This window comes from Humibacter ginsengiterrae (assembly GCF_054780115.1).
The window spans coordinates 1-114,912 of the sequence record NZ_BAAGWY010000003.1; the positions used below are offsets into that span (position 1 = coordinate 1).

Here is a 114,912-nt window from a genome sequence, read left to right on the forward strand (position 1 = left end):
GTCCACCACGGCCACGCTCGACCTCAGACACGCTTGGCTGCTCTCACCGAAACAGGGTCATGCGGTAACCAACCCGCGCATATCAGACTGACCACGCGTCACCAGACACGCCGCACCCCGACCCCGCCAGCGAACGAGGAAGCGCCGCCAGGCAACCAATCCGGCGGCGCTTCACCACGCCCCCTTGACAAAACTCAACACATATCAGTCGTCGGTAGGCTGGCCGGGTGACCATGGAAATCGAAATCGGCCGCGCCAAGCGCGCCCGCCGCGTCTACGCGTTCGACGACGTGGCAGTGGTGCCGAGCCGCCGCACCCGTGACCCGGAAGACGTCTCGACCTCCTGGTCGATCGACGCCTACACGTTCGACGTGCCCATTCTCGCGGCGCCGATGGACTCCGTCGTCTCGCCGTCGACCGCGATCATGATGGGACGGCTCGGCGGCCTCGGCGTGCTCGACCTCGAGGGCGTGTGGACCCGCTATGACGACCCGGAGCCGGTGCTGGCGGAGATCCGGTCGCTGCCCAGCGAGCAGGCCACCGAGCGGATGCAGCAGATCTACGCCGAGCCGATCAAGGCGGAACTGATCCGCGACCGCCTCGCGGAGATCCGTGCTGAGGGGGTCACGGTCGCGGGGTCCCTGTCGCCGCAGCGCACCCAGGAGTTCTACCAGACGGTCGTCGACGCCGGCGTCGACCTCTTCGTCATCCGCGGCACCACCGTGTCGGCCGAGCACGTCTCCAAGAACGTCGAGCCGCTCAACCTCAAGAAGTTCATCTACGAGCTCGACGTGCCGGTCATCGTGGGCGGGGCCGCCACCTATACCGCTGCCCTGCACCTCATGCGCACCGGTGCGGCCGGCGTGCTCGTCGGGTTCGGTGGGGGCGCGGCATCCACGACCAGGGCGACCCTCGGCATCCATGCCCCCATGGCCACTGCCGTAGCCGACGTGGCAGGTGCTCGTCGCGACTACCTCGACGAGTCGGGCGGACGCTACGTGCACGTGATCGCCGACGGCGGCCTCGGCTCGTCGGGCGATGTGGTGAAGGCCATCGCCTGCGGAGCGGATGCCGTCATGCTCGGCACCACGCTCGCTCGCGCCACCGACGCCCCTGGCGGTGGCTGGCACTGGGGCGCCGAGTCGCACCATCCGCAGCTGCCGCGCGGGCACCGCGTGCAGGTCGCGCAGACCGGCACCCTGGAGGAGATCCTGTACGGACCGGCTCGGGTTGCCGACGGCACCGCCAACCTGGTCGGGGCGCTGCGCCGCTCGATGGCCACCACCGGGTACTCCGACCTCAAGGAGTTTCAGCGCGTCGAGGTCGTCGTCGCCCCCTACCTGTCCCACTGAAGGCGCCATGAGCTCGCGAGCACACATCGAACACTCGGCACAGCTGGGCCCTAAGCAACGCGCCGACGCCATCGAGTCGATGCGCTCTGACGAGCTCGACGTGCTCGTCATCGGCGGAGGCATCGTCGGCACAGGGGCGGCGCTCGACGCAGTCACCCGTGGGCTCACCGTCGGCCTCGTCGAGCAGCGGGACTGGGCATCCGGCACCTCCAGCCGCTCGTCGAAGCTGGTGCACGGCGGCATCCGCTACCTGGAGCAGCTCGACTTCCGGCTCGTGCGCGAAGCGCTCATCGAGCGGGGTCTGCTGCTGCAGCAGCTCGCCCCCCACCTCGTGAAGCCCGTGCGATTCCTCTACCCGCTGCGGCGACCGCTCATCGAGCGCTTCTACATCGGCGCCGGCATGCTGCTCTACGACCTGTTCAGCTACACGGGCCTGCGCCCGCCTGGTGTGCCGCACCACAGGCACCTGACCCGCACACAGGTGCGAAAGCTGTCGCCTTCGCTGGCGACGGATGCCTACGTCGGCGGCATCACGTACTACGACGCGCAGGTCGACGACGCGCGTTACACGGCATCCGTGGCTCGCACCGCCGCGCACTACGGTGCGCACGTCGCGAACCGGGTGCGAGTCGAAGGATTCCTCAAGGTCGGGGAACGCGTGGTCGGCGTGCGCGCGAGGGACCGCGAGACGGGCGAGGTCTTCGAGATCCGCGCCAAGCAGGTGGTCAACGCCACCGGCGTCTGGACCGACGACACCCAGTCGATGGTGGGGGAGCGCGGCAAGTTCAAGGTGCGCGCATCCAAGGGCATCCACCTCGTCGTGCCGCGCGACCGCTTCCAATCCGCGGCCGGCCTGCTGCTGCGCACCGAGAAGAGCGTGCTGTTCGTCATCCCGTGGGGCAGGCACTGGCTCGTGGGCACCACCGACACCGACTGGCAGCTCGACAAGGCGCACCCGGCCGCCACCGCGGCCGACATCGACTACCTGCTGGAGCACGTGAATCAGGTGCTGACCATTCCGCTCACCCGCGAAGACGTCGAGGGTGTCTACGCGGGACTGCGGCCCCTGCTGGCGGGCGAGTCGGACGAGACGTCCCAGCTCTCGCGCGAGCACATCGTCGCGCACGCCGTGCCGGGGCTCGTCGTGATCGCCGGCGGCAAATGGACCACATACCGTGTCATGGCGAAGGATGCCATCGACGCGGCAGCGAGCGCCCTCGACGGCAAAGTGCCGACATCCGCCACGTCGGAGATCCCGCTGGTCGGCGCGGTCGGATACCGGGCCGCGTGGAACCGCAGGGCGCGGATCGCGCGCAAGTCGGGCGTCCACGTCACCCGGGTCGAGCACCTACTGAACCGCTACGGCACGCTCGCGCAGGAGGTGCTCGACCTCATCGCCGCGCGTCCCGAGCTTGCCGAACCGCTGCCAGGAGCCGATGACTATCTTGGCGCCGAGGTCGTCTATGCGGCGTCGCACGAGGGAGCACTGCACGTGGACGACGTGCTCGCCCGGCGCACCCGCATCTCGATCGAGGCGTGGGACCGCGGCGTCTCCGCCGCGCCGGTCACCGCGCGCCTGATGGGCGCGGAACTCGGCTGGGACGAGGAGCGCATCGAGCGCGAGATCGCGTACTACCTGCGCCGCGTGGCAGCCGAGCGCGCGTCGCAGGAGCAACCGGACGACGCCTCCGCCGACCGCGTGCGCCTGGAGGCCCCCGACCTCGGCTGAAGGCGCCGGGCGCGTTCTCCCACAGCGCAGGGCGGCCCGCGACCCACTAACTAGACTTGCAATCACGCAAATGCACGGGAGTCCTTGACGATGGTTGATGTTCGACGAGTGAAGCTTCCCGGGGTCGGTGTGCTGCACACCTTCGTGACGGATGACGGCGGCAAAGTCGGAGTCATCGCGCACCGCTCCGGACACTCGGACCTGATCACCTTCTCCGACGATCAAGATGCGACGAACGTCACCAAGGTGTCGCTGCGCCTGAACGAAGACGAGGCGCACACCCTCGCCGAACTGCTCGGCGGCACCCAGATCACCGAGTCGCTGACGGCGCTGGACCAGATCCCCGGTCTCTCCATCGACTGGTTCACGGTCGACTACGAGGACTACATCGCCGGCCAGCGGCTGGGCAGCCCCGCCGAGGTCGGCATGGTAGGCCTCACCGTGGTCGCCGTCGTGCGCGGGGACTCCACGAACCCGGCGCCCGCCGCCGACTTCAAGGTGTTCCCCGGAGATACCCTCGTGGTCGCGGGATCCCCGGAGAAGGTCGCCAAGGCGTTCACGTTCTTCCGCACCGGAGAGGTGGCCAAGCCGGCTCTCGCTGACGCTCCGCCCGGAGTGTGATCGTGGCCGTCGCCGCCGTGCCCGCGTTCCTCTCCTCCCTCGGTGACGACATCGTCACTCGCGTCGCCGCGCACGGGCATGCGGATGCCCACCCCGCCTCCGTGCTCACGGCTCGCGCGCCGCACGCGACCGACTCCGTGGCGACCGACCTCATGGTGCTCGGCGCCCTGTTCGTGATCGCGTACGGGCTCGGGCGCCTCGGCAAGCTGATCAGGCTTCCGGCCATCCCGATCTACATGATCGTGGGCCTCTTGGCCAGCCCGCACACCGGCTTCTTCCCGCTCAACTTCGACACGGCCGACATCGGGCTGATCGCCGTCTTCGGCCTGATCCTGCTGCTGTTCAACCTCGGTCTCGAGTTCGACCAGGACGAGTTCTTCGGCAACGCCGGCCGGCTGCTCATCTCCGGCGGCACCTACATCGTTCTCAACATGGGCGTCGGCTTCCTGTTCGGCGAACTGGTCGGCTGGGGAACCCGCGAGGCGCTGATCATCGCCGGCATGGTGGGTACCTCCTCGAGCGCGATCATCACGAAGATGCTGATCGAACTCGGGCGCCTGGCGAACAACGAGACCCCGGCCATCCTGGGGGCGACGGTCATCGGTGACGTGTTCATCGCCGTCTACCTGGCGATCGTCTCCGTCGTGCTCAGCGGCCAGACGCAGTTCTGGCCGGTTGTGCTGCAACTGGCGATAGCCGCCGCGTTCCTCGTCGCCATGTTCACCGTCGCGCGATGGGGCGGGCGCATCGTCTCGCGGTTCTTCCGAACGCGAGACGACGAGTTGTTCACGATCCTGTTCTTCGGGCTGGCCCTTCTCTTCGCCGGCATCGGCGAGCTGATCGGGGTGACGGATGCGATCGGCGCGTTCCTGATCGGTCTCGTGCTCGGCGCGACGCGCTTCTCCGGCAAGGTCGAGCGCATCTCCATACCGCTGCGCGACGTGTTCGCCGCGTTCTTCTTTCTCAACTTCGGCCTCGCGCTGAACATCGCCGAGTTCGGCAGCGTCGCCTGGATCGTGCTCATCGCCATCGTGATGACGGTGGCGCTGAACGTTCTCTCCGGCGAGCTCATCGCTTACTTCAACCGGCTGGATGCCCGTGCCGGGCTGAACATCGCCGCCGTGCTCATGAACAGGGGCGAGTTCACCCTGATCCTCGCGACGCTCTCCCTGGCGGCAGGGCTGAACCAGAAACTGGAGCCGTTCGCCGGTCTCTACGTGCTCATCATGGCCATCCTCGGTCCGGTGCTCACAGCCAACTCTGAGAGGATCGGTGTTGCACTGATCCGGCCGCGTCGAAGAACGGCCGTGAAACAGCGCGATCCCGTTCTCGACGAGGAGATCGACCTCGTCGATGCCGTCAGCCGCGGACAGGAGCCCGCCGCGGACGACACCGACGCGGAGCCGAGCCGCGCGGATCTCGATCGCGTGATCGAGCAGGCCATGCGGCAGACGAACAACGACGACACACGAAAGCAGAACTGACATCTCCGGTGACACCCGACCGGCGACCGGCCTATCCATGAACAAGCCGGTTCCGCCGAGAACCGAGTCGCTCGGCCGCACGATGGTGCGCCCGAAGTGGATCGCGGCGCTCGTGCTGGCTCTCGCGATCGCGGCCGCCTTCGCGTGGCTCGGGCAGTGGCAGCTGGAACGCGCGGTGCAGTCGGGGCACGTCGTCGAGCATCCGACCGAGACGGTGATGCCGCTGAACAAGGTCGCGACCGTGAACTCGCCGCCGACGGATGCCGGCATCGGCCAGCTCGTGCGCACGCGCGGCACGTTCGCACAGCAGGACTACGGGATGCTCGCCGGACGGTTGAACAACGGAACCGCCGGCTACTGGGTCATCGCCCGGTTCACCCCCTCGGCGGATGACGCCAAGGGCCGTACCGCGCAGCTCGCGGTCGCGCGCGGTTGGGCGCCCACCGAGCAGGCGGCGAAAGCGGCGATCGCACGCCTGAAGGCGCAGGACCCCACGACGGTCACGCTCGTCGGACGCCTGCTGCCCTCGGAGGCGCCGGAAGCGCCGAAAGAGAACACCGACCCGTTCATCATGAAAGACATGTCGGTCGCCGCGCTCGTCAACCTGTGGCACGGCATCGGCGACTCCGACATCTACAGCTCCTACGTCGTCGAGCACGGCACACCGCCGGCCGGCCTCACCGCGATCTACTCGCCGCCACCGATCGAGCAGGAGACGGTCAACTGGCTGAACATCTTCTACGCGGCCGAGTGGGCGATCTTCGCCGGATTCGCGATCTTCCTCTGGTACCGCCTCGTGAAGGATGCCTGGGAGAAGCAGCGCGAAGACGCCGAGGCGGAGTACGAGGAAGCGCTCGCCGCGTGGTCGGGCGCCGCCGGTGAGCCCGCTCCCAGCCAGCCGTCACCCGACCAGAACTTAGACTGAACCCATGCCGAACTCCCCCCAGAACGAGGACGGCGGAAGCCTCCTCAAGCGCACGATCGAGCAGTTGCGATCGGCGAACTCGGCCCGGCCCCGCGCGGTGGACATCCCGAAGATCCCCGGCGCGCTGACGTTCTACCGTGTCACCGCATACATCACCGGAATCATGCTGCTGCTTCTGGTGGCGGAGATGATCCTCAAATACGGCATCGGGTACTCGGTGTACGCGTTCGCCCCGGGGCATCCGGTGCTCGCGCTGGTGCCGTATAACCCCGCAGGCGGCGAACTGCCCGGACTCGACGTCTCCACGGCGATCCTCATCGCGCATGGATGGCTGTACGTGCTCTACCTCATCGCCGACTTCCGGCTGTGGTCGCTGATGCGCATGTCGTTCACGAAGTTCGTGCAGATCGCTCTCGGCGGCGTCGTGCCGTTCATGTCGTTCATCGTCGAGCACTTCATCACTCGGCAGGTGCATCGATTCCTCGCCGAGAACCCCGTCAAGTCCAAGGCAGCATCGAACGCCGTTGAGGCATCCCAGTAGCGCGCTGGAGCCCAAAGCGGAGGCCGCTTCTAGCCACCGCCGCGACGCCAGCGCCGACCGCCGTCTCGACGGTCCGGTATCACGAAAGAGGCATGAATGACCGTTGATGATGACGATGCGGCCGTTGGTGAGCATCCCGTGCTTGTCGTCGACTTCGGGGCGCAGTATGCGCAGCTGATCGCGCGGCGCGTGCGGGAGGCATCCGTCTACTCCGAGATCGTGCCGCACACGATCACGGCCGAGGAGGTCGCGGCGAGGCATCCGGCAGGCATCGTGCTCTCCGGCGGTCCGTCGAGCGTGTACGAAGACGGGGCGCCGAGCTTCGACCCGGCCATCTTCGAGCTCGGGGTGCCGACGCTCGGCATCTGCTACGGCTTCCAGGTGATGGCCTCGGCGCTCGGCGGCGAGGTGTCGAAGACGGGCGCGCGCGAGTACGGCTCGACCGACGTGCGGGTGACGGATGCCGGCACGCTGCTGGCCGATCAGCCGGCGCAGCAGACGGCGTGGATGAGCCACGGCGATTCCGTGACGAAGGCGCCGGCGGGATTCGAGGTGCTCGCCTCGACCGACTCCACGCCCGTCGCGGCGTTCGCCAGCGACGAGCGGCGGCTCTACGGCGTGCAGTGGCACCCGGAGGTGAAGCACTCCGCACACGGGCAGGCGGTGCTGGAGAACTTTCTGCACCGCGCAGCGGGCATCCCGGCCGAGTGGAACAGCGAGAACGTCATCGAGGCGCAGGTGAGGGCGATCCGCGAGCAGGTCGGCAACGGCCGCGTGCTCTCGGCGCTCTCCGGCGGTGTGGACTCCGCGGTGTCGACCGCGCTCGTGCACAAGGCGGTCGGCGACCAGCTCACCGCGGTGTTCGTGGACCACGGCCTGCTCCGTGAGGGGGAGCGCGAGCAGGTCGAGAAGGACTACGTCGCCTCGACCGGCGTTCGCCTCATCACGGTCGACGCCGCCGACACGTTCCTGAACGCGCTGGCGGGTGTGAGCGACCCGGAGGAGAAGCGCAAGATCATCGGGCGCGAGTTCATCCGCGCGTTCGAGAAGGTGCAGCGCAAACTGGTCGAAACGGCGAAGGCGGCGGGAGACCCCATCCGCTTCCTCGTGCAGGGCACGCTCTACCCCGACGTGGTGGAGTCCGGCGGTGGCACAGGCACCGCGAACATCAAGAGCCACCACAACGTCGGCGGCCTCCCCGAAGACCTGCAGTTCGAGCTCGTCGAGCCGCTGCGCACCCTGTTCAAAGACGAGGTGCGCGCCGTAGGCCGTGAGCTGGGCTTGCCGGAGGAGATCGTCTCGCGGCAGCCGTTCCCCGGCCCCGGGCTGGGCATCCGCATCGTGGGCGAGGTGACACGCGACAGGCTCGACCTGCTGCGCAAAGCGGATGCCATCGTGCGGCACGAACTCACGGCCGCCGGTCTCGACGGCGAGATCTGGCAGTGCCCCGTCGTGCTGCTGGCCGACGTGCGCTCGGTGGGCGTGCAGGGCGACGGGCGCACGTACGGGCATCCGATCGTGCTACGTCCGGTCAGCTCGGAGGATGCCATGACCGCCGACTGGACGCGCCTGCCGTACGACGTGCTGGCGCGCATCTCGAACCGCATCACGAACGAGGTCGAGGGCGTGAACCGGGTGACGCTCGACGTCACCTCGAAGCCCCCGGCCACGATCGAGTGGGAGTGACCCCGCCGGGAGCGGAATCTCGCGAGCAACCATTGAGCTGACCAGCCATCCCGAATTGACGCGGATTCCGGGTGAGGGCGGGGTCCGGATGGCGCCCCTTCGACTCAGAATTGCCACCGGTCGCATGAGGAATTCTCATGCCAGTGAGCTGCCTGTGAGAATTCGATGATCTCGGTCAAGTGCAGCGAGCGTAGCGTGGGAACGATGACCGGCGACGATGCCGGCCACTGAGGAGATTGGACATGTCCACACCGCAAGCGCATCGCGCATTCGTTCCTCCGGAACCCGCGACCGAGTCAGCGCCCCGACCGTTGCACGTTCCATTCGGTGATCCCGCGGGCCTCGGCCTCGCCGGCTTCGGGATGACCACCTTCGTACTCAGCGTCGTGAACGCGGGCTGGGTACCCGCGGATACCGGAGGAGTGGTCCTCGGCCTCGCCCTGTTCTATGGCGGCGCCATCCAGGCGATCGCCGGAATCTGGGAGTTCGCGAACCACAACACGTTCGGTGCCGTGGCGTTCTGCTCGTACGGAGCGTTCTGGATGTCGTTCTGGTATCTGAACACGGCCACGAAGCTGGGTTCCGATGCCTCCAAGGGCATCGGCCTGTACCTGCTCGCCTGGGCGATCTTCACCTGCTACATGACGATCGCGTCGTTCCGAACGAACCTCTTCGTGTTCCTCGTGTTCGTCGTGCTGACGCTCACCTACATCGCCCTCGTGCTGGGCGCCTGGGTCGGGGCGAGCCCGTGGAACTACATCGGCGGGTACCTCGGAGTACTCACGGCGCTGCTCGCCTGGTACACGTCGTTCGCGACCGTCACCAACTTCACGTACAAGCGCACGGTGCTCCCACTCGTGCCGATGTCGAAGGGATGACGCGATGACGGACACGCAAGAACCCACCATCGCCAACCTGCTGCGCGAAAACCGCCGGTTCGAACCCTCGCCGGAGTTCGCCGAGCAGGCGAACGTGAAACAGGATGCCTACACCGAAGCGGATGCCGACCGGCTCGCCTTCTGGGACCGAGCAGCGGACCGCTTGGACTGGGAGACCCACTGGGATCAGACGCTCGACTGGTCGAACCCGCCGTTCGCGAAGTGGTTCGTGGGCGGCAGGCTGAACGTGGCCGTCAACTGTCTCGACCGTCATGTCGCCGCCGGACTCGGCGACCGCGTTGCGTACTACTTCGAAGGGGACCGTGGCGACACCCGGACGATCACCTACCGGGAGCTCACCGAAATGGTCTGCCAGGCGGCGAACGCCCTGACCGAGCTCGGCGTGAAGACCGGTGACCGCGTCGCCATCTACATGCCGATGATCCCGGAGACCGTCGTGGCGATGCTCGCCTGCGCTCGTCTCGGCGCTCCGCACACCGTCGTGTTCGGCGGTTTCTCGGCCGAATCGCTGCGCAGCCGCATCGAGGACTGCCAGGCCCGCGTCGTGATCACGGCCGACGGTGCGTATCGCAAGGGCAATGCGGTAGCCCTCAAACCCGCGGTGGATCAGGCGATCGCCGACGGTGCGGATGTCGACACGGTGCTCGTCGTGAAGCGCACCGGCTCCGACGTCGACTGGGTAGACGGCCGAGACGTGTGGTGGCACGACACGGTGGAGCAGGCGTCCACCGAGCACGAGCCGGAGTACTTCGACTCGGAGCATCCGCTCTACGTGATGTACACGTCGGGCACGACAGGCAAGCCGAAGGGCATCCTGCACACCTCGGGCGGTTACCTCGTCGGATGCTCGTACACGCAGTGGGCCGTGTTCGACCTCAAGGCCGACCGGGACGTGTACTGGACCGCGGCCGACATCGGCTGGGTCACCGGCCACAGCTACATCGTCTACGGACCGCTCGCGAACGGCACGACGTCCGTGATGTACGAGGGCACGCCGGACTCCCCGCACCAGGGTCGCTGGTGGGAGATCATCGACAAGTACAAGGTGACGCAGCTGTATTGCGCGCCCACGGCGATCCGCACGCTCATGAAGTGGGGTGCACAGATCCCGGCGAAGTACGACCTGTCGAGCCTGAAGGTGATCGGGTCGGTCGGTGAGCCGATCAACCCGGAGGCGTACGTCTGGTACCGGCACAACATCGGACACGACCGCACGCCGGTCGTGGACACCTGGTGGCAGACCGAGACCGGTTCGATCATGGTCAGCGCGCTGCCCGGCGTGACGGCGGGCAAGCCGGGCGCGGCAATGCGTGCGCTGCCCGGCATCTCGGTGGATGTCTACAGCGAGGCGGGCGAACCGGTCGCCAACGGAGAGGGTGGCTACATCGTCGTCACCGAGCCGTGGCCGAGCATGCTGCGCACGATCTGGGGCGACGACGAGCGGTATGTGAGCACGTACTGGTCGCGGTTCCCTGGCGTGTACTTCGCCGGCGACGGCGCGAAGAAGGACGAGGACGGCGACCTGTGGCTGCTCGGCCGCGTGGACGACGTCATGAACGTCTCCGGCCACCGCCTCTCCACGACGGAGATCGAGTCGGCTCTGGTCTCGCATCAGAAGGTGGCAGAGGCGGCCGTCGTGGGAGCGACCGATGAGGTGACCGGGCAGGGGATCGTGGCGTTCGTCATCCTCCGGGCCGAGGCCGGCGACGGCGGCGAGGATGTCGTCGCCGAGCTGCGCGAGCACGTCGTCGTGCAGATCGGCAAGCTCGCCAGGCCCCGTCAGATCATGGTCGTCGCGGAGCTGCCGAAGACGCGCAGCGGGAAGATCATGCGGCGGCTGCTGCGCGATGTGGCCGAGAACCGTCCCATCGGCGACGTCACCACGCTGGCGGACTCGACGGTGATGGATGCGATCGCCGCGGGCATGGCGGCCGGCGCCCACGACGACTGAGCGCCTACCCGCTTCCTCGGCCCGTCGAAAGCACCCGGCAACGAAGGAGCCCCGCCCGGTCGGACCGGGCGGGGCTCCTTCGTGAGGCTTCGGCTAGTTGCGCCCGCCGCCGCCCGCGATGATCGCGAACAGACGCAGGAACTCGACATACAGCCAGATCAGGGTGACGGCGAGGCCGAACGCGCCGTACCAGCCCATCACCCGCGGTGCCCGGTTCTTCACGCCGTTCTGGATGAAGTCGAAGTCGAGCACGAGCGAGTAGGCGGCGAGGATCACGGCGAAGACACCGATCAGAACGCCGAGCGGAATGTTGAACAACCACGGCACGTGCATGGAGTAGATGCCGAACGGGCCACCCGTGGTGGTCTGGCTGAATCCGCCGAACATCATCACCACGAGGTTCACCGCACCGAACACGGCGTAGCCGATCAGGGCGACGAGGAACACCTTCGTCGCACGGGCGGATGCGCGAACCTTGCCGCTGGCGAACAGCACGAGCGTCACCGCGAACACGGCCAGCGTCGCGAGGATCGCCTGAATGACGACACCATTCCAGAGCTGCTCGAAGATGGCCGAGATGCCGCCGATGAAAAGGCCCTGAGCGGCGCCGTACGACAGGATGAGCGCAGGCGATGGCTTGCGCTTGAAGGAGTTGACGAGCCCCAGCACGAGACCGACGATGGCGCCGGGGAAGGTCAGCACGGGGAAGAACCAGCCCACCACGGCGGTGGCGAGGATCACCGCGAAGAGCAGCACCGTCTTGACGATGGTGTCTTCGTAGGTCATACGGCCGGTGTCGGCCGACGTCGCCGCGGGGGCGTCGTACAGCGACTGGATGCCCTCGGTCGTGGCGAGCGCGTTCGTGTCGGTCGCCGTAGGGGCACCTGCCGCGGGATTGTTCGGCTTGAAGGCCGGATTGCGCGAGAACGCGGGGTTCGAGAGAGCCATGATGAAACGTTACCGAAGATCGGTCATGTTCGGGCTGAGGTTCTGCTGTGCAGATCGCTGCTCAACCCACTCGTTATCGTGAGGCCATGACCTCTGCGCCCCTCATCATCGGCCATCGAGGCGCTTCTGCATACCGCCCGGAGCATACGAGCGCAGCATACGAGCTGGCGTTCGCACTCGGTGCCGACGCCGTGGAGCCCGACGTGGTGGCGACGAAGGACGGTGTTCTGGTGCTGCGGCACGAGAACGAGATCTCCACCACCACTGATGTCGCATCCCGTCCCGAGTTCGAGCACCTCCGTACGACCAAGGTCGTCGACGACGTGACGCGCACTGGATGGTTCACGGAAGACTTCACGTGGGAGCAATTGTCGACACTGCACTGCGTCGAGCGGCTGCCGGAAGTGCGTCAGGCGAGCTCAACCTTCGACGGGCGTTATCCGCTGATGCGGCTCTCCGATCTGTTCGAACTCGTCGACCGGTGCTCAGAGCGGGCGGACCGTGAGCTCGGTCTCGTGGTCGAACTCAAGCACGCCACCTACTTCGAGCAGCTCGGCCTGCCGTTGGACGACCTGTTCTCGGCGGCGGTTCGCGAGGCGGCGTGGAACTACTCGCACGGGCGACTCGTGGTCGAGTCGTTCGAGCGAACGGTGCTCGCGCAGGTGCGCAGGCGAGGCATCCGCGGCAGATCGGTGTATCTCGTCGAGGCCGGCGGTGCCCCGTACGATGCGGTCGCCCGAGACGGCGCGGCAGCCCGAGAGTATGCGCAGGAGATCGACGAGGCGGGGCTGTACGAGCTCGCCGGCGCCAGTGGCGACGGCGCGATCGACGGCATCAGCGTGGACAAGACGCTGTTGCTGGATGCTGCGGGTGACGGCATCACGGACCTCGTGGATCGCGCACATGGCGCGGGCCTGCAGATCTACGTGTGGACGATGCGGGCAGAGAACCGCTTCCTCGCCGAACCGTTCCGCCGCGGCGAAGCCTCCGAGCACTACGGCGACTGGACCGGCGAGTTCGAGCTGATCATGTCGACAGGCGTGGACGGGGTGTTCGCCGATCAGCCGGACCTCGCAGCGGTCGCCCGCGACGCCTTGGGCCGATCGGCTTGATCGGGCCGCGTCGGCGTTCGCGCGGGCATCCACTGTCGGTCGCCGCGCTTATCCTTGACGCAGCATGACGACGCCTCCCGACACCCCTGTTCTCGATGACGCCACGCGCGACCCCGAAGCGTTCCGGGCATCAGCTCCGATCATTCTCGACGGGGTGGACATCGGCATGGACGAGCGCTCGTTCCGGCCGCGCGTGGGTGGGAATTCGCTGCTTGACGGCCTCAATCCGCAGCAGCGTGAGGCGGTCGAGTACCGCGGTCAGGCGCTTCTGATCGTCGCGGGCGCAGGCTCCGGGAAGACGCGGGTGCTGACGCACCGCATCGCGAACCTGCTGGCGAACCGGGAGGCGTGGCCGAGCCAGATTCTCGCGATCACATTCACGAACAAGGCCGCAGCCGAGATGCGGGAGCGCGTCGAAGCGCTTGTGGGCGAGAGCGCGCAGGGCATGTGGATCTCCACGTTCCACTCCGCGTGCGTTCGCATTCTGCGGCGCGAGGCCGAGCACTTCGGGTACAACCGCAACTTCACGATCTACGACGCAGGCGACTCGAAGGCCCTGCTGAAGCGCATCATCAAAGAGCTCGAGGCCGACACGTTCGGGTTCACGCCGGGCAGTGCTGCAGCCCGCATCTCGAAGCTGAAGAACGAGCTGTCGGACGTCGAGTCGTTCGCCCGCACCGCGAACCGGTCGGATCCTAAGGAGGCGATGTTCCTCGAGATCTTCCGGCAGTACAGCCGCGATCTGGAACGGGCGAACGCCTTCGACTTCGACGACCTGATCGGCCAGACCGTGTATCTGTTCCGTGCCTTTCCGCACGTGGCGGCGCTGTATCAGCGGCGATTCCGGCACATCCTCGTCGACGAGTACCAGGACACGAACCACGCCCAGTACGAGCTGATCCACACCCTCACGCAGCCGATCGAACCGGAGGAGGTGGCGTCGCTCGAGGCGAAGGACTTCACCATGCGCGGACTGGTGGATGCCACCGGCCGGGTTCCGGGAGCGTCGCTGACCGTGGTGGGCGACTCGGATCAGTCGATCTATGCGTTCCGGGGTGCGGACATCCGCAACATCTCGGAGTTCGAGCGCGACTTCCCGGGCGCCAAAGTGGTGCTGCTGGAGCAGAACTACCGGTCGACCCAGAACATCCTGTCCGCAGCCAACTCGGTGATCGCCAACAACTTCGACCGCAAAGACAAGAAGCTGTGGTCTGCGGGCGGTGACGGCGAGAGGATCGTCGGCTACACCGGCTACTCCGGGCACGACGAGGCACAGTTCGTGGCCGACGAGATCGAGAAGCTGCACTCGGCGGGCGTTCCCTACAACGAGATCGCGGTCTTCTATCGCACGAACTCGCAGACGCGTGCGCTGGAGGAGATCTTCATCCGCTCGGCGCTTCCGTACCGCATCATGGGCGGCACGAAGTTCTACGAGCGAGCCGAGATCAAGGATGCGATGGCCTACCTCATCGCCGTCGCGAACCCGTCCGACGAGATGGCGCTCCGGCGCATCCTGAACACGCCCAAGCGCGGAATCGGGCCGGCCACCGAGACACAGCTGGCCGGATACGCGGAGGCGAACGGTTTCAGCTTCCGGCAGGCGATGCGCGATGCCGGGTCTCTCGGGCTCGGCCCCAAGGTGACGAAGGCGATCGTCGACCTGGCGACGTTGCTCGACGAGGGCGCCGTGATGATCGACCCGGATGCCGCTGGCGGCCCCGCGAAGGTGAGCGACGTGCTCGTGCATCTCATCAAGGGCTCCGGGTTGGTGGATGCCTTGAGGGCGAGCCGCGATCCGCAGAACGAGGCGCGTGCTGAGAACGTCGAGGAGCTTGTCGCGGTCACGAAGGAGTTCGAGCGCAACAACCCCGAGGGCGGCCTCGTCGAGTTCCTCACCGAAGTGTCGCTGGTCGCGGCAGCGGATGAGATCGACGACGCCAGTGGAACGGTGTCGCTCATGACGTTGCACACCGCAAAGGGCCTGGAGTATGACGCCGTGTTCATCACGGGTGTCGAGGAGGAGCTGCTGCCGCACCGCATGTCGGCGAACGAGCCCGGCGGCCCTGCAGAGGAGCGCCGTCTGTTCTACGTGGGCATCACGCGAGCACGCAAGCGCCTCTATCTCTCCCTTGCGATGACCCGCGCTCAGTTCGGGGATGTCGCTGTGGCTCTGCCGAGCCGGTACCTGCAGGAGATCCCTGCCGAGCTGATCGACTGGAAGCAGTCCCCAGGGTTCGCGAACTCGCGTGGCGGCACGCAGTCGCGTGCTTTGAATGCGCGGCGACCGGAGCGGGGACAGGACCGCGGCCTGACCGGCGCTGGTGGCTCGTTCGGCGCCAAGCCGGAGATCCCGGCGAGCGCGTGGCCGAACCGGGTCACGGCTCAGGTGCGCGACAACGGCGACCTCACCCTCGAGCCGGGCGATCGCATCCGTCACGTTGACTTCGGCGACGGGCGCGTCACCGCTGTCACCGGCGAGGGCACGAAACGGGTGGCCCACGTGCAGTTCGAGAAGGCGGGGGCGAAGAAGCTGCTGATCAAGATCGCCCCGATCGAGAAGCTCTGACCGCGTAGTCCCGATCGCGAGCACTTCGCGAGGTGCGGCGCGCCCAGCGTGCGCAGAGGGCGGAGACGCCGAACAACAGCCCGGAGATCGCCGCGAGTGCCGCAACGGTGCGAGCTGGGCCGTCCATCGCTCCCGTCTCGGCGAGCCGGTCGACGTCGGCCGAGGGCTGGGCGGGTGGGGCGCTGACCATGACCGTCTCCGTCGCCTCACCGAACCGGGAGGTCCACGCGCGAACGCGCGATCGCCCGTGCTCCGACGCCGTGTCGTCCGGTGAGATCGTCTCGACCCAGACGAAGTACCCGGCACTCGGAAGCGTGCACGACGGCGTCGAGTACTCGCCCGGCCCGTGGTCCACCACCGTCGTAACCTCGCACACGGGAGCAGCATCCGCCGGCGTCTGGTCCGATGCCGCCGGAGGAGTGGAGAACGGACCCAGCAGTCGACTCCGCACGGTCACCGGGATCGGAGTGTACGGTCCGCCGTCTTCGCCGTAGACGCCCCACTCGGACGTGGATCCCGGTTCGCTGCGTGCGGTGACCTGGAGCACGTCGTGCACGGTCGCGCCGGCCACGGCGACGGCGTCGCTGGCCTTCGTCGCGACCACGGGCTGGAACGGCAGCGACGACGGTCGCTGGGCCGAGACCTCCGCTCGCGCCGACGCTCGTCCGGGCGAGGACGTGAGCACGCTCTGCACACCCGGCTCGGCGCGAGCCACAGTGACGGCTGCGCCGAACGGCAGATCGGCGAACATGACGGATGCCGAGAGATCGGCCACCGCGCTTCCGGCATCCGGTGTCAGCGGGTAGGCCACACCGTTGCGCACCCTGTGCTCGTGCGAGCCGTCGGCGAACACCGCGCCCTGAACCGTTGCGACGCCGTCGAGGGTGTCCGGCGTCGCGGTCGCAGACCGGGCCAGATAGTCGACATCCACCGATGCGACGAGCGAGCTCGCTCCGGCGTCGTCGCGATCGATGGTGACCCTCGCGGTAACCGATCGCGACGCGCCAGAGGGTGCGGCCAGCTCAGCCAGCATGGCGTTCGAGCGGTCCAGCACCTCGTCCGCTCGAGCCCCGGCCCTCGCGGCGAGCGACTCGACGCTGTGCCCGTTCAGACCGGTGATCGTCCACGTCGCCAGCTGTGCCGCCGCGGCGGTCACCGGATCGTCGGTTCCCGCCCACGTCCGGGAGATGTAGGCCAAGCGGGCACGGTCATCGTCGGAGAACCGGCCGAGTGATACGGCATCCGTCGGCTCGAGGTCGTGCCCGGTCGGTGCCCGGCCACCGAGATCGATGCAGAAGCCGCGCGTGCCGTCGGCCAGCGTCCACGATCCGATCCACCAGCCATCGGTCGACCAGAACCCGATGCCCGTTCCGGTAGCAGGCATGGCACGCGCCGGCGACGGGAGCAGGAGAGCGCCTGCGAGGGCGACGATCGCCACCAGCAGCGCCAGGAGCGCGGAATGCCGGCGGCGATGAGGGTGTGCGTGGTCGTGATGGATGCTGGTCATGCCGGGAACGCTCGCAGGTTCCCGACCGCGGCAGCGCGCTCGAACCGTCGCACGTGCACAACTCAGGGGCGGCCGCACCTGTGGAGGACGGGACGGAGCCCGAAGTCTCGTACGGTGTAGGCATGACAGACACCTCCAGCGTGCGGGATTCGGATGAACGCGGCGAGTTGCGCGAACGGCTGAACTCGTTCGCCACGGAGGCCGTCAACGAGGCGACGCGCGAGCTCGACCGGCTGCCGCTCGACGAGCAGATCGCGGTCATGTGCGAGCAGAACGCGACGGTCGCCGATGCCGTCGCCGCCTGCGCGCCGCAGCTCGCGGCCGCGGTCACGCTCGTTGTGGACGGGATGCGGGCCGGAGGCCGGCTGATCTACGTCGGCGCAGGCACGCCCGGACGCCTGGGCGTGCTCGACGCGAGCGAGATCCCGCCGACGTACGGGATGGATCCCTCCCGCGTCGTCGGCGTCATCGCAGGCGGGGACACCGCCATCCGCACGGCCGTGGAGAACGCGGAAGACGACGAGACCGCAGGCGCCGCGGCCGTCGATGAACTGCGTGCCGGACGGCACGACACCGTCGTAGGCATCTCCGCGTCAGGTCGAACCCCGTACGTGCTGGGTGCGCTCCGGCGCGCACGGGAACTCGGCGCCGCCACTGTGGGGTTCGCATGCAATGCGGGGTCCGCGATCGGCGAGGCGTCCGATGTCGCCATCGAGACCGTGGTCGGACCCGAGGTCGTGACCGGATCGACCAGGCTGAAGGCCGGCACCGCACAGAAGATGGTGCTCAACACCATCTCGACCCTCGCGATGGTGCGCCTCGGCAAGGTCTACGGCAACCTCATGGTCGACGTGCGCGCCACGAACGAGAAGCTGCGTGCGCGGTCGGAGCGCATCGTGATGCTGGCGGCCGGAACGGATGCCACCACCGCCGCTCGCGCTCTTGCCGCCGTCAACGGGTGGGTGAAAGCGGCCATCCTCGTGGTCGTCACCGGCCTGGACGGCGACGACGCCGTGCGGCTCTTGAACCGCCACGACGGAATGCTGCGCGAGGCGATCGCCGCGGCGACGCCGACTGGTACATCCACTGCGTGAGCGCGAACAGTGCGATGCTCGATCGGCCCCGCCCCGAATGCGAGCATTCCCCGGCTAGTCTCAATCGCATGTGATCGCGGCTTCGCCGCTCAACAAACTCAATCGGCCTCGCCCCGAATGCGAGCATTCGCGGCGAGGCCTCAATCGCATGTCGGTGGCTCGTCGCACCATGGAGACATGACCAGGGACGAGCAGTTCATCATCGAGAACGCGGCGGCAGACGACGACCTCGACCTGCTGCTGGCCACCCACCGCTGCGCCGACTGCGCGGAGTACGCCTTCCTCGAAGTGCGTGGCGACGACGGCTTCACGCTCTGGCTGTGCGCCGGCTGCGCCGACGAGCGCGACGCGGAGGCGTCGACCTACGCCGAGCACCACGCTCGCGCCGCCTGACGCCGCGTCCCGGATCAGTCCTCGGCGGTGTTGGTGTTCCGCCGCCGCGCTTGCCTGAGCCGCAGCACAGCGGAGGAGAGGCGCAGGTCGAGAGTGCGCTCACATCTCGGCGCGCAGGCGATGTAGCAGCCGGTCGCGCACGATGTGACGAACGCGAAGGGGCAGGCGCGGGTAGAGGGCGGCGGTGAGCGACATCATCCGCTCGTACCTGCGCCGGTTGCGCTCGCTGAGCACCAGGCCGTACTGGCTTCGCAGCGAGTCGGGGAGCAGCGCGACGGTGGCGAGCCGTGCCCACGGCATGATGAGGCGCATCCACAGCGGGGCGTGCTCGGCGCGCAGCAGCTCGCGGCTCACGACGCGCGCCGCGGGCAGCACCATGAGGCGTCGCAGCGAGTCATCCCAGTACCGGTCGAAGTCGTCGCGGGTGGCGGGCCACGCATCGTGCGGCAGCTGCAGCGACGTTCCTACCGCTGCGAACTCGCGGTAGAAGCGGTCGGCGGATGCCTCATCCAGCGCGCCGAAGACCCGCTCGTGCACACGTACTGCCGTCCAGTACAGCGTCGCGGTCACCCAGAGCTGCAGGTCGGGATCGAACGCGGAGTACGCCGGTGTGTCGGAATCGGCAGGTCCATGCACCGGCGCGTGCGCGCGCCCGACGGCGCGGTGCACCGTGCGGACGTCTTCCTCCGTGCCGCAGGCGACCGCGGTCACGTACGTGAGCGTGCCGATCAGCCGGTCATAGGGACGCGAGGCGAAGTCGCTGTGCTCGGCGACTCCGCGCCCGACGGACGGATGCGCGAGTTGCAGCAGGATGGCGCACCCGCCGCCGGCGAGCATGATCCACTCGGCACCGACATCCGCGAGGCCCTTCGGCGATGGCGGCCCAGGAGATCGCCGCGCTGGCGGCCCGGGGTATCGCCGCGCTGGCGGTCGCGGCTCTGATGGTCGCTGCGGCATGCCGCAAGGGTATCCGGATGCCCGGACAGTGCCCTGGGTGCACGTCGGGAACCCGTATGGCGCTCAGGTAGGCTGTCGGTGGCAATTTATCTCGGCGTCGAGCTATCTGACTGAAGTGCCCATCAGCCGTCGTCTTACGACACTGCGTCACCGACAGAGCGTCACCGACCAGCGCCGGCGAGACGGTCCGGCCCGCACCGATCGCCATTTCACTCGCACACGGATTGGGAAGCAGTGGATCTTTACGAGTACCAGGCACGTGACCTGTTCGAGAAATACGGGGTCCCGGTACTGCCGGGTATCGTCGCCGACACGCCGGAAGAGGTGCGCGCGGCAGCCGAGAAGCTCGGCGGCGTGACCGTGGTCAAGGCGCAGGTCAAGACCGGTGGACGCGGCAAGGCTGGCGGCGTCAAGGTGGCGAAGACCCCGGACGACGCCGAGGCGGCCGCGAAGGCGATCCTCGGCCTCGACATCAAGGGGCACATCGTTCGCCGCGTCATGGTGGCCGGCGGCGCGAACATCGCCCGCGAGTTCTACTTCTCGGTACTGCTCGACCGGGCCAACCGCTCCTACCTGTCGCTGGCCAGCGTCGAGGGCGGCATGGAGATCGAGCAACTGGCGGTCGAGAAGCCCGAAGCGCTCGCGCGCATCGAGGTCGACCCGGCGACCGGCATCGACGAGGCGAAGGCGAAGCACATCGCCAAGGCCGCCGGTTTCCCCGACGACCTGATCGAGAAGGTCGCACCGGTTCTCGTGAAGCTGTACGACGTCTACAAGGGCGAGGACGCGACGCTCGTCGAGGTGAACCCGCTCGTGCTCACGGGCGAGGGCGACATCATCGCGCTCGACGGCAAGGTGTCGCTTGACGCGAACGCCGACTTCCGGCATCCCGAGCACGAGGCGCTGGAAGACAAGGCCGCGGCCGACCCCCTGGAGGCCAAGGCCAAGGAGCACGACCTCAACTACGTCAAGCTCGACGGCGAGGTCGGCATCATCGGCAACGGCGCGGGACTCGTGATGAGCACCCTGGATGTCGTGGCCTACGCCGGCGAGAACCACGGCGGCGTGAAGCCGGCGAACTTCCTCGACATCGGAGGCGGCGCATCCGCATCGGTCATGGCGGCCGGTCTGGATGTCATCCTGAACGACCCGCAGGTGAAGAGCGTGTTCGTGAACGTGTTCGGCGGCATCACCGCCTGCGACGCGGTCGCCAACGGCATCGTCGGTGCCCTGGACATCCTGGGATCCGAGGCGTCGAAGCCGCTCGTCGTGCGACTGGACGGCAACAACGTCGTCGAAGGGCGCCGCATCCTCACCGACTACAACCATCCGCTCGTCACGCTCGCCGAGACCATGGACCAGGGCGCCGACAAGGCTGCCGAACTGGCTTCGAAGTAAGGACGTCAAGCAATGTCGATCTTCCTCAACAAGGACTCCAAGGTCATCGTCCAGGGCATCACCGGCGGCGAGGGCACCAAGCACACAGCGCTCATGCTCAAGGCGGGCACGCAGGTCGTGGGCGGCGTGAATGCCCGCAAGGCCGGTACGACCGTCTCGCACACCGCGGCCGACGGCTCTGCAGTGGAACTGCCCGTCTTCGGCACCGTCGTCGAGGCCATCGAGAAGACCGGGGCGGACGTCTCGATCATCTTCGTTCCGCCGGCATTCGCGAAGGACGCGATGGTCGAGGCCATCGACGCCGAGATCCCGCTGCTCGTCGTGATCACCGAGGGCATCCCGGTGCAGGACACCGCAGAGGCGTGGGCGCACGCCAAGGAGAAGGGCAACAAGACCCGCATCATCGGGCCGAACTGCCCGGGGATCATCACGCCGGGCGAGTCCCTCGTCGGCATCACCCCGGCGACGATCACCGGCAAGGGCAGCATCGGCCTGGTCTCGAAGTCGGGCACGCTGACCTACCAGATGATGTACGAGCTGCGTGACCTGGGCTTCTCCACCGCCATCGGCATCGGCGGCGACCCCATCATCGGCACAACGCACATCGACGCGCTCGCCGCGTTCGAGGCAGACCCCGAGACGAAGGCGATCGTGATGATCGGCGAGATCGGCGGCGACGCCGAGGAGCGCGCGGCCGACTTCATCAAGGCGAATGTGACCAAGCCGGTCGTCGGCTACGTCGCGGGATTCACCGCTCCCGAGGGCAAGACGATGGGGCACGCCGGCGCCATCGTGTCTGGTTCCGCCGGTACCGCACAGGCCAAGAAGGAGGCCCTCGAGGCCGCCGGTGTGCGCGTGGGCAAGACGCCGAGCGAAACCGCGCAGCTTCTGCGCGAGGTGGTCGCGAGCGTCAACGCGTAAGCACGAACGACGACGGATGCCGCGGGCCGAGGTGCTCGCGGCATCCGTCGTTTCGGTATCCGCCTAGGACGATTGCTTGCCGCGCAGGCCAGCGCGCAGCTTCGCGAGCAGCCCGTGGAGTTGCGTGGTCTCCGCGTCCGTGAGCACGCCAGAGACGATGTCGGTGACGGATGCCTCGAAGGTCGGCGCGCCGGCCGCGAGCAGCTCTCGCCCGGCATCCGTCAGCACCAGCCAGGACGAGCGCCGATCGCCGGGGTTGGGCACGCGCTCGAGCCAGCCCGCCTCGACGTACCGGTCGACGATCTTGCTCGCCGTTCCGACGCGCAGCTCGAGCGCCCGCACGAGATCGTCGACCCGCGCGTCCTCGGTGCGCTCTATCAGGCTCAGCACGTTCACGGTGCCCACCGTCACGCCGTGCGCGGCTTTGATGCGCTCGTCGACCTGGTTGTAGACCGCGATCTCGGCCCGTACCAGGTCGTCGAAGAAGTCGATGCCCCTGCCCATGGTCCTCCCGAATATTCCTAGGAATACAAATGCTGCTAACGTGGTTGCCTAATACATTCCGAGGAATGAATCTCGGAACGATCATGACACAGACAGGGAGAAACCCATGAGCACATCCCAGCGTGAGGCGATCATCGCACGGCTGCGAGCGTTCCCCTTCGATCCGAACCAGACCGTCGACGAGCACCGCCGGGGCTTCGACGAGTTCGCCATCGAGCCGGTGCCCGCAGGCGTGGCGGTCGAGGACGTCAGGCTCGGTGGCCGGCCCGCCCTCCGCCTGACCCCGGAGGGAGCCGGCACCGGCACACTGCTGTATCTGCATGGCGGCGGTTACGTCGTCGGATCGCACCGCACAGGAGCCAAATTCGCTCGACTCGTGGCCGAGCGCGCCGGCCTGCAGGCGTACAGCCTCGACTACCGGCTGGCGCCCGAGCATCCGTTCCCGGCGGCCGTGGATGACTCACTGGCGGCCTATCGCGAGCTGATCGAGCGCGGGATCGACCCGGCCGCCCTCGTCGTCGCCGGCGACTCCGCAGGCGGCGGTCTGACGATCTCGACCCTCGTTGCAGCTCGCGATGCGGGGTTGCCGATGCCGGCCGCTGCGGTCGTGTTCTCGCCGCTCACGGACCAGACCCACTCCGGGCGGAGCATCCGCGATCTCGTCGGGATCGATCCGTTGTTCACGCCGGAAGCCCTCGACTGGTACGGCCCGAAGTACGTCGGGTCCGCAGATCCCGCCACGCCGCTTGCGAGCCCGCTGTTCGCCGACCTCACCGGGCTGCCGCCACTCCTGATCCAGGTCGGTGGGCACGAGCTCTTGCTCGACGATTCGATCGGGCTGGCTCGGGCCGCGGCGCTCGTCGACGTCGAGGTGTCCCTCGAGATCGGTGCCGGCCTGCCGCACGTCTTCCAGAACCGGGCCGGCGAACTCGACGAGGCCGACGCGGCGCTCGATCGGGTCGGGGCGTTCATCCGAACGCAGCTCGGCGCGTAGCGGGGCGAGCGGCGGCTTCGTGCAGGATGCCTGTGCTCTGGCGCGCCCGCCCGTCGGCTCCGCCGCGCGCCGGTAGGGTCGTCAGCGCATGAACCGCATCACCGTCATCCTGCTGGCCGCGCTCGACGCGGTGATCGCGCTCGGCGTGGGCGTGGCGATCCCGCTCGTTCCGCTGACCGTCGCCTGGGGACTGCAGTTCGACCTCTCGAACGACTGGCTGCCGTTCTGGCATGCCGGTGCCGACATCTGGCTGCTCGGCCACGGCGTCGATGTCACGGTCACGCTCGACCCTGTCGCCTCTGCAGCGTTCGACCTGACCGGCACGAACGTCTTCACCGTGAGCATCGCGGCGCTCGGGTTCGCGCTCCTCACTGTCTTCCTCGGCGCGCGAACGGGGCGGCGCGCCTGGGCGACGCCGCACCCGTGGACGGCGGCCATCGCCGGCGTCGTCACATTCGCGGTGCTCTCCGGCCTCGTCACCCTGAGCGTGCACAACCTGCCCGCCGTTCCGTCGCTGTTGCAAGGCTCGCTGCTGCCGGCAGCAGTCTTCGCGATCGGCATCGGGATAGGCATGATCGCGGGCAACATGCGAGAGCCGTCGGGTGCGGACGAGCGGGGGGCGACGGATGCCTCGCGCGGCGACGGCGCGGCATCCGTTCGTGCGGTGGGCCGGGGACGATTGCCGTGGCCGGTCGAGGGATGGAGCCCCGCGACCCGCGCCGTGCTCGCTGCGTCCCTCCGCGGCGGAGTGGCGGCATCCGCCCTCGTCGTGGCGGCATCCGCCGTGCTTCTCGCGGTGCTCATGGCCGTGAACTACGGGCGCATCGTCGGTCTCTACGAGACGCTGCAACCCGGTGTTCTCGGTGCCATCGCCCTCACACTCGCTCAGCTCGCGCTGCTGCCGAACGCCGTGATCTGGGCGGCCTCGTGGATCGCCGGCCCGGGTTTCGCGGTCGGATCCGGCTCCTCGGTCGACGTCGCCCAGACGACGCTCGGTCCGCTGCCGAGCATTCCACTGTTCGGCGTGCTGCCGCAGAGCGACCCCGGCTTCGGGCTCATCGCGGTGATGGTTCCCGTGCTGTGCGGAGTCGCCGCAGGGTTCCTCATCCGGAAGCGTCTGGAGCGGATGCCTGCACCGCGCGGCAGCGGTCCTTACGGCTCCCGGGACTGGAGCGCGGCGCGCCTGTCGCTCGTCGTACTCGGAACGGCCGTCGTGTCCGGGGCCGTTCTCGGCCTGCTGGCCTGGTGGGCGTCGGGTGCGATCGGACCGGGCAGGTTGCAGCATGCCGGGCCGAACCCGCTCTTCGTGGCCGGCGCAGTCGCGGTCGAGGTTCTGGTCGGAGCGGCGATCGGCGTCGCCGTGCGCCGGGAGCACGCGGTGAGCACGGCGCGGCTGAGCCTGCGGGAGCGCCGGAGCAGCGCCGAGCCGTCGCCGGTTTCCAAGCCGGCGTCTCCACGACCCGCTCCGGCATGGGGTCGGGGCGCCGGCACGGCGTCGCCGACAGCGGTCACGGGTCCGATCGACGTGTCCACGGTGTTCGCGTCGTTCGATGACGCGGTGGATACGCCCGAGCACGCCGACGATGCGGACTGGATCAGCGCGATCCTCGAGCAAGAGAATCCTGCCGAGCCGGCCGGGCGCGAGCCCGAGCGATCGGCCGGCCCGAAGGAGGCGACTCCGCGCGCCCCGGCCCGATCCGCCTCCGGGCTCGTGCGTCCGTCGGCGCCGCGCGTGCCGACACCGCGTGGCCGTCTGCCGCGCGTGTACCGGGAATCCGGGTTCGCCTCTCCGGACTTCTCCCGCCACGAGACCTCGGATACGGAAGAGGGCTAGGACCTCGACAACGGAGCCGGCGCCGTCGCACGATCCGCCGGATAACGCACGATACGCCGCACCGAAGCCTGGCTTCTATCCGGCCGATCGTGCGAATTCCGGCGGAGGTCGCGAGTGAGGTGATGGCGCCCGGCGGGGATGCCCCGCGGCGTGGGAAGACTCCAGCCGCCGGTAGGCTGAGTGGGTGCTGTCGCTCGTCGTGCTGGTCTCCGGCCAGGGATCCAACCTGCGTTCGCTGCTCGAGGCATCCGGTGACGCCGAGTTTCCCGCCAGAGTCGTCGCCGTGGGCAGCGACCGCGACGACGCGGGGGGTCTGCAGGTGGCGGAGGAGTACGGCATCCCGACGTTCACGGTAGCGTTCTCGTCGTTCGACGACCGCGCCGAGTGGGGCGACGCGATGCTCGAGCAGATCATCCAGTGGTCGCCCGATCTGGTCATCCTGTCGGGATTCATGCGGCTGTTCCCACCGCGCGTCGTCGACGCGCTGAGCCCGCACATGATCAACACGCATCCCGCGTTCCTGCCCGAGTTCCCCGGGGCGCACGGAGTGCGTGACGCCCTGAAGGCGGGCGTGAGTCAGACCGGTGCGAGCGTGATCGTCGTCGACAACGGAGTCGACACCGGTCCGATCATCGCTCGCGAACGCGTGCCCGTACTGCCCGGCGACACCGAGGCCGGACTGCACGAGCGCATCAAGATCGTGGAGCGACGCCTGCTCATCCAGGCCGTGCTCGACATCGCCAACGGACACATCGACCTGAAGGAACTGGCCACAGCATGAGCGCCGCACACGCCGCCGACCCGAGCCTCTACCGCGAACGCGACGTCGTACCGGTTCGTCGCGCACTGCTCTCCGTCACCGACAAGACGGGCATCGCCGAGTTGGCCACCGCGCTGAACGACGCGGGCGTCGAGCTCGTGTCGACCGGGAACACGGCGCGCACCATCCGTGACGCGGGCATCGCGGTGACGGATGTCTCGGAGCTGACCGGATTCCCGGAGTCGCTCGGTGGCCGCGTCAAGACCCTGCACCCGGCCGTGCACGCCGGGCTGCTCGCGGACCTCCGCCTCGAGGACCACGAGACGCAGCTCGCCGAGCTGGGTATCCGCCCGTTCGAGCTCGTGGTCGTGAACCTGTACCCCTTCGCCGAGACGGTCGCCAGCGGTGCGGATGCTCGCGAGATCGTCGAGCAGATCGACATCGGGGGGCCCGCCATGGTGCGCGCATCGGCGAAGAACTTCGCGAACGTCGCGGTCGTGGTCTCACCCGACCGATACGCCGAGGTGGCGGATGCGATCGCTTCGGGCGGCACGAACCTCGAGTTCCGCACGCAGTTGGCGCGGGACGCTTTCCGGCACACGGCGGGATACGACGTTGCTGTCGCCTCGTGGTTGGGCAACGTGCTGGCCCCCGACGACGCAGACTCTCACCTGCCAGCATGGGTGGGTGCGACGTGGCAGCGCGAGGCGTCGCTGCGGTACGGCGAGAACAGCCACCAGGCTGCGGCGCTGTTCACCTCGCCCGGCGGCAATGGCATCGCGCAGGCGGAGCAACTCGGCGGCAAGGAGATGTCATACAACAACTACGTGGACGCGGATGCCGCCCTGCGCGCCGCGCACGACTTCGAGCGTCCCGCGGTGGCGATCATCAAGCACGCGAACCCGTGCGGCATCGCCGTCTCCGACGACATCGCGGATGCTCATCGCAAGGCGCACGAGTGCGACCCTACGTCCGCGTTCGGCGGGGTCATCGCGGCGAACCGCACTGTGTCGCTCGCCATGGCGCAGTCGGTGAAACCGATCTTCACCGAGGTGATCATCGCGCCGGACTACGAGCCGGAGGCGCTCGAGCTGCTGCAGACGAAGAAGGACCTGCGCATCCTCAAGCTGCGCGAGGGTTTCTCGCTTCCGACGACGGAGATCAAGCAACTCTCCGGCGGGATGCTGATGCAGGATGCCGACCGGCACTTCGCACCCGTCGCCGAGTGGACGCTCGTCGCCGGTGAAGCGGCCGACGAGGTCACGCTGAAGGACCTCGAATTCGCGTGGACCGCGTGCCGCGCCGTGAAGTCGAACGCGATCCTGCTCGCATCGGGTGAGGCATCCGTCGGCGTCGGAATGGGACAGGTGAACCGGGTCGACTCGTGCGACCTCGCGGTCAAGCGTGCGGGCGATCGCGCTGCCGGTTCGGTAGCGGCATCGGATGCCTACTTCCCGTTCCCGGACGGCCCCGAGATCCTCATCCAGGCCGGTGTGAAAGCGATCGTGCAGCCCGGCGGGTCGATCCGCGACCAGCTCACGATCGACGCGGCGAAGGCCGCGGGGATCACGATGTACTTCACGGGCGAGCGCCACTTCTTTCATTGACGACTTGGCGGGACTCGTGTCCGCGGTACCCGTCAGGATGACCGAGGTGGACCAGGTCGAGGTGGTCGTCGCGCACAGCCAGCGCGCGACGTTGCGCGTCGGGGACGTGTTCCTGAAGGTGGATGGCGACCCCTCGCACGCCGATGTCGAGGTGCAGGCGATGGCCATGGCACCGGCACCCACGCCGCCGGTCCTCTGGCATCGGCCGCCCGTGCTCGCGATCGCCGCCGTGCCCGGCAACGCGCTCGGCGTCCTCGGAGAACCGTCTCCTGCGTCCCCGGTCGCGTGGGCCGCTGTGGGTGCCGCGATACGCAGGCTGCATGACGCGCCGTTACCACCATGGCCGGGGCGCGAGCTCGACGACATCGCGCGGGAGCTCGAGAGCGAATGCGAGTGGTTGCTTGCCAACGGCGTTCTGCCACGCGAGGTGATCCTTCGCAACCGCGAGATCGCCCAGGTCGCCCTTCGCCCGTGGAAGCCGGTGTTCATCCATGGTGACCTGCAGATCACCCACGTTTTCGTGGACGGTGATACGGTCACCGGCGTCATCGACTGGTCGGAGGCTGCTCCGGGTGATGCCATGTTCGACCTCGCGACGCTGACGCTCGGGCACGAAGAGCGACTGAATGACCTGCTCGCCGGTTATGGCCACGACGCCGACCGGGACGTGATCCGCGCCTGGTGGTCGCTGCGCAGTCTGGTGGCGTCGCGCTGGCTGATCGAGCACGGCTTCGATCCGGATGCTCCCGGTTGCGAATTCGATGTGCTCAGAGCGCGGATGCAGGAGTCGTAGGCGACGGAACCTTCGGTCGCTCGGCCCGTCTAGGACTATGGGACGTCTCCTGGATCGTGGCGGGGTCAGGGGAGAGGCCGGTGTCCGGGGGCGAGCGTCTCCAGGAATCGAACTATGTCGCTCTGGGCAACGGAAGGGTGGAGGACTCCGCCATTACTGGCCGTCGCGCATCCGCTGGTCAAGAACCGCACTCTGATGCGATGGCTCGAGTTCCAGAAGTAGACATCCGAACTCGACCCGTCGTCTGCAGGGCAGGCGACTGGGTCGAGGGGTGGCGGGTGCGCCGCAGCATTCGCCGATGTGGCCAGCTGAGCCGCCTTGCCGCCGTTCAGCCGAGCCTCGCCGGCAAGCGACCATGCGGGCGATCCGCCGGCACCGTTCATACCGGTGTATCGACAGAGCAGTGCGTGCTCCGGTGTGAACGGAACCAGCTTCAATTCCGAGCCCACCAGTCCGCTATATCCAGGATCCGTCGGAGGATCGGGCGGGCATGTGGCAGGGATCCGCGCTGAATTCGCTGCAGCTGCACTATTCGCAATCAAGCCACCGCCAACGAGCACGGCGGCGGCACACACCGCAACCCACCAGGTCCGCCGGCCCATAACCGCAGGCTAGTGACGCACCTGATGAGTGGCGGTCACAATCCTGCAACGAGCACCGGCGCACCACCCCGGTCGTGGATGCCCGAACATTCGATGGGGCGTGAGGAGATGGTCGTTCGGACTCCCCGCCACGACTTCAGATACTGCGGTCCCGGCGCTCGCCACCTGGGGACGGAAAGACACCACAAGGCGGCTCGACGGCTTCAGACCGCCCATGCGGACCACCCGCGACGGATACCGGCAGGCGCTACACAAACCAGCATTCGCCGGAAACAACAGCAAGAACATGTAGCGGATGCCGATACGTGTAGCGCGAGCACTCCGCGAGGTAGCTGGAGCGGTCACGCCACCCACTCACGCTCGCCCGAAGTCGTCCTCGAGCCGCACGATGTCGTCTTCGTCGAGGTAGTCGCCCAGCTGTACCTCGACGATGACCAGGGGCTCGTCCTGCTCGTTCACGATGCGGTGCGGCTGACCGACGGCGATATTGATGGTCTGTCCGAGTCGAGCCACAACGGTCTTGCCGTCGATGACGGCTGAAGCGACGCCCGAGGCCACCACCCAAACCTCAGCGCGATGTTCGTGCGTCTGATACGAGAGTCGCGAACGAGGCTTCACCTCGATCCGTTTCACCTTGAACCCCGTGCCCTCGTCGAGGATGGTCCACGTTCCCCACGGGCGCTCGTCCGATTCTCCGATCACAGGATCTCCTTCCCAAGGGGTGAGTCGCCGATCCCGCCCCGACCCGAGACTGCCATAGGAACTCGTTATGCAATTGCGCCTCGTTCCAGGCGCGCTGACGCTTGGCACATCCCGAGCTCGCGGTTGACCCGTGGATTGATCTGAGCCAGCACCGTCCAGCCTCGCCGCGACCGCCGCGATAGCGTAGAACGCTGTGGCACACGCGTGGAACGAGACGGCGACCGGGCGAGTCCCGAGCGCGCGGATCGTGCCATGAGCAACCTCGGTTTCCGCGCCTACGGCAGGCTTCTCTCCGCACCTTCCCGCACGCTCATGGTGGTCGCGGGTCTGCTCGCGCGCACCCCGATCGCCGTGCTCGGCTTCGGCTTCCTCTTCTTCGCGCACGCGAGCACCGGGTCGTACACACTCGGCGGCCTCACGTCCGGGCTGGCGATCGCATCGATGGGTCTCGTCGGCCCCCTCGCCGGACGCGTCGCCGACCGCCGCGGACAGCGGCAGTTGCTGCTGGCATCCGCGATCACGCATCCGCTCGCCATCGCCGGCGCCGTCGCCTGCGGCTACCTCGGTTCGATGGTGGGTCTGGTGATCATGTCGGTGTTCTGCGGCATCACCGTCGCACCCGTCGGCGCGTTCATGCGTGCCCGCTGGTCCACGATCGTCGAGGACGCGTTCCTGCTTCGTACCGCCTACGCGGTCGAGGCCGTCGCGGACGAGATCGTGTGGGTGTTCGGACCAGCGGTCGCCGCGTTCCTCGCGGCAGGCGTCGCGCCGGCAGGAGGCCTGATCCTCTCCGGCATCATCGGGCCGCTGGGCGCGCTCTTCCTGCGGATGATGCCCGACGCGAAACCCGCGCCCGCGACAGAACACGCTCATCGCCCCGGTCAGCTTCTGCGCTCAGCGCCGTTCGTCATCCTTCTGGTCGCCAGCTTCGCCACGGGCATCGGCTTCGGCATCAACGACCTGTCGATCGTGTCGCTGGCGACCGCGAACGGTGTGCCAGAGCTGGCCGGAACCGTGCTCACCGCCTACTCGATCGGCAGCGCATCCGGCGGGTTCCTCTTCGGTGCGCTGTCCACCAGGCTCAGCTCGCGGCAGATGCTCGTCGGCACAGCACTGGCCCTCTTCGTCACGTGGGCATCGCTGGCGCTCCTCCCCGGTATCTGGTGGTTCTACCCGCTCGGGGTCCTGGCCGGCGCGACGATCGCCCCGTTCTTCATCGCCGTCAACCACATCGCGCACGAGATCGTCTCGCCGGCGATCATCACCGAAGCCTTGGCATGGCTGAACACGCTCGTCGTCTGCGGGATGTCGCTGGGCTCGTTCGCGGGCGGCCTCATCAACGACGCGGCGGGGCCGCGTGCCGCGTTCGTGGTCGTCGCATGCTCGGCGGCCGTACCGGTCCTGCTCGTGCTGCTGAGCCTGCGTGCCTTCAAGACAGCGGAGCGCCGTCCAGTCGAAGAACCCGAATCACCCGTTCCGTCGGGGGAGTAGGGCAGCGCCGGCAGCCGCGACCGCCGCAAGACCGGCGATGACGGTCGCGACCTCGTGGAGGGCATCCACCGGCCCGCTGGCGGCACTCTGTGTTGCGAAGAATCCGGCGAGGAGTCCGATGCCGAGTGAACCCGCGATCCGCTGAACGACGTTGAAAACCGTGTTGGCGTCGGCCTGCTCCTCCGGTTTCAGGCTGCGGTTCACGACGGTGAGGAGTGGGGTGACGACCAGGCCGATCGCGGCCGAGCGGGCGGCGAGGATGCCCGAGGTGATCCAGAGCGACGTCGTCGCGTCGACCGCGAAGAGACCGAGGCTGGATGCGATGAGCACGGCGAACCCGATGAGCACGGTGAAGCGCACGCCGATCCGCTCTGCCACCTTCTGCCCGAGCACCGTGCCGAGGCCGGTGAGGATGCCCTGCGGCAGCATCGCGAGCCCCGCAACGAACGCGGTATATCCCTGCACCTGCTGCAGGAAGATCGGCAGCAGGAACAGGATCGACCACGCCGCGACCGAGGCCGCCGCGCAGAGCACGAACGACACCGCGGCGCCGCGATCGCGCAACACCCGCAGATCGAGCGCCGGGCGCGGCGATCGCAGGGAACGAAGAACGTAGCCGGCCAGCAGGAGCGTGCCGAGTCCCAAGGGCAGCCAGGAGAGAGACCATCCGTCGCTCGCACCGCGGTCGAGGCCGAACAGCACCCCGAAGAGTCCGGCCGCCAAGAGCACCAGCCCGAGCACGTCGAGGGGCGCATCCTTCTTGCGGGGCGGGGCGATGTCGCGAGGAATGGCGCGTCCCGCGAATGCGGCGAGGATGCCCACGGGCAGGTTGATGAAGAAGATCGAGCGCCAGCCGAACGCGCCGATGAGCAGCCCTCCGAGGCTCGGGCCGAGTGCGGGCCCGAGGAACAGGACCATCCCGGCCAACGGTGAGATGTTGCGTGATGCGCCCGCCGAGCCTAGGAGCATGCTCATGGCGAGCGGAACGAGAGTCGCACCGGTGAAGCCCTGCAGAATGCGCGCGCCGATGAGCAACTGGATGTCCGGTGCCAGCCCGCACAGCACCGATGCAGCGGTGAAGGCGACGACACCGACGACGTAGATGCGCAGCGTCCCGAAGCGACGCGCGAGGAACGACGTCAGCGCCAGCCCCGTCCCGAGCGCCAGCAGGTAGCCGCTGGTCACCCACTTAACGCTGCCGAGCCCCGCGTTCAGGTCCTTCGCGATCGGCGCAATCGCGACGTTCACGATGCTCGAGTCGAGCATCGACAGCAGCGGGCCTGCGAGGAGTCCGTACTGGGCGGCGACTCCGAGCCGGGGAGCGACCCCGGTCGTCATGAGCGACTCACTTCGGCTCGAAGCCGCTTCAGCCAGCGCAGCTCAGACTCGATCTGCTCGCGCAGATGGGCGACGACCGCGGAGCTCCAGAACTCGTCTGAGGTGCGCCCCTCGAGTGCGGCGAGCCGCTCTCGAAGGGTCTCGAGTGCCGCAGAGCGCACGTCGATGATCGCTGCGCGCTCCGCAGCATCCAGAAACGCGAACTGTCCGAGCCGGGTGAGGAACTCCAGATCGTCCCCGGCCTGCGCGGCGGGCAGTTCCGAGAGGAGGTCGTGCAGAAGCTCCCTGCCGACATCGGTCAGGGTGTACACGTGGCGCGGCGGTTTCGACTCGTGCTGCTCGACCGTCACCTCCACGGCGCCGGCTTCGACGAATCGCTTCAGCGCCGGGTAGAGCGAGTTGTTATTGATGACGATGCCCGTCGTCTCCTCGATCCGCTTCCGCAGCTCGTAGCCGTGCGCGGGACGACGGGAGAGGTGGCGCAGGATCAGGATCTCGGGATAGGCCATAATAGGTTAAGATAACCTAGTCCGTCACAGACGGGAAGCATCAGCAAGCCCATAGCATGCGCTCGGCTAGGGTCGTACGCATGACTGTCGCCTGGGGTCGCCGCATCGCGGCATCCGTTCTCACCGCCTTCCTCGTCGCACTCCTCGTGCACGTCGGAACGGTGGTGCTGACGAACGAGGCGTACCTCGCGGCTCAGAGCGCGAGCTGGGCGGCCATCGTCTCGATCAGCGGATACTTCACACTCGCGTCGGTCTTCGCGTTCGTGCTGCTGGCGGTGGCCGCGATCTTCGATGTCTTCGCCACCTGGTGGGGTGCGCTCATCGCCGGCCTCGTGATCGGAGTCATCTCCACCGCCCTCGACACGATGATCTACCTGGCGGTGAACGCCCAGAAGCCCGACATCTCCGTGCTCTGGAGCGTGACGGGCGAGCGCAACCTGCTCTTCATCGCCCTGGTCACCGCACTGACGCCGACCTTCGGCCGCTGGCTCTACCGCGTGATCGCGCAGTACGACACGGCAACCGTGCGCGGTCGCAGGGTCGCGCTGGTGCGCATCCCCGCCACCAACCTGGCCGAGGGCATCGTCACGAACATCGACCGGGTCGAGGTGGACTCGCCCAAGGCCGACGAGCAGTGGGATGCCTACGTCGCCGCCCTGGCCGAGAACGGCTGGGAGACGGTCGAGGTGGCCTCCGCAGAGGTGCTTCCCGACTCGGTCTTCGTCGAGGACACCGCGGTCATCCTCGGCGACCGCGCCGTCATCGCGCGGTCCGGCGCTGAGCAGCGACGCGGCGAGACCCCGGGAACCGAGGCGGTGCTCACCGACCTCGGCCTGCGGATCGACCGCATCCAGGAGCCGGGAACGCTCGACGGCGGCGACGTGCTGCGCGTGGGAACCACGCTCTACGTGGGCCGCAGCGAGCGCACCAATGGGGAGGGCATCCGTCAGCTGCGCGGCATCGCCGCCGAGGAGGGCTACAACGTTGTCGCGGTCCCGGTGAAGGGCGCACTGCACCTGAAGTCCGCCGTGACGGCGCTGCCCGACGGCGCCGTCATCGGCAGCACCGAGCACGTCGACCCGGCCGTCTTCGACCGCTTCCTCCCGGTGCCCGAGCGCAGCGGTGTCGCGGTGCTGGTACTCGGTCCGGATGCCGTGCTACTGGCGGCATCGGCCCCGAAGACCGCGGAGCTCCTCACCGACCTCGGCTACCGTGTCGTCACGGTCGACATCTCCGAGTTCGAGAAGCTCGAGGGCTGCGTCACCTGCCTGAGCATCCTGATCGGCTGAGCGGCGCCCTCGGCCAAGGCTGCGCCGTGCTCCGGCGCCCGCGCGAGGTGGCAAGATAGTTGTGCACGTTCCGCCCACAAAGCGGAGCGGATGCCTGTGACACACCACCCCGTTGCCGCGGCCCGCTAAGGAGACACCGATGTCCGCCATGCCCGAACTCACCGAAGCGTTCGGAACTGACCTTCCGCACGAGAAGCTTCTGATCGTGAAGGGGCCGCGGTGCGGGCTGACGATCAGCATCGCGGTGCACTCCACCAAGCTGGGCCAGGCTCTCGGCGGCTGCAGGCTGTGGTCGTACGACAACTGGGTCGAGGCGGTGCACGACTCGCTGCGCCTCGCAGAGGGCATGACGTACAAGAACGCCGCGGCCGGCCTCCGTCGCGGCGGCGGCAAGACCGTCATCTACCTCCCGCGCGGCACGCAGCTGGATGCCGAGCGCCGTCGCGCCGTCATGCTCGACCTCGGCGACGCGATCGCGTCCCTCGACGGCGCGTACATGACTGCCGAGGATGTCGGCACCAGCGCAGAAGACATGGCCGTCGTCGCGGAGCGTACGTCCGACGTGTGCGGACTGCCCTCGGACAAGGGTGGTGTCGGCGAGCCGAGCGACGCGACCGCGCAGGGAGTGTATGCGGGCATCCTCGCCACCCTCGAGGCGGTCTTCGGAGACCGCACGGTCGCCGGGCGCCGCTTCACCGTGCTCGGGCTCGGCCATGTCGGGTCGCTGCTGGCCACGCGTCTGGCAGGCGACGGCGGCATCCTCACCGTCACCGACGTGAATCCGGTCAAGCGCGAGCTGGCCGTCCGGCTCGGTGCCCAGTGGACGGAGCCCGACGAGGCGACCCGCGTGCCCGGTGACGTGTTCGTGCCTGCCGGAGTCGGTGGCATCCTCACTCCAGAGGTCGTCGACGCGCTGCAGGTGCGCGCCGTGTGCGGCCCTGCGAACAACCAACTCGCCGAGCGCGGCGTCGTCGACCTGATGCGCGACCGCGGCATCGCCTGGGCACCGGACTTCGTGGTGAACGCCGGCGGCGTCATCTTCCTCGACACCCTGACTCGGCCAGGTGCCTCGGCCGATGCCACCAGGCAGCGGGTCGAGCAGATCGGCGACACGGTCGCGCGGATCTTCGAGGATGCCCGCGACCGTGGCGTCACGACTCTCGCCGCCGCCGAGGCGCTTGCGATGGAGCGGCTGGACGCCGTCCCCGTTCTGGCGTGACCGATACTGTGAGCCTGCTGCGTCCCGCGTAGCATGCTGCTATGCCAGCCAGCGCCGATGGCACAGCACCCGGCGACGGCGCGGCACGCGGCACCCGGGCGACGAAGCCGCCGACCGCGCCGCCTTCCTCCCGCACGCCGCCACCGGTCAGGTGCTGCAGTACCTCGCCGTCGTTCTTCTGATCTGCGGACTGATCGCCTGGGCGGGCTGGAAGTCGTGGGTCATACCACTCGTGCTGGCCGTGCTCCTCTTCGTGGTTCAGGGCTTGCTGGTGGGTCTGGGGTTCGATGTGAACCCGTGGTTCGGCGCGCTGCACGCCTTCGACGGCATGGTGATCACCGCAGGGTTCGTCTGGCTGACTGTCGACCGCGCGCGGCATCCTCTTCTGCAGCGCTGACCGGCAGCCCTGTCGTAGGCGAAGCAGCAGTCTCCGTGCTCGTGTCGCGGAGACTGCTGCTTCGCTGTGTTCGCAATCTTCTCCCTCCGCCACTTGAACCCTCACGCCGTGTCGGTATAACCTGATCTGCTGTCGCTCTTCGCACCTTTGGGTTTACCGAGAGCGGCATCCGGATGACTGGTCGAGACCCGGGTCGCTCCACGTGCGAGCCTCCCGGCACCGCAAGGAGGACGCCATGATGACGAAGACCGAGATCACGCCGCGGCTGCGCGCGGGCGTCGCGGTCCTCCTCGTGCCGACCGCCTTCAGCGGTCCGGCCGGGTATAGGTATGCAGCGACTCCCGCCGGTCATCGCGCCGGAAGTCCCGTTGCGATCGGTTAGCTGACAAGGCACCACACCAGCTCACCCTTCAGCCCTTCCGGCCAAGCGCGCGGAGTACTCCGCCGCCCAAGCGAACGTCCGACCCGCTCGGGGCATCCGACGATTGTCGGCTCTTGCGACCCCCGCCCACCGCTCGGACCACTTCGCTCGCGACCGATCTCGTGCCCGCCACGGATCGAGTGTCGCTCCCCAGCGGCAGAATCGATTCGACTCGCGATTCCCGCCTCGCGGAAGCCTCCCCAGGCATCCGCGAAACACCACACCACACACCTTCCACACGAAACGGTGAACCATGTCTGCCTCTGAGGCACAGAACCAGACACCCCTTCTCCACCCTCCGGAACCAGAGCCGGCGCGCGAGCATGAGCGCGAGACGCGCGCTGCGGAGCACGAGGCGACGGGCGGCAAGCGGCTGAGCACCTTCCAGTCGCTCGCGCGCATCTACCCGTTCGCGAAGCCGGCCATGTCGCGCATCTACCTGGGCATGGTGGCGGCGATCGGCGCATCCATCGTCGCGCTGCTGATCCCCATCGTGCTGCAGGCGCTCGTCGACGGCCCGATGAAAGACGGCGACCCGTCCGAAGTCGTACCGTCCGCGCTGCTCGTGCTGGTGCTGGGCGCCGCGGAGGCGGTGCTCATCTCGCTGCGCCGCTGGTTCGTGCTCACGCCGGGCACCAAGGTGGAGGCCGACCTGCGCAACGCGTTCTACGCCAAGCTGCAGGACCTGCCGGTGAGCTTCCACGACGGCTGGCCATCTGGCCAGCTGCTCAGCCGCGCCGTCAGCGACCTCAACCTGATCCGCCGCTGGCTGAGCTTCGGCTTCGTGCTGCTGTTCGTGAACATCCTCACCATCGTGATCGGCTTCGTCGTGCTGCTCACGTGGAACTGGCTGCTCGCAGTCATCTTCATGGTCTGCTCGATTCCGCTGTGGATCTACGGCTACGTGTTCGAGAGCCGGTACTCGGTCATCGCCCGACGCAGCCAGGACCAGGCGGGCGACCTGGCGACGGCCGTCGAGGAGTCGGTGCACGGCATCCGCGTGCTCAAGGCGTTCGGCCGCGGACGCCACGCGCTGCGCAACTTCGAGAAGCAGGCGGAAGACCTGCGCGGCACTGAGATCGCGAAGGCGAAGGCCATCGCGGGTATCTGGCTGTGGCTACTGCTGGTTCCGGATGTCGCGTTCGCGGTGTGCCTCGTCGTCGGCGTCTGGCTGGTGTCGGCGAACTCGCTCACCGCCGGTCAGCTGCTCGCGTTCTTCGCCACGGCGACCGTGCTGCGGTTCCCGATCGAGTCGATCGGGTTCCTGCTGTCGATGACGTTCGACACCCGAACGGCAGCCGACCGGTTCTTCGACGTGATGAACACGCCGAACGCGATCGATGACCCGGAGCATCCGCAGGTCGTGACGAACCCGCAGGGCCGCCTCGCGTTCCACGGAGCGCACTTCCGGTACCCGGACACACCGGCGGGCTACCCCGATCTGCTCGACGGCATCGACCTCGAGCTGGAGCCGGGGGAGACCATGGCGCTCGTCGGCCTGACCGGCTGCGGCAAGTCGACCCTCACGGCACTCACCACCCGTCTGTACGACGTGACGGGCGGATCGATCACGCTCGACGGCGTCGACATCCGGGCCCTGAGCAGGAACGAGCTGCGCACCCACATCGCCATGGCGTTCGAAGATGCCACGCTGTTCTCCGCCTCCGTGCGCGACAACGTGCTGCTCGGCCGTGCCGATCTGGTGAGCGACGATCCCGAGACGCAGAAGCGAGCGGATGCCGTGCTCACCGAAGCGCTCGAGGTCGCCCAGGCGGGCTTCGCGTACGACCTTCCCGACGGTGTCGACACGAAGGTCGGTGAGGAGGGGCTGAGCCTCTCCGGTGGCCAGCGGCAGCGCCTGGCGCTTGCCCGCGCGGTCGCCGCGAACCCGGAGGTGCTCGTGCTCGACGATCCGCTGTCGGCTCTGGATGTCGACACCGAGGCGCTCGTGGAAGCGGCGCTGAGGCGAGTGCTCGCGTCCACGACGGCGCTCATCGTTGCGCACCGGCCGTCCACCGTCATGCTGGCCGACCGCGTCGCACTGCTCGAAGACGGACGCATCACGGCCGTGGGCACGCACCACGATCTGCTGGCGACCAACGAGCACTACCGATTCGTCATCTCGAGTCTCGAAGACGACGAAGAGCAAGAGGCACTGGAGGAGGTGAGCCTGTGAGCACCGCAACTGTTCTCGGAGTCGAGGGCGAGGAGCGCAACGACTTCTCCAAGGAGGAGTCGCGGCAGATCCGCCGCAGGTCGCTACGGCTGCTCGGGTCGCTGCTGCGGCCGTTGCGCGGACGAGTGGCGTTCGCCTTCGTCGTGATCGTGGTCTCCACGCTGGCGCAGGTGATCGGCCCGACACTGATCGGCATCGGCGTCGACCAGGGCATCTCGGCCCTGAAGTCGCAGGACTGGTGGCCCATCGCCCTCACCGGCGCTGCGTACCTGGTCACCGGCGTGATCGGCGCGGCGACGGTGTCCTGGTACACCGTCATGTCGGCACGCATCAGCCAGGCGATTCTGCTCGATCTGCGCAAGCGGGTGTTCCTGCACACGCAGCGGCTGAGCCTGGAATTCCACGAGTCGTACACGTCGGGCCGCATCATCTCGCGGCAGACCAGCGACCTGGACTCCATCCGGGAACTGCTGGACTCTGGCATCAACCAACTGGTGCAGGGCGTGCTGTACTCAGGCTTCATCGCGGTCTTCATGTTCGTGAACGACTGGGTGTCTGGCGTCATCCTGTTCTGCGCGCTGGTTCCGCTGTATTTCCTGACGCGGTGGTTCCAGAAGCGGTCGCAGGTGCTGTTCCGGCGTTCGCGCGTGGCATCCGCGAAGCTCATCGTGCACTTCGTGGAAACCATGACAGGCATCCGTGCCGTCAAGGCTTTCCGCAAGGAGAAGCGCAACGAGAAGGAGTTCGGCGACCTCGTCGAGGACTACCGCGACGTCAACGCCAAGACGATCCAGCTCTTCGGAATCTTCGACCCGGGGCTCGTGATGATCGGCAACATCACCGTCGCGGTGGTGCTGCTGGTCGGCGGATTCCGCGTGGCGATGGGGGCCCTCCCCATCGGCATCCTGCTGGCCGTGCTGCTCTACACCCGTCGGTTCTTCGACCCGATGGAGGAGATGGCGATGTTCTACAACTCCTACCAGTCGGCCGCGGCAGCGCTCGAGAAGATCTCGGGTGTGCTGGAGGAGGAGCCGAGCGTGCCCGATCCGGTGCATCCGGTCGACCTCTGGGAGGCGAAGGGGAACGTCAAGTTCGACGACGTGACGTTCGCCTACAAGAAGGATCGCGTCATCCTGCCGGAGTTCACGCTCGACGTTCCCGCCGGTCAGACGATCGCGCTCGTGGGATCAACGGGAGCGGGCAAGTCGACGCTGGCGAAGCTGATCGCGCGGTTCTATGACCCCACCGAGGGGTCGGTCACGCTCGACGGTGTCGATCTACGCGATCTGCACCCGAAAGATCTGCGCCGCGCGATCGTCATGGTCACCCAGGAGGCGTACCTGTTCTCCGGAACAGTCGCCGACAACATCGCCCTGGGCAAGCCGGATGCCACGCCCGACGAGATCCGCGCTGCGGCCGAAGCCGTGGGCGCGGCGGAGTTCATCCAGGGTCTGCCCGACGGGTACGACACCGATGTGAACAAGCGCGGCGGGCGGGTCTCGGCGGGCCAGCGGCAGCTGATCTCGTTCGCGCGGGCGTTCCTCGCGAACCCGGCGGTGCTCATCCTTGACGAGGCGACGAGCTCGCTCGACATCCCGAGCGAGCGTCTGGTTCAGGATGCCCTGCAGACGCTGCTGAAGGACCGCACGGCTCTGATCATCGCGCACCGGCTCTCCACGGTCGCGATCGCCGATCGCGTGCTCGTGATGGAGCACGGCCGTGTCGTCGAGGACGGCTCACCGGCCGACCTCATCGCCGGCACCGGCCGCTTCGCGCAGCTGCACGCCGCCTGGCGCGACTCGCTGGTGTAGCTGGTTGTCTGTGGCCGTTACGGTCCACCGGCAGTAGCACGAGAACAGGCGGGAAAGCGCCTACCCCGTGGGAACAGGCAGGAGTTGCCTGTTCCCGCGGGATTTGCCTGTTTTCGGCGGGAGCGCGAGAGATCGAAGGCGCAGCGGATGCCGGCAGCCACAGCGCGCATGCCGGTGACGGTCTGCATCGGGAGAAGGCCACCGGGGGGACGTCCGGCCGCGCGGCCCCATCGGGAACGGCTCGCGGCGGCCCGGCGGCATACGCTGAGAAGGTGCTGGAAGCACAGCGTCGAGGGTTGAGCGAAGCGGTACGCACGCTGTCGCCGACGTACTTCGCCGTGGTGATGGCGACCGGCACGGTGTCTGTCGGCGTGGCCCAGGTCGGGTTCTCCGGGCTCTCGTGGGTCCTCTTGTGGCTCGCGGTCGTCGCCTACGTCGTTCTTGTGGTGCTCACCGGGTGGCGGCTGGTCGCCTACCGTCACGAGATCGTCGCGGACTTCACGAGGGTGCGAACGGGGTTTGCATTCTTCACGTTCGTGGCCGCGACCGATGTGATCGCGGCCAGGCTCATCCCTGCGATGGGCTTCGCTCTGCCGTGCGTGCTGCTGATCGTCGCGTTCGCGACCTGGCTCGTGCTCGAGTACGCCATTCCGGGCGGGGTGGTGCTGGCGCATCCCTGGCACATCGATGCGCTGCGAGACGTCAACGGAACCTGGTTCATCTGGCCGGTCGCGAGCCAATCGGTTGCGCTCGTGGCCGCCTCGCTCGAGCCGCTGGCGAGGGCGTCGGCCGAACTGCTCGCGATCGTGGCGGTGCTGTCGTGGTCCGTCGGCCTCGTGCTCTATGCCGTGATCGGCGTGGTCATCGTCGTGCGCATGCTGACTCAAGGCATCTCGGCAGCCGAACTGGGACCGGACTATTGGGTGGCGATGGGCGCCGCCGCCATCACCGTTCTCGCCGCGTCGAAGCTCGTCGAGATGTCCGACATGCCGATGATCGACGCCTCGCGCGGCCTCATAGCCGGTGCGGGCGTCGTGCTGTGGTCGTTCGCCACCTGGCTTGTTCCCGCGCTGGTGAGCATCGGATGGTGGCGGCACGTGGTGCATCGGGTTCCGTTGCGATACGACGTCGCGCTGTGGGGCATGGTCTTCCCGATGGGCATGTATGCCGTGGCAAGCATGTATCTGGGCAAGGCTGACCGGCTGCCCACGCTCGGAGGCATCGGGGCGGTGAGCATCTGGGTCGCATTCGTGGTCTGGGCCATCGTCGCCGTTTCGATGGTCGTGCATGTCGCAGGGCGCCTGTGGCGATTGCGCTGAAGATGGCGATCGCTGAGATGCCGATTCGACCGAAGGACTTGCTCTCTGCAATACTTGCTTAGTGCAAACGAATGTCCCTCCCTCCGACGAGGAGGTCACCGCGTTCCAGGTCGCGACCAGAGACCTCATCGACGTGGCCGTGCGCAGCGTCGAGGTCGTGGCTCCCGGCGTCTCCCTGCCGCAGTTCCGGCTGATGCTCGTGCTCGACGACCTTGGGGTAACGCCCTCCACCAAGCTGGCCCGCGAGCTGGCCGTCTCGCCCTCGTCCGTGACGCGCATGGCCGACCGACTCGTGGCATCCGGTCATGTGACGAGGGATCGCAACGGCGAGAAGCGCTCGATCGTCGCACTCGCGCTCAGCCCGCTCGGTGTCAAGACCGTGCACGAGGTCTTGTCATGGCGTCACGTCGAACTGGCCCGCATCCTGCACTCCGTGGATGCGGCCGATCGGGCTGCGGCCGTTCGCGCCCTGACGACGTTCCACAGTGCGGCCGCCAGCCGGCCGGAGCACTCCCACCTCGGGTGGTTGCCGCTGTGAGGAACACGAATCCGAGGCGCGCAACCGGCGGCGCCTCGAGGACCGGTCATGCCCGCCTCGTGCTGGGCGACTTCGCGGTCGACCGCCGCATGCTCGTCATCACCGCACTCGCCCTGCCCGTCGGCGCCTTGGCCGGCGTGGCCGCTTTCGTTCTGCTCAGGCTGATCGGCCTGGTCACCAACCTCGTGTTCTTCGGTCGCGTCGACACCGCGCTGGTCGCCCCGAGCGCCGCGCACGCGCCGTGGTGGATCATCCTGTTCGCCCCGGTGCTCGGCGGACTCATCGTCGGCGTGATGGCACGGTTCGGCTCGGAGAAGATCCGCGGCCACGGCATGCCGGAGGCGATCGAGGCGATCCTCACCGGCGGAAGCCGGGTCTCGCCCAAGGTGACCGTGCTGAAGCCGATCTCCGCAGCCGTCAGCATCGGCACGGGTGGTCCGTTCGGCGCGGAGGGCCCGATCATCATGACCGGGGGCGCCCTCGGGTCGTTGCTCGCCCAACTCCTGAAGCTCACGGCGGATGAGCGCAAGACACTGCTCGTCGCGGGCGCCGCGGCAGGTATGGCCGCCACGTTCAACTCGCCGCTGGCGTCGGTGCTCCTGGCCGTCGAGCTGCTGCTGTTCGAATGGCGGCCGCGCAGCTTCGTGCCTGTGGTCGCCGCCGTCTCGGTCGCCACGATGGTGCGCGGGGTCCTGCTCGGCACCGGCCCGGTCTTTCCGGTCGATGCATCGCACCTGCACCTGTCGCCCCTCGTGTGCGGCATCGCCGCGGCGGTGGGACTGACCGGCGGCCTCCTCGCGGTCGGTGCGACCTGGCTGGTCTACAAGGCGGAAGACGGGTTCACGAAACTCCCGATCCATTGGATGTGGTGGCCGGCGATCGGCGGCCTCATCATCGGCGCGGGTGGCCTCATCGAGCCGCAGGCGTTGGGTGTCGGCTATGACGTCATCGATCAGCTGCTGACCGGCAGGGCGACGATGTCGCTGATTCTGGGCATCCTTGTGGTCAAGACGCTGATCTGGTCGCTGTCGCTCGGCTCGGGCACGTCCGGCGGCGTGCTGGCGCCGATGTTCATGGTGGGCGGCGCGCTGGGCGCTCTCGAGGGCACCGTTCTTCCCGACGTCATGCCGGGGTTCTGGGCCATGTGCGGGCTCGCCGCAGTGCTCGGCGGGGTGATGCGCTCGCCCCTCACCGGCACCGTGTTCACACTCGAGCTGACACACGCGTGGAACGCCCTACCGGCGCTCCTCCTGTCGGCCACCGCGGCGTACGCCCTGTCGGTGCTGGTGCTGAAGCGGTCGGTCCTGACCGAGAAGATCGCTCGCCGCGGTCTGCATCTCACCCGGGAGTACTCCACCGATCCGCTGGAGACCTTCTTCGTTCGCGATGTCATGCATCCGATCCCCGATGGCGACGTGCCCGCGGCTGATCGTTTCGCGGTGCGCGGACAGTTGACGGTGCGCGCCCTCGCCTATCTGTTCGCAGAGAACGGATGCACCGAGGCGGATGTTCTGGATGCCGACGGCACCGTGATCGGCCGGGTCGGCATTGCGGACCTGCTCCAGCCGCGACTCCACGACCTCACGGAGGAGCACCACCGATCCCGCACGCTCGGCTTCCGCACCGCATCGACGGAAGGCGACCCGGCGCCGATCTAGATTCGGTCTCTCACATCGCTGACCTACGGGCGTGAGCCGGTTGTCACATGCCGTGATGCGGCTGGCACCTCGGCCGTAACGGTGCGTTCCTACTGTTGCGTCATAGCGGGCGTCGCCCGACGACGGGCGCTCAGCAGACGCCATCCGACTCGAGATGAGGACAGCAGATGAACGCAGTGCAGATCGAACTCGTACGGACCAGTTTCGCGAAGGTGGCACCGATCGCCGATCAGGCCGCGACCATCTTCTATGAGGAGCTTTTCGAGCGCGATCCCTCGCTGAGGGGGTTGTTTCCGGAGGACATGGCCGAACAGCGCCGCAAGCTCATGACCATGCTCGGCATGGCAGTGAACGGCCTGAACGACTGGGACGGCCTGCGGCGCATCGTCGCCGATCTCGGCGCCCGGCACGCTGGCTATGGCGTCAAACCGGAGTACTATCCCACGGTCGGCGCCGCGCTGCTCGCGACCCTTTCGCTGGGGCTCGGCGAAGACTTCACCACCGAAGTGAAGCAGGCATGGTCGTCCGTCTATGCTGCCCTTTCCGGAGCCATGATCGAAGCAGCGGAGGCGGCGACCACATCCGACCGGCTGGCCATCGCGGAGTGAAGCGCTACCCGATGTGAGTGGCGCTGGTCGGTTCAGTAAGGCGACCAGCGCGCGGCGGCGAGATCGACGCGGTACCGCTCCACGGCATCCTCGCGTGATGCCTGTTCGCGGGTCATCCCCTTCAGCGGCGTGCTCTCCTCGAGATAGTGCTCCAGCGCCTTGCCCTCGTGGCAGGCCGGCGGCTGGCCGGATGCCCGGATCACCCGCCACCACGGCACATCCGCTCCGTACCTGGCCATCACGTTGCCCACGACTCGGGCACCCCGCGACCCGAGGAGCGCCGCGATCTGGCCGTACGTCATGACTCGGCCCGGCGGGATGTCCGACACCACCTCGAGGACGGCCTCGACGAAGCCCTCGGCGGGTTCGGGCATCCGCCGCGGTGCGGTCGACGGTGTCATCGAGAACGGGCAGACGAGGCTCAGAGGTCCATTGCGCCGATGGTCTCCCCGTACTGCGTCTCGCCGATCGGCGAGAACCCGGTGCGGAGGAAGAACGCCTCTGGCCCGAGCTCCCCGGTCTCCCAGATGACATGGAGCCGGTCCTGCCCGCGCTTGCGAGCCTCGTCGGCAAGCGCGTCGACGGCGAACTGCCCGATGCCGCGACCTTGCACTTCGGCGTCCACGTTGATGCGCCAGAGGATGGAGCGGAACTCGTCGTCGGCATCCGGGTCGAAGCTGCCCATGATGAAGCCGACGACCTCGTGGTCGCCGTCGACCACGACGCGCTGCCAGGTCATGTTCGGGTCGTTCACGGCGGCAGCGGCGGAGTACGACACCGGAGTGATGAACTGTTCCTGGCCGGGCTTGAGTGTCAGCGCGTTCGCTGCGGAGATGTTCGAAGCGGACAGTTCCTCAAGACGCAGCTCAGCCATGGCACAAGGGTAACGTGCCGTCTACGGCGTCGATAGTCGGCCTCGGGAAACGCGAAGAGGGCACGTACATCGAGTGGATGTTCGTGCCCTCCATCACGTGTCGATGTCGCGTCAGAAGGCGGCCAGCGCGTCGTTGAACGTGGCGGACGGCCGCATCACAGCGCTCGCCTTCTCCGGGTCGGGCAGGTAGTAGCCGCCGATGTCTGCCGGCTTTCCCTGCACCGCGACGAGCTCGTCTACGATGGCCGGCTCCTTCTCGGTGAGTGCCTCGGCGAGCGGAGCGAACACGGATGCCAGTTGCGGGTCATCCGTCTGCTTCGCCAGCTCCTGCGCCCAGTACAGCGCCAGGTAGAAGTGCGAGCCGCGGTTGTCGATGGTGCCGAGCTTGCGGCCGGGGCTGCGGTCCTCGTCGAGGAACGTCGCGGTGGCGCGGTCGAGCGTCTCGGCCAGCACCTTGGCGGCGGGACGTCCGGCCTGCTCGGCGTACTTCTCGAACGAGGGCACAAGAGCGAAGAACTCGCCGAGCGAGTCCCACCGCAGGTAGTCCTCCTGCACGAGCTGCTGCACGTGCTTCGGTGCGGATCCGCCGGCACCCGTCTCGAAGAGCCCTCCACCGGCGATGAGCGGCACGACCGAGAGCATCTTGGCGGAGGTGCCGAGTTCGAGAATGGGGAACAGGTCGGTGTTGTAGTCGCGCAGCACGTTGCCGGTGACCGAGATGGTGTCCTCGCCCTTGCGCATCCGCTCCAGCGAGTACGCGGTGGCGAGCTCGGGCGCGAGGATCTCGATGGTGAGGCCGCTCGTGTCGCCCACGAGGTCCGAGTCCGCCAGATACTCGCGCACCTTCGCGATGAGCTGCGCGTCGTGCGCGCGGGTCTCGTCGAGCCAGAACACGGCGGGCGTCTGGCTGGCGCGTGCGCGGCCCACGGCGAGCTTCACCCAGTCGCGGATCGGGACATCCTTGGTCTGGCAAGCGCGCCAGATGTCGCCTGCGCCCACCTCGTGCTCCAGGAGCACGTCGCCGGCCTTGTTCAGCACCTTCACGGTGCCCGCGACGGGGATCTCGAATGTCTTGTTGTGCGAGCCGTACTCCTCGGCGGCCTGAGCCATGAGGCCGACGTTGGAAACCGATCCGATGACAGCGGGGTCGAGCGGGCCGTTCTTCTTCACATCCTCGATGACCGTGGCGTACACGCCGGCGTACGAGGAGTCGGGGATGACGGCAAGAGTGTCGTCTTCGCGTCCCTCGCCGTCCCAGAGCTTGCCGCCGTTGCGGATCAGAGCGGGCATCGACGCGTCGATGATCACGTCACTGGGCACGTGCAGGTTCGTGATGCCCTTGTCCGAGTTGACGTAGGAGAGTCGCGGACCGGCCGCGAGGGCGAGGTCGATCGCCTCCCGGATCTCGGCCCCGTTCGGCAGCGCCTGGATGCCGCTGAGGATGGCGCCCAGTCCGTCGTTCGCAGAGACTCCGGCAGCGGCGAGGTCGGCACCGTACGTGTCGAAGACATCCTTGAAGTACGCCCGCACCACGTGGCCGAAGATGATCGGGTCGGAGACCTTCATCATGGTGGCCTTCAGATGCACGGAGAACAGCACGTTCTCGGCCTGGGCACGCTTCATCGCGTTCGCGAGGAACGCGTCGAGGTGCTCGGCGGAGAGGTGCGTCGCGTCGACCACCTCACCGGCCTTGACCGGCAGCTGCTCGAGCAGCACGTTCTGTTCGCGGTCCTGGGTCTCCAGCACGATCGTCAGGGTGTCGTCTGCGGGGATCGTGACCGACTTCTCGTTGCTCTTGAAGTCGTGCTCGCCCATGGTGGCCACGGTCGTCTTCGAGCCTTCGGCGAACGGCTTGTTGGTGTGCGGATGCTTCTTCGCGTACGCCTTCACGGACTGGGGTGCGCGCCGGTCGGAGTTGCCCTGGCGCAGCACCGGGTTCACGACCGACCCGATGACCTTGAAGTACTTCGCACGGATCTCGGCCTCTTCGTCGGTGACGGGCGAGTCCGGGTAGTCGGGAACGTCGTAGCCCTTCTCCTGCAGCTCCTTGATCGCCGTCTTCAGCTGCGGGATGGATGCCGAGATGTTGGGCAGCTTGACGATGTTCGCGTCGGGGGAACCGGTCAGCTCGCCGAGTTCCGCCAGAGCGTCGTCGGCGAGGCCGAACTGCGCGAGGATGCGCCCGGCCACGGAGATGTCGCGGGTCTCGAACTCGACACCGGCCTTCTCCGCGAACGCGGACACGATCGGCAGGAACGAGTACGTCGCCAGCAGCGGAGCCTCGTCGGTGTGGGTGTAGATGATCTTCGTCATCGCGTCAGCACGCTCCTTGTCGGCGGTTTTGCGGGAAAAAGAATCTTGACGTCAAGATAAATCGTCTGGTTAGACGATACCGGACGACGGCGCTACTCGCAGACCGCCTTGGCTGCGGATGCGGCGTCGAGCACGGCTGCCTTGTCGGTTTCCAGCTTCGTCTCGGCTTGCGCCGGAGGGATGCCCGGAGCCGCCTTCAGTTCCGCGGCGAGGGCGTGCAAGGCCGAGGTCACGGCATCCGCCTTGGCCTTCACCTGCGCGTCGCGTACGTCCTTCATAGCGGAAGAGAAGGCATCCGTCGCCTGGGTCACGGTGCTGAGAGCGGCCGCGGGATCGCTCTGAGCGCTCAGCCCGGTGAGCGAGTCCTTCAGGTCGGATCCCGCCGATGCGAGCCGGGAGCAGGATGCGACGCGGCTGAGCCCGTTCACGGCGGAGCATCCGGACAGCAGAAGGGCGGTAATCGCGATCCCGCCGAGCATGCCGATGAACCGGCCGGTTCGCCGGCGAGTGGCAGTCGTCATGCCCTTCACGATAGGGCAGACGGATGACGGCGCCTCCCGAGTGCGAGTCTCGAAGGGCGCCGTCGTGCTTCCGTTGCTTACTTGCCGCCGCACACCTTGCCCACCGCTGTCGCCGCGTCGGAGATCGCGGAGGCGTCGGACGTGATGGATGCCGGGTCGCCGTTCGCCGGGTCGTCCGCGTACGCCTTGAAGTCGGTGGTGAACTTCTTGTACGCGGTCGACATGGCCTGCGCCTTCTCCTTGACGCCGGCATCCGTGATCTTCTGCACGGTTGTGTCGAACTTGTCGGCGGCGGAGTCCAGCTTGGCGGCTGCACTCTTCGGGTCGCTCGTGGCCTCGGTCATCGCGTCGCTCGCGGCAGAGCTCAGCGTGTTGCCCGCCTTGGCGAGCTCGGCACATCCGGCCGCCTTGCTGAGGCCGCTCACTGCGCTGCAGCCGCTGAGCGCACCGCCCGCGAGTACGACGGCGACGGCGATCGTCGCGACGCGCTTTCTGATGTGCAAGGTGTTCTCCACTGTGTCCTTTCCCCCCACCGGACCGCCGATGGATGCATCGAGCCCCGGACGGAGCCCATGACACCCTATCTGTCCACGGTGCCGGTGCTGTGGCGGGGCGAGCAGAGGACAAAGGAGTATGCCCTCCATCGCGATCCGGGACAACACGTCCGGTTCACGACGGTGCGCGTTGACGTAGCGTCGTGGGTAAGTTATGGGGCATGGTCGATACCGGGGAACGATGCGACCTCAAGAACTGAGATAGTGTCATGCGAACGCGTCGCGCGGCCGACGTGGGTGAGGCGGGCTCGTTTATGCGCGCAGGAAGCAACCTTCCTGCCGTCGGGGGTTACAACTACGCGGTAATTCTCGACGCCGTTCGCCATGCCGTCGACGGCGTGAGCCGTATCGAGGTGGCGAAGAACACCGGGCTTTCGGCCCAGACCGTCACGAATATCGTGCGCCGGCTCATGGACGAGGGCCTCGTGGTCGAGGACGGCACACGGGTGAACGGCGTCGGAAAGCCACGTACGATACTGCGGCTCGCCCCGCGGGCGCGCTTCGCGATCGGTATCCATCTCGATCCATCGGTGGTCACGCTGGTGCTGCTGGATCTTGCCGGAGAGGTCGTCGCTCGACGCGAGCTTCTGACCGCGTCGACGGCGCGAGCCGAAGAGACAGTCGAGCGCATTGCCGCCGCCATTCCCGCGATGCTGAAGAAGCAGCGGATCGAGCCGGGACGAGTGCTAGGAGCGGGCGTGGCCGCACCAGGGCCCATCGACGTCACTCACGGGATCGTACTGGACCCCCCACTCTTGCCGGGGTGGCGCAACGTTCCGGTGCGCTCAGTGCTTTCCGATCGGCTCGGGATGCCCGTGCTGCTGGAAAAGGATGTGACTGCCGCCGTGATCGCCGAGCTCTGGCTCGATTCCACCGGAGCCAGCGACGACATCGTGTTCTTCTATGCAGGCACTGGCGTGGGTGCCGGACTCGCGATCGGCGGCGAAGCGATTCGTGGGAGCTCCGGCAATGCGGGTGGGATCGGCTGGCTGGACACTATGCGATTCGACGGCGTCAGCCATCCGACCACGTGGCCGGTGGGTGACGCGCTCAGAGCCCCGTTCCTGATAGGGCAGGCGATCATCCACGGCCTGTTGCCGGGGGATCCCTCGGGGCTCGTCAACGGGGACGCGTCGGGAATGGCCATCACGGAACTGCGCAGCGCGCTCGCCGATCTGATGATGTTGCGCGACGATCCTCGAGCGAAGGGACTCTTCACCCTGATGTTCGACGGAATCGCCGACGCCATCGTGCGGCTGGTGAACTTGCTCGATGTGGACCGAGTCGTCTTCGGCGGCCCGTTCATTGCACCGATCGGGCAGGTGCTTCTGGAGGTCCTGCCGGGACGTGTACGGGCGTCGGTGCGTGCATCCGTCCCTCACGACATCGAGTTCGTCATATCCTCAGCCGGAGAAGCCGTTGCGGCGCGTGGTGCGGCATGTCTCGTGCTCGATGACACTCTGTCTCCCAAACCACAGGACATGCTCATTCGCCGGCCCGTCACCGCGGCGCGATGACGGGCCGGCGAACTGGCTTCACAACGTGCTTGGAACCCGGGCGAGCACATCCAGCACCGGCGCGACCGTCTTCTCCCTCGCGCTCTCGTACGCGGCGAGGAGCATGCCGAGAACCTGGATGCCCTCGTCTTCCGTATGCGGAGGACGCGTGCCCGCGGTGAGGCAATCGGCGAAATGGCCGATCTCCGCCGGGATGGTCTCAACGGGTTCGAAGGTGAAAGACTCCTCCTCGCCGGTGCGCAGACGATAACTGACGGTCGTGCCGTCGCTGGTGAGTGCGCCGAACTCTCCGACCGCGGAGAACCGCTCGGTGGACGTGGCAGGCTGATACGCCCAGCTGGTGACCATCTGTCCGACCACACCATTGTCGAAGCGAATCAGAACCTGTGCGGAGTCCTCGCCCTCCATGAACTTCAGCCGATGCGTCGACAGCATCGCGGTAGCCTCGACTGGTTTTCCGCCCGCCAAGTGGAGTAGCAGGTAGCTGGGATGGTAGCCCGTGTCGATCAGCTCACCGCCGCCCGAGGTGCTCGCGTGCGCTCGCCATCCCATGTTGGCCGGATCGAAGTCGTTGTAGAACGAGTCCGTGGTACGCACCTCGTACACGGTGCCGATGGTCCCGTCCTCCAAGAGCTGCTTGGCCTTGGCCACAGCGGGCATGAAGAGCTGGTTATGTGCGCACATCAGTGTCACGCCATTGGATTTCACCACGTCGTTGACGCGGCGTGCTTCGTCAGCGGTGAGACAGAGCGGCTTCTCGCACAGCACATTGAGCCCTGCATTCGCGGCCGCGATGATGGCCTCGGCGTGGAGGTGGTGCGGTAGGCAGATATCCACTGCATCCAGGGCCAGCGTCGGATCGGCGATCATCTGCCGGTAGTCGGTGAACCACGGGACACCGAGTTCGTCACCTCGTCGCCTCGCAGTCTCCTCGACCGCGTCGGTGACCGCGGCGACAGCGATCTTGTCGCTGTGCACCTGGTAGCCGTGAATATGGGCAGAAGCGATTCCGCCGCCGCCGATGAGCCCGACCTTGATCATGAGTAGTCCTCCGTGTTTCCTGTCTCTGCTGCGTGGTTGGCCGCAGCGACGAACCTGGTGAGTTCGACGGCGCGGGCGAGATTGTCATCGGCACGGGTTCCGTTCGCGATGTGTTCGACCCACTGGTCGAAGGCGCCTGGAAGGTCCTCGGCAACGGGTATTCGCTCAACCCGGTCGCCGCCCAAGGCCAACTCGAGGTGGTCGTTATATGCCGTGTAGCTCAGCCATCCATCGAAGCCCCCGATCTCGATGACGAACGGATTGCTTGATACGAGGCCTGCCTCGACGACACCGATGGCGCCGTCGTCATACGTGACGCTCACGACGGCGTTGTCCTCCACTGCCCGGCCGGTCGCGTATGCATACGTCGAAGAGATCGTGGCCGGAGCGGCACCGAGGAACAGCTGGGTGAGGTAAACCGGGTGACATCCGAGGTCGGTGAGCGCGCCGCCGATCGCTTCGGCTGCGTCGTAGAACCGGTCGGGCAACCAGTTCGCTACGGCACCGTCGTGTGACAGCCGCACTCGCGCATACGTGATCTTGCCGAGCACGCCGCTCGCAAGGACTTCTTTCACCGTCTGCGTATAACCGTGATAGAGCCTTGGGAGCGACACGATGAGTGCTACTCCGTTGTCGTCACACGCGCGGATGAGCTCCGTCGCCTCAGCGACGGTGGGAGCCAGAAGCTTTTCCGTGAAGACGTGCTTGCCGGCGGCGGCCGCCTTGAGAATCACGTCGCGGTGGTCCACCGTCGAGGTCGTGATCGTCACCGCGTCGATGTCGTCGCGAGCGAGCAGCGCGTCGAGATCGGGCACGAACTCGACGCCGAATTGCTCCGCGCCGGCTCGGCCTCGATCCGGGTCGTCGTCCCAGACGGCCACGAGCTCCGTCCCTGGATGGTTCTGCGCAGACCTCGCATAGTCGCCGGCATGGACATGCCAGAAGCTCAATGCGGCCACACGAAGTGGAGATGACATGACGAGATTTCGTCCCTTCGACCTTGAGGGTGGTCAGATTGTTTTAATTCTTATAGCATATTTACTAAAGCGGAGGATGGGTCACGCGATCAGGTTCGGGTTTCGGGCGCAGGCGCGGACGCAACCCGTCGCTTGACCGAGGGAGGCCGATGATGGCTGGGGCGACGACACGAGCGAAGCGGTTCGGAAGGGTGTTCTTGTCGGACCGTCGGTCACCGAGACGCATCGTTCACGGTAGGCGCGGAAGGCTCGTGGGACTGGCGATCATGGCGTCCGCGGCGATGGCGTTAGCGGGGTGTACCGCGAGTGGACCGGACACCACCGCGACGCACACCGGCGCAAGCAGTGCCTCGCCGCTGAAGTACACAGTGTGCTGCGCTCCTGGGCCCACTGTCTCGTACAACCCATGGAGCACGAACGCCGCGACGATCAGTGACTTCGTCTATCTGCGGCTCGCTGTGCAGAAATACCCCTCCCTCACCGACTATGCGCCGCAGTTGGCCGCGTCATGGTCCGCATCAGGGGGAAGCCTGACGGTCAATCTCCAGAAGCAGGCGAAGTGGCAGGACGGCACCAGGGTCACCAGCAAAGACCTGTACGACACCGTTCTGCTGAACGGCTTGAACGGATCCTCGGTGTGGAACGACATCACGGGGCTGAAGATCGTGAACGAAAAGACCGTCGCCTTCCAGTTGCGCCCCGGCCAACCGGTGGCGCTTGCCGAGAACGACATCCTCGCCAACACGATCGTGTACCCCTCGAGCGTGTACGGCTCGTTCGTCACACCGCAACTGGAGAAGGATGTCCCGGCGTATTACGCGGTGTATGACTCTGATCCCGCTAAGGCCGTGACGATGCCGGAATACGCACGGAACAACGCCACCTTCAAGCAGCTGGCGGCGGTGAACCCGAGCCGGATGATGGGTGACGGGCCGTTCAAGCTCGAGGGCACGAACGGGCCGCAGTCCAAGCTCGTCAAGTGGGATGGCTTCTGGCTGGCCGACAAGATCCGGGTTCCCGGAATCACACTCACCCACGCTTCTAACGCGGAGATCTACCCGCAATTGCTCTCGGGCAACGTCGACTATTCCAACGCCACGATGCCTCCGAACGTGCTGCAACGGTGGAAGACGACGCCCGGGGCGAAGCTCGCGACGCCCCAGGCGAACGGTTTCGTCATCGGCTTCAACAACGCGCTATACCCGCTGAATCTCACGGCTGTGCGGCAGGCGATCGCCTATGCGCTGCCGCGCAAGACGATGGTCGAAGCCGCCTACGGAACAGGCTCGGGCGCTGGAGGCGTCTGGCAGCAATACATGACCGGGTTGACTCCCCAGCAGAACGAGACCTTCTTGACCAAGAAGCAGCTCTCGAGCCTGAACCCATACGCACTGAACACCGCCAAAGCGAGCAAGCTGCTCACCGGCGCCGGGTTCACGCAGCGCGGTGGTCAGTGGTACACCCCGAAGGGGCAGCAGTTCACGCTGTCGTTCGAGGTGCAGTCGGACACCTCGGACATCGTGACGTCGTTCACATCGGCCGCGAAAGCACTCACAGCGTTCGGAATCAAGTCTGACGTCAACGCCACGTCCGGCGCCCAGATGACTGCTGACGAGCAGAACGGCAACTTCCAGGTGGCGGCCTTCTTCCCGAATGGCGTCACCCCGCTCCAGACGCTCTCGGCCATGCTGCATGACAACAACTTCCAGACCTCGGGCAACTACGCCGGCAAACGCGGCATCGGGTTCGGGCCGACAGCGGATGTCCCGGGTCAGGGCAACGTCGACGTGGCGACGACGATCTATGGACAGTCACGCAATGTCGGACCCGGAAGCAAGATGAACGAACTGACTTGGTCATGGGCGCAGCTCGTGAACCGCGACGTCCCCTACCTCTGGTACGCAACGAAGGTGCGTCAGATCTCTTTCTCGACATCGCACTACACGAACTGGCCAGAAGTGGGTTCCGACGGCACGTCGGCCGTGTGGAACCTGATCGGCAACAACCAGCAAGCGGGCGTCATATACGCGATGGAGAACGGATACATCCTGCCCGGTTGAGTACCACCGGGGTACAAGTTTCTGACAAGTCTTTTCATCGAGTGCATTTATTAATAGGGTGAGCACACCCGGCCGACGTACCCCATCGGGGGGATCGGCGGACAGTGTTCAACCTGTCTTGGATCGAGGAGGATCAATGGCACAGCCGACTTCATGGTGGGCGGAGCAACTCGCAACGATGTTCCGCCCCCGCAGGGCCGAACGAGGGCCGAGCGATCGAGTCCCGCGAAGGCGAAGGCGACGCGCCTGGCTGGCTTCTGTGGGCATTTCAGGCACGGTGGCGCTCGCGCTTGCCGGGTGCACGGCGGCGAATCCGGATGGCGGCGCTGCGAGCGCAAGCAGCGGCAGCAACGCCAGCGCGGCCTCGCTCTCGTATCAGCCGTGCTGCTCCTGGCCGACCGCGACGTTCTCGATCAACCCGTGGAACGTCAACACCGACGCCACCGCGTTCAGCGACTTCGTGTTTCAGCGGCTCGCTATACAGAAGTTCCCTTCGATCACGGAATACGCGCCGCAACTCGCGTCGTCCTGGAAGGTCTCGGGTCAAACTCTCACGGTCAACCTTGAGAAGAAGGCGAAGTGGCAGGACGGGACTCCGGTCACGTCGAAGGATGTCTACGACACGGTGCTGCTCAACGGTCTGAACGGGGCCGCGGCGTGGAATGACATCACAGGCGTGAAGATCGTCGACGACTCCACAGTCGCGTTCACGCTACGTCAGGGTGAGCCTGTGGCGTTGGCCGAGAACGACATCCTGGCGAATACGGTCGTGTACCCGGCCAGCGTTTACGGGTCGTTCGTGACACCGCAGGTCGAGAAGGACGTTCCGGCGTACTACGCGGTCTATAACACGGATCCCGCCAAGGCCGTGACCATGCCCGAGTACACGCGTAACAACGCTGTGTTCAAGCAACTGGCCGCGCTCAGCCCGAGCAAAGTGCCGGGTGATGGGCCGTTCAAGCTCCAGGGCGTGACGGGATCGGAAGCCAAGCTCGTCAAGTCGAACACGTACTGGCTCGCCGACAAGATCCACGTACCGTCGATCACCTATGGCAACGGTTCGAATCAGGAGATCTACCCGCAGCTGTTCTCGGGCAACGCGGACTTCTCCAACGTCTATCTGGCGCCGCCGCTGCTCAAGCGCTGGAATTCGACGGCGGGCTCGAACCTGGCATTGCCGCAAGCCTTCGGATTCGCGCTGGCGTTCAACAACCAGCAGTACCCGCTGAACCTCACCCCCGTTCGGCAGGCGCTCGCCTACGCGATTCCCCGCCAGCAGATGACCGAGGCTGCGTACGGGTCCGCGAAGGGCGCGGGCGGCGTATGGCAGCAGTACATCACGGGGCTGTCTCCGCAGCAGAACTCGACCTACCTCACCAAGAGCGAGCTGTCGAAGCTGAACAAGTACAACACCGATACCTCCGCGGCTGCGAAACTCCTCACCGGTGCCGGATTTACGAAGAAGAACGGCCAGTGGTACACACCGAAGGGCGACCAGTTCACCCTCACTTTCGAGGCGAACTCCAACACGTCCGACATCGTGACCTCCTTCACGTCGGCGGCGAAGGCGTTGACCGAGTTCGGCATCAAGTCGGATGTCAATGCGACCTCGGGTGCGCAGCTGTCCGCTGACGAGATGAACGGCAACTTCCAGATCGCCGGTTACTTCCCAAGCGGAGCCACCCCGCTCCTCTCCCTCTCTGCGATGCTGCATGACCAGAACTTCCAGACCTCGGGGAACTACGCGGGCAAGAAGGGAATGGGATTCGGGCCGACGGCCGACGTTCCGGGGCTGGGCAATGTCGATGTGGCGACGACGATCTTCAACCAGTCACGAACCGTCGGGCCGGGCAGCAAGATGAATGAGTTGACCTGGTCTTGGGCGCAGTTGGTGAACAAGCAGGTGCCGTACATCTGGTACGCCACCAAGGTCTATCAGTTCTCGTTCTCGGATTCGCATTACACCAACTGGCCGAAGGTCGGTTCCAACGGCACCTCGTCGTATTGGGACATCATCGGAAACAACCAGAGCGCCGGAGTGGTCTACGCGATGGAGAACGGATACATCCAGCCGAAGTGATTGCGGTCCGCACGGACGCGCCCGATACAACGATGACGAGTCGTGACCGGAGTCTCCGGTCACGACTCGTCATCCAATGGACATGAGCCGCTGCCGGCTCGCATCTGATGGGAACAACAATGGTGTCCTATGTCCTGAAGCGCCTTTCCATGTCGCTAGTGATCATCTTCGTGGTGCTCACGCTGTCGTTCTTCATGGTGAGGCTGATGCCAGGAAATCCGATGTCCGCCCTCGAAGCGCAATTGCGCGTGCAAGGGGGAATGACGGAACAAGAGATCCAACAGCGTGTGCAGACCATCTATGGTCTGACGCCCAAGGCGCCGCTGTGGACCCAGTACATCGACTACCTCGTGAACATCCTGCGGGGTAACCTCGGTCGGCCGATCACGAACCCGGGAACTACCGTGGTCGCCGTCATCGGTCAGGCACTCCCGTGGACCATCCTCGTCGTCGCGGTGTCACTACTGATCAGCTTCGTGATCGGTGTGTATATCGGCAACAGGATGGCCATTCATCCGGGGAGCGTGTTCGCCAAGGTCTGGACGTTCATCGTCTCCGTCATGGGCGCCGTGCCCAGTTATCTGGTGGCTATTGTGCTGCTCTACTTCTTCACCGGAATATGGCGCATCTTCCCCAGCAACGGCGCCTATGGAGTGGATGTCACTCCGGGTTTCAACTGGGACTTCATCGTCTCGGTCGCCTATCACGCGTTCCTGCCGATCCTGGCGTCGGTTCTTACTGCGTTCGGCGGCTGGGCACTCGCGATGAAGGGGTCCGCGGTCTCCGTGCTCGGCTCGGAGTATGTGAGAGCGGCCGAAGCACGAGGTCTTTCCAACCAGGTCATCAGCCGCTCATATATAGGTCGGAATTCCATGCTGCCGATGATCACGCAACTCGCGCTGGCCGTCGGATTCATGTTCGGGGGCTCGGTCTTCGTCGAGACCTACTTCCAATACCCCGGAATCGGCTACTACATGATCCAGTCCGTCGACTCTCGCGACTACTCGCTGATGATGGGCTGCTTCGTTCTGATCACTGTCGCCGTGGTCGTCTCGAACTTCTTGGTGGACCTGCTATATCCGCTGATCGATCCGCGCATCGCCTGGCCATCACGACGCAAAGTGGCGCCGCCTGGCGTCGGTACGACAACCGAGACCGTCGCTATCGCGACCCAGGGAGGTGACCTATGAGGTTCTGGAGCGATCTCTGGCGCATCTTGAAGAATGACAAGCCCGCACTCGTCGGCGGCATCATCGTTCTGATCTATGTGCTCATGGCCATCTTCGGGCCCATGCTGGTGCATATCAGCTCCTCGCAGAACGCTGCGGCGGCGTACGCCGGCGCGTCGCTGCAGCATCCGCTCGGAACAGACGCGCTAGGTCAAGACGTTCTCGCTCAGATCATCGTCGGATGCCGGCCGATCATGATCGTGGGCGTCGTCTCGGCGATCATCACCATCGTGGTCGGTGTCGTCGTGGGTCTGGTGTCGGGCTACGTTGGAGGTTTCGCCGACTCGGTGATCATGCGCGTCACCGACGTCTTCCTCACCATTCCGGGCCTGCCGTTGATCATCATCATCGCCGCGATCGTGCACACGACCAATCCGTTCGTGCTCGCCCTGATCCTTTCCGTCACGGCTTGGCCGGGGCTTGCTCGAGCGATTCGGTCCCAAGCGCTCTCACTGCGGTCGAGCGATTTCATCGAGGCAGCGAAAGTGCAGGGCCTCGGCCTCGGCAACGTCGTCGGCAGGCAGCTGCTGCCGAACGTCGGGCCGTACGTGGCGATCCACTTCCTCCTCGGCATCACCGGCGCGATCTATGCGCAGGTCGGCCTCTTCCTGCTCGGGATCGCCCCGATCTCGGGCACCAACTGGGGAATCATGATCAATCTGGCCATGTCGCAGGGCGCCCTGTACACCCCGGGAAGCGCGCTGTATCTCTTCTCGCCGATGGTGGCGATCGTGGTGCTGCAGGTCGCCTTCGTGTTCTTCTCCCGCGCACTCGACAGCGTGTTCAACCCGAGACTGCGAGTCCAATGATGTCTATTCCACTGATCAACGAATCGACCGCCGCGGACGAGCCGCCGCTGATCGAGATCGAGCACCTTGTCGTCGGATTCGGGGAGGGCCCGGGATCCGTGAAGGCAGTAGACGACGTGAGCCTGAGCATCCCGAGGGGCGAGATCGTCGCGCTCGTCGGCGAGTCCGGCTGCGGCAAGTCCACGCTGGGGTATGCCCTCCTGGGCATCGTCCCCTCCCCGGGGCGCGTCACGAACGGTGCCGTGCGTTTCAAGGGCAGCGACGTCGTCAAACTGTCCAAACACGAGTTCGACCGGCTTCGTGCGCGCGATATCTCCATGGTGTTCCAGGGCGCGATGAACGCCTTCAATCCCGTCCTCACCATCGGCGCTCAGGTCGAGCACATCCTCGAGGCCCATCCGGATGTCTACCCGCGCAAGTCCGACGGCCGGGCCTACTTCGAGCACCTGATGGACCTCGTGCAACTTCCCCCCGAGCGGATCTGGCGTTCGTATGAAAGCCAGTTGTCGGGCGGCATGAAGCAGCGGGTCGCGATCGCCGTTGCGCTGCTGCTGCAACCGGAACTCGTGATCCTCGACGAGCCCACCACAGCCCTCGACGTGCTCAATCAGCGCCTCGTGATCGACATCCTCAAGGACCTGCATGCCGAACTCGGGACCACGGTGCTGTTCGTCACACACGATCTTGCGGTCGTCGCCGAGCTCGCCACTCGCATCGCGGTGATGTATGCGGGAAAGCTGGTCGAGTCGGGCACGGTGGACGAGATATTCGCGCGCCGTGGACGTCGGCATCCGTATGTCGCCGCGCTCATCGATGCCATCCCCAGCGTGCTCAATACCGGACTCAAGGTTCAGCCGATCGGCGGCTCGGTCCCGTCGCTCGCGGATCCGCCGGCCGGCTGCCGCTTCGCTCCCCGCTGCAGGCTCGCCGAAGCCGAATGCCGGGTGATCGAGCCGCCGTTGATCGATGACGGGAAGGGGCACCTCGTGGCGTGCCATGTCACCAATCGGAGTTTGGAGGTGCTTGCACGATGAGCATGCTGGATATTCGGAACGTAACGCACACGTACGCATCGGGGTCCGGGCGCCCGGTTCTCAAAGACGTCAGCCTGCGCGTCGCTCGCGGCGAAGTCGTCGCGATCGTAGGTGAGTCGGGCTGCGGCAAGACCACGCTCGGACGAATGATCGCCGGTCTCTACTCGCCGACCGGGGGAGTGATCGCCTTCGACGGCAACGACATCGCCAACCTGAGGGGGCGTCAGAAGAAGGCTTGGCGACGCAAGGTTCAGATGATCCATCAGGACCCGTACGGTTCCCTGAACCCTGGCTTGACCATCGGCTCCGCTCTCGCACCTGGCATGCTGAAGCATGGCTTGGCAACAGGCCGTGACGTGCAGCAGAAGATGATCGCGCTGTTGCGTTCGGTCGGCCTCGATGCCACGAAGGAATTCCTGCAGCGTTATCCTCACCAGCTCTCGGGCGGGCAGCGACAACGAGCTTCGATCGCGAGGTCTATCGCCTTGCAGCCTGACCTCATCGTCGCGGACGAGGTGACGTCGATGCTCGACGTGTCGATGCGCGTGGCCATTCTCGACCTGCTGCTTTCGTTCAAGAAGGACCAGAACATCGCGTTCGTGTTCATCAGCCACGACTTCGGTGTCGTGCGATACTTCGCGCAGGGTGGCCGGATCGCCGTGATGTTCTTCGGCTACATCGTGGAGGAGGGTCCGACGGAGGAGGTGATCACGGCACCGAAGCATCCCTACACGCACATGTTGCTGGAGGCGATCCCGATCCCCGACCCGGTGCTGGCTCGCGAGCGTGCCCAGGGCGACGAGGCGGCCAGGCTGATCGGTGCGCCCGCCGAAACCGGGTGCGTCTTCGCGAACCGCTGCCCGCTCGCACGGGCGCGATGCCGCACCGAGCGTCCTGAGCTCGTCGATCAGGGGAGCGGACACTCGGCGGCCTGTCACTACGCCGACGAGGTTCCTCCGCTGCTCCATGTCGAACTCGACAAAGGAGAAGCAGCATGACCCGGCTCGCGGCCAAGGCGCTGATGCGCATCGGCATCGCGATGATCATTCTGTGCGTGCTGTGCCGCTTCATCGCGACCACCTCGGCGAGCGTCATGGGCGACAACCTGGCGATCCTCGCGAGTATCGCTCTGACGATCGTGGCTGGGCTCTACCTTCGATTCGGCGGGCACGATGAGAGGGATCGCCCCCGCGAAGCACAACCCGGAGGCAGCGCCGAGGACTTCTCGACTGCCGCGAAGAGAACCGGCACACGGGTGGCGCCTGGAACGGCGTTCGACTCAGCCAAGACCAAAGGGGAGCACAACAGTGCACGATGATTCGCGCCTCGTTCTCGAGCGCATCAACCGCTTTCTCGGCGAACGCATCGCCCCGGCGATCTACCCGGAGCGCGTTCCGGTCGAGCTGACGGCCTGGGAGGTGCCGGACGAACCCGTGCCGTTCGACGAGGCGATGGGGCAGTCGTTCGAGCCGTTCGCGCTCGGGCAGCCGTGGAGCAAGCCGTGGGGCACGACGTGGTTCCACGTGAAGGGGCGGGTTCCGGATGCCTGGCGCGAGGCATCCGACGCCTCTGAAGTCGAGCTCGTGGTCGACCTCGGATTCGAGGGCGATGGTGCAGGCTTCCAGGCCGAGGGCCTCGTGTACGCGCCGGACGGGACCATCGTGAAAGCGGTCGAGCCCTTCAACGCGGCCGTGCCGACCGAGGGTGACGAGGTCGACCTCTACGTCGAGGCCGCATCGAACCCGAATATCGGCGGTTCGTGGGGCTGGGGCGCAACGCCGATGGGCGACAAGGCGACCGCCGGTACCGAGCCGATCTACCGGCTGCGCAGCATCGCCCTCGCCCGTCGCGACGTGACCGTCTGGGAGCTTGAACGCGATGTCTTCACGCTGTTGGGGCTGCACGCCGAGCTCGTTCCGGGATCCAACCGGGCGGCGCGGATCCTGCGGGCACTGGAGCGCATGTGCGATGTGATGGATCCGCACGACGTCGCGGGAACCGCCCAGGTAGGGCGCGACGCGCTCGCCGAGGTACTGCACGACGAGGCCGCCGCGAACGTGCACCACATCACGGCCGTCGGGCACGCCCACATCGACTCGGCCTGGCTGTGGCCCACCCGGGAGACGATCCGCAAGTGCGCGCGAACGTTCTCCAACGCGCTGGCGCTGATGGATGAACATCCGGACTTCGTGTTCGCCTGCTCGTCGGCACAGCAGTACGCGTGGGTGAAGCAGTTCTACCCGGAGCTGTTCGAACGCATCCGCGCACGCGTCGCGGAGGGCCGGTTCGTGCCGGTCGGCGGCATGTGGGTGGAGTCGGACACGAACATGGTCGGCGGCGAGGCGATGGTGCGGCAGTTCGTCGCTGGCCAGGGCTTCTTCGAGCGGGAGTTCGGCAAGCGGGCGGTCACCGGCTGGCTGCCCGACTCCTTCGGCTACACGGGCGCGCTGCCGCAGCTGCTCGCGGGTGCGGGCATCCGGCAGTTCGTCACGCAGAAGATCTCGTGGAACGACACCGACCGCTTCCCGCACCACACGTTCCTGTGGGAGGGCATCGACGGCACGCGGATGTTCACGCACTTCCCGCCGATGGACACCTACAACTCCAACCTGTCGCCGCGCGAACTCGCGCGCTCGGACCGGCAGTACGCCGAGAAGGGCGCGGCGAACTCGTCGCTGGCGCTGTACGGCTGGGGCGACGGGGGCGGCGGACCGACGCGCGAGATGATCGCGTCGGCACGCAGGGCGCGCTCGCTCGATGGCTCTCCTGTGGTGGAACTAGGCACACCCGAGGACTTCTTCGCGCGGGCCAAGGCCGAGTACGAGCATCCGCCGGTGTGGTCGGGCGAGCTCTACCTCGAGCTGCACCGAGGGACCTACACATCGCAGGCGCGCACCAAGCAGGGCAATCGGCGCAGCGAGCACCTGCTCCGCGAGGCCGAGCTCTGGGCGGCGACCGCGGCGGTGCGCACCGGCGCCGAGTACCCGTACGACGAGCTGGATGCGGCGTGGCAGACGGTGCTGCTGCAGCAGTTCCACGACATCCTGCCCGGCTCCTCCATCGCGTGGGTGCACCGCGAGGCGGAGCGCAACTACGCAGCGGTCGCGCAGCAGGTGGAAGCGTTGATCGAACGGGCGCTCAGGGCGCTCGACGGCGCGGTCGGCGATGGCGGAGCGCTCGTCAACGCGGCACCCGTGCCCGTCCGCGGCGTGCCCGCGCTGGGAGCGGGGGTCCCGGATGCGGCGGCACAGGCATCCCTCCGCCGCGACGGCGACGTCGTGGTGCTCGAGAACGCGCTGGCGCGCTTCACCCTGGATGCCCGTGGCCGCGTGATCTCGGCCGTCGACCTCGCGAGTGGTCGCGAGGCGATCGCCCCCGGCGAGTCCGCCGGGTTGCAGCTCTTCCGCGACACCCCGAACCTGTGGGATGCCTGGGACATCGACGAGCACTACCGCAGGCACGAGGAGGAGCTCGACGCCGTCGTCTCGCTCGAGGTCGACGACGGCCGGGCGGCAGTGCGCGTGACGCGTTCGGTGGGGGAGTCGACGATCGAGCAGGAGTTCACCCTGGCGCCCGACACCGCAACGCTCGAGATCACGACGCAGGTGGACTGGCACGAACGGCAGAAGCTGCTCAAGCTAGCATTCCCGCTCGATGTGCGCGCGGATCGGGCAGCGAGCGAGGTGCAGTTCGGGCACGTGTACCGGCCTACGCACGAGAACACGTCGTGGGATGCCGCGCGCTTCGAGACCTCGGCGCACCGCTGGGTGCACGTCGGCGAGCCCGGATTCGGTGTCGCCGTCGCGAACGACTCGACCTACGGTCACGACATCTCGCGTCGCCAGCGACTCGGCGGCGGAACGATGACGCTGGTGCGGCAGTCGCTGCTGCGCGCGCCGCTGTTCCCGGATCCCGAGGCGGACCAGGGGGAGCACCTCGTGCGCTCGTCGCTCACCGTCGGTGCGGAGATCGCGGATGCCATCGCCGCCGGCTACGCCATCAACCTCCCGCCCAGGGCGGTCGCGGCTCCCATCGAGCCGTTGGTGTCGGTGGACGGCGATGGTGTGCTCGTCGAATCGGTGAAGCTCGCCGAGGACCGCTCCGGCGACGTGATCGTGCGGCTGTACGAGGCGCTCGGGCGACGCACGTCGGCGCGTGTCGGGCTCGGTTTCGAGGCGGCATCCCTCGTGCAGACCGACCTGCTGGAGCAGCCGCTCGAGGAGCCGGACGGCTTCGACGCGAGCACGGGAATGCTCTCGGCGCGGCCGTTTCAGGTCGTCACGTTGCGGATACGAAGGGCGTGATGGCACTCTCCTGACCCGCATTCGGGGGGTTCTTAGGTTGCGTCGGTACCGTCGAGTGGATGCGATCGGCTTCAGAACCATCGGTTTCCGACCCTCAGCTCCGGCTCCGCTCGCTCGACGGTCTGCGGGGTGTGGCGGCCGGCATCGTGCTGCTGCACCACCTGTCGATGACCATTCCGGCGGTGTCGAACGGGTACGACAGCGCGAGCGACCTCGACGTCTTCGCGCCGGCGTGGTGGCTCGTCGCGACGCCGCTGAAGGTCTTCGTGGCCGGCCCGGAGTTCGTGCTCGTGTTCTTCGTGCTCAGCGGGTTCGTGCTGGCGCTCGCGCCGCTGAAGTCATGGAGCGGAGCGGATGCTCGCACTCCGCTCTCGGGGCGCCCCGGGTTCGGGAGGCGGCGCAGCGCGTACGACTGGTTCGCGTACTACCCGCGACGCGTTCTGCGGCTTGGCGTGCCGGTCGTCGCCTCCATGGTGCTGGCGTACTTCGTCATCACGCTGTTCCCGCATCCATCGAAGGGATCCGACGGGTCCTGGCTGACGAGGCAGGCGCATCCCGATACCAGCTTTCACAACCTCTGGACCGAGACGCTGCTGATCGTCGACCCGAATCATCCGTCGGTCAATCCGCCGCTGTGGTCGCTGACGTGGGAGATGTGGTTCTCGCTGCTGCTTCCTCTCGTCGTGTTGATCGCTCTGTTCAGCCGTCGCGTCCCCGTGCTGTGGGGCCTGCTGTTCATCGCGATCAGCGTCTACGGATATCTCGCGAACATCGAGGCGGCGATGTTCCTGCCCGCCTTCGCCCTCGGCGCACTGCTGGGCGCCAACGCCGACCGCATTCGCGCCCTCGTCGACAGGTGGCAGGGCAGCAGGGCGCTCACGTTCGTGTTCGCTGCCATCCTCGTCGGCGGACCTCTGCTCTCCATCTGCTACTGGTTCGTACGACCGCTCTTCGGCACGGCAGGCGATGACGTGGCGATGGCCATGCGCGTGCCCGGCGCGCTGCTGCTCGTCGCGGCCGTCGCGTTCTGGCCGGCCGCCGGTCGCATCTTCGCGGCCCGTCCGTTCGCGACGCTCGGCAAGGTGAGCTTCAGCCTCTACCTCGTGCACTCGCCGATCGTGGTGCTGTTCGGTCTCAACTTCACCGGATCGGAGTGGCCCCTGGGCGCCGGCCTTGCGATCGGCACCAGCTTCGCCCTGGCGATTCTCATGTATGTGCTCGTCGAACGGCCGTCGCGGCACCTCGCCGGGTGGGCGGGACGCCGCGTCTCCGCCGCCGTCGGCGCCGTCACGCGCCCCATCGCCGTCGCCGCCGAACTCGACGAGCACCGGACGCGGCTGGCGCGGGAACGGGTGCTGGTGTCGTAGGCCGACACGACTAACGTCGACCACATGCCGACACCGCCCGGAGCCCCGAGCAGCTCCTGGGTGCGCGAGCTGGTGCGGCCGAAGTCCGCCCCGGCGCCCTGGGATCTTGCGGTGCTCACGGCCATCGCGGTCGCCGTACCGGTCGGGGTGTCGCTGGTCATCTTCCGCGGCGACCCGAAGATCCTCGGGCTCGGTGTTCTCGTGTCGATCGGCGCGCTCATCACGTCGGTCTCCGATCGCGGAGGCGCCGCGGTCGACCGCGTGCGGCGCATCCTCACCACAGCCGTCTCCGCCGCGATCGGACTGCTCGCCGGATCCCTCGCCCTCGGCCACGACGTCGCCACGGTGATCGTCGTGGTCGCCGCGGCCGTGCTGTCGGGCATCGCCGGCGTGGTGAGCGCGAACGCTTCGCAGGCCGCCCTGCAGTTCCTCATCTACGTGATCGTCGGCAGCGGCATCGACTTCGGGCTGCGCCCGCTGTGGATCGCGCCCCTCCCGCTGCTCGTAGGTGCCGCCTGGCGACTCGGCCTCACCGGCATCGCGATCGCGATCACGGGGCGCGCGCGGGCACCGGAGCGGGCGGCCGTGGCATCCGTCTACACCGCCGTCGCCGCGCAACTCGACGCCATCGGCGCCCCGGCCATCGACGCCGCGCGACGCGACGTGACGACCGCGATGAACCAGGCATACGACCTCATGATCGCCGCCCGTACGACGCTCGCCGGACGCGACCCGAAATGGCGCATGCTCGTCACGCAGCTCAACGCGGCGACCCCGATCGTGGAGGCCGCGACCACGGTGGCGGCAGAGGGCGAGACGCTGCCGCCGCCGCTGCCGAATGCGCTTCGGTCGCTGGCGAGATCCATCGAGGATCCGAAGGCGCCACCACCGACCATGCCGCCTCCTGATCGGTCCACGGCCGGACGCGCCGCGCTGTCGTCGTCGCTGCGCCTTGCCGGTTCGCTCCTGAAGGGTGACGGTCCCATCACGACCACCGTGCCGATCCAGCGACCGGATGCCGTTGGCCTGCCCCGCGTCACCGTGCGGCAGCGCGCGCGCACGGCTCTCGATCACCTGGTCAGCGGCGGCGAGACCTGGTTCGCCGTGCTGCGGCTCGTGGTCTGCGTCGCGGTCGCCGAGGCGGTCAGCGTGCTGTTCCCGCTGGAGCGTCCGTACTGGATCGTGCTCACTGTCGCGGTGGTGATGAAGCCCGACTTCGGCTCCGTGTTTGCCCGGGCGGTACAGCGCGGTCTCGGCACCGTGGTGGGCGTGCTCGTCGGTGCAGCCGTCGTGGAACTCCTGCCCACCGGGTGGCCGCAGGTCGTGGCCCTCGCGCTGCTTGCGGGTGGGATGCCCATCGCCATCCGCCGCAACTACGGGCTGTTCTCCACGTTCATCACACCGGTGATCGTCATCCTTCTCGAGCTCGTGCACAGCGGCGACACCGGACTCATCGTGAGCCGGGTGGCCGACACGCTGATCGGCTGTGCGATCGTGCTCGTGGTGGGCTATCTGCCGTGGCCATCGACGTGGCGGCCTTCGCGCCAGCTCAGCGGGCGGGTGGCGGATGTCGCCACCGACGTCGCCGGGTACCTCAAGGTGGCCCTCGCTCCGCTTCCTTCCGACGAGGAGGAGCGTCCTGCCGCCGCTCGCGACAGGTCCTCGGCGCGCCGCACCACGTATCGAAGGCTCTCCGACCTGCGCACGCTCGTGCAGCAGACCCTCGCGGAACCGCCACCCATCAGCACCGCGGCGGCCGCGTGGTGGCCGGAGATTGTGGCGCTGGAACGAGTGACCGACGCGGTGACGTCGACGGCCATCCACGCGGCGCAGTCCCGGCTGCGCGCCAACCAGGATGCCGTCGGCACGCTCCACGACGCCCTCACCGACCTCGCCGACGCCGTGCGGGCAGACCGGCCGCCCGAGTCGATCGAGCTACCGGCCGACCAGCTGCTGCGCTCGATCAGCGACGAGGTGGGTGCGGCGAGGTCCGTTCTCGCGTCGTAGGTGCCGCCGCCGTGTCGCAGGGGAGCGGTACTGTGCGAAGTAATCGGCAGAGCACGAAAGGGCGTTCATGGCGGCGATCGGCATCATCGGCGACGACCGCGCCATGGCGCTCATCCGGGCCAGTGTCATCCCGGATGCCGCGGCGCTCGCCGACACGCTCGTCACCGGGGGCATCCGCACCGTCGAGTTCACCTTCACGACGCCCAACGTCGAAGCACACATCGAACGGGCCACCGCACGCGATACAGGCGCCCTGATCGGTGCGGGCAGCGTGCTCACTCCCGCGCAGGCTCGAGCTGCACTGGATGCCGGTGCGCAGTTCATCGCGACGCCAGGGCTCAGCCCTGCGGTCGCGGAGGTCGCGGCGCAGGCATCCGTTCCCATGATGATGGGAGCCTTCACGCCCAGTGAGATCATGCAGGCGCTCGCTCAGGGCGTGTGGGCGGTGAAGGTGTTTCCCGCGCAGACCGCCGGGCCTGAGCATTTTCAGCACCTGCTGGGCCCGATGCCGATGGCGCGGCTCATCGCCTCGGGCGGCATCGTCGCCGAGAACGCGCGTTCGTTCCTCGATGCCGGAGCGTATGCCGTCACCGCGGGATCGTCGGTTGTTCCCGCCGAGTCGCTGGCTGCGTCGGACTGGGCGGAGATCCGTCGTCGCGCCGAGGCGTTCGCGGATGCTGTGCGGCACCTGAGAGAGTAGAGGCATGCTGCTTCCACGACCGACGACGCTCACCATCGGCGAGGGCGAGTTCGAGCTGACCCGCATCGCCCGAATCACAGCCCCGGCCGAACTCGCCGGAGCCGCTTCGTGGCTGCAGGGAGCGCTTCGTCCGGCAACCGGATTCCCGCTCGAGATGGGGCAGGACGGCGGCATCGAGCTGGAGTGGAATCCGCAGCTGGCTCCGGAAGGCTACACGCTCGACGTGACGCCGGCGGGCGTGCACATCGCCGGCGGCGGCCCGGCCGGGGTGTTCTACGCATGCCAGGCCCTGCTGCAGCTTCTCCCCCCGCAGATCTACCGCAAGGGCCGCGTCGTCGACGTGCCGTGGGTTGTTCCGGTGGTGAGCATCCAAGACGCGCCGCGCTTCGGCTGGCGCGGCATCATGCTCGACGTCGCCAGGTACTTCATGCCGAAGCACGACATCATGCGGTTCATCGACCTGATGGCGATGCACCGGCTCAACACGCTGCACCTGCATCTCACGGATGACCAGGGCTGGCGCGTCGAGATCAAGCGGTACCCGAAGCTGACCGAGGTCGGGTCGTGGCGGCGCGAGAGCCAGCTCGGCGCGGCATCCTATTCGCGCGGCGACTCCCGGCCGCACGGCGGCTTCTACACGCAAGACGACCTGCGTGAGATCGTCGGGTACGCGATGGACCGGGCGATCAACGTCGTGCCCGAGATCGAGTCGCCCGGCCACACGCAGGCCGCGATCGCCGCTTACCCGGAGCTCGGGCTGGCTCGTGAGGAGAGCGATCCGCTCGGAGTCTGGACCAGGTGGGGCATCGACGACAACATCATCAACCTCGAGGAGTCCACCGTCGAGTTCTTCACGAACGTGCTTGACGAGGTGATCGAGATCTTCCCGTCGCCGTTCATCGGCGTCGGCGGCGACGAGTGCCCGAAGACCGGCTGGATGCTCGACGAGCGCACCCAGCAGCGCAAGGCCGAGCTCGGACTGTCCACCGAGGAGGAACTGCAGGCGTGGTTCATCCGCCGCCTCGACGACCACCTCTCCCGCCGCGGCCGCAGGCTCTACGGCTGGGACGAGATCCTCGAGGGCGGTCTGGCCGGGTCGGTGAGCCAGGGTGCGACCGTCGCATCGTGGCGCGGAATGACCGGGGCGATCGCCGCTGCGCGTGCTGGCCACGACGTGGTCGCCTGTCCCGACGACCAGGCGTATCTCGACTACCGGCAGTCGGACCGCTCGGACGAGCCGATCCCCGTCGGCACCGTGCTCACCATCGCCGACGTGTACCGCTTCGACCCGGTTCCGGCCGAGCTCGGGCCAGAGGACGCGCACCACGTGATCGGCGGCCAGGGCAACATCTGGACGGAGCACATGGATTCGCCGCGCACGGTCGACTACTTCGCCTTCCCGCGCATGTGCGCACTCGCCGAAGCGCTCTGGCTCGACGGCGAGCGCGACTACGACGAGTTCGCCGGCCGGCTCGACCAGCACCTCACGCGGCTGGATGCCTTCGGCGTCGAGTACCGCCGCTCGTCGGGCCCGCTCCCGTGGCAGCAGCGGCCGGGTGTGACCGGGCGCCCCGTCACGCCGCAGCAGCGTGCCGCGTACTTCGCACCGTTGACGGCTCGCATCGCAACGGCAGAGCAGCCGGAGCCGGCGTCGGCAGGGACGCCGGCCGAAGCGACGGTCTCGCGGGTGACGGACTACGGGCTGGGGCCCTCGCTCTAGAGCCCTACAGGAAGATGTCCGGGAACAGTTCGCTCTCGTCCACCCCGGGCGAGTATTTCTTGAGGTCGGTGATGCCGGCATCCGCCAGAACGTCTTCGACGATGAGGGAGCGGCCGGTGAACTCGCGGGCGGGCTTCGTGAGCACCTCGTACGCGGCATCCGCGTAGATCTCCGGCGTGCGGCTCTTGGCGAGCAGTGCCTCGCCCCCGAGGATGTTGCCCACCGCTGCGGTCTTGATCGTGGTGCGCGGCCAGAGGGTGTTCGCCGCGATGCCATCGCGCGCGAACTCGGCCGCGAGGCCTAGCGTCACCATGCTCATGCCGTACTTCGCCAGCGTGTATCCGGTGTGAGCACCCAGCCACTTCGGATCCAGGTTGATCGGCGGGCTCAGCGAGAGGATGTGCGGGTTGAAACCGCTCTTCAGATGCGGGATCGCCGCGCGGGAGAGCATGAAGGTTCCGCGCACGTTGACGTCTTGCATGAGGTCGTAGCGCTTCGGCTCGAGATCGAGCGTGCGGGAGAGGTTGATCACGCTGGCGTTGTTGACCACGATGTCGACGCCGCCGAACTCCGCGACCGTCGATTCGACGGCACGTGCGATGTCGTCGTCGTTGCGCACGTCGCCCACGATGGCGAGGGCATTGCCGCCCGCGGCGCGGATGTCGTCTGCCGCGGTGTGAATGGTGCCCGGCAGACGCGGGTCGGGGGTGTCGGTCTTCGCCAGAAGGGCCACGTTCGCGCCGTCCTGGGCGGCCCGGACTGCGATCGCGAGGCCGATGCCGCGGCTGCCGCCGGACATCAGGATGGTGCGTCCTTCGAGAGTGGTCATGGAGTCTCCTCGTGGTCGGATCGTCGGATGCCGTCAGCGGCGGATCGTCGGTTCGGATGCCGTCAGCGGGCGGATCGTGCGGCGAAGGCGGCGACGCGGGCACGGGCATCCGGTGTCTCGAAGGCGGCTGCGATGGTGCGGGCCTCGTCGTCGAGCCCGTCGCGGTAGCTGCGGGCGACAGACCCGCGCACGAGGCGCTTCGCCTGCCCGTATGCGCCCGCAGCGCCGGTGAGCCAGTGGTCGGCGATCGCCCGGGCGCGCTCGTGCAGCAGGTCGTCCGGAACCACCTCGGCCACGAGCCCCCATTCGAGTCCCTCGACGGCGGTGAGGGAGCGGTCGGTGAGCAGAAGCTGCAGGGCCCTGCGTACGCCGACCGCCTGCGGCAGCAGCGTGCTGACGCCGCAGTCCGGGGTGAGGCCGATGTCGGCGTACTTCGAGACGAAGAACGCGGCCTCGCCGGCGACCACGTAGTCGGCGACGAGCATGAAGCCAAGGCCGCCTCCCGCTACGGCGCCCTGAACGGCCGCGACGATCGGCTTGGCCGTCTCGTTGAAGATGCGGTGACCCTCGTGGATGACGTCGGCCAGACCCGCGACGACCTCGCCGTCGCTTCCCGTCGCCGCCATCGCCGCGACGTCGCCGCCGGCGCAGAACGCGGGGCCTGCCGCGTCGAAGAGCACGGCCCGGATGTCGTCGCGGTCGGCGACCTCCCGGGCCAGGTCGCGCCACCGGTACGCCGCTTCACCGTCGATGGCGTTCAACCGGTCCGGGCGATTCAGGGTGAGGTGCGCCAGACCGTCGGTGACGTCGAACAGGATCGTGTCGCTCATAATCGTGCAACCTACTCCGCTCTGGATGCCCGGCCCGAGTCGCTGCACGCGGGCCACAGTCGCGAGTGCGCGGCGCGGTTGCGGTGTTGTAGGCATCCGTCAGCGCGGCGTTCTGCGGCGGCCGGGGAATGAGGAGCAGCATCACGACACCCCAAATCGGCCCGGGATGTCGTGCTCCTCACGACACCCCTAATTCGGCCCGGGGTGTCGTGCTCGTCACGACACTCCCAATTGAGTCACGACACTCCCAATTGAGCAGAGAGCACGAACACCGCTGCGCCGAGCAGCACGAGGTCGTGACTGTCGTCGGCGATGCTCATGCGCGTTCCGCCACCCACCGTCGACAGAGTTCTCGCACGCACGACGTCGAGCGCGGAATCCAGAAGCGGACCCTCGATGAGGTCCCTCGGGCCAGCGAGCACGACGTCGTCGAGACCCAGTGCGGCCACGATCGGCGCGAGAGCCAGCCCGAGCGAGCGGCCGGCATCCGACAGCACGGTCTCGCGTGCGCCGGGGCCTGCCGCACGCAGGCGTGCACGCAGGTGAGGGACCGCGACGATCTGCTCGAGGCATCCGCGCCGTCCGCAGGCGCAGAGCTCGCCGTCTTCGTCGACGACGAGGTGGCCGATCTCGCCCGCGTTGCCGTTGCTGCCCTCGACGAGCATGTCGCCGATCACGAGTGCTGCCCCGACGCCGTGCTCGATCTCGACGAGCATGAAGCTCGGCGCCGCCTCGCGGAACGTGTTGATGGCCAGCGCCGCCGCGTTCGCATCGTTGCCCACGTGCACAGGCACTGCGAACTCGGCGCGAAATGCGCCGGCGAGGTCGAGGCCGGTCCAGTCGAGGTTCGGCGCCGACAGCACGACTCCGGCAGGGCCCACCACGCCGGGTGTGCCGATTCCGATTCCGAGCAACCGCACCGTGGATCGCTTGACGAGATCGCGGGCGAGAGCGACGGCCTTGGTGAGCGCGTCTTCTCCGGAAGCATTGTCGAGCGGAATGTCGGCCCGATGGACGACCTCGCCTCCGATCGACACGATCGCGCCGACGAATCGGTCAGCGGCCGAGAGATCGAGGCTCGCCACGTGGTAAGCGTTCTCGTTCAGGCCGATGAGCTGCGCCGGCTTGCCCACGCGGGCGTCGGTGCGAGGGCCGAGCTCGCTGATGAGCCCCTCGGATGCGAGCTCGCTGACCAGGTCGGAGACGGTCACGCGAGTGAGTCCCGACGCGCGCGCGAGGTCGGCACGGCTCATGGCGCCGTCGTGCAGCAGGGTCTGCAGCAGCAGCGACCGATTGTGCTGGCGGTTGTGCTCGGGCAGCGCCTTCGAGGTCACCCGCAGTTGCGCCATGTTCGCCTCCAACGGTGGTGTCTCACTCGCCCGTGCCACCTCTTTTAGTGAACTGTGCTTACAAACTGCATGTCAAGTCGCCGAGCTTGCCCGGGCACGCCTTCGTAAGCTTTACTAACAAACATGTCCGAGCCAGAGGTGTCTCCCGATTCCGTCGAGCCGCCGATCGACATGACGGATGCGGATGCCCGTGCCCGCGCCATCGCGGCCACTCTGCTTCCCGGATTCAGCGGCATCTGCCTGCCCGGCGCGTTGCGCGATCGACTGGCCGACGGGCTGGGCGGAGTATGCGTGTTCGGGCCCAACATCGTGTCGGAGCAGCAGCTGCGCGAACTGAACGACGACATCCTCTCCGTTGCACCGCACGCGGTGATCGCGATCGACGAGGAGGGCGGAGACGTCACGCGCCTGAACTACGCGCACGGCTCGCCGTACCCCGGCAACGCCGTGCTGGGCAGGCTCGACGACCTCTCGCTCACCGAGCGTGTCGGCCACGATGTCGGCGTGGCGCTCCGACGCACGGGATGCACGCTGGACTTCGGGCCGGTGATCGACGTCAACTCGAACCCGGACAATCCGGTGATCGGTGTGCGCAGTTTCGGCGCTGAGGCCGAGCTGGTCGCACGGCACGGGGTCGCCTGGACCACCGGCATCCAGTCCACCGGTGTCGCGGCGTGCGCGAAGCACTTTCCGGGCCACGGCGACACGGCACTCGACTCCCACCTGGCGCTCCCCGTGATCGATCGCTCGCTGAGCGAGCTGCGCGATCGCGAACTGGTGCCGTTCCGGGCCGCGGTCGAGGCCGGTGTGCTCAGCATCATGACGTCGCACATCGTGCTTCCGCAGGTGGATGCCGGCACACCGGCGACGTTCTCGTCGCGCATTCTGCAGGGTCTGCTGCGCGACGAGCTCGGCTTCGAGGGCGTGATCGTCACGGACGCGCTCGACATGAAGGGCGCGAGCGGTGACATCGGAATCCCCGAGGCGGCGGTGCGCGCACTCGCCGCAGGCTGTGACCTGCTCTGTCTCGGCACCGACACGAGCGACGAACTGCTGAGCGAGATCATCCACGCCGTGGGCGAGGCCATCGACGCGGGACAGTTGAGCGTCGAGCGCGTCGCGGATGCCGCACACCGGGTGCGCGCGCTGGCGCGGCGGCTCGAGGCGCTACGGGCGGGAATCCCGGAGCCGGGCGGCGACGATTCCGGCGTAGCCGTCACGCCGGACCGTGCCATGGACGCTTTCGAGGTGCAACCCGGTGCACTGGACGCGCTGCGGGACGCGCGCGAACCATTCGCCGTCGTTCGGCTGGAGTCCGAGGCGAACATCGCCGTCGGTGTCGCGCCCTGGGGTCCGTTCGCGCAGGTCGTCGCGGAGCCGGAATCCGCGGACTCCGTGGAGTGGGCCGGGCACCCGGAGTTCATCGTCTCCGAGCCCGATGCGGCCCGTGGTGAGCTCGACCGCCGCATCGCCCAGGTGCTGGCTGCGGTGCCTGCGGAGCGCAGGGTCGTCGTGATCGGCAAGGCCGTGCACAGGCATCCGTTCGCACGGGCGACCGTGGACGCGTTGCGACCGGCTCGCACGACCCTCGTGGTCGACCTGGGCTGGCCCTCGGACGACCGGGCATATGCCGACATCGCGACATTCGGAGCGTCTCGGCTGATCGGCCGAGCGCTGATGTCGCTGCTGAATCCGCCCTCGGGCGCAGAGAGCCGGCGATGAGGGTCGGCCTCGACATCGGCGGCACCAAGATCGACGCCGTCGTACTCGACGACGACCTCGCTGCGGCGGCGAACGTGCGCATTCCGAGCGGGCGCGGAGCAGACGGCGTGCTGGCATCCGCCGAGCGAGCGGTGCGTGAGGTGGTGACGACCTACGGCGCGTCTTTGGCAGAGGTGAGTTCCGTCGGCGTCGGCATTCCCGGCATGGTGGATGCCTCGGCCGGCGAAGTGCGCCACGCCGTGAACCTCGACGTCGAGCACCTCGCGCTCTCCGACGAGCTCGCCGCCCGCATCGGTGCACCCGTTCGCGTGGAGAACGACGTGAAGGCGGCCGCGCTCGGCGCCTATCACCTGCTCGGGCTGCGGGGGTCGGCCGCGTTGCTGAACCTCGGCACCGGGCTCGCGGCCGGCATCGTCGTCGATGGATGCCTGTGGCGCGGCGCGGAGGGCGGCGCCGGCGAGATCGGTCACATCCCGGTCGTGCCGGGAGGCGTGCTCTGCAGCTGCGGCCAGCGCGGATGCCTGGAGACTGTCGCCAGCGGATCCGCGGTCGCCCGCCTATGGCCCAGCGAGACCGAACCGCCCGCCGTCGCCCTGTTCGACGCTGCGGATGCCGGCGACCCCCGCGCGCAGCAGGTGCGGCGCGCGCTCGCGGAGGGTGTGGCATCCGCGGTGCGTGTTCTCGTGCTCACGGTCGATGTCGGCGCGGTCATCCTCGCCGGCGGGCTGAGCAACCTCGGCGACAGGCTGCTCGAGCCGGTGCGTGACGCGCTGCACGAGTGGGGCGGGGAGTCGCCGTTCCTCGCCTCGCTCCGTCTTGCGGAGCGAGTGCGCATGCTGCCACCGCGGCTGCCGGCCGCGGCCGTCGGCGCAGCGCTGGTGGGAGGGTCCGCTCCCGTCGCGCGGGTAGAGCAGACTGGTACCGAGTCTCGAGAGCTTCTGGAGGGGCATCCGTGGAAGTCGTGATCAAGCAGACCGCCGATGAGGTGGGTGTGCTCGCCGCCGATCTGATCGAACGGGTCGTGGAGTCGAAGCCGCGCGCGGTGATCGGACTGGCGACCGGATCGTCGCCGCTGGCGATCTACGCCAGCCTCGCGCAGCGAGTCGATGCCGGCACTCTCGACTTCACCGGTGTGCGCGGGTTCGCGCTCGACGAGTACGTCGGCATACCCGAGGACCATCCGCAGAGCTACGCGTCCGTGATCCGCACGGAGGTGGTCGAACCGTTGCACATGGATCCGACTCTGGTGCAGGTGCCCGACGGCCGGTCGGTCGACATCGAGGTGGCGTGCCGCGACTACGAGCAGGCGATCGCGGATGCCGGCGGCATCGACATCCAGATCCTCGGCATCGGTGGCAACGGGCACATCGGCTTCAACGAGCCGTCGTCGTCGTTCCGTTCGCGCACCCGCATCAAGACGCTGGCGCCGAAGACGCGCGCGGACAACGCCCGCTTCTTCGACTCGCTCGAGCAGGTGCCGACGCACTGCGTCACGCAGGGGCTCGGCACGATCATGGATGCCCGAAGGCTCGTTCTCGTCGCACAGGGGGAGGGCAAGGCGGATGCCATCGCCGCCGCGGTCGAGGGGCCGGTGTCGAGCGTGTGCCCGGCATCCATCCTGCAGTTCCACGAGCACGCGACGGTGATCGTGGACGAGGCGGCCGCGAGCAAGCTGCGCCTGGCGGACTACTACAAGTACACGTACGACAACAAGCCGGCCTGGCAGCTCTAGGCCTGCGGCCGAGAGCTGCCAGGCCGGCTTCCAGACTGTGCTGGACCGGCAGGAGTTTCGGTGGACGAGGCATTCCACGATGGTGTCGTCTCGCCGACCCGGCAGGTCTCTCTGGGGCACCGGAGTGCATAACTCAATGCTCGGGGGCGCTGTGGACTGGTAGTCATCCTGCGGTGAATACCAGTCCGAACCTGTCATCAACGGCCGGCACAGCGACAAATTCGGACGGTGAATCGAGGATGAGGAAGCGCGCCCGGTGGGGGTGAGTATTGCCGCAAGCGCGCGCTCGGCTGAGGTGAGCCTTGCGGGATGCGTCTGGGCTCGGGGGAGGTGGATCTTGCAGGAGGTGCGGAGGGCTCAGGTCAGCGGCGCGCCGGCGGCCCAGACGCGCTGCACGGACCACTCGTGGTCGAGCAGCACCGCGTCGGCCAGGTAGCCGGCCGCGAGGCGACCCAGTTCGTGCTCGCGGCCGAGCATGCGGGCCGGCGTCAGCGTCAGCGCCTCGACGGCCGCAGCAGGCGCGACGCGCGCGCGCTCGACAGCGATCTTCAGCGCTGTGTCCTGCGTCAGGGTGGACCCCGCGATGCTCGTTCCGTCCGCCAGCATGGCCTGGCCGTTCACGACGTTCACCGTGAGCGATCCGAGCTGGTAGACACCGTCGGCGGAGCCGGCCGCAGCCATGGCATCCGTGATGAGCGCTATGCGGTGCGGAGCCTGCACGAACGCGAGGTGGGCGACATCCGGATGCACGTGGAATCCGTCGAGGATCAGTTCGAGCGTGACACGCGGGTCGTCCATCGCAGCCACGATCGGTCCGGGCGCGCGGTGGTGGATGCCCGGCATCGCATTGAACGCGTGCGTGAGCACGCGCGCACCGGCATCGAACGCCCGCCCGGCCTGCTCCTCGGTCGCGTTCGTGTGTCCGACGGCGACCACGACGCCCGCCTCGACGAGTACGTCGATGGCCTCCATCGCACCGGGCAGCTCCGGCGCGATCGTGATCTGCCGCAGCGTGTCCCTGGCCGCGGCGATGAGCAGTTCGACCGCCTCCAGGTCGTCGGGCGTGATGAGGAAGTCGGGGTTGTGTGCACCCCGTTTGCCGGGGTTGAGGAACGGACCTTCGAGGTGCGAGCCCAGCACGAGCGGGTCGGAGTCGGCCAGGTCGGCGATGAGCCGCAGGCTCTCACACAGCTGCGGAACCGGGTTGGCGACGAGACTCAGCACGGAGCGGGTCGTACCGTGCTTGCGATGAGTGCGTAGCGCGGTGCGCAGGTCGTCGAGGTCGCCCTCGTATGCGCATCCGCCGGCGCCGTGGGAGTGAACGTCGACGAAGCCGGGCGTGAGCCAGCGACCACGGGCATCCGTCACCGCATCCGCGCCGGCGTCGGCGTAAGCCCGCCAGCCCGTGCCGTTGCCGGTGTCGACGATGCGGTCGCCCGAAGCGGCCAGCCAGAAGTCGTCGACCTGGCCGTCGACATCCAGCTTGCGAGCGCTGTGGATGACCAGCGCGGCGGCAGAACCTGCTGAGACGCTCGTGAACTCGCTCACGAGAGTTCCCGTCGCCCGCTGACGATGCCGCTCAGCAGGGCGACGAGCGCGAAGACGACGGCGACGACGGGTTGGCCCAGATCCCACCAGGCGAAGGCTGCAGCCGTCATGACGATGATCTCGATGATCGCCTTGCCGAACGTGTCGATGCGGATGACCGCCTTCGGCGACCGGAAAAGGGCCCAGAGCACGATCGCGAACAGCGGTGCAACGATGCCGACGACGATGTTCCAGGGCAACGGCCACGCGATGAACCCCCAGACCGCCAGGCTCACGAACGCGAAGAGTTCGATGACGAAACGGAGAACGTCCCATGGCCCGATCTGAGGCTGGGCGGGGGCGTGCGGATGCTCGGAATTCTGGGCAGACATCGTCTCCATCTTAAGCGGCCGCGTTGGTCGCTTAAGTGGCCGCGCTGGTCGGCCACGCGCGAGACTGCACGTACACCCCGAGAGTGTGGGTATTTCCCGATGTTTCGGGGTGGGTGTGCAGTCTCGCGAGAAAGGAACGCCCGGGCCGCCGACGCGGCGACGGTCAGCGGAAGATGATCGTGCGGGCCCCGTCGAGCAGGATGCGATTCTCCGCGAACCACTTGACCGCCTGCGTCAGCGTGCGGCTCTCCTCGTCTTGACCGATGGCGACCAGCTGCGACGGCGACTGGGTGTGGTCGACCCGCACCACGTTCTGCTCGATGATCGGGCCTTCGTCGAGATCACTCGTGACGAAGTGCGCTGTGGCGCCGATGAGCTTCACGCCGCGGGCGTGTGCCTGCTTGTACGGATTCGCACCCTTGAAGCCCGGCAGGAACGAGTGGTGGATGTTGATGCAGCGCCCCGCCAGTGCGTCGCACAGCTGCGGAGACAGGATCTGCATATACCTCGCGAGCACGACGAGCTCGATGTCGTGCCGTTCCACCTCCTCGAGAACGCGAGTCTCGAAGGCGGCCTTGCTGGCGGCATCCGTCACGGCGAGCGCGTCGAACGGCACCCCATAGAAACCGGCGAGATCGCGCAGGGTGCCGTGATTGGAGAGCACCAGGGGGATGTCAACGGGCAGCTGCCCTGCGCGCTGCCGGAACAGAAGGTCGTTCAGGCAGTGCGCGGCCGTCGAGACGAGCACGAGAGTGCGCAGCGGCCTGCCGACAGTGTCGAGCGTGTACGTCATGTCGTAGCGCTCGGTGACCGGGCTCAGCGCCGCCTCGAACTCGGCACGATCGGCCGGCGACTGGATCTGCAGCCGCATGAAGAACCGGCCGGTGTCGGCGCTGGAGAACTGCTGGCTCTCGGTGATGTTGCCGCGCGCCTGCACGACCGCGCCGCTGACCGCGTGCACGATGCCGGGCCTGTCCGCGCAGTTCAGCGTCAGCACCCAGTGCTGTAGGGCATCCATCCCATCAGGGTAGGGCACCCGCGAGAACACGCGGATCGAATCGATTAGAGTGATCGCGGCTGCACCGCTCGACACGCTCAATCGGCGCGGCGATCCGAGCACGCGCGGCTCGCGTTCGCGCTCCCATGAGCTGTGCGAAGGGCTGCAAGCCCGATACGAAGGGCGGCAAGCCCGGTAAGCGAGCAACGCGAGGAGGGGACGGCGATGTCGCAGACGCACGAGCCCGGCACCGCGCGTTTTCCGTGGGCCGGGATGATCGCGCTCGCGGCGGCAGCGTTCCTCGCCGTCACGAGCGAGACACTGCCGACCGGACTGCTCCCTGAACTGGCATCCGGTCTGCACGTCTCGACCCCGCAGGCCGGACTGCTCGTTTCGGTGTACGCGTTCACCGTGGTGGTGGCCGCGACGCCGGTGACGGCGCTGACCCGGCGCATCCCGCGGCGCGCGCTCGTCGTCAGCGTCATCATCGTGATCGGCCTCAGCTCGTTGTTGCTGGCGATCGCGCCGAACTACGCCGTGGCAGTGATCGCCCGTATCACCGGCGGTGTGGCGCACGGCGTCTTCTGGGCCGTCACCGGCGCGTACGCCGGCCACATCGTGCCGTCGCACCAACTGGCGAGGGCCGTCTCGATCACGTCGGGAGGTGTCTCGCTCGCGCTCATCCTCGGATCCCCGCTGGCGACGGTCCTCGGGCACGCGGCCGGATGGCGTGTCGCGTTCGTGGTGGTCGGATGCCTGCTCGTCGTCGGTTCGCTCGTGGTCGGCACCATGCTGCCGCGGGCGAGCGTGCCGGGCGTCGGAACCGCGACGGCGGGCATCCCGACGCTCACCGGCGGGGTGTCGACCGTGACGGCGCCGGTCGCGGCGGTCCCGCGCACGAAGCGACGTGGGCGGGAACGCGATGCGAGCATCCGGCCCGTGATCGTCATCTGCGTTCTTACCGGAACCATCGTGCTCGGCAGCATGACCCTGAACGCCTACGTCGCACCGTTCGTGTCCGATGCCATGGGGCTCGGCATCGGAGCCGTCGGCCCGCTGCTCTTCGTGGGCGGCATGATGGGCGCCGTCGCGACCGTGCTGGTCGGTGTGTGGCTGGGCCGTCATCCGGGGCGCACCATCGCCGTCGCGCTGACGCTCACGACTATCGGTGTCGCCGTTCTCGCCGTGGTTCCCGGTGTCACGCCTGTGGCGCTCGGGGCGTTCGCGCTGTGGACACTCGCGTTCGGATGCCTGCCACCGCTTCTGCAGACCAGGTTGCTTCAGGCAGCGTCGGCGCGATTCCGCGACACGGCCAGCGCTCTGTATACGACGGCGTTCAACGTGGGGATCGGCGGCGGCGCCGTTGTCGGGGGCGCGATCTACGCGGAGTGGGGGATCGGGGCGGTGCCGTGGGCGGCCTTGATCGTGCTGGTGGTCTCGGTGGTCATGCTCGTGGTCGCGAGTCGGGTGCGGTCGGTGTCAGGCGGCGCTGCCCGTACCGACGTCGATGCTGACGTGCGTGCTGGGACCGAAGCGGCCTGAGCCGTCGGCGTACCGCACAGCGATGTGGTGGGTGCCGGAGGAGAGGAACAACCACTCCGATAGGACCGGTGCTGACCACTCGCCCTTTGAGTCGAGCGTGACGAACCCCTCCGATTCGTCGTCGATGAAGACCTCGACCTGAGCACCTGCCTGGCCGTGCACCTCCAGACCGACGAAGTAATCACCGAAGACGCTGTCGACCGTCAGCGCGAGCCCGGTCAGTGAAAAGCGCGCCGATGCGCTGGGTGAGGTCACACCTCCGACGGACTGGGTCGCCGTGACTTCGCCCGAGACGCCGGGGGGAGGGGACGTCGTAGTCGGCGCATCACCGGGGAAAGGCGACGGTGAGGGAGTAGGAGTCGCGGCGGCGAGCGGCTGCGCAAGCGACGCCATGATCGCGTTCGTCGGGGCTCGGCCGGATGTCGCGTTGACCGGTGACCTGAACGCTGCAGGAGCGTTCGAGGACGTCGTTGGACCGGTCACCTGCGCCTTCCAGTTGCCCGACGAGTCGGCCGTGACGCTCGTAGGCGTTCCGCCCGCTGACACGGTCACCGTCGCGCCCGGTGTCGCCGTGCCGGAGACGAGCGGGTAGTAAAGATTGCCGCCGGTGTCGACCGTGCCGATCGTCGGCGCCGCCGGCGGCGCCGGCTGGGTCGGCCCGACCGGGCTCGTAGGCCCGGTCGGCGCTACCGGCGTGCTCGGTGCGGAAGATGCGTCGCCCGTGCCCGAAGGCGAGGAATCCAACGGCGACGGGTCCGCAGGCGCAGGAACATCAGAGGGAGACGGCGCCGGAGAGGCCGGGGGAGTCGAGGCGTTGGCCGAAGGAGCGTTCGACGACGAACCGGACTGTGATGACCCGGACCCGTGCGCGACGACCGCGGGCGAGGCATCCGTTCCGCTTCCCGGCGACGTCGCGATGAGCACGCCGGCCACGGCCGCACCGACGACCACGACGGATGCCGCTGTACCCACGATCACGCCCGTCGCGCCGCTGAAGAATCCGCCGATGCCGGCGGAGGATCCGGCGCTGCCTCCGGACGCGGCACCCGTTCCCACGACTGCGGTGCCGGCGACGGATCCGGCCACGACGCCGGTCTTCAGCGTGGCGGCGTAGACAGTGGCCGCTCCGGTGCCGAGTATCAGCGGTAGCAGCACCAGCGCGAGCCGCGAGCCGGCCTCCTCGGCTTCGGCGGCCGCCATCGTGCACAGCTCGCACGTCTGCAGGTGCGCATCCACCCTGGCGTTGTCGCGCTTTCCGAGACGTCCGCGCGAGTGCGCAGCAAGGTGCTCGACCGTCCACGCGCACTCCGGCTCGAGATCGGCTGACGTCAGGTGCGCACGGATCCACGCCTGCCGCAGGCCCTCTCGCGCCCGGTAGCAGAGCGCGGCGGTGGCCTGTGCGCTCAGGCCCACGAGGGGGGCGAGCTCGGCGGGCTGCATGCCCTCGACCTCGCTGTACCAGAGCGCCTCTTGCCAGCGAGGCGGCAGCGAACGGAACGCCTGCGCGGTCAGCGAGCGCTCGAGGGTGACCAGCGAGTGGTCCTCCTGCACCGCGAGCGTGTCGAGCTCCTCGGGCTCCAGCGGCAGGGCATCCTTACCCGCGCGCCCCCACGACGCTGCGATGTTCCGCACAGTGGTGAAGAGGTAGGGACGGAACGCGTTCGTCGGGCCGTTGCCCGCCCTCAGAGCCTGCAGGATGCGCGCGTATGCCTCGGAGACGAGGTCGTCCGGCTCGTAGCTGCTCGTGACGGAACGGGCGACGGATGCCGCCGCCGACGCGTGCCTGCGGAAGAGCGTCGCGTAGGCGTCCGTGTCGCCCTTGCGGGTCAGGCGTACCAGTTCGGCGTCGCCTGCACGCTCGAGTCTGCGCGGTGAGTGATGCGCTGACATCCGGGTCACCTTTCGCGCCTTCCGGCGCAGGTACGCCAGGTGCTGAGTCTTGTCGGTGGCCAGCCACCGGTCGGGTCTCTCGATTCTCCAGTCGACCGACCTGTATACGCAATTCGCCGAATACACCCGAAGAATTTCTCGCGCACCGCGTCATGATCCTGGCCCCGTCGCGTCTTCTCACGGTGAGACGGACCACCGTCGCGTCACATTCGGCTTCGATGCGACGGCCCTGGCTGCGACCCGAATACGGTCAGGATGCCGCGTGTGCCTGTGGGGGCTCAGAGCACGCGGCGCCGGGGTGGTGCCGGCGAGGTGAATTCCGCTGGCACCGCCCCAACATCCGTCGCCGGGGCGGTGCTGACGTTCACGCACTTACGCGTGCCCGGGCGCCTCGCGATCAGCGGATACCGCGCGCCTGCGTCCGTCGCTGAGCACGATCGCCAGCAGCACGACGTTGACGATCCAGCTCAGAGCCACCAGCGGAACGATCGTATGCAGCGGGAACATCACGAGCAGCACGAGCGCGCCCACGATGTGCACGGGCATCCAGGGTCCGCCGGTGGCGCGACGGAAGAACGCGTTCCCGAGCGCGTACAAGGCCGTGCCGCCGCAGAGCAGCCCGGCGACCCATGCACCGCTCTCGGCGGTCGAATCGCCGAGGATGAGCGCGTCCGCGACGGCGGATGCGACGATGCCGAACACGAGCAGCACCGGAATGTAGGTGAACGCGGTCTGCGCGATCATGCCCCGGTCATCCGCCCTCGAGATGTATTCGCTCCCTCCGCGCTGGTTGTGCCGGAAATAGAGCAGGAACAGCAGCACCGTGCCGGCGAACGCGGCGAGGAACGCGTCGCCGCGCGCCCAGTCGATGCCGCCCCCGGCGAAGCTCACGCCCGTGTCGATGATCGACTCGCCGAGCGCGATGATGAGGAAGAGGCTGACGCGCTCCGACATGTGCTCGCCTGAGACGTTCCAAGTGGAGTCATCGGACGAGCCGAGAGCCGGGACCCAGAAGTGCAGCCTCGGCCCCACGTACTCGAGCACGAGCGCGACGATCCACACCCACAGCCGCGCATCGGACGGCACCAGTGCACCGGCGATCCACAGGATGCCCACCCCGGCGTGCCAGCACGTGATGCGCACGAAGTTCATCGCGTGCGGCCTGCTGGTCGGGAAGAACGCGGCGATGGTGAAGACGCTTCGCGCGAGCCCGAACGCGGTGAGAGCGATGGCGAAGAGCAGCGCTCGGTCGCCGAAGGCATCCGGAATCGCGACGGCGACGAGCATGCCGAGCAGCATCATCACGAACAGCAGCGCCGCGACCGGCCACCGCTCGGGGTTGAGCCAGCTCATCGCCCAGGTCGTGTACACCCAGGCGAACCACACGACCATGGCGAGCATGACGGTGTGCAGAAGGGCGAGCGGATCCCGGTGCTCGATCAGGATGTGCGAGAGCTGCGTGACCGCGAACACGAACACGAGGTCGAAGAACAGCTCGACATACGTGACGCGGTGGGCGACGTCTCCCGTCGCGGGGCGTAGCAGGCCAGGTGCACTCGCTGTCATCGGCACCACTCTGGCACGCAGCGGCGCCACGGTGCGGCAGCGGACCTCGCGAGTGGATGCCTCACCGACGGATGCCTGCTACGCGACGATGACGCGCATCCCGGCATCCTTGAAGTCGTTCAGCTGCTTCGTGGTGATGCCGTCGTCGGTGATGAAGGTGTCGAACGCGCCAGGCTTGCCGACGGACGCGAACGCGCGGCGCCCGATCTTGCTCGAGTCGGCAACGAGCACGGCTCGTTCCGCACGATCGGCCATCAGCGCATTGACGGCGGCCTCGTGCTCGTCGTGCACGGTGGGCCCCAGCGCCGGGTCGACCCCGTTCACGCCGATGAACGCGAGGTCCAGCGCGATCTGCCCGAGCACCGAGTCGGTGTAGGGCCCGACCAGCTCGTACGACCTCGCCTGCACGACGCCGCCGGTCATGACCACCTTGATCTGCGGGCGCATGACGAGCTGCGCCGCGATGTTGATGGCGTTCGTGACCACCGTGAGCGTGGGCCGCGACGACGGCTCCGCGACATCGGGCCGCGCGGCGAGAGCGCTGGCGACGGCGGTGCTCGTCGTACCGCCGCAGAGGCCGACCACGGCGCCGCGGGGCACCAGCGCGCTCGCGGCCTGGGCGATCGCCTGCTTCTGCTCGGCGTGCTGCTCCCGCTTGTACCGCAGCGGAAGGTCGTATGCGACGGACTGCCCGGTGGCGCCGCCCCTGGTGCGGCTGAGCAATTGCTGCGATGCGAGGGCGTCGAGGTCCCGGCGCGCGGTGGCGGGGGAGACACCGAGGCGCTCCACGATGTCGTCCACCTCGATCTGCCCCGTCTCGGCGAGCAGATCGAGCACGGCGCGAAGGCGTGCGGTGCGGTTCACGAGGCGGCTCCTTCGACCTCTCCCGATGACGGGGCACCCTCTCCCGATGACGCGGCGCCCTCGGATACGGTGCCGGCGCTCGCGAAGAGGCGGAGCATCCGCTCGGCTTCCGTGCTGAGAGCGGCACGCCCCGCACTCACGTACTTGCGGGAGTCGACCACTGACGAATTCTCCTCGAGGTAATCGCGCACGGCCCGAGTGAAGAAGCCGTTCAGGTGAGTGGAGACGTTGATCTTCGTCATGCCGGCACGAATGGCGGCGACGATCACGGGGTCGGGCACGCCCGACGAACCGTGCAACACCAGGGGCACGTCGAGCGCGGCGTGCAACCGTGCGATCAGGTCGAGATCGAGGGTCGCCTCCCGTGCGGTCATCGCGTGGGAGGAGCCGACGGCCACGGCGAGGGCGTCCACGCCGGTCTCGGCCACGAACGAACGCGCCTCGTCGGGATCGGTGCGCACGCCGGGCGCATGGGCGCCGTCTTTGCCGCCGACCTCGCCGAGCTCCGCCTCGACCATCACGCCGTTGTCGTGCGCGTACGCCGCGATCCGGGCTGTGGCGTCGACGTTCTGCGTGTAGTCGCGTCGCGACGCATCGAACATGACCGATCCGAAACCGAGGTCGATAGCGCGGCGCGCGAGCTGCTCATCCTCTGCGTGGTCGAGGTGCACAGCAACGGGCGCCGCCGAGTCGCGGGCGAGCGCAAGGCTTGCTACCGCGATGGGCTCCAGGCCGCCGTGGTAGCTGACGCAGTTCTCCGAGATCTGCAGGATGACGCCCAGCCCCGACCGCTCGGCGGCGGCGACCAGCGCCTCCGCCGTCTCCAGGTGGATCACATTGAACGCGCCGATGCCGGTGCGGCGAGCAGCGGCATCCGCGATCAGGTTCGTCGTCGGGGTCAGCGCCATGTCTCTCCTTGGTCGGCTGTTTGCACGTCTTCGGTCGACTGGGCCGCCGCGAGCGCATCGCGCGCTGCCAGTGCGGAGCCGAACAGCCCGGCGTCGGCGCCGATGCTCGCCTTGATCAGCTGCGGCCGGCGATGGAACGTGAGGATGTCGTCCAGCCGCTCGCGAAGCGGCTGCAGCAGCTCTTCTCCCGCTTCGGACAGCCCTCCGCCGATCACGATCGCCTGGGGTGCGAGCAGGGCGACGACGTGCGAGAAGCCGAGCGCCAGGGCATCCAGTGCGGTGGCCCAGTCGGCTGCGGCGTTGGCGTCGCCCGCGCGCATGAGCTCGAGCACCTCTCTGGCCCCGGCGACCGCACGCCCGGTGCGCAGAGTGTAGCGGCGCGCGATGGCGGCGGCGGAGGCGACGGCCTCGAGGCATCCGCGACCCCCGCACGCGCAGATCGGCCCCTCCGCCACGCGGTCGTGACCGATCTCCCCGGCCAGGCCCCCTCCGGTGTACAGCCGGCCGTCGACGAAGACGGCGGCCGCGATGCCCGTTCCGATGGTCACGACGACGACGTCGTCGAAGCCTCGGGCCGCGCCCATGCGGTGCTCCGCCTCGCCCGCTCCGCGCACGTCGTGTCCGAAGCCGACGGGCATGCCGAGGGCAGCCTGCGCGCGTTCTCGGAAGGGGAACTCGTGCCAGCCGAGATTCTCGGCGAACACGCCGATGCCGCGCACGTCGTCGACATGACCGGGAACGAGCAGTCCGGCCGCGGTGGGCCGCACGCCGGGATGCGCGCTCGTCAGCTCTTCCGCCAGCCTGGCGGCCTCGTCGACGACGCGCTCGCCGGTGCGCACTCCGTCGAGCGGGGTCGGCACCCGCCTGCTCTGGAGCATCCGGCCCTGCTCGTCGAGCAGTGCCGCCTTCATGTCGGTGCCGCCCACGTCGAACGCGAGCACTGCGGCGCCCGGGCCTGCCGACGTGGGAGCGGTCATCGTGGATCCAGGATGACGGATCTCGTCAGGTTGCGCGGCTGGTCAGGGTCGAGTCCCTTGCGCCGTGCGCGCTCGAGCGCGACGCGGTGCAGCCGCACCAGGTCGGCCATCGCGTCGATGTCGCGATGCTCGAAATGCGCACCCGTTGCCGCCGTGTCGGCCGCGATGCCTTCCGGGAGCTCACCGAACGCCCACGTCACCCGGCCGGGCGCCGCGATGGCGATCGGGCCGTGCCGGTACTCCTTGGCCAGGTACGACTCCGTCCACGACTGCGACGACTCGCGCAGCTTCAGCGCGGCCTCGTGCGCGATGCCCACGCTGAACTCGCTGCCCAGGAACGTGTACTGGCCGGCGTCGACGAGCTCGTCGTCGAGCGGCTCCTCGAGCACGGTCCGTGCCTGGGCGATGACCGGCGTCAGGTCTTCTCCCACGGATGCCCGGAGCAGGGCGAGCGCACTCGTCGCGAACCGCGTCTGCACGACCGAGCGCTCGTCGGCGAAGGGCAGGGCGATCACGTCGTCGGCAAGATCGACGATCGGCGTGTTCGGGTCGCCGGTGACCGCGACGGTGCGAGCGCGTGCGCCACGAGACCGTACCTCCTGGAGCAGCTCGAGCACCTCGGTGGTCGTCCCCGACCTGGTGATCGCCACGATCGCGTCGTAGTCGCGCTCGATGAGAGCCTCGGATGCCGCGAAGGCGTCGGTCTCGCCGTGCCCGCTCCGCTCACGCACGCTCGCGTACGACTGCGCCATGAACCACGAAGTGCCACAGCCCACGACGGCGATGCGCTGGCCGTCGGAGGGAAGCAGCGCGCGCTCGGGGGCGAGCGCGACGGCGCGCTCCCACACATCCGGCTGCGACGTCAGCTCGGCTTCGAGGTCGGCGCCGGGCACTCGAGTGTTGTCATCGGTCATGCATCCAATGATCGTTCATGATCACAACCAGTGTCAAAAATGCAGTTGCAATCGCTCGTCATGCCACGATGACCCGGATGCCGCCGGCCTCGAACGCCGAACGCTGACGATCCGTGATGCCGTCGTCGGTGATGAGGATCTCGAACGATTCGAGAGATGCCACCGTGGCGAACGCGCGCCTGCCGACCTTGCTCGAGTCAGCGATGAGCACCGCGCGCCCGGCACGTCTGGCCATGAGCGCATTGATGGCGGCTTCGCGCTCGTCGTGCACCGTCGCGCCGAACGACGGATCGATGCCATTCACGCCGATGAAGGCGAAGTCCAAGGTGATCTGCCCGAGTACCTCGTCGCTGTAAGGGCCGACGAGCTCGTAGGAGCGCGGCTGTACGACGCCGCCGGTCACGACGGTCCGGATCTGCGGTCGCATCACAAGCTCGGCCGCGATGTTCACTGCATTGGTGACTACGGTCAGCCCATGCTTCGCCGATGGCTGTGCGATATCCGCGCGGGTTGCGAGCGCGCCGGCCACCGCGGTGCTTGTGGTCCCTCCGGTGAGACCCACGACCGATCCGACGGGCACCAGCCCGCTCGCCGCCTTTGCGATCGCCTGCTTCTGTTTGGCGTTCTGCTCTCGCTTGTACCGCAACGGAAGGTCGTAGGCGACCGACTGCGCCGTTGCACCGCCACGCGTGCGGGTGAGCAACTGCTCGGCGGCGAGTGCGTCGAGATCACGTCGCGCGGTCGCCGTCGAGACGCCGAGGCGATCGACTATCTCGTCGATCTCGATGCTGCCGCTGTCGGCAAGCAGGTCGAGAACGGCCCGCAGACGCTCGGTGCGTTTCACAAGCATCCCATCCCCGGGTGGGCCCGGAATCCCAGCGCTTCTCACGCATCCGCGCGCCTGGCCGCCACGTTGTCATCGTACGGGCGAGCCTGCAAAACCACGGCCGGGGCGCGTGTCGGCGCCACCCATCCTGGTCCTAAGTTGAGCGATTATGAAACAAACTGGCAATAAAAGCGCAACTTCCGTCTTGCAGCGTCATGTTTATTGTGCTCAAATGACCCAGCACGATGCACGGCGAAGTGAATGGAGCGACGCATGTCGGTTGGTGACGGAATGAGGATCGGCGTCGTCGGTGCAGGCGCACGCTGCAAGCTGGCGCTGAACGCCATTGACCCGGCCGTCACGGCTTCCTCGGTACCGGCGCAGATCGTCGCGGTCGCCGACACCACGTCGCAGGGGCGCGCTCGTGCCGCCGAGATCTTCGACGACGCGGCGGTGGTCTCCGATGTCGGCGCTCTCATCGAGCAGGGAATCGACGCCGCATTCGTTACGACACCCGATTTCACGCACGCCGAGATCGCCGCGCAGCTGTTGCGGGCCGGCGTTGCCGTCTACCTGGAGAAGCCGCTCGCCATCACGATCGATGGCGCAGACGACGTGCTGCAGGCCGCATACGAGTCCGGCTCCAAGCTCTATGTGGGACACAACATGCGGCACATGCCGGTCGTTCGCCTCATGCGCAGCCTCATCGAGGACGGCGCGATCGGCCAGGTCAAGGCCGTCTGGTGCAGGCACTTCGTGGGCAACGGTGGCGATTACTACTTCAAGGACTGGCACGCCGAGCGGTCCAAGACCACCGGTCTTCTGCTGCAGAAGGGTGCGCACGACATCGACGTCATCCACTGGCTTGCCGGCGGCTACAGCGTCGACGTCACAGGCATGGGCGACCTCGCGGTCTACGGGGATGTCACCGACCGTGCCGACAACTCCGGACGGGTCATGGGGGACTGGTTCTCCTATGACAACTGGCCGCCGGCCGCGCAGACCGAGCTCAACCCCGTCATCGACGTCGAAGACATCTCGATGGTCTCCATGCGGCTCGACAACGGCGTGCTGGCCAGCTATGAGCAGTGCCACTTCACCCCGGACTACTGGCGAAACTACACGGTCATCGGAACCGAGGGGCGGCTGGAGAACTACGGCGACTCCGCAGGCGGGACTGTGCGCGTGTGGAACAGGCGCACGTCGTACAACGAATCCGGCGACCAGTCGTACCCGATACCGGAGGGCGAGGGCGGTCACAACGGAGCAGACGCGCTCACGGTCGCCGAGTTCCTCCGCTTCGTCGCCCACGGTGGCGCGACCGACACCTCACCCGTCGCGGCGCGCAACGCCGTGGCCACGGGTGTAGCGGCGACGGAGTCGCTCCGCGACGGATCCGTGCCGCGCCGCGTGCCCGGCCTGCAACCCGACCTTCTCGACTACTTCGCAGGCCACCAACAACGTCGAGGCGTCGCCTGACGCCCGTCCCCTCCACACCGAAGAAAGAGAAACGATCATGGACCGTCGTTCCTTCCTCTCCTTGGCGGCACTCGGAGGCGTCAGCCTCGGGCTGGGCGCCACCCTCGCGGGCTGCAGCTCGAGCCAAGGGGGAACAGGATCCCAGTCCGGTGCGTACAAGGCGCCGTCGAAAGACCTCAAGGCGATCATCAGCTACGCCATCTGGGACGTCAACCAACAGCCGGCGATGGAGAAGATCATCGCCGGCTTCAACAAGATCTATCCGAACATCAAGGTCAACATCCAACTCACGCCGTCGACGGGCGGCGCGTACTGGACCAAGATGACCACGCTCGCGCAGGGCAAGAACCTGCCGGACGTCTTCTGGATGAACGGCCCGCACATCCAGCTCTTCGCGCTGAACAACCAGTTGCTGCCGCTCGATGATCTGGTCACCGCCGGGGCGGTGAAGAAGACCAACTACCCCAAGGCGCTCGTCGACCTGTACACGGCGGGCGGCAAGTTCTGGGGCGTGCCGAAGGACTTCGACACGATCGGTCTGTACTACAACAAGGACCTGCTCGCCAAGGCGGGAGTGCCGGAGCCGACGTCATCGTGGACGTGGGACGACATCAAGACCAACGGCAAGAAGGTCTCCGACCATTTCAACAAGAGCGTCTTCGGCTTTGCGGGCGACCTGACCGGCGGCCAGACCTCCTGGTACAACACCATGCTTCAGGCGGGCGGATACATCATCTCGCCCGACCACAAGAAGTCCGGCTACGACCTGCCCGGCTCGATCAAGGGGCTGCAGTTCTGGGCCGACCTCATCGAGGCGGGCATCTCTCCCTCGATGCAGCAGTTGACGACCACGCTCGCGAACGACTGGTTCACCTCGGGCAAGCTCGCGATGGTGATGGATGGCGACTGGGAGACCGCGCCCTATCACCAGGCGTTCGGCGACAACCTCGGCGTCGTCGAGCTCTCCAAGGGGCCGAAGAGCAACCAGTGCGTCATCCACGGTCTCGGCAACGTCATCTCCGCGACGACCAAGCAACCGGATGCCGCACGCGCCTTCGTCGCATACCTCGGCACGAAGGATGCCGCTCTCATACAGGCGGAAGCGGGCGTCGTCATCCCCGCGTTCAACGGCAGCCAGACCGTGTGGGCGAAGTCGATCCCGGGGCTCGACCTGCAGCTCTTCCTCGATGAGGCGAAGGTCGCGTCGCCGTACCCGATCTCGAAGAACACCTCGGCGTGGAACCAGTTCGAGACGGACATCCTGCCCGCCGCATTCGCCGGGCAGACGCCGGTGGCGACAGCGGCAAAGCAGTTGGCAGACAAGATGAACGCGGCGCTCGCGAAGGAATGACGCGATGAGCACCTCAACCGCTGAGGTCACGGCGGAGGCGGCGAGGACCGGGTCGGCGAGATCGTCGGCCGGGCTCCGCCGGCTGCTGCCCGACGGGCCGTGGCCGTGGATCTTCATCGTGCCGACGCTCTTCGGCGTCGCCGTGTTCTACCTCTGGCCGATCGTCAAGACCTTCTACCTGAGCTTCACCACCGTGGGCGTCTTCGGAGGCTCGACGTTCACCGGCCTGGCGAACTACGCGCAGCTGTTCACGGATCCGCAGATCCCGCGCTCCATCCTCAACACTGCGATCTACACGGTGATCGTGCTGCTCGGCATCCCGATCGCGATCGGACTCGCCTCGCTCATCGAGCGGCCCGGCATGCGGTTCCGTGCGCTCTACCGCACTCTCTACTTCATCCCTTACGTGACAATGCCGGCGGCGGTGGGAATCGTGTGGCGGCTGATCTTCAACGGCGACTTCGGCCCCATCAACTGGCTTCTCTCCCTGGTGGGCATCAAGGGGCCGTATTGGCTGGCGACGCCGGGTTTCGCACTCGTCGCCGTCGCCATCGTCGGTCTTTGGATGTCTCTGGGGTTCAACCTCATCATCATCAGTGCCGGCCTGCGGGAGATTCCGCAGGAGCTCTACGAGGCAGCCCAGGTGGACGGGGCATCGCGGTTCCGGCAGTTCCGCAGCATCACCGTGCCGCTGCTCACCCCGAGCATCTTCTTCGTGATGATCATGACTGTGGTGAACGGCTTTCAGCTGTTCGACCTGCTGTACGTCATGCTCGGCAAGGCCAACCTCGCGATGCCGCAGACGCAGAGCATCGTCTACATCTTCTACAACGAGGCGTTCATCCAGAACAACGAGGGATACGCCTGCGCCATCGGCATCCTGATCCTCGCGATCATCGCGGTGCTGACAGCTGTGCAGTTCCGGCTGCAGCGGAGGTGGGTCAACTATGTCTGAGAACCTCACGACGGTCGCCGTGGTCACCGGCGACTCGACGCGCCAGCGAGAGGTCACGAGAGGTCGCGGGCGCACGCAGTCCAACTGGGGCGCCCACACGGTGCTGCTGATCGGCGGCATCGTCATGGTCTCGCCGCTGATCTATCAGGTGATCATGTCGCTGTCGACGAGCCAGCAGGTCGAAAGCGCGCCGCCCACCTTCTGGCCCGGCGTGTTCCAATGGCACAACTACACGGATGTCTTCGCGCAGATGCCGTTCGGACAGGAGCTCTGGATCACCGTCGCGATCACGGGTGTCCGCCTCGTCGGCCAGCTCTTGCTGTGCTCGATCGCCGGGTACGCGTTCGCGCGCATGCGGTTCTCGGCGAAGGGGATCATCCTCGGCATCATCCTGTCGATCATCATGGTGCCGGCGCAGATCTACCTGATCCCGCAGTATCAGATCATCCAGGGCCTGGGCTGGCTCAACACCGTGATCGGCATCGCGGCGCCCGGCGTGTTCAGCGCGTTCGGCACGTTCCTGATGCGGCAGTTCTTCATGGGGCTGCCGCAGGAGCTGGAGGATGCCGCGCGCATCGACGGCGCGAGCTCGTTCCGCATCTTCTGGAACATCATGCTGCCGCTCGCGTCGAACGGGCTGTGGGCGCTCGGAATCATCACGGTGCTGTGGTCGTGGAACGATCTGATGTGGCCGCTGATCGTCACCTCGAGCGCCGGGACCGCACCGCTGAGCGTCGGACTCGCGAACCTGCAGGGGGTTCACACGAACAACTACCCGGTGCTGATGGCGGCGAGCCTCATGGCGATGCTGCCGATCCTCATCCTGTTCATCGTGCTGCAGAAGCGAGTGGTGGCCGGCATCGGCCGCAGCGGGCTGAAGTGATGACAGCGGAGACGACGGGGCGCCCGCACGAGTGGAGCTTCGTGCTGTGCGACTCGCTCGAGAAGGTGTACCCGGATGCCCCGCCGCGGCCGTGGTCGCGCGAGGTGCCGTTGAGCGTCACTCTGGGGGAGACCGCCTCGTTCCAGCTGGCATACCGGCCCCCGGTGAGCACGGCCTTCCGCGATCCCTCTCCGCTGCACCTGAGCGTCGAGGGACCATCGGCCGACCTCGTGACCGTGCATCGCGTCGAGCTCGTGCCCTGTGTGCTGCCCGCCTTCCCCGGACACGACAACGGGTACGATCGCGACGCGCCCGGGCTCTTCCCCGACCTGCTCGCACCGCTCGACGAGGGCGAGCTGTGGCCGATGTTCGGCAATTGGCGTGCCGTGTGGTTCGACGTGATTTCCGACGATGAGGCGAGGGCGGGCATCCATACCCTCGCCGTCGTGGTACGCGACGGCGAGGGCAGGGAGCTGTACCGCGACGACGTCACCGTCACGGTCCTGCCGCTCCGGCTGCCCGAGCTCGACATCGTGAACAGCCACTGGCTGCACGCGGATGCGATCGCCGACCATTACCGCGTTCCGGTCTTCGGCGAGGAGCACTGGGAGCTGCTCGAGCGCTTCGTCGCATCCGCGTCGGGTATGGGTGTCAATTCGTTGCTCGCACCCGTGTGGACCCCTCCGCTCGATACCGGGGTCGGCCACTATCGCACTCCGGTTCAGCTGGTCGATGTGGAGGATACCGGCGACGGCACGTTCCGTTTCCGCTTCGAGCGGCTCGTGAGGTGGATCGACCTCTGCCGGCGCAACGGCATCCGTGGCGTCGAGGTCGCCCATCTGTTCACCCAGTGGGGCGCGGCGTTCACGCCGGCCGTCTACGGACGCCGCGACGGCGAGACCGTCCGGCTGTTCGGATGGGACGTCGCGGCGACCGATCCGAGGTACCGGACGTTCCTCGAACAGCTTCTTCCACAGCTGTTGGAGGTGCTCGACGAGCACGCCGATATCGACAGGGTCGTCTTCCATATCTCCGACGAGCCGCACGGCGACGAGCAGCTGACGAACTACCTCGCCGCGAAGGACGTCGTCGCCGACCTGCTCGCGGGACGCCGCATCGTCGACGCGCTGAGCGACTTCGCGTACTACGAGAGCGGTGCCGTCCCCGTTCCGGTCGTCGCGACCGACGCGATCACGCCCTTCCTCGACAATCGTCCGGACGAGCTGTGGGCGTACTACTGCGTCTCGCAGGATCGCGACGTGGCGAACCGGTTCTTCGCGCTGCCCTCCGCCAGGAACCGCGTGATCGGGCACCAGCTGTTCCGGTTCGGAATCCAGGGCTTCCTGCACTGGGGATTCAACTTCTATTACTCCTGGCACTCGCTGCGGCTCATCGACCCGTTCCGGGACACGACCTCAGGCGGCGCCTTCCCGGGCGGAGACCCTTTTGTCGTGTATCCGGGCGAGCACGGGCATCCGTTGCCCTCGATCAGGTACCGGGTCTTCGCACAGGCCATGGCCGATCATCGGGCCATGCAAGCCCTGCGCGAGCGCGACGGGGTCGAAGCGGTGACGGAGCTCATCGACCCGGACGGCACGCTGCGTTTCGACCGCTTCACCGCGGATCCCGTGCACTATCTGAGCGTGCGCGAGGCGATCAACACACGGCTTGTGCGTGACTGAGCCGATCGCGCGACCGGGCGTCGCGCGATGAGATAGACCAGAGGATGTTTGTGCGACGTTCCGCACGTGTGCGAAGGAGGACGACGGCGTGAAGGCGCTCTACAAGGCACAGGCCGGCCCGGGACTGGAACTGGTCGACCGGCCGGAGCCGGTGCCGGCGGAGGATGAGGTGAAGATCCGGGTGCTGCGCACCGGCATCTGCGGCACGGATCTGCACATCCGGCGTTGGGATGACTGGGCGGCGTCAGCGGTGGCGGCTCCGCTCATCCCGGGTCACGAGTTCTTCGGTGAGGTGGTCGAGGTGGGGCCGCTCGTGCACGAGGTGCAGGTCGGCGACCTCGTCTCGGGCGAGGGGCACATCGTGTGCGGCATGTGCCGCAACTGCCGTGCGGGGCGCAGGCAGATGTGCATCCGTACCAAGGGCCTCGGCGTGCAGCGCGATGGAGCGTTCGCCGAGTACCTCACCCTGCCAGGCACGAACGTGTGGGTGCATCACGAGTCGATCGATCCGGATGTCGGCGCCATCTTCGATCCGCTGGGTAACGCCGTGCATACGGCGCTGGCGTTCCCGCTGGTCGGTGAGGACGTTCTGGTGACGGGTTGCGGTCCGATCGGGCTGATGGCGGTCGCGATCGCTCGTCACGTGGGTGCGCGGTTCATCGTCGCCACCGATATCAGTCCGGACCGGCTCGCGATGGCGACCCGGATGGGTGCGGATCTCGCGGTCGACGTGTCGAAGAGCACGATCCGCAGCGCGCAGGAGGCCCTCCAGATGCGCGAGGGATTCGACGTGGGCTTCGAGATGAGCGGCGCGCCGAGCGCGCTGCCGCAGATGATCGAGAACATGAACCACGGCGGCCGCATCGCCATGCTGGGTCTGCCGACCGGCGCCATCGCCATCGACTGGGGCATCGTGGTGACCCACATGCTCACGCTCAAGGGCATCTACGGGCGTGAGATGTTCGAGACCTGGAATGCGATGGGCGCCATGCTGCAGACCAGTTCGGTGCTGCGCGAGGCGATCGGCTCGATCATCTCGGAGCGGATGCCCGCCACCGAGTGGGAGCGCGGGTTCGAGGCTGCGGCATCCGCCCACGGTGGCAAGGTCATCCTGGACTGGACGCAGCTGTAGGAACGGGTGACGGAAGGAGAGCGGAGCACATGTATGGAGCGATCAAGGAGCACCTGGCTGGCGAGCTCGCGGAGATCGAGGCGGCGGGGCTGACGAAGCGGGAGCGGGGCATCCGCGGTCCGCAGAGCGCCGAGATCGACGCGGACGGCCAGGAGGTGCTCAACTTCTGCGCCAACAACTACCTCGGTCTCGCCGACAGCACCGTGCTGGTGGATGCCGCCACTGAGGCCCTGCAGGAATGGGGCTACGGGCTGGCGAGTGTGCGGTTCATCTGCGGCACCCAGGAGCAGCACCTCCGGCTGGAGCGGCGAGTGTCGGAGTTCCTCGGTACGGAGGCGACGATCCTGTACTCGTCGTGCTTCGACGCGAACGGCGGCCTGTTCGAGGTTTTGCTGGGCGCCGAAGACGCGATCATCTCCGACGAGCTGAACCACGCGTCGATCATCGACGGCATCCGGCTCTGCAAGGCGAGGCGACTGCGTTACCGCAACCGGGATCTCGCCGACCTCGAGGAGCAGCTGAAGGCGTCGCAGGATGCCCGCTTCCGCGCCATCGTCACCGACGGCGTGTTCTCCATGGACGGCTACATCGCCCCGCTCGAAGGCATCTGCGACCTCGCCGAGAAGTACGACGCTCTTGTCATCGTCGATGACTCGCACGCCGTCGGCTTCGTCGGCGAACACGGCCGGGGCACACCCGAGTTCTGCGGCGTCGAGGACCGTGTGGACGTGCGCACCGGAACGTTCGGCAAGGCGCTCGGCGGGGCATCCGGCGGCTACGTCTCCGCCCGGAAGGAGATCGTCGACCTGCTGCGCCAGCGCTCCCGGCCGTACCTGTTCTCCAACTCGCTGGCGCCTGCGATCGTCGCCGGAACCCTCGCCGCGCTCGACCTCATCGAGAACTCCGACGACGCCCGCGTGCGACTGAGGGAGAACGCGCAGCTGTTCCGTTCGCTGATGACGGAGGCGGGGTTCGAGCTGCTGTCCGGCGAGCATCCGATCGTGCCCGTCATGTTCGGCGATGCCGCGCTCACCGCACGCATCGCCGAAGAGATGCAACGCCACGGCGTGTACGTCACCGCGTTCAGCTACCCGGTCGTTCCCGTCGGCAAGGCGCGCATCCGCGTGCAGCTCTCCGCCGCGCACACACCCGATCAGGTGCGCCGGTGCGTCGCCGCGTTCGTCGCCGCACGCGACGCCGCGTAGCCCCAGCGCCACGGTATGCTGGAAAAGTCGCAACTGGCGTATCGACGTGGGCCGGGCATCCGGCATCCGTCGCGGATGGTTCACCATCGGGGAGCGACTCCTGACCTTGCGAGATTCGAAGGCGGATTCGGCCGCGCGCCTGGGCCGACGCGATGACACGTGATGACGTCCGCCTCACGAAAGGCAAGGAGCCCCGCATGACCGTTTCGCCCACCTTCAACGCGCCGCTGGCCGAGGTCGACCCCGAGATCGCCGAGGTGCTGAACCTCGAGCTCGGTCGCCAGCGCGACTACCTCGAGATGATCGCGAGCGAGAACTTCGTGCCGCGGGCCGTGCTCGAATCGCAGGGCTCGGTGCTGACGAACAAGTACGCGGAGGGCTACCCGGGCCGTCGCTACTACGGCGGATGCGAGTTCGTCGACATCGCCGAGAACCTCGCCATCGAGCGTGCCAAGTCGCTGTTCGGTGCCGAGTACGCGAACGTGCAGCCGCACTCCGGGGCATCAGCCAACGCCGCCGTGCTCAGCGCGATCGCGCAGCCGGGCGACACGATCCTCGGACTCGAGCTCGCGCACGGCGGCCACCTCACGCACGGCATGCGGCTCAACTTCTCCGGCAAGCTCTACAACGTCGCCTCGTACGGCGTCGACCCGCAGACGTTCCGCGTCGACATGGACGTGGTGCGGGAGAAGGCGCTCGAGCACAAGCCCAAGGTGATCATCGCCGGATGGTCCGCGTATCCGCGGCACCTCGACTTCGCCGCGTTCCGCGAGATCGCCGACGAGGTGGGTGCGACGCTCTGGGTCGACATGGCGCACTTCGCCGGCCTCGTCGCCGCGGGCATCCACCCGTCTCCCGTGCCGTACGCGCACGTCACCAGCTCGACCGTGCACAAGACGATCGGCGGCCCGCGCTCCGGCTTCATCCTGAGCAACGACGCCGACATCGCCAAGAAGCTCAACTCGAACGTGTTCCCCGGCCAGCAGGGCGGCCCGCTCATGCACGTGATCGCCGCGAAGGCCACGGCGTTCAAGCTCGCGGCGACCGACGAGTTCCGCGACCGCCAGGAGCGCACGGTACGTGGCGCGCAGATCCTCGCTGAGCGACTGACGGCGGCGGATGCCAAGGAGGCGGGTGTCGACGTGCTCACCGGCGGCACCGACGTGCACCTCGTGCTCGTCGACCTGCGCACGTCCGAGTTCACCGGCAAGGAGGCGGAGGACCGCCTGCACGAGGTCGGCATCACCGTGAACAAGAACGCCGTGCCGTTCGACCCGCGCCCGCCGATGGTGACCTCCGGCCTGCGCATCGGCACGCCTGCGCTCGCAACCCGTGGATTCGGCGGCGCCGAGTTCACCGAGGTGGCCGACGTGATCGCGCTGGCGTTGAAGCAGGACGCCGACATCCCGGCGCTTCGTGCCCGCGTGCGGAAGCTGACGGATGCCTTCCCGCTCTACCCGGGACTCGGCCCGTCCGGGTTCCCGGTCGAGCAGGTCGAACTCGCGTCCTCGATCGAGGGCTGAGGCTTGCGCGCTGGAGCTAGGGGCGAAGGTCCGGTGGACCTTCGCCTCGACGCCAGCGCCGAGCGAGCTGCGCTCGCTCGGACGGCAGAGGAGACATCAAGGTGACTGCAACACGTCTCGATGGCAAGGCCACGGCGGCCGCCATCAAGCAGGAACTCGCCGAACGCGTCGCCGCGCTGAAGGAACGAGGCATCGTCCCCGGCATTGCCACTGTGCTCGTCGGCGCCGACCCCGGGTCGCAGCTCTACGTCGGCATGAAGCACCGCCAGTCGCAGGCGATAGGCATGAACTCGATCCAGATCGAGCTCCCCGCGGATGCCACGCAGGAGGATGTCGAAGCAGCCGTCGACCGCCTGAATGCGGATCCGGCGTGCCACGGCTACATCGTGCAACTGCCGCTGCCGAAGCACCTCGACACCGACGCCATCCTCGAGCGCATCGATCCAGCGAAGGATGCCGATGGCCTGCACCCGACCAACCTCGGCCGGCTCGTGCTCAACGTGAACGCGCCCATTGAGACGCCCCTGCCTTGCACGCCGCGCGCCGTGATCGAGCTGCTGCTGCGCAACGACTACGACCTCAAGGGGAAACACGTCGTCGTCGTCGGGCGCGGCGTGACGATCGGACGCTCGATCGGCCTGCTCCTTACCCGGCGGGCGATCAACGCGACCGTGACGCTCACGCACACGGGTACCCGTGACTTGCCGTTCTACCTGCGGCAGGCCGATGTGATCGTGGCGGCAGCGGGAGTGAAGCACCTCGTGCGCCCCGAAGACGTCAAGCCCGGCGCGGCCGTGCTTGACGTCGGGGTGACCCGCGAGGACGACCCCGAGACCGGCAAGTCGAAGGTGTACGGCGACGTGGCGCCGGGGGTGGAAGATGTCGCGGGCTGGCTCTCGCCCAACCCCGGTGGGGTCGGGCCGATGACCGTCGCCCTGCTCATGACGAACGTGGTGGAGGCCGCGGAGCGCGCATAGGCATCCCCGCGATCTGGGGGTGTTCGGCGGATTTTGCCGACGATTACGCTGTGCCTGAAGTGCCGCCGCCATGTGCGCTGACGGCGGCGCACTCAAGGGGGCATCGTGCAAGCGTTCATGACGGCTGCGATCACGCTGATCTTCAGCAACATGCCAGTCACACTGTTCATCGTCGGCTTGATCACCGCGGGAATCATCTCGCTGGCCTCACGACACCGGCACGAGCCGGGTTTCGTGAGCGGAGCGTTCCTCGATCAGTTCCTGCTGCTGTCCGTCGGCGTGGCCTACGCCTACAACTTCCTTATGCACAGCGTCTTCGGCGATTTCACGGCGAAGGTGATCGGCTGGGCGCAGAGCCCGTTCCAGCTGGAGGTAGCGTTCGCGAGCCTCGGTTTCGCGGTGGTCGGCTTCATAGCGTTCTCGCGGCGGCGCAGTCTGCTCGTGAAGTTCGTGGCGCTGGTCGGTCCTGCGGTATTCCTCTGGGGTGCGGCCGCCGGACATATCTACCAGATCGCGACCACCGGGAACACGGCCGAAGGAAACGCGGGCTCGATTCTGTACACCGACATCCTTCTGCCGCTCATCGGCTTCGGACTGCTCTGGTGGCACGGCGCGGCCGCCCGACGGAGCGAGGCTGCTGCTACCCGCACCGACGTGTGGACCGAGGCGACCGACTGATCAGCCGGCGTCGGGGCTGGCCGCCTCATCGGATGTCAGCAGGATCACGTTGCCGTCCGGGTCGTCGACCATCGCGGCGTAAGGTCCCGCGGTCTTGGTGGGCGGCATCCGGCCGTGGTAGCCGGCGCCGGTGAGCTCGGCCCACACACTGTCGACCAGCGCATCCTCGCCGACGTAGAACTCGAGGAGCTGCTGGTAGCCGCCCGACGGACGTTCGAAGTTCGGATCGTAGACCGAGGCGAAGCTGGTCGTGAGGAGCAGGCTCACCCCGCTCGGCATGCGGTGGATGACGATGGGCCGATCGCCAGCGGGATCCGGGATCTCGAGACCGAGGCGGCGGTAGAACGCGATCGAGGCATCCAGGTCGCGCACCTCGAGCACGACCATGGCGAGCTGTATCTGCATGCTGCGATCGTGCCGCATGCCGCCGACATTCCTCGACGGAAGTGTAGGCGGAAGCAGCGGTCGCGCGAGCGAGGCGACCGAGCGCGGCGCTACCGCTGGTGACGTCCCTGCGCTAGATTCCAGGCCATGACCGCCCTCGACGATCGCGCCCACGGATCCGACCCCGGCGCGTCCGGCCCCGATGCGTCTCGCCCGAGTGCGATGTCGATCGAGCTGAACGCGCTGAACTCCATCGACGAGGCGGAGCGCCGTGGCCGCCCGCGCGGCCTGTTCTGGCCGTGGTTCGCGGCCAACGTTTCGGTGCTCGGTGTGAGCTACGGCTCGTTCCTGCTCGGCTTCGGCATCTCGTTCTGGCAGGCGACCATCGTGGGCATCCTCGGAATCGTCGTCTCGTTCCTGTTCTGCGGATTCATCTCCCTCGCGGGCAAGCGCGGCTCGGCTCCGACCCTGACGCTGAGCCGTGCAGCGTTCGGCGTGCACGGCAACAAGGTGCCGTCGATCATCTCGTGGCTGCTCACCGTTGGCTGGGAGACCGTGCTCGTGGCGCTCGCCGTGCTGGCCACCACGACGGTCTTCAAGGAGCTCGGCGGCGCCGGCGGTGCGGTCACCGAGGTGATCACGCTGATCGTCGTCGTGGTGCTCGTCATCGGTGGCGGCGTTTTCGGCTTTCACGTGATCATGCGCCTGCAGGTGATCATCACCATCGCGACGGCCGTGCTGACCATCGTCTACATCGTCTTGGTGGCCGGTCACATCGACTTCACGAAGCTCGCCGAACTACCCTCCGGGGATCTGCCCAAGCTCATCGGCGGATTCGTGTTCATGATGACCGGATTCGGGCTCGGCTGGGTGCAGGCCGCCGCCGACTACTCGCGCTACCTGCCGCGCACATCCTCATCCGGTGGGGTCGTCGGGTGGACCACTTTCGGTGCGTCGCTGGCACCCGTCATCCTTCTCGTCTTCGGTCTCATGCTTGCGGGATCGTCGCAGAAGCTGTCGGCGGCCATCGGAGCGGATCCCATCGGCGCACTGACCACGATCCTGCCGGCGTGGTTTCTCATTCCGTTCGCGATCGTCGCCGTGCTCGGCCTCATCGGCGGCGCCGTTCTCGACATCTACTCGTCAGGAATCGCCTTGCTCAGCGCAGGGCTGCGCATCCCGCGCCCTGCTGCCGCGCTCATCGACGGCATCATCATGATCGCGGGCGCGGTGTACATCGTGTTCTTCGCGCCGAGCTTCATCGGCCCGTTCCAGGGATTCCTCATCACGCTCGGGGTGCCGATCGCGGCCTGGTGCGGTGTCTTCCTCGCCGACCTCACCCTGCGCCGCCTGGGCTACTCGGACCGCGACCTCTTCGATGCCCGCGGCCGCTACGGGAGCTGGAACTGGCTAGCCATCGCCCTGCTCGTCATCGGCACGGCGCTCGGGTGGGGTCTCGTCATCAACCCCTACGGCCTGAGCTGGCTCGACTGGCAGGGCTACCTGCTCGGCCCGTTCGGCCTCGGCGGCACCAAGGGCATTTGGGGCGGTGCGAACCTCGGCGTACTCGTCGCGCTCGTGGTCGGGTACCTCGGCGTCATCCTGTTCGGTCGCGGTCGTGTTCGCCGCCAGGAGGCGTTGCCGGAGGAGGATGCCCCGCTCGTCGATCCGACGGGTGGGCTGCACGCCGAGGCAGGCGAATGAGTGGAACGCGAGGCGCGGGCACTGGCTCCGGCCTGGAGGCCGAGCCCTGGCTCGTCGTCATCGACATGCAGCACGTCTTCGGCGACCCGGCGAGCGGCTGGTTCACGCCCCGCTTCGAGGAGGCGAGGGCGGGCATCCGTCGACTGCTGCCTGCATTCGGGGACCGCGTCGTTCACACGCGATTCGTCGCACCGGAGCATCCGCGGGGCGCCTGGAGCGCGTACTACGAGGTGTGGCCGTGGGCTCTCGTGCCAGACGACGACCCGCTGTACCGGTTGGTCGACGAGCCGGAATCCTCGCACGCAATCGTGACGGAGAACACGTTCGGCAAGTGGGGCCCTCGACTCGATGCAGCCACCGGAGGAAGCCGGGAGCTCGTGCTGGCCGGAGTCTCCACCGACTGCTGCGTCATCTCCACGGCATTGCCTGCGGCCGACGCCGGTGTGCACGTCAGGATCGCAGCGGATGCCTGCGCGGGCGCCACCGACTCCGACCACCGTCGCGCGCTCGACGCGATGGCCCTCTACGTGCCGCTCATCGACGTGACCGACGTCGACGCGGTGCTCGCGGCGATGCGCTGAGCTTCGCGTCTGTCGATACCCTGGACCGATGAGCATCGACACGTCACACTCGGCCGTGCAAGCGGTCGAACGCGAACTGCGGGCGCACGGCATCCAGGGCGAGGTGCGCTGGCTCGACGAAGCCACCCCGACAGCGGCGGCCGCCGCCGCGTCGATCGGCACCGAGGTGGGCGCCATCGCGAACTCGCTGGTGTTCACGCTCGACGGCGAACCTGTGCTCGTGATGACCTCTGGCGGACACCGCGTCGACACCGCCTACCTGGGTGAGGAGCTCGGCGGAACGCTGAAGCGGGCATCCGCCGAGACGGTGCGCGAAGCCACAGGACAAGTAATCGGGGGAGTCGCTCCGACCGGCCATCCCGCACCGTTGCGCACGTGGGTCGACACTGCGCTGAAGGCTTACCCCGAGATCTGGGCCGCGGCGGGGCATCCGCACACGGTCTTCCCGCTCACCTATGAGCAGCTGGTCGAACTCACCGGGGGCACCGAGGTCGAGGTCGCGCGGGGGGAGTAGCGGCGCACCGGCTACGCGTCGTCCTCGAGCAGCCGGCGGATCATCACACGACCGTGCTCCTCGAAGTCGTCATCGCCGATCCCGTGCGACCAGACCACGGTACCGACCGCCTCGCGCATCGTCTCCAACTCGAGCACGGCACGGTCGTCTGCGTCGAGTTCGCGTCCCGTGCCGCGCATGAAGGCGGCTTCGAGTTGAGGTCGGTCGTGGAAGTCCTTGCTGCGAAGCCGCACGAGATCGCTCACCCACGAGCGCTGTGCTCCGCGGCCGAAGTCGATGACGGCGATTCTTCCCTCGTGCACGAGCCAGTTGCGAGGCTGATAATCGCCGTGGGTGAAGTAGAGCCGCACCGGATGCCTTGACAGGCTCCGCAGCTTCATCTTGAGCCGTCTGCGTGACAGGTCGTCGACGAGGCACTCCGCCCGTTCGATCCCGTCGAGGGTGCGTGCCGCCACCGCGTCCAGGTACTCATCGGAAAGCGGCCCGGGAACCTGCAGCCTGGCGAGGATCGCTCCTGCCTGTTCGAAGTAATCCGGGTGCTCTTGCTCAGGCGTTCCGAGCAGGAGCCGTCCTGGAAGGTATTCGGTGACCAGGATTCCCGCCTGGATGTCTGCGAACTGCAGGCGCGGCGCAGGCAGATCGTGGAGCGCGTTCAGCACGTCGCGATGCGCCGCGATCTCCCGGCCGATGTGGTGGCTCGTCTCACTGGCCTTCACGATGTGCTCTCCGGAGCGTGAGCGCACCTGGAGCACAGCCGTCTCCTGGAGGGGCCAGGAGTGGTCGGCGACGACCGACCAATCGCCGAGCCAGATGTCCAGCAGATCGCGGTGTGACGCGGACAGTGCCGGGCGCCGCTTAGGCATCCTGCGGGTAGATGATCGCCTTCACCGCGGTGGGGTCGGTCGCCCCGATCGCGAGCGCGTCCGCTGTCTGCGCGAGCGGGAAGCTGTGCGTGTGCACACCGCTCAGGTCGACGCGTCCGGATGAGATGAGCGCGATTCCGAGCGGCCACGTGTTCTGGTAGCGGCTCACCATCGAGATCGTGATCTCGTTCCAATTCAGCGTGTGCAGTGGCAGGTCCGCGTTCTGCTTGGCGATGCCGATCACGGCTGCCCGGCCGGCAGGGCCGAGCCGGGCCAGACCGTCGGCCAGAACGCCCGGTGCGCCGGAACACTCGAGCAGCACGTCGAAGCTGCGCGATGAGCCGGAGCCCGACCCGCTGAGCTCGGTATCGAACCCGTGCTTCGCCGCCAGTTCGAGGCGTGGCTCGACCACGTCGGTGATCGTCACAGTGCGGGCGCCGAGAGCACGAGCTGCTTCGGCCGCAAGCAGTCCGACCGGTCCGGCACCGGTGACGAGCACGTCGTCGCCCGGGCGCAGGCCCGCGCGCTGGCATCCCCACAGCCCCACCGAGAGCGGCTCGACGATCGCCCCTTCCTCGAAGGTCATCGACTCGGGCATGACGAACAGCGTGCGCGCATCGATGGCGAGCCTCTGCACGAGGGCGCCATCCACGGGAGGGGTGGCGAGGAACCGCAGGTTCGGGCACAGGTGGTAACGCCCGGCGCGGCACTGGGCGCACGTCCAATCGGGCACGCTCGGTTCGATCGCCACGCGATCGCCCGGCACGACGTTCGTGACGCCCTGACCCACGGCGACGACCTCGCCCGACACCTCGTGGCCGAGTATGAAGTCGCCTTCGACCACATAGGGCCCGATGCGGCCATAGCGGAAGAACGAGACATCGGATCCGCAGACGCCGACCGCGCGGATCGCGACCACCGCCTCCCCCGGGCCCGGTTCGGGCTCTGGTCTCTCCTGGATCTGGATCGTTTCAAGCGCGGTCATTACAGCGGCGAGGTTGGTCATGCCGTCTCCTTCGAGTCGGGGTGGAGTGGAGTTGGAGGTCGAGCCGAGTTGGAGTCGGATTGCAGATCGAGTCCGAGGCGTTCAGATCCGCGTTCCAGTGCGATGCAACTCGAGGTGTTCGAGGTACACCTCGGCGTTGTGACGGATGCCCGCAACCTCTTCGTCGCTCAGCTCACGCCGCACCTTCGCGGGCACGCCGGCCACGAGCGACCGCGGCGGCACGATCGTTCCCGCAGTGACCAGGGCCCCCGCGGCGACGAGCGATCCGGCGCCGATCACCGCTCCGTTCATCACGGTGGCGTGCATGCCGATCAGCACGTCGTCTTCGATCGTGCAGCCGTGCAGTACAGCGTTGTGCCCGACCGAGACTCCCGAGCCGAGCGTGAGGGGGAAGCCCGTGTCGACGTGGCACGAGCAATTGTCCTGGATGTTCGACCGCTCACCGATGACGATCGGCTCGTTGTCGGCCCGCAGCACGGCGTTGTACCAGACGCTCGCACGCTCCCGCAGGGTGACGGCGCCGATCAGGTGGGAGCCCGGTGCGGCCCACGCGGAGTCCGCCACCTCCGGGCGCGGACGATCGGCCCCCGAAACCAACGATGGCAGAGCGGTCAGGCGGGCATCCGGATGCGCAGACATGCCCCCAGTCTGCCCGCCCTGGCCGGTCGCAAGCCACTGTTCTGGCCCAGAACAGGCAGATCGCGCGAGAACAGGCAGGTCGTGCCTGTTCTCGCGTGGCAAGCGCATTCCTGCCTGTTGCGGCGGCGCGAACGCGCCGCCGCAGCTACTCGTCGCGCGAAGCTCCGGCCGACGGCACGACCGCGAACAGGTCGGGCTGGGCGTAGCCGTGCTCGGCGAACGCCGCGTCGACGGATGCCTCCACCTGGGACACCAGCTCGTGCGGCACCAGCGCGATCGCGGATCCCCCGAAGCCGCCTCCGGTCATCCTGGCGCCGATGGCGCCGTAGTTCTGCGAGATCTCCACGGCGAGGTCGAGCTGCGGAACGGACACCTCGAAGTCGTCGCGCAGGGAGCGGTGCGAGGCATCCATCAAGTCGCCGATCGCCCGCGGGCCCTGCTCCCGCAGCGTGCGCACCGTGTCGAGAACGCGCTGGTTCTCGGTGACGACGTGCCGCACGCGACGGAACGTCTCGCCGTCGAGCACCTCACGCGCCCGCGGAAGGTCCGCGATCGAAACCTCTCGCAGCGACTCCACGCCGAGCTCTCTGGCACCTGCCTCGCAGGATGCCCGTCTCGCGGCATATCCGCCATCAGCGTGCTCGTGTTCCACCTTGGTGTCGATCACGAGCACCTCGAGCCCCGCCTCGTCGAACCCGAGCGGGATGACGTCGGTCTCGAAGCTGCGGCAGTCGATGAAGATGCCGCTGTCTGCACGGCCGAGCAGCGACGCCGACTGGTCGAGGATGCCCGTGGGTGCGCCGACCACCTCGTTCTCGGCGATGTGCCCGGCCTTGACGAGCGTCTTGCGATCCAGGTCGAGCCGCCACACGTCGTTGAGCGCCACTGCCGCTGCGGACTCGATGGCGGCCGACGACGACAGGCCCGCGCCCACCGGAACGGCGGAGTCGAGGTAGAGGTCGAAGCCCGGAACGGCGTCGAGATCGGCGCCGAGCTGACCCAGCGCCCAGGCCACGCCGAGCGGGTAGTTCTGCCAGCCGCGCTGGCCGCCGGGCCCGATGTCGGACAGCGACGTCTCGACGACGCGGTCGGAGAACGACGACGCGACGCGGATCGCCCGGTCGTCGCGCAGCGCGAGCGCGCCGACCGTGCGCCGGTCGATGGCGAACGGGAACACGAACCCGTCGTTGTAGTCCGTGTGCTCACCGATCAGGTTCACCCGGCCCGGCGCCGACCAGACGCCCTGCGGAGCGTGCCCGAAGAGCTCGGTGAAGCGCGCGCGAGCAGCCGCGACGAGGTCGGTCATACCGGGTTCTCCTTGTCTGCCAGCGCGATCGCCGTGCGCAATGATTCCGCCTGCCGCTCCGGCGGCACATCGCCGACCCATGCTCCCATGGCCGCTTCGCTGCCGGCCAGGAACTTCAGCTTGTCGGCCGCCCGACGCGGCGAGGTGAGTTGCAGGTGCAGCCGCACGTCACCGCGGTGCACGTTCACCGGCGCCTGATGCCAGGCCGCGATGTAGGGGGTGGGGGTGTCGTAGAGCCGGTCGACGCCGCGCAGCAGGCGCAGGTAGAGCGTCGCGAGCTCGTCGCGCTCGGCATCCGTCGTGCCAGCGAAATCGGGCACCTGCCGGTGCGGCACGAGATGCACCTCCAGCGGCCACCTTGCCGCGAACGGAACGTAAGCGCTCCAGTGCGCGCCGGCCAGGAGCATCCGCTCGCCCGCCCGCTCGAAGTCGAGGATGTCGCCGAACAGCGTCGGCCCGTACGCCTCAACCGAGGCGAGCAGCCGCTGCGTGCGGGGTGTGATGTAGGGGTACGCGTAGATCTGCCCGTGCGGATGCCCGAGCGTCACCCCGATCGCCTCGCCCCGGTTCTCGAAGGGGAAGACCTGCTGGATGCCGTCTATCGCCGAGAGTGCGGCGGTGCGGTCCGCCCACGCCTCGATCACGGTGCGCGCCCGCGACGCCGGGATGCTGCCGAAGGCCCCCGAGGTGGCCGAGCTGAAGCACACCACCTCGCATCGGCCGACGGAGGTGCGAACGCGTCCGATGCCCACCTCCGCGAGGTCCTCGAGGCTGCGCGGCGCATCCGGATCGTCCAGCGCGGGACCGAATGACGGGGACCTGTTCTCGAACACGGCCACGTCGTAGTCGCTCGGGATCTCCGACGGGTTGCCGGCCGACTGCGGCGCGAGCGGATCGAGCTCGGCCGGCGGGAGCACCACGCGGTTCTGCCGTGCGGCGGCGATCGAGATCCAGTCGCCGGTCAGCGGGTCCTGGCGCATCCGCGCCGTCTGCGGCCGTGGATCGAGCGTGCGGAGGTCGGGCGCGCGGTCCGCCGGCAGGGTGCTGTCGGCGTCATCGAAGTAGATGAGCTGGCGCCCGTCGGCGAGGCGGTACTCGCGTTTCGTGATGGTGCCCACGCGACGACCCTACCTTACGGATTGACAACCAATCAAAAGCAAACGTAAGTTGCTGCTGTGGTTGACGCTCCCGGTTCGACCGCCGGTGCCGTACGCGACGCCGGCGCTCCGGCGACCATTCGGCGTCAGCGCATGCTGGGGCTCATCGGCGATCGCGGATTCGTGCGGGTCGGCGAGCTGAGCGACACCTTCGGGGTCTCGGAGGTGACGGTCCGAGCCGATCTCGCGGTGCTCGAGGGGACCCAGGGCATCCGGCGCGTGCACGGGGGAGCGATGCCCAGGGTCACCGGGCCGTTGCACGAGCGTTCGTTCGAGGAGGCGCTGGAGAGCTCTGCCGACGAGAAGCTGACGATCGCGCGCCGCGCGGTCGAGCTCGTCGAGCCCGGCATGAGCGTGATCGTCGACGTGGGCAGCACCTGCATGGCGCTCGCCCGGGAACTGGTGCGCCGGGAAGACCTCTACGACGTCACCGTCATCACGAACGGGCTCACGATCGCGCTCGAACTGGAGAACGCCGTTCCGCGCGTGCAGGTGATCGTGACCGGCGGCACCCTCCGCCCGCTGCAGCACTCGCTCGTGGCGCCGCTGGCCTCGCTCATGTTCACGCACGTTCACGCCGATCTCGCGTTCATCGGCTGCAACGGGGTGGATGCTCGCGCCGGCGTCACCAACATCAACCTGCCGGAGGCGGAGCTGAAGCGCGAGATGGTGCAGGCATCCGCTCGTGCCGTCGTGCTGGCGGACGGCTCGAAGGCCGGTCAGGTGCACCTGGGCCGCATCGGCGAACTGGCGGACTTCGAGGCGGTCTACCTCGGTGCGTCCGCGGATGCCCGTGCTCTGCGCGCCCTCCGCGCCGCGCATGCCCGTGTCGTTCGCACCGCCCCCACAGGCTGAGCGACGGTCCTACGCTGGGAGCATGCGCGCCCCCACCGGAGACCAGTACGAGCTCACGTGCGACAGCCCCGCGGGGCAGGCGCGGGTGACGATCACGCAGGTGGCGGCGAGCATCCGCTCGTACTCCGTCGGCGGCATCGACGTCACCGAGCCCTATCCCGAGTCGATGGCGACGCCGTCGGGCTGCGGAAGCGTGCTCGTGCCGTGGCCCAACCGGGTGGCGGATGCCACGTGGTGGTGGCGCGACGAGTCCGGCTCCGTCAGCGAGCAGAAGCTTGCGGTGACCGAGCCGGCACGCGGCAATGCGATCCACGGGCTGTTGCGGTATTCGCCCTACCTCCTGGTGATGCGCACGAAGGACTCGGTCACGCTCTCTGCGAGCGTGTACCCGCAGCTCGGGTATCCGTTCCTGCTCGACACCAGCGTGCGCTACAGCGTGAGCGCGGACGGACTCACGGTGGAGCACACCATTGTCAATGCGGGCGACAAGGATGCTCCTGTCGCGATCGGCACGCATCCCTACCTCAAGATCGGTGGCGTTCCGACCGCCGACCTCATGCTGCGGCTCGAGGCCACCACTCACTTCGAGGTGGACGAGCGGATGAACGTGATCGGCGAGAGTCCGGTCGACGGCACGGAGTTCGACCTGCGCAGTGGCCGACGTGTCGGAGACCTTCACCTGGACACCGGGTTCGGCGGTGTGAAGCACCGCGACGGACGCGCCGAGCACTCGCTGACCGCGCCGGACGGCCGCTCGGTGGTGCTGTGGGTCGACGACTCCTACGGCTATGTGCAGGCGTTCACGCATCGTTCGTTCGCCACCCTGCCCTCGGGCGACGTCGCCGTCGCGATCGAGCCGATGACGGCGCCGGCGAACGCCCTCAACTCGTCGCGGGGACTGACCTGGCTGGCGCCGGGCGAGACCCTGAAGACGCGGTGGGGCATCGAGCCGCGTCTCGTGTGACCCGCAAGTTTCTGTCGAACGCTCAGCAGGGAGGTTCTGCATGCACGCCATCGCACTGACCGAGGGTCTGCCCATCGACGACGAGCGCAGCCTCGTCGACGTCGAGCTGGCGGACCCGGAGCCCGCGCCGCACGATGTGCTGGTGGAGGTGCGGGCGGCATCCGTCAACCCGGTCGACGTCAAGCAACGCGCGGCCAGTCCGGCACTCGACGCGCCTCGCGTTCTCGGCTTCGACGGAGCAGGGGTGGTCCGCGCCATCGGAAGTCAGGTGACGCTGTTCCGTCCGGGTGACGAGGTGTGGTGGGCAGGCCAGATCGACCGTCAGGGGTCGGATGCCGATCTTCAGCTCGTCGACGAGCGCATCGTCGGGCGCAAGCCGTCGTCGCTGGGATTCGCCGAGGCCGCAGCGTTGCCGCTCACCACCATCACGGCGTGGGAGTCGCTGTTCGACAAGCTCGCACTGACCGCTGACAGTCGAGGCGCGCTGCTCGTCGTGGGCGCAACCGGCGGCGTGGGGTCGATCATGCTCCAGCTCGTGCGCGAGCTCCTGCCCGGCGTACGCACCATCGCAACAGCGTCGGGCGAAGAGAACGTTCGCTGGGCACGCTCACTGGGAGCAGCGGCGACCGTCGACCACCACGCCGACCTGGTCGGCGAGACCCTCGACGCCGAGCCGGATGGCGTGGACTGGATCTTCACGGCTCACAGCGCCGGGCGTGCGGCGGACTACGCACGGCTGCTGAAGTCGTTCGGTGCGATCGTGGCGATCGACTCCGGCAAGGACGTCGACTTCGACGTGCTCAAGGCGAAGAGCCTCTCCTGGCATTGGGAGTTCATGTTCACGCGCCCGGTGCAGCGCACGCCCGACATGATCAGGCAGCACGAGCTGCTGGATGCCGTCGCGGACCTCGTCGACGCCGGTCGCGTCACCTCGACCGCGCAGACCGTGCTGCAGGGATGGGATGCCGCGACGTTCCGCGAAGCGCACCGCCTGGTCGAGTCCGGTCACACGGTGGGCAAGGTGGTCGTGCAGCGATGATGTGACCACGAGCGGACGCCGGCGACTACGCCGGCGCCACCGCGTTGGCCGCGATCACGTTCTTGTACCATTCGAAGCTCTTCTTCGGCGTGCGCTTCTGCGTCGGATAGTCCACGTTCACGAGCCCGAAGCGCTGCGTGTAGCCCTCGGCCCACTCGAAGTTGTCCAGCAGGGCCCACACGTAGTGGCCCTCGAGCGGGACGCCCGCGTCGATGGCTCGCGCCGCCTGCTGAAAGTGCGAGCGCAGGTAGTCGATGCGTTTCGTGTCGTTCAGGCCGTTCTGCATCGGGTCGTCGGGGACGCCGTTCTCGGTGATCACAATCGGCACGCGCTTGTAATCGTCCTTGAGGCGGGTGAGCAGCTCGTAGAGTCCCGGCGCCCAGATCTGCTGCCAGTTAGCCGCCGACGTCTGGTGGATCTGCACCATCTGCCCGTTCAGATCGACGCCGGCAACGCCGTAGTAGTTCACGCCGAGCACGCTGATGGGGGAGGAGATCGTCTTCAGATCGCCGTCTCGTATGAGCGCGGCGAAACGGTCGGGGTCTGCCGGCAGCTGCCCGTTCTCGGTGCCGATGGCATCCTTCGGGTAGCTGCCCTTCAGCACGGGGTCGAGGAACAGCCGGTTCTGCACGGCATCCACGTTGGATGTCTGCAGCTTCGCCGCTGGATCGGTCGCGCTCACGGGCGTGAGATTGAGCACGGGTCCGACCCGGCCGGCGACGCCGTTCGCGGTGAACGACTGCACGGTGAGCCCGTGCGCGAGCAGCTGGTGGTGCGCTGTCGCTGCAGCCTGGTTGGGGTCCATGATCCCCGGCGCGTGGCTGCCGTACCAGTACCCGTTGAACGCCTGCGTCTTCGGCTCGTTCAGCGTGTACCAGTCGGCGTCGACGTCTTTGAAGGTGCCGAACACGATGTCGGCGTAGTCGGCGAACCGATTCGCGGTGTCGCGCAGCGGCCAGCCGCCGGCATCCTGCAGCGGCTGCGGCAGGTCCCAGTGGTAGAGCGTGATCGCGGGGCGGATGCCACGCTCCGCCAGCCCGGCGATCAGCTGCTTGTAGAAGTCGAGGCCCTTCTGGTTCACGGCGCCCGATCCCGCCGGCTGGATGCGCGGCCACGCGAGCGAGAACCGGGATCCGCCCGCTCCGAGTGTCTTCAGCAGGTCGAGGTCGGTGCGCCACCGGTGGTAGTGATCGTCGGCGACGTCGCCCGTGGAGCCGTCGGCGATTCGCCCGAGGCCGGACTGCGAGAACGTGTCCCAGATCGACGGGCCGCGGCCGTCTACGTTCCAGGCGCCCTCGATCTGGTAGGCGCTCGTCGCCGCACCCCACACGTATCCCTTCGGGAATCGCATCGGAGACGAAGGCGGGCTCCAGGATGCCTTCGAGCCGCTGGGCGACGAGGTGCAGCCCGCCAAAGCGGCGGTCCCGAGACTGCCGATCGCGATGGCACTCGCGGTGCCGAGGAACTGCCGTCTGCTCACTCCGGTGAACGAGGAATCCGAGCCTGTCACGAGTCGCCTTCGTCTCCGCATCGTCTCTCGAGCGCCGATGAGACATGCTGAGAGCGCTCTCTTATGAGGATGCGGTCAGCATAGTGAGCGCGGGCCGGGCGCCGCTAGTCCTCGTCGATGCCTTCGATCACAGAGTTGCGCGGCTTGAGCGAACCGCCTGTGGCCAGCTTCATGAGGTCGCTGTTCAGGTCGATCGCGAGCTCCGTGCCGCCGGCACTGCCGTACTCGTGCTGGTAGTTGCGCCAGCTCGAACCGCGCACCTCGCGCTCGAATCCGCTCTCCATGAGCAGCAGCAGCTCGAAAGCGGCGCGGTCGATGCGGGAGCCGAGCGCCTTGTCCTGCCAGTCCTCGGTTGCCGCGAACACCGAGGTCGGCACGCTCAGCGCCCGCAGGTACGCGAACAGCGACCGCATCTGCTCGTCGACGACGAGGGCGTGCCGGGCGGTACCGGCGGTGGCCGCGAGCGCGACGGGCTTGGCGATCAGCAGATCGTTGTCGAGTACCTGGAAGAACGAGCTGAACAGTCCGCTCGGGCCGGCCTTGTAGACGGGAGTGCTCGCCACGACGCCGTCGGCCTCGCGCAGGGCCTCGACCGCGGCCGTGAACCGGGGGCCCAGCAATCCGGATGCCAGCGCGCCAGACAACTCCGGCAGCAGCTCCCGCAGATCCACAGTGGTGATGCGCACCGTGTTTCCGCGGCGCTCGGCCGTCTCCCGTACCGCTTGCGCGATGCGGTCGCCGAGCAGCTTCGTCGACGAGGGATCGCTGATGCCCGCGTTCACGACCGCGAGGCGGAACGTCTTCTGCTCGGCCATCTCAGTCCTCCCCGAACGGCGAGGCGGTCAGCGAGTCGGTGTCCTGGTACGGCGAGCCGCCGGTCACATTGTCGCCGCGGTTCGCATTCGGCCTTGGCTGCCGGGGCTCGGCGTCTCCGTACTTGCCCTTCACCAGGCTCGCGTGAGTGGGCGCATCCGGAACCTCGGGGTCGCGCAGCGACTCGAACTCGCGCCGCAGCACCGGTACCACCTCGCCGCCGAGCAGTTCGAGCTGGTCGAGCACCTTGCCGAGCGGCAGGCCGGCGTGGTCGACGAGGAAGAGCTGGCGTTGGTAGTCGCCGACATAGTCGCGGAAGCCGAGCGTCTTGTCGATGACCTCCTGCGGGGATCCCACCGTGAGCGGCGTGCTCTCGGTGAACTGCTCCATCGACGGCCCGTTGCCGTATACCGGCGCCTCGTCGAAGTACGGGCGGAACTCGTCACGGGCTTCCTGCGAGGTCTTGGCGATGTAGGTCTGGCCGCCGAGACCGACGATGGCCTGCTTGGCGCTGCCGTGGCCGTAGTGCTCGAAGCGCTGGCGGTAGAACTCCACCATGCGCTGCGTGTGCTCCTTGGGCCAGAAGATGTGGTTGGCGAAGAATCCGTCGCCGTAGTAGGCGGCCTGCTCGGCGATCTCCGGGGTGCGGATCGAACCGTGCCACACGAACGGCGGCACGTCGTCGAGCGGCCGCGGCGTCGACGTGAATCCCTGCAGAGGTGTGCGGAAATGCCCCTCCCAGTCCACGACGTCCTCGCGCCAGAGACGGTGCAGCAGGTTGTAGTGTTCGAGCGCGAGAGGCAGGCCCTGCCTGATGTCCTGGCCGAACCATGGGTAGACCGGCGCCGTGTTGCCGCGGCCGAGCATCAGGTCCATGCGGCCTTGGGAGAGGTGCTGCAGCATCGCGTACTCCTCGGCGATGCGCACCGGATCGTTCGTGGTGATGAGCGTCGTCGACGTCGTGACGATCAGCCGCTTCGTCAGTGCCGCGACGTGCGACAGCAACGTCGTGGGGGAGGAGGAGAAGAACGGCGGGTTGTGGTGCTCGCCGATGGCGAAGACATCCAGTCCGACCTCCTCGGCCTT

100 protein-coding genes and 1 riboswitch (1 of these 101 only partly in view) are annotated in these 114,912 nt (G+C 67.6%); of the genes, 64 read left to right on the plus strand and 36 right to left on the minus strand.

All coding sequences use genetic code 11. From position 1 onward, the window contains the following. The first annotated feature begins 233 nt into the window (after positions 1-233). The 9 genes from ACYVII_RS04905 to acs all read left to right on the plus strand — a co-directional run bounded on the left by ACYVII_RS04905 (position 234) and on the right by acs (position 11,188). The gene (locus tag ACYVII_RS04905; RefSeq protein WP_460532815.1) at positions 234-1,352 is read left to right on the plus strand and encodes a GuaB3 family IMP dehydrogenase-related protein; all 1,119 of its coding nucleotides are present in this window, start codon (positions 234-236) and stop codon (positions 1,350-1,352) included. Positions 1,353-1,359: 7 nt separating this feature from the next. Then, a complete protein-coding gene (locus ACYVII_RS04910; protein ID WP_460531894.1) occupies positions 1,360-3,081 on the plus strand; it encodes a glycerol-3-phosphate dehydrogenase/oxidase in 1,722 nt (573 codons plus the stop codon). Positions 3,082-3,189: 108 nt separating this feature from the next. Further along, positions 3,190-3,702, plus strand: a complete 513-nt coding sequence (locus tag ACYVII_RS04915) for a cation:proton antiporter regulatory subunit (RefSeq protein WP_460531897.1) — start codon at positions 3,190-3,192, stop codon at positions 3,700-3,702. 2 nt (positions 3,703-3,704) lie between these two features. Further along, on the plus strand, positions 3,705-5,186 hold the full coding sequence (locus ACYVII_RS04920; protein ID WP_460531900.1) for a cation:proton antiporter: 1,482 nt from the start codon (positions 3,705-3,707) through the stop codon (positions 5,184-5,186). A gap of 37 nt (positions 5,187-5,223) precedes the next feature. Beyond that, entirely contained in the window at positions 5,224-6,111 is an 888-nt protein-coding gene (locus ACYVII_RS04925; protein WP_460531902.1) for an SURF1 family protein, read from the plus strand. Positions 6,112-6,115: 4 nt separating this feature from the next. Continuing rightward, entirely contained in the window at positions 6,116-6,652 is a 537-nt protein-coding gene (locus ACYVII_RS04930) for a DUF3817 domain-containing protein (RefSeq protein WP_460531905.1), read from the plus strand. A 96-nt stretch (positions 6,653-6,748) separates the two neighbouring features. After that, entirely contained in the window at positions 6,749-8,338 is a 1,590-nt protein-coding gene (gene guaA / locus ACYVII_RS04935) for a glutamine-hydrolyzing GMP synthase (protein WP_460531908.1), read from the plus strand. A gap of 242 nt (positions 8,339-8,580) precedes the next feature. Beyond that, a complete protein-coding gene (locus tag ACYVII_RS04940) occupies positions 8,581-9,216 on the plus strand; it encodes an acetate uptake transporter family protein (protein WP_460531911.1) in 636 nt (211 codons plus the stop codon). Positions 9,217-9,220: 4 nt separating this feature from the next. Further along, on the plus strand, positions 9,221-11,188 hold the full coding sequence (acs, locus tag ACYVII_RS04945) for an acetate--CoA ligase (protein WP_460531914.1): 1,968 nt from the start codon (positions 9,221-9,223) through the stop codon (positions 11,186-11,188). A gap of 93 nt (positions 11,189-11,281) precedes the next feature. Here acs and ACYVII_RS04950 read toward each other — a convergent pair whose 3' ends face one another. Next, a complete protein-coding gene (locus tag ACYVII_RS04950) occupies positions 11,282-12,136 on the minus strand; it encodes a Bax inhibitor-1/YccA family protein (RefSeq protein WP_460531917.1) in 855 nt (284 codons plus the stop codon). An 86-nt stretch (positions 12,137-12,222) separates the two neighbouring features. On the opposite strand from ACYVII_RS04950, the gene ACYVII_RS04955 reads away from it, so the two are divergent. Beyond that, on the plus strand, positions 12,223-13,248 hold the full coding sequence (locus ACYVII_RS04955) for a PI-PLC domain-containing protein (protein ID WP_460531920.1): 1,026 nt from the start codon (positions 12,223-12,225) through the stop codon (positions 13,246-13,248). A 64-nt stretch (positions 13,249-13,312) separates the two neighbouring features. Beyond that, complete coding sequence (locus tag ACYVII_RS04960; protein WP_460531923.1) at positions 13,313-15,814, plus strand: ATP-dependent helicase; 2,502 nt, start codon at positions 13,313-13,315, stop codon at positions 15,812-15,814. On the opposite strand, the gene ACYVII_RS04965 is transcribed toward ACYVII_RS04960, so the two are convergent. Continuing rightward, a complete protein-coding gene (locus ACYVII_RS04965; RefSeq protein ID WP_460531926.1) occupies positions 15,786-17,321 on the minus strand; it encodes a hypothetical protein in 1,536 nt (511 codons plus the stop codon). The genes ACYVII_RS04960 and ACYVII_RS04965 overlap by 29 nt on opposite strands. Before the next feature lie 122 nt (positions 17,322-17,443). Here ACYVII_RS04965 and murQ point away from each other — a divergent pair, with 122 nt between their 5' ends. Together murQ and ACYVII_RS04975 are read left to right on the plus strand one after the other, a co-directional pair. Beyond that, complete coding sequence (murQ, locus tag ACYVII_RS04970) at positions 17,444-18,415, plus strand: N-acetylmuramic acid 6-phosphate etherase (RefSeq protein WP_460531929.1); 972 nt, start codon at positions 17,444-17,446, stop codon at positions 18,413-18,415. A 177-nt stretch (positions 18,416-18,592) separates the two neighbouring features. Next, complete coding sequence (locus tag ACYVII_RS04975; RefSeq protein WP_460531932.1) at positions 18,593-18,808, plus strand: hypothetical protein; 216 nt, start codon at positions 18,593-18,595, stop codon at positions 18,806-18,808. Positions 18,809-18,907: 99 nt separating this feature from the next. Here ACYVII_RS04975 and ACYVII_RS04980 read toward each other — a convergent pair whose 3' ends face one another. Continuing rightward, positions 18,908-19,765, minus strand: a complete 858-nt coding sequence (locus tag ACYVII_RS04980; RefSeq protein WP_460531935.1) for an oxygenase MpaB family protein — start codon at positions 19,763-19,765, stop codon at positions 18,908-18,910. A gap of 234 nt (positions 19,766-19,999) precedes the next feature. Here ACYVII_RS04980 and sucC point away from each other — a divergent pair, with 234 nt between their 5' ends. Then, positions 20,000-21,163 (plus strand): succinate--CoA ligase subunit beta, encoded by a 1,164-nt coding sequence (gene sucC, locus ACYVII_RS04985; RefSeq protein WP_460531938.1) that lies wholly within the window; start codon positions 20,000-20,002, stop codon positions 21,161-21,163. Positions 21,164-21,175: 12 nt separating this feature from the next. Continuing rightward, positions 21,176-22,084, plus strand: coding sequence for a succinate--CoA ligase subunit alpha (gene sucD / locus ACYVII_RS04990; protein WP_460531941.1), 909 nt, complete (start codon positions 21,176-21,178; stop codon positions 22,082-22,084). A gap of 63 nt (positions 22,085-22,147) precedes the next feature. Here the strand turns inward: sucD and ACYVII_RS04995 are convergent, their stop codons facing one another. Continuing rightward, positions 22,148-22,588, minus strand: a complete 441-nt coding sequence (locus ACYVII_RS04995) for a MarR family winged helix-turn-helix transcriptional regulator (RefSeq protein WP_460531944.1) — start codon at positions 22,586-22,588, stop codon at positions 22,148-22,150. Positions 22,589-22,694: 106 nt separating this feature from the next. On the opposite strand from ACYVII_RS04995, the gene ACYVII_RS05000 reads away from it, so the two are divergent. The 5 genes from ACYVII_RS05000 to ACYVII_RS05020 all read left to right on the plus strand — a co-directional run bounded on the left by ACYVII_RS05000 (position 22,695) and on the right by ACYVII_RS05020 (position 28,576). Next, positions 22,695-23,582, plus strand: coding sequence for an alpha/beta hydrolase (locus tag ACYVII_RS05000; protein ID WP_460531947.1), 888 nt, complete (start codon positions 22,695-22,697; stop codon positions 23,580-23,582). Positions 23,583-23,670: 88 nt separating this feature from the next. Next, on the plus strand, positions 23,671-25,416 hold the full coding sequence (locus ACYVII_RS05005; RefSeq protein WP_460531950.1) for a cell division protein PerM: 1,746 nt from the start codon (positions 23,671-23,673) through the stop codon (positions 25,414-25,416). A 184-nt stretch (positions 25,417-25,600) separates the two neighbouring features. Then, positions 25,601-26,197, plus strand: coding sequence for a phosphoribosylglycinamide formyltransferase (gene purN / locus ACYVII_RS05010; protein WP_460531953.1), 597 nt, complete (start codon positions 25,601-25,603; stop codon positions 26,195-26,197). After that, on the plus strand, positions 26,194-27,783 hold the full coding sequence (gene purH, locus ACYVII_RS05015; protein WP_460531956.1) for a bifunctional phosphoribosylaminoimidazolecarboxamide formyltransferase/inosine monophosphate cyclohydrolase: 1,590 nt from the start codon (positions 26,194-26,196) through the stop codon (positions 27,781-27,783). Before purN ends, purH begins: the two co-directional genes overlap by 4 nt. A 16-nt stretch (positions 27,784-27,799) precedes the next feature. After that, positions 27,800-28,576: a phosphotransferase family protein gene (locus ACYVII_RS05020; protein WP_460531959.1), complete on the plus strand. Its 777-nt coding sequence runs from the start codon at positions 27,800-27,802 to the stop codon at positions 28,574-28,576. 956 nt (positions 28,577-29,532) lie between these two features. On the opposite strand, the gene ACYVII_RS05025 is transcribed toward ACYVII_RS05020, so the two are convergent. Next, positions 29,533-29,880, minus strand: coding sequence for a phosphomannose isomerase type II C-terminal cupin domain (locus ACYVII_RS05025; RefSeq protein ID WP_460531962.1), 348 nt, complete (start codon positions 29,878-29,880; stop codon positions 29,533-29,535). Positions 29,881-30,132: 252 nt separating this feature from the next. Here ACYVII_RS05025 and ACYVII_RS05030 point away from each other — a divergent pair, with 252 nt between their 5' ends. Further along, positions 30,133-31,371: an MFS transporter gene (locus tag ACYVII_RS05030; RefSeq protein ID WP_460531965.1), complete on the plus strand. Its 1,239-nt coding sequence runs from the start codon at positions 30,133-30,135 to the stop codon at positions 31,369-31,371. On the opposite strand, the gene ACYVII_RS05035 is transcribed toward ACYVII_RS05030, so the two are convergent. Together ACYVII_RS05035 and ACYVII_RS05040 are read right to left on the minus strand one after the other, a co-directional pair. Then, the gene (locus tag ACYVII_RS05035; protein WP_460531968.1) at positions 31,348-32,709 is read right to left on the minus strand and encodes an MFS transporter; all 1,362 of its coding nucleotides are present in this window, start codon (positions 32,707-32,709) and stop codon (positions 31,348-31,350) included. The genes ACYVII_RS05030 and ACYVII_RS05035 overlap by 24 nt on opposite strands. Beyond that, positions 32,706-33,218 (minus strand): PadR family transcriptional regulator, encoded by a 513-nt coding sequence (locus ACYVII_RS05040; RefSeq protein ID WP_460531971.1) that lies wholly within the window; start codon positions 33,216-33,218, stop codon positions 32,706-32,708. Before ACYVII_RS05040 ends, ACYVII_RS05035 begins: the two co-directional genes overlap by 4 nt. Before the next feature lie 80 nt (positions 33,219-33,298). Between ACYVII_RS05040 and ddaH the strand changes: the two genes are divergently transcribed. The 10 genes from ddaH (at position 33,299) to ACYVII_RS05090 (ending at position 44,654) form a co-directional block, all read left to right on the plus strand. Continuing rightward, positions 33,299-34,507 (plus strand): dimethylarginine dimethylaminohydrolase family protein, encoded by a 1,209-nt coding sequence (gene ddaH / locus ACYVII_RS05045; protein ID WP_460531973.1) that lies wholly within the window; start codon positions 33,299-33,301, stop codon positions 34,505-34,507. Between the two features lie 139 nt (positions 34,508-34,646). After that, on the plus strand, positions 34,647-35,726 hold the full coding sequence (locus ACYVII_RS05050) for a Glu/Leu/Phe/Val dehydrogenase family protein (protein WP_460531976.1): 1,080 nt from the start codon (positions 34,647-34,649) through the stop codon (positions 35,724-35,726). A 151-nt stretch (positions 35,727-35,877) separates the two neighbouring features. Beyond that, entirely contained in the window at positions 35,878-36,123 is a 246-nt protein-coding gene (locus tag ACYVII_RS05055) for a hypothetical protein (RefSeq protein ID WP_460531979.1), read from the plus strand. Between the two features lie 235 nt (positions 36,124-36,358). After that, on the plus strand, positions 36,359-36,505 hold the full coding sequence (locus ACYVII_RS05060) for a hypothetical protein (RefSeq protein WP_460531982.1): 147 nt from the start codon (positions 36,359-36,361) through the stop codon (positions 36,503-36,505). Between the two features lie 463 nt (positions 36,506-36,968). Then, complete coding sequence (locus ACYVII_RS05065; RefSeq protein ID WP_460532818.1) at positions 36,969-38,720, plus strand: ABC transporter ATP-binding protein; 1,752 nt, start codon at positions 36,969-36,971, stop codon at positions 38,718-38,720. Then, positions 38,717-40,531 carry an ABC transporter ATP-binding protein gene (locus tag ACYVII_RS05070; protein ID WP_460531984.1) on the plus strand — a complete coding sequence of 605 codons (1,815 nt, stop codon included), beginning with the start codon at positions 38,717-38,719 and terminating at the stop codon, positions 40,529-40,531. The genes ACYVII_RS05065 and ACYVII_RS05070 overlap by 4 nt, the downstream gene beginning before the upstream one ends. Before the next feature lie 296 nt (positions 40,532-40,827). Then, positions 40,828-41,850: a tellurite resistance/C4-dicarboxylate transporter family protein gene (locus ACYVII_RS05075; RefSeq protein WP_460531987.1), complete on the plus strand. Its 1,023-nt coding sequence runs from the start codon at positions 40,828-40,830 to the stop codon at positions 41,848-41,850. A 61-nt stretch (positions 41,851-41,911) separates the two neighbouring features. Further along, the gene (locus tag ACYVII_RS05080) at positions 41,912-42,388 is read left to right on the plus strand and encodes a MarR family transcriptional regulator (protein ID WP_460531990.1); all 477 of its coding nucleotides are present in this window, start codon (positions 41,912-41,914) and stop codon (positions 42,386-42,388) included. Next, complete coding sequence (locus ACYVII_RS05085) at positions 42,385-44,046, plus strand: chloride channel protein (protein ID WP_460531993.1); 1,662 nt, start codon at positions 42,385-42,387, stop codon at positions 44,044-44,046. The genes ACYVII_RS05080 and ACYVII_RS05085 overlap by 4 nt, the downstream gene beginning before the upstream one ends. 167 nt (positions 44,047-44,213) lie before the next feature. Continuing rightward, positions 44,214-44,654: a globin family protein gene (locus ACYVII_RS05090; protein ID WP_460531996.1), complete on the plus strand. Its 441-nt coding sequence runs from the start codon at positions 44,214-44,216 to the stop codon at positions 44,652-44,654. Between the two features lie 32 nt (positions 44,655-44,686). Here ACYVII_RS05090 and ACYVII_RS05095 read toward each other — a convergent pair whose 3' ends face one another. From ACYVII_RS05095 to ACYVII_RS05115, 5 genes are all read right to left on the minus strand, one after another. Then, positions 44,687-45,028, minus strand: coding sequence for an MGMT family protein (locus ACYVII_RS05095; protein ID WP_460531999.1), 342 nt, complete (start codon positions 45,026-45,028; stop codon positions 44,687-44,689). 47 nt (positions 45,029-45,075) lie between these two features. Then, a complete protein-coding gene (locus tag ACYVII_RS05100) occupies positions 45,076-45,528 on the minus strand; it encodes a GNAT family N-acetyltransferase (RefSeq protein WP_460532002.1) in 453 nt (150 codons plus the stop codon). Between the two features lie 111 nt (positions 45,529-45,639). Next, positions 45,640-47,841, minus strand: a complete 2,202-nt coding sequence (locus ACYVII_RS05105) for an NADP-dependent isocitrate dehydrogenase (RefSeq protein WP_460532005.1) — start codon at positions 47,839-47,841, stop codon at positions 45,640-45,642. 92 nt (positions 47,842-47,933) lie between these two features. Next, positions 47,934-48,362 (minus strand): hypothetical protein, encoded by a 429-nt coding sequence (locus ACYVII_RS05110; protein WP_460532008.1) that lies wholly within the window; start codon positions 48,360-48,362, stop codon positions 47,934-47,936. 77 nt (positions 48,363-48,439) lie between these two features. After that, positions 48,440-48,865 (minus strand): hypothetical protein, encoded by a 426-nt coding sequence (locus ACYVII_RS05115; protein ID WP_460532011.1) that lies wholly within the window; start codon positions 48,863-48,865, stop codon positions 48,440-48,442. 260 nt (positions 48,866-49,125) lie between these two features. On the opposite strand from ACYVII_RS05115, the gene ACYVII_RS05120 reads away from it, so the two are divergent. Next, positions 49,126-50,433: an ROK family transcriptional regulator gene (locus ACYVII_RS05120; protein ID WP_460532014.1), complete on the plus strand. Its 1,308-nt coding sequence runs from the start codon at positions 49,126-49,128 to the stop codon at positions 50,431-50,433. Positions 50,434-50,451: 18 nt separating this feature from the next. On the opposite strand, the gene ACYVII_RS05125 is transcribed toward ACYVII_RS05120, so the two are convergent. Then, positions 50,452-51,474, minus strand: coding sequence for a Gfo/Idh/MocA family protein (locus ACYVII_RS05125; protein ID WP_460532017.1), 1,023 nt, complete (start codon positions 51,472-51,474; stop codon positions 50,452-50,454). Next, entirely contained in the window at positions 51,471-52,451 is a 981-nt protein-coding gene (locus tag ACYVII_RS05130) for a Gfo/Idh/MocA family protein (RefSeq protein WP_460532020.1), read from the minus strand. Before ACYVII_RS05130 ends, ACYVII_RS05125 begins: the two co-directional genes overlap by 4 nt. A 251-nt stretch (positions 52,452-52,702) precedes the next feature. Here ACYVII_RS05130 and ACYVII_RS05135 point away from each other — a divergent pair, with 251 nt between their 5' ends. The 12 genes from ACYVII_RS05135 to ACYVII_RS05190 all read left to right on the plus strand — a co-directional run bounded on the left by ACYVII_RS05135 (position 52,703) and on the right by ACYVII_RS05190 (position 69,761). After that, positions 52,703-54,511: a periplasmic substrate-binding domain-containing protein gene (locus ACYVII_RS05135; protein ID WP_460532023.1), complete on the plus strand. Its 1,809-nt coding sequence runs from the start codon at positions 52,703-52,705 to the stop codon at positions 54,509-54,511. Positions 54,512-54,770: 259 nt separating this feature from the next. Continuing rightward, a complete protein-coding gene (locus ACYVII_RS05140; protein WP_460532025.1) occupies positions 54,771-56,591 on the plus strand; it encodes an ABC transporter substrate-binding protein in 1,821 nt (606 codons plus the stop codon). A gap of 149 nt (positions 56,592-56,740) precedes the next feature. After that, positions 56,741-57,781 carry an ABC transporter permease gene (locus ACYVII_RS05145; protein ID WP_460532028.1) on the plus strand — a complete coding sequence of 347 codons (1,041 nt, stop codon included), beginning with the start codon at positions 56,741-56,743 and terminating at the stop codon, positions 57,779-57,781. Then, a complete protein-coding gene (locus ACYVII_RS05150; RefSeq protein ID WP_460532031.1) occupies positions 57,778-58,629 on the plus strand; it encodes an ABC transporter permease in 852 nt (283 codons plus the stop codon). The genes ACYVII_RS05145 and ACYVII_RS05150 overlap by 4 nt, the downstream gene beginning before the upstream one ends. After that, positions 58,629-59,663: an ABC transporter ATP-binding protein gene (locus tag ACYVII_RS05155; RefSeq protein ID WP_460532034.1), complete on the plus strand. Its 1,035-nt coding sequence runs from the start codon at positions 58,629-58,631 to the stop codon at positions 59,661-59,663. The genes ACYVII_RS05150 and ACYVII_RS05155 overlap by 1 nt, the downstream gene beginning before the upstream one ends. Next, positions 59,660-60,661, plus strand: a complete 1,002-nt coding sequence (locus tag ACYVII_RS05160) for an ABC transporter ATP-binding protein (protein WP_460532037.1) — start codon at positions 59,660-59,662, stop codon at positions 60,659-60,661. Before ACYVII_RS05155 ends, ACYVII_RS05160 begins: the two co-directional genes overlap by 4 nt. Beyond that, entirely contained in the window at positions 60,658-60,981 is a 324-nt protein-coding gene (locus ACYVII_RS05165; RefSeq protein WP_460532040.1) for a hypothetical protein, read from the plus strand. The genes ACYVII_RS05160 and ACYVII_RS05165 overlap by 4 nt, the downstream gene beginning before the upstream one ends. Further along, a complete protein-coding gene (locus ACYVII_RS05170) occupies positions 60,971-63,967 on the plus strand; it encodes an alpha-mannosidase (RefSeq protein WP_460532043.1) in 2,997 nt (998 codons plus the stop codon). The genes ACYVII_RS05165 and ACYVII_RS05170 overlap by 11 nt, the downstream gene beginning before the upstream one ends. Positions 63,968-64,026: 59 nt before the next feature. Next, entirely contained in the window at positions 64,027-65,334 is a 1,308-nt protein-coding gene (locus ACYVII_RS05175) for an acyltransferase family protein (RefSeq protein ID WP_460532046.1), read from the plus strand. 24 nt (positions 65,335-65,358) lie between these two features. After that, a complete protein-coding gene (locus ACYVII_RS05180; RefSeq protein WP_460532049.1) occupies positions 65,359-67,341 on the plus strand; it encodes an FUSC family protein in 1,983 nt (660 codons plus the stop codon). Between the two features lie 67 nt (positions 67,342-67,408). Then, on the plus strand, positions 67,409-68,041 hold the full coding sequence (locus ACYVII_RS05185; RefSeq protein WP_460532052.1) for a bifunctional 4-hydroxy-2-oxoglutarate aldolase/2-dehydro-3-deoxy-phosphogluconate aldolase: 633 nt from the start codon (positions 67,409-67,411) through the stop codon (positions 68,039-68,041). A gap of 4 nt (positions 68,042-68,045) precedes the next feature. Continuing rightward, positions 68,046-69,761 carry a beta-N-acetylhexosaminidase gene (locus ACYVII_RS05190; RefSeq protein WP_460532055.1) on the plus strand — a complete coding sequence of 572 codons (1,716 nt, stop codon included), beginning with the start codon at positions 68,046-68,048 and terminating at the stop codon, positions 69,759-69,761. Between the two features lie 4 nt (positions 69,762-69,765). On the opposite strand, the gene ACYVII_RS05195 is transcribed toward ACYVII_RS05190, so the two are convergent. From ACYVII_RS05195 to ACYVII_RS05205, 3 genes are all read right to left on the minus strand, one after another. Beyond that, positions 69,766-70,590 (minus strand): SDR family oxidoreductase, encoded by an 825-nt coding sequence (locus tag ACYVII_RS05195; RefSeq protein ID WP_460532058.1) that lies wholly within the window; start codon positions 70,588-70,590, stop codon positions 69,766-69,768. 62 nt (positions 70,591-70,652) lie between these two features. Continuing rightward, complete coding sequence (locus tag ACYVII_RS05200; RefSeq protein ID WP_460532061.1) at positions 70,653-71,420, minus strand: enoyl-CoA hydratase/isomerase family protein; 768 nt, start codon at positions 71,418-71,420, stop codon at positions 70,653-70,655. Between the two features lie 236 nt (positions 71,421-71,656). After that, positions 71,657-72,769 carry an ROK family transcriptional regulator gene (locus ACYVII_RS05205; RefSeq protein WP_460532064.1) on the minus strand — a complete coding sequence of 371 codons (1,113 nt, stop codon included), beginning with the start codon at positions 72,767-72,769 and terminating at the stop codon, positions 71,657-71,659. A gap of 123 nt (positions 72,770-72,892) precedes the next feature. Between ACYVII_RS05205 and ACYVII_RS05210 the strand changes: the two genes are divergently transcribed. Genes ACYVII_RS05210 through nagB form a run of 3 tightly spaced genes read left to right on the plus strand, consistent with a single transcriptional unit; the run spans position 72,893 to position 76,223 of the window. Beyond that, positions 72,893-74,491: a glycoside hydrolase family 3 protein gene (locus ACYVII_RS05210; protein WP_460532067.1), complete on the plus strand. Its 1,599-nt coding sequence runs from the start codon at positions 72,893-72,895 to the stop codon at positions 74,489-74,491. Then, the gene (locus ACYVII_RS05215; protein ID WP_460532071.1) at positions 74,488-75,456 is read left to right on the plus strand and encodes an ROK family protein; all 969 of its coding nucleotides are present in this window, start codon (positions 74,488-74,490) and stop codon (positions 75,454-75,456) included. The genes ACYVII_RS05210 and ACYVII_RS05215 overlap by 4 nt, the downstream gene beginning before the upstream one ends. Then, a complete protein-coding gene (nagB, locus tag ACYVII_RS05220) occupies positions 75,444-76,223 on the plus strand; it encodes a glucosamine-6-phosphate deaminase (RefSeq protein WP_460532074.1) in 780 nt (259 codons plus the stop codon). The genes ACYVII_RS05215 and nagB overlap by 13 nt, the downstream gene beginning before the upstream one ends. A gap of 357 nt (positions 76,224-76,580) precedes the next feature. Here nagB and nagA read toward each other — a convergent pair whose 3' ends face one another. The 3 genes from nagA to purU form a co-directional block, all read right to left on the minus strand. Continuing rightward, positions 76,581-77,771, minus strand: a complete 1,191-nt coding sequence (gene nagA / locus ACYVII_RS05225) for an N-acetylglucosamine-6-phosphate deacetylase (RefSeq protein ID WP_460532077.1) — start codon at positions 77,769-77,771, stop codon at positions 76,581-76,583. Continuing rightward, a complete protein-coding gene (locus tag ACYVII_RS05230; protein ID WP_460532080.1) occupies positions 77,768-78,142 on the minus strand; it encodes a YrdB family protein in 375 nt (124 codons plus the stop codon). Before ACYVII_RS05230 ends, nagA begins: the two co-directional genes overlap by 4 nt. Before the next feature lie 163 nt (positions 78,143-78,305). Further along, positions 78,306-79,160, minus strand: coding sequence for a formyltetrahydrofolate deformylase (gene purU, locus ACYVII_RS05235; protein ID WP_460532083.1), 855 nt, complete (start codon positions 79,158-79,160; stop codon positions 78,306-78,308). 204 nt (positions 79,161-79,364) lie between these two features. Here purU and ACYVII_RS05240 point away from each other — a divergent pair, with 204 nt between their 5' ends. Further along, positions 79,365-80,681, plus strand: a complete 1,317-nt coding sequence (locus ACYVII_RS05240; protein WP_460532086.1) for an MFS transporter — start codon at positions 79,365-79,367, stop codon at positions 80,679-80,681. Here ACYVII_RS05240 and ACYVII_RS05245 read toward each other — a convergent pair. The 7 genes from ACYVII_RS05245 to ACYVII_RS05275 form a co-directional block, all read right to left on the minus strand. Then, positions 80,619-82,571 (minus strand): sigma-70 family RNA polymerase sigma factor, encoded by a 1,953-nt coding sequence (locus ACYVII_RS05245; protein ID WP_460532089.1) that lies wholly within the window; start codon positions 82,569-82,571, stop codon positions 80,619-80,621. The genes ACYVII_RS05240 and ACYVII_RS05245 overlap by 63 nt on opposite strands. 372 nt (positions 82,572-82,943) lie before the next feature. Next, positions 82,944-84,137: a low temperature requirement protein A gene (locus tag ACYVII_RS05250; RefSeq protein WP_460532093.1), complete on the minus strand. Its 1,194-nt coding sequence runs from the start codon at positions 84,135-84,137 to the stop codon at positions 82,944-82,946. Positions 84,138-84,215: 78 nt separating this feature from the next. Beyond that, complete coding sequence (locus ACYVII_RS05255; protein WP_460532096.1) at positions 84,216-85,001, minus strand: DeoR/GlpR family DNA-binding transcription regulator; 786 nt, start codon at positions 84,999-85,001, stop codon at positions 84,216-84,218. Continuing rightward, entirely contained in the window at positions 84,998-85,909 is a 912-nt protein-coding gene (locus tag ACYVII_RS05260) for a class II fructose-bisphosphate aldolase (protein ID WP_460532099.1), read from the minus strand. Before ACYVII_RS05260 ends, ACYVII_RS05255 begins: the two co-directional genes overlap by 4 nt. Next, entirely contained in the window at positions 85,900-86,886 is a 987-nt protein-coding gene (locus tag ACYVII_RS05265; protein ID WP_460532102.1) for an ROK family protein, read from the minus strand. Before ACYVII_RS05265 ends, ACYVII_RS05260 begins: the two co-directional genes overlap by 10 nt. Beyond that, positions 86,883-87,800 carry an SIS domain-containing protein gene (locus ACYVII_RS05270; protein ID WP_460532105.1) on the minus strand — a complete coding sequence of 306 codons (918 nt, stop codon included), beginning with the start codon at positions 87,798-87,800 and terminating at the stop codon, positions 86,883-86,885. Before ACYVII_RS05270 ends, ACYVII_RS05265 begins: the two co-directional genes overlap by 4 nt. A 58-nt stretch (positions 87,801-87,858) precedes the next feature. After that, positions 87,859-88,644 carry a DeoR/GlpR family DNA-binding transcription regulator gene (locus ACYVII_RS05275; protein ID WP_460532821.1) on the minus strand — a complete coding sequence of 262 codons (786 nt, stop codon included), beginning with the start codon at positions 88,642-88,644 and terminating at the stop codon, positions 87,859-87,861. Positions 88,645-88,899: 255 nt separating this feature from the next. On the opposite strand from ACYVII_RS05275, the gene ACYVII_RS05280 reads away from it, so the two are divergent. The 10 genes from ACYVII_RS05280 to ACYVII_RS05325 all read left to right on the plus strand — a co-directional run bounded on the left by ACYVII_RS05280 (position 88,900) and on the right by ACYVII_RS05325 (position 100,491). Next, a complete protein-coding gene (locus ACYVII_RS05280; protein WP_460532108.1) occupies positions 88,900-90,105 on the plus strand; it encodes a Gfo/Idh/MocA family protein in 1,206 nt (401 codons plus the stop codon). A gap of 37 nt (positions 90,106-90,142) precedes the next feature. Continuing rightward, entirely contained in the window at positions 90,143-91,456 is a 1,314-nt protein-coding gene (locus ACYVII_RS05285; RefSeq protein WP_460532111.1) for an ABC transporter substrate-binding protein, read from the plus strand. Positions 91,457-91,460: 4 nt separating this feature from the next. Then, positions 91,461-92,411: a carbohydrate ABC transporter permease gene (locus tag ACYVII_RS05290; protein ID WP_460532114.1), complete on the plus strand. Its 951-nt coding sequence runs from the start codon at positions 91,461-91,463 to the stop codon at positions 92,409-92,411. Then, complete coding sequence (locus tag ACYVII_RS05295; protein WP_460532117.1) at positions 92,404-93,294, plus strand: carbohydrate ABC transporter permease; 891 nt, start codon at positions 92,404-92,406, stop codon at positions 93,292-93,294. The genes ACYVII_RS05290 and ACYVII_RS05295 overlap by 8 nt, the downstream gene beginning before the upstream one ends. Continuing rightward, positions 93,294-94,976 carry a DUF4091 domain-containing protein gene (locus tag ACYVII_RS05300; protein ID WP_460532120.1) on the plus strand — a complete coding sequence of 561 codons (1,683 nt, stop codon included), beginning with the start codon at positions 93,294-93,296 and terminating at the stop codon, positions 94,974-94,976. Before ACYVII_RS05295 ends, ACYVII_RS05300 begins: the two co-directional genes overlap by 1 nt. Positions 94,977-95,064: 88 nt before the next feature. After that, positions 95,065-96,108 (plus strand): L-threonine 3-dehydrogenase, encoded by a 1,044-nt coding sequence (tdh, locus tag ACYVII_RS05305; RefSeq protein WP_460532123.1) that lies wholly within the window; start codon positions 95,065-95,067, stop codon positions 96,106-96,108. A gap of 29 nt (positions 96,109-96,137) precedes the next feature. Then, positions 96,138-97,313, plus strand: a complete 1,176-nt coding sequence (locus ACYVII_RS05310; RefSeq protein WP_460532126.1) for a PLP-dependent aspartate aminotransferase family protein — start codon at positions 96,138-96,140, stop codon at positions 97,311-97,313. Between the two features lie 19 nt (positions 97,314-97,332). Continuing rightward, positions 97,333-97,465: riboswitch (ZMP/ZTP riboswitch) on the plus strand. A gap of 45 nt (positions 97,466-97,510) precedes the next feature. Continuing rightward, positions 97,511-98,836, plus strand: coding sequence for a serine hydroxymethyltransferase (glyA, locus tag ACYVII_RS05315; protein WP_460532129.1), 1,326 nt, complete (start codon positions 97,511-97,513; stop codon positions 98,834-98,836). 101 nt (positions 98,837-98,937) lie between these two features. Continuing rightward, complete coding sequence (locus ACYVII_RS05320; RefSeq protein WP_460532132.1) at positions 98,938-99,813, plus strand: bifunctional methylenetetrahydrofolate dehydrogenase/methenyltetrahydrofolate cyclohydrolase; 876 nt, start codon at positions 98,938-98,940, stop codon at positions 99,811-99,813. Between the two features lie 117 nt (positions 99,814-99,930). Then, complete coding sequence (locus tag ACYVII_RS05325; RefSeq protein ID WP_460532135.1) at positions 99,931-100,491, plus strand: DUF6790 family protein; 561 nt, start codon at positions 99,931-99,933, stop codon at positions 100,489-100,491. On the opposite strand, the gene ACYVII_RS05330 is transcribed toward ACYVII_RS05325, so the two are convergent. After that, the gene (locus ACYVII_RS05330; RefSeq protein ID WP_460532137.1) at positions 100,492-100,896 is read right to left on the minus strand and encodes a VOC family protein; all 405 of its coding nucleotides are present in this window, start codon (positions 100,894-100,896) and stop codon (positions 100,492-100,494) included. Positions 100,897-101,097: 201 nt separating this feature from the next. Between ACYVII_RS05330 and ACYVII_RS05335 the strand changes: the two genes are divergently transcribed. Genes ACYVII_RS05335 through ACYVII_RS05345 form a run of 3 tightly spaced genes read left to right on the plus strand, consistent with a single transcriptional unit; the run spans position 101,098 to position 103,674 of the window. Continuing rightward, positions 101,098-102,579 (plus strand): purine-cytosine permease family protein, encoded by a 1,482-nt coding sequence (locus ACYVII_RS05335; protein ID WP_460532824.1) that lies wholly within the window; start codon positions 101,098-101,100, stop codon positions 102,577-102,579. After that, positions 102,576-103,160 (plus strand): cysteine hydrolase family protein, encoded by a 585-nt coding sequence (locus ACYVII_RS05340; protein ID WP_460532140.1) that lies wholly within the window; start codon positions 102,576-102,578, stop codon positions 103,158-103,160. Before ACYVII_RS05335 ends, ACYVII_RS05340 begins: the two co-directional genes overlap by 4 nt. A 28-nt stretch (positions 103,161-103,188) precedes the next feature. Continuing rightward, positions 103,189-103,674: a YbaK/EbsC family protein gene (locus tag ACYVII_RS05345; RefSeq protein WP_460532143.1), complete on the plus strand. Its 486-nt coding sequence runs from the start codon at positions 103,189-103,191 to the stop codon at positions 103,672-103,674. 11 nt (positions 103,675-103,685) lie between these two features. On the opposite strand, the gene ACYVII_RS05350 is transcribed toward ACYVII_RS05345, so the two are convergent. From ACYVII_RS05350 to galT, 5 genes are all read right to left on the minus strand, one after another. Beyond that, positions 103,686-104,537, minus strand: a complete 852-nt coding sequence (locus ACYVII_RS05350; protein ID WP_460532146.1) for an aminoglycoside phosphotransferase/kinase family protein — start codon at positions 104,535-104,537, stop codon at positions 103,686-103,688. After that, on the minus strand, positions 104,530-105,543 hold the full coding sequence (locus ACYVII_RS05355) for an NAD(P)-dependent alcohol dehydrogenase (RefSeq protein WP_460532149.1): 1,014 nt from the start codon (positions 105,541-105,543) through the stop codon (positions 104,530-104,532). Before ACYVII_RS05355 ends, ACYVII_RS05350 begins: the two co-directional genes overlap by 8 nt. 81 nt (positions 105,544-105,624) lie before the next feature. After that, entirely contained in the window at positions 105,625-106,182 is a 558-nt protein-coding gene (locus tag ACYVII_RS05360) for a gamma carbonic anhydrase family protein (protein WP_460532152.1), read from the minus strand. A gap of 145 nt (positions 106,183-106,327) precedes the next feature. Next, positions 106,328-107,488: a galactokinase gene (gene galK / locus ACYVII_RS05365; protein WP_460532155.1), complete on the minus strand. Its 1,161-nt coding sequence runs from the start codon at positions 107,486-107,488 to the stop codon at positions 106,328-106,330. After that, on the minus strand, positions 107,485-108,606 hold the full coding sequence (gene galT, locus ACYVII_RS05370; RefSeq protein WP_460532158.1) for a galactose-1-phosphate uridylyltransferase: 1,122 nt from the start codon (positions 108,604-108,606) through the stop codon (positions 107,485-107,487). Before galT ends, galK begins: the two co-directional genes overlap by 4 nt. Before the next feature lie 57 nt (positions 108,607-108,663). On the opposite strand from galT, the gene ACYVII_RS05375 reads away from it, so the two are divergent. The 3 genes from ACYVII_RS05375 to ACYVII_RS05385 are packed head-to-tail and all read left to right on the plus strand — an operon-like array spanning position 108,664 to position 111,503. Continuing rightward, positions 108,664-109,500 (plus strand): DeoR/GlpR family DNA-binding transcription regulator, encoded by an 837-nt coding sequence (locus ACYVII_RS05375; RefSeq protein WP_460532162.1) that lies wholly within the window; start codon positions 108,664-108,666, stop codon positions 109,498-109,500. A gap of 22 nt (positions 109,501-109,522) precedes the next feature. After that, positions 109,523-110,464: an aldose 1-epimerase family protein gene (locus ACYVII_RS05380; RefSeq protein ID WP_460532165.1), complete on the plus strand. Its 942-nt coding sequence runs from the start codon at positions 109,523-109,525 to the stop codon at positions 110,462-110,464. Positions 110,465-110,504: 40 nt separating this feature from the next. Further along, entirely contained in the window at positions 110,505-111,503 is a 999-nt protein-coding gene (locus ACYVII_RS05385) for a zinc-binding alcohol dehydrogenase family protein (protein ID WP_460532168.1), read from the plus strand. A 25-nt stretch (positions 111,504-111,528) separates the two neighbouring features. On the opposite strand, the gene ACYVII_RS05390 is transcribed toward ACYVII_RS05385, so the two are convergent. The 3 genes from ACYVII_RS05390 to ACYVII_RS05400 form a co-directional block, all read right to left on the minus strand. Further along, complete coding sequence (locus tag ACYVII_RS05390) at positions 111,529-113,013, minus strand: glycoside hydrolase family 1 protein (RefSeq protein ID WP_460532171.1); 1,485 nt, start codon at positions 113,011-113,013, stop codon at positions 111,529-111,531. A gap of 104 nt (positions 113,014-113,117) precedes the next feature. Beyond that, on the minus strand, positions 113,118-113,828 hold the full coding sequence (locus ACYVII_RS05395; RefSeq protein WP_460532174.1) for an NADPH-dependent FMN reductase family protein: 711 nt from the start codon (positions 113,826-113,828) through the stop codon (positions 113,118-113,120). Position 113,829: 1 nt separating this feature from the next. Next, a protein-coding gene (locus tag ACYVII_RS05400) for an LLM class flavin-dependent oxidoreductase (RefSeq protein WP_460532177.1) crosses the window boundary here: on the minus strand, positions 113,830-114,912 show its 3' portion. Its footprint extends 105 nt past the window's final position; 1,083 of the gene's 1,188 nt are visible here — the last part of the coding sequence; its start codon lies off the right edge, out of view; the stop codon is at positions 113,830-113,832.

Excerpts from the sequence above, each read along its gene's own strand:
- ACYVII_RS05230 (WP_460532080.1), bottom strand. The coding sequence starts at position 78,142 with ATGTCTGCCCAGAATTCCGAGCATCCGCACGCCCCCGCCCAGCCTCAG.
- ACYVII_RS05385 (WP_460532168.1), top strand. The coding sequence starts at position 110,505 with ATGCACGCCATCGCACTGACCGAGGGTCTGCCCATCGACGACGAGCGC.
- ACYVII_RS04950 (WP_460531917.1), bottom strand. The coding sequence starts at position 12,136 with ATGGCTCTCTCGAACCCCGCGTTCTCGCGCAATCCGGCCTTCAAGCCG.
- ACYVII_RS04995 (WP_460531944.1), bottom strand. The coding sequence starts at position 22,588 with ATGGGCAGGGGCATCGACTTCTTCGACGACCTGGTACGGGCCGAGATC.
- ACYVII_RS05155 (WP_460532034.1), top strand. The coding sequence starts at position 58,629 with ATGTCTATTCCACTGATCAACGAATCGACCGCCGCGGACGAGCCGCCG.
- ACYVII_RS04980 (WP_460531935.1), bottom strand. The coding sequence starts at position 19,765 with ATGCCGCAGCGACCATCAGAGCCGCGACCGCCAGCGCGGCGATACCCC.
- acs (WP_460531914.1), top strand. The coding sequence starts at position 9,221 with ATGACGGACACGCAAGAACCCACCATCGCCAACCTGCTGCGCGAAAAC.
- ACYVII_RS05355 (WP_460532149.1), bottom strand. The coding sequence starts at position 105,543 with ATGACCAACCTCGCCGCTGTAATGACCGCGCTTGAAACGATCCAGATC.
- sucD (WP_460531941.1), top strand. The coding sequence starts at position 21,176 with ATGTCGATCTTCCTCAACAAGGACTCCAAGGTCATCGTCCAGGGCATC.
- ACYVII_RS05280 (WP_460532108.1), top strand. The coding sequence starts at position 88,900 with ATGTCGGTTGGTGACGGAATGAGGATCGGCGTCGTCGGTGCAGGCGCA.
- ACYVII_RS05000 (WP_460531947.1), top strand. The coding sequence starts at position 22,695 with ATGAGCACATCCCAGCGTGAGGCGATCATCGCACGGCTGCGAGCGTTC.
- ACYVII_RS05330 (WP_460532137.1), bottom strand. The coding sequence starts at position 100,896 with ATGCAGATACAGCTCGCCATGGTCGTGCTCGAGGTGCGCGACCTGGAT.
- ACYVII_RS05215 (WP_460532071.1), top strand. The coding sequence starts at position 74,488 with ATGAGGGTCGGCCTCGACATCGGCGGCACCAAGATCGACGCCGTCGTA.
- galK (WP_460532155.1), bottom strand. The coding sequence starts at position 107,488 with ATGACCGACCTCGTCGCGGCTGCTCGCGCGCGCTTCACCGAGCTCTTC.
- ACYVII_RS05185 (WP_460532052.1), top strand. The coding sequence starts at position 67,409 with ATGGCGGCGATCGGCATCATCGGCGACGACCGCGCCATGGCGCTCATC.
- ACYVII_RS05150 (WP_460532031.1), top strand. The coding sequence starts at position 57,778 with ATGAGGTTCTGGAGCGATCTCTGGCGCATCTTGAAGAATGACAAGCCC.
- ACYVII_RS05145 (WP_460532028.1), top strand. The coding sequence starts at position 56,741 with ATGTCGCTAGTGATCATCTTCGTGGTGCTCACGCTGTCGTTCTTCATG.
- ACYVII_RS05060 (WP_460531982.1), top strand. The coding sequence starts at position 36,359 with ATGATGACGAAGACCGAGATCACGCCGCGGCTGCGCGCGGGCGTCGCG.
- ACYVII_RS05040 (WP_460531971.1), bottom strand. The coding sequence starts at position 33,218 with ATGGCCTATCCCGAGATCCTGATCCTGCGCCACCTCTCCCGTCGTCCC.
- ACYVII_RS05030 (WP_460531965.1), top strand. The coding sequence starts at position 30,133 with ATGAGCAACCTCGGTTTCCGCGCCTACGGCAGGCTTCTCTCCGCACCT.
- ACYVII_RS04960 (WP_460531923.1), top strand. The coding sequence starts at position 13,313 with ATGACGACGCCTCCCGACACCCCTGTTCTCGATGACGCCACGCGCGAC.
- ACYVII_RS05345 (WP_460532143.1), top strand. The coding sequence starts at position 103,189 with ATGAGCATCGACACGTCACACTCGGCCGTGCAAGCGGTCGAACGCGAA.
- guaA (WP_460531908.1), top strand. The coding sequence starts at position 6,749 with ATGACCGTTGATGATGACGATGCGGCCGTTGGTGAGCATCCCGTGCTT.
- ACYVII_RS04930 (WP_460531905.1), top strand. The coding sequence starts at position 6,116 with ATGCCGAACTCCCCCCAGAACGAGGACGGCGGAAGCCTCCTCAAGCGC.
- ACYVII_RS05050 (WP_460531976.1), top strand. The coding sequence starts at position 34,647 with ATGTCCGCCATGCCCGAACTCACCGAAGCGTTCGGAACTGACCTTCCG.
- ACYVII_RS04905 (WP_460532815.1), top strand. The coding sequence starts at position 234 with ATGGAAATCGAAATCGGCCGCGCCAAGCGCGCCCGCCGCGTCTACGCG.
- purH (WP_460531956.1), top strand. The coding sequence starts at position 26,194 with ATGAGCGCCGCACACGCCGCCGACCCGAGCCTCTACCGCGAACGCGAC.
- ddaH (WP_460531973.1), top strand. The coding sequence starts at position 33,299 with ATGACTGTCGCCTGGGGTCGCCGCATCGCGGCATCCGTTCTCACCGCC.
- ACYVII_RS05310 (WP_460532126.1), top strand. The coding sequence starts at position 96,138 with ATGTATGGAGCGATCAAGGAGCACCTGGCTGGCGAGCTCGCGGAGATC.
- ACYVII_RS05210 (WP_460532067.1), top strand. The coding sequence starts at position 72,893 with ATGTCCGAGCCAGAGGTGTCTCCCGATTCCGTCGAGCCGCCGATCGAC.
- ACYVII_RS05360 (WP_460532152.1), bottom strand. The coding sequence starts at position 106,182 with ATGTCTGCGCATCCGGATGCCCGCCTGACCGCTCTGCCATCGTTGGTT.
- ACYVII_RS05100 (WP_460532002.1), bottom strand. The coding sequence starts at position 45,528 with ATGGCTGAGCTGCGTCTTGAGGAACTGTCCGCTTCGAACATCTCCGCA.
- ACYVII_RS05095 (WP_460531999.1), bottom strand. The coding sequence starts at position 45,028 with ATGCCCGAACCCGCCGAGGGCTTCGTCGAGGCCGTCCTCGAGGTGGTG.
- ACYVII_RS04910 (WP_460531894.1), top strand. The coding sequence starts at position 1,360 with ATGAGCTCGCGAGCACACATCGAACACTCGGCACAGCTGGGCCCTAAG.
- ACYVII_RS05335 (WP_460532824.1), top strand. The coding sequence starts at position 101,098 with ATGTCGATCGAGCTGAACGCGCTGAACTCCATCGACGAGGCGGAGCGC.
- ACYVII_RS05110 (WP_460532008.1), bottom strand. The coding sequence starts at position 48,362 with ATGACGACTGCCACTCGCCGGCGAACCGGCCGGTTCATCGGCATGCTC.
- ACYVII_RS05180 (WP_460532049.1), top strand. The coding sequence starts at position 65,359 with ATGCCGACACCGCCCGGAGCCCCGAGCAGCTCCTGGGTGCGCGAGCTG.
- ACYVII_RS05035 (WP_460531968.1), bottom strand. The coding sequence starts at position 32,709 with ATGACGACCGGGGTCGCTCCCCGGCTCGGAGTCGCCGCCCAGTACGGA.
- ACYVII_RS05090 (WP_460531996.1), top strand. The coding sequence starts at position 44,214 with ATGAACGCAGTGCAGATCGAACTCGTACGGACCAGTTTCGCGAAGGTG.
- ACYVII_RS05270 (WP_460532105.1), bottom strand. The coding sequence starts at position 87,800 with ATGACCGATGACAACACTCGAGTGCCCGGCGCCGACCTCGAAGCCGAG.
- ACYVII_RS04940 (WP_460531911.1), top strand. The coding sequence starts at position 8,581 with ATGTCCACACCGCAAGCGCATCGCGCATTCGTTCCTCCGGAACCCGCG.
- ACYVII_RS05105 (WP_460532005.1), bottom strand. The coding sequence starts at position 47,841 with ATGACGAAGATCATCTACACCCACACCGACGAGGCTCCGCTGCTGGCG.
- ACYVII_RS05195 (WP_460532058.1), bottom strand. The coding sequence starts at position 70,590 with ATGACCACTCTCGAAGGACGCACCATCCTGATGTCCGGCGGCAGCCGC.
- ACYVII_RS05165 (WP_460532040.1), top strand. The coding sequence starts at position 60,658 with ATGACCCGGCTCGCGGCCAAGGCGCTGATGCGCATCGGCATCGCGATG.
- ACYVII_RS05395 (WP_460532174.1), bottom strand. The coding sequence starts at position 113,828 with ATGGCCGAGCAGAAGACGTTCCGCCTCGCGGTCGTGAACGCGGGCATC.
- murQ (WP_460531929.1), top strand. The coding sequence starts at position 17,444 with ATGACAGACACCTCCAGCGTGCGGGATTCGGATGAACGCGGCGAGTTG.
- ACYVII_RS05175 (WP_460532046.1), top strand. The coding sequence starts at position 64,027 with ATGCGATCGGCTTCAGAACCATCGGTTTCCGACCCTCAGCTCCGGCTC.
- ACYVII_RS05380 (WP_460532165.1), top strand. The coding sequence starts at position 109,523 with ATGCGCGCCCCCACCGGAGACCAGTACGAGCTCACGTGCGACAGCCCC.
- ACYVII_RS05200 (WP_460532061.1), bottom strand. The coding sequence starts at position 71,420 with ATGAGCGACACGATCCTGTTCGACGTCACCGACGGTCTGGCGCACCTC.
- ACYVII_RS05120 (WP_460532014.1), top strand. The coding sequence starts at position 49,126 with ATGCGAACGCGTCGCGCGGCCGACGTGGGTGAGGCGGGCTCGTTTATG.
- ACYVII_RS04925 (WP_460531902.1), top strand. The coding sequence starts at position 5,224 with ATGAACAAGCCGGTTCCGCCGAGAACCGAGTCGCTCGGCCGCACGATG.
- ACYVII_RS05290 (WP_460532114.1), top strand. The coding sequence starts at position 91,461 with ATGAGCACCTCAACCGCTGAGGTCACGGCGGAGGCGGCGAGGACCGGG.
- ACYVII_RS05125 (WP_460532017.1), bottom strand. The coding sequence starts at position 51,474 with ATGATCAAGGTCGGGCTCATCGGCGGCGGCGGAATCGCTTCTGCCCAT.
- ACYVII_RS05160 (WP_460532037.1), top strand. The coding sequence starts at position 59,660 with ATGAGCATGCTGGATATTCGGAACGTAACGCACACGTACGCATCGGGG.
- ACYVII_RS05285 (WP_460532111.1), top strand. The coding sequence starts at position 90,143 with ATGGACCGTCGTTCCTTCCTCTCCTTGGCGGCACTCGGAGGCGTCAGC.
- ACYVII_RS05245 (WP_460532089.1), bottom strand. The coding sequence starts at position 82,571 with ATGTCAGCGCATCACTCACCGCGCAGACTCGAGCGTGCAGGCGACGCC.
- ACYVII_RS05300 (WP_460532120.1), top strand. The coding sequence starts at position 93,294 with ATGACAGCGGAGACGACGGGGCGCCCGCACGAGTGGAGCTTCGTGCTG.
- ACYVII_RS05005 (WP_460531950.1), top strand. The coding sequence starts at position 23,671 with ATGAACCGCATCACCGTCATCCTGCTGGCCGCGCTCGACGCGGTGATC.
- ACYVII_RS05265 (WP_460532102.1), bottom strand. The coding sequence starts at position 86,886 with ATGACCGCTCCCACGTCGGCAGGCCCGGGCGCCGCAGTGCTCGCGTTC.
- ACYVII_RS05350 (WP_460532146.1), bottom strand. The coding sequence starts at position 104,537 with ATGCCTAAGCGGCGCCCGGCACTGTCCGCGTCACACCGCGATCTGCTG.
- glyA (WP_460532129.1), top strand. The coding sequence starts at position 97,511 with ATGACCGTTTCGCCCACCTTCAACGCGCCGCTGGCCGAGGTCGACCCC.
- ACYVII_RS05240 (WP_460532086.1), top strand. The coding sequence starts at position 79,365 with ATGTCGCAGACGCACGAGCCCGGCACCGCGCGTTTTCCGTGGGCCGGG.
- purU (WP_460532083.1), bottom strand. The coding sequence starts at position 79,160 with ATGGATGCCCTACAGCACTGGGTGCTGACGCTGAACTGCGCGGACAGG.
- ACYVII_RS04975 (WP_460531932.1), top strand. The coding sequence starts at position 18,593 with ATGACCAGGGACGAGCAGTTCATCATCGAGAACGCGGCGGCAGACGAC.
- ACYVII_RS05260 (WP_460532099.1), bottom strand. The coding sequence starts at position 85,909 with ATGGCGCTGACCCCGACGACGAACCTGATCGCGGATGCCGCTGCTCGC.
- ACYVII_RS05190 (WP_460532055.1), top strand. The coding sequence starts at position 68,046 with ATGCTGCTTCCACGACCGACGACGCTCACCATCGGCGAGGGCGAGTTC.
- ACYVII_RS05340 (WP_460532140.1), top strand. The coding sequence starts at position 102,576 with ATGAGTGGAACGCGAGGCGCGGGCACTGGCTCCGGCCTGGAGGCCGAG.
- ACYVII_RS04955 (WP_460531920.1), top strand. The coding sequence starts at position 12,223 with ATGACCTCTGCGCCCCTCATCATCGGCCATCGAGGCGCTTCTGCATAC.
- ACYVII_RS05130 (WP_460532020.1), bottom strand. The coding sequence starts at position 52,451 with ATGTCATCTCCACTTCGTGTGGCCGCATTGAGCTTCTGGCATGTCCAT.
- ACYVII_RS05295 (WP_460532117.1), top strand. The coding sequence starts at position 92,404 with ATGTCTGAGAACCTCACGACGGTCGCCGTGGTCACCGGCGACTCGACG.
- ACYVII_RS04965 (WP_460531926.1), bottom strand. The coding sequence starts at position 17,321 with ATGACCAGCATCCATCACGACCACGCACACCCTCATCGCCGCCGGCAT.
- ACYVII_RS05065 (WP_460532818.1), top strand. The coding sequence starts at position 36,969 with ATGTCGCGCATCTACCTGGGCATGGTGGCGGCGATCGGCGCATCCATC.
- ACYVII_RS05325 (WP_460532135.1), top strand. The coding sequence starts at position 99,931 with ATGACGGCTGCGATCACGCTGATCTTCAGCAACATGCCAGTCACACTG.
- ACYVII_RS05250 (WP_460532093.1), bottom strand. The coding sequence starts at position 84,137 with ATGACAGCGAGTGCACCTGGCCTGCTACGCCCCGCGACGGGAGACGTC.
- ACYVII_RS05205 (WP_460532064.1), bottom strand. The coding sequence starts at position 72,769 with ATGGCGCAACTGCGGGTGACCTCGAAGGCGCTGCCCGAGCACAACCGC.